Raw genomic sequence first — 114236 nt, forward strand, 5'->3', positions numbered from 1 at the left:
GCCCACAAGGCTTCCGTGACGGGCGATACCGTCGGCGATCCCTACAAGGACACAGCAGGCCCTGCCGTGAACCCTGCGATCAAGATCACCAACATCATCGCCCTGATGCTGCTTGCAATCCTGGCTCATTCCTAACATCTTCAGAGCCAGAACAACGTTTCAACCTCGCAGCCCCAAGCTGCGAGGTTTTCTTTTGTCCATGCAGGAAGACAGCCGTGATCTATACCGACCCTTTCGGGCCTGAAGCTCTCGCCTCCATTACGGCTCGTGAGCAGCGCACTGTCATTGGGCACGCATCGATTGATCTGATGTCGCCCATGTCGGGTCAGACACTCGATGAGCTCGTTGCTACCATTCCGACCGGAGCCCGAATGCTCGATATGGGATGCGGAAAGGCGGCTCTCGCTCGCCATCTCCTGAAAAAGGATCCTGTTGCCTCTGCCGTTTGTATCGAACGTAATCCCGTCCTTGCCGCTCAGGGCGAAGCGCTTGCCAGAAAGAATGGCGTCGCGGACCGCCTGCAGATGATCGTCGCAGACGGGCGCGAATGGAAAGCTTCCGAGACGTTCGATGCCATCGCGCTGCTGGGCGCCACGCATGCCATCGGCTCACTCCAGGAAGTTCTGGCTTATGGCGCGACGCATCTGAAAGCTGGGGGCGTCGTGCTTCTCGGCGAGGGTGTCTGGGCCGAGCGCCCCCATGCCGATTACCTGGCCTTCCTCGGCGCGGAAGAGGATGAACTCATGAGCCGCGAGGCGTTGGCGGAGACAGTGCGAAAGGCTGGGTTCCGTATTCGCTACGAACATCTGAGCAGCGTCGCGGAATGGGAGGCTTATGAGACCCCTTACTTCCAGCAGCTGCGGAATTATGCGGATGCCTGCGGCCAACACCCCTTTGCCGAAGAGGCGAGTGCCTTCGAGGCCATGCAGATCAAGCACGGACGCAAGTGCATGGGCTTTATGGTGATGGCCGTGGCCAAAAGTCCTTGAGGCACAATCCAGCGCCTTCAAGCAAAAAGGCCGGGCTATGCGCCCGGCCTTTTCGGTTCTGACGATGAATTCGTTTAGCTGCTGAACGGGTTGAAGCTGTTCGTGCCCTTGAGGATCTGACCGAGGAAGCTCGTCTCCTCACCGCCGGACGGGGTCTTGCGGGAGATGAAGTCGAACACCTGGCCGTCCTGGATGCCGTAGATGGCCACGCGCTCGACGCGCAGGTTCTTGTCGAAATAGACGGCCGTCACGCGCTGATCGACCACGGTTTCGCCCATGAACTGGATCGTGCGGCGGGAGCGCTGGCTGATGTAGTACCAATTGCGGTTGCCCACGGTGGACACGGTGGAGGGCGTGCCCAGGGTCTGCAGCACCTGCTCGGCGCCCATGCCCTTCTTCACCTGGGCGACGGCGTTCTCGTCCAACTGGTATCCGCGAGCAAATTCCTCGCCCATGGTGCAGGCGGCGACAGAGGTTGCCAGGAAAGTCGCGGTCGCAAGGCGTACCAAAAGGGTATGATATCGACGCATCGTACGGTTCTTCCAGGAATGCGGCGCGGATGAGCTTGCGCCTATGGATCGTGATGGCGTAACCCGTGGTTTCGATTTTGACAAGCTTTGAAGGGAAAAGGCTGTGATCTTCAGTCTCTTCCGCAAGGATCCCCGGCGCGTGGCGATCGCGGGTCTCTATGCGAGAATCGCCGATGCCTCCCGCAATCCCGGCCTTTATGCTGGCCTCGGCATCCCGGATACCCTGGAAGGGCGGTTCGAGTCCCTGTCTCTCCACATGGTTCTGTCCCTGAGGGCCCTGCGGGAGCTTCCGGCTCCGGCGGACGACGTGGCCAAGGACCTGACCGACGCCTTCTTCCGCGATATGGACGCCTCCTTACGGGAGATGGGCGTGGGGGACACGGTGGTGCCCAAGCGTATGAAGAAGGTGGCCGCGTCCTTTTACGGGCGTGCTCATGCTTATGATCCTGCCCTTAACGCTGCCGATGAGGCCGCACTGGCCGAGGCCTTGGGCCGCAATGCCCTGGGAGCCGATGCACCTGCCATTGCGCTTGCGCGTTATGCCCTTGCTGCGGACAAAGGTCTCAAAGCCGTCACGCTTGATATGTTACTCGAATCCGGGCCCGTTTTTCCGGCGCCCGAGGCCTTTGCAGAGGAGGGAAACCGATGACCCCTGAAACCGTAGGTCCCCTGTCACGCCTCGTGGACGTCATGAACATCCCGCCGCGCGGGCAGGAGGTTCGCGTGGACACGAATGCCGAGGAGCGCGCCGCGCTGGCCAAGGATTTCGGTATTCCCGGCATTCAGGCTCTGTCCGGCGAGTACAAGCTGACGAGCACCGCCAAGGGTATCCATGTCGCGGGCGTGGTGAAGGCCTCCATTACCCAAGTGTGCGTCGTCACCCTCGATTCGTTCGATTCCGACATCGAGGAGGAGGTCGAGGTGGATTTCGCCGAGCCCTCCGGCATGCCGGCCGAGCCTCCGACGGACATCAACGAATACGAGCCTCCGGACGAGATCATCAATGGCCAGATCGACCTGGGCGCGCTCACCGCCGAGTTCCTGGCGCTCGGCCTCGATCCTTATCCCCGCAAGCCGGGAGTGGACTTCGATTACAGCGATGCCAAGGACGCCAAGGATTCTCCCTTTGCCGCACTGGGCAAGCTGAAGACTGACAAATAGGATCGAGCTTCTCAAGGCGGTGCCTTGGAAAATAACGGCTTCTGAGCCCTGTTCGCTTCCATAGCCCGCTGCGAGGCGGGCTACAGAATTCGGTTGCGATACACCCGTAAAACGGTATTTTCCGCCCCCTGTTCAAAGCCGAAGAAAGAAAAAACGGTTATGTCGAAGCCAGTGCGTATTTCGCTCGATGCGATGGGGGGGGACCATGGCCCGTCGATCGTCATCCCGGGTGCTGCCCTGGCCCTGGAGCGCCATCCCGATATCCGCTTTCTCATGTTCGGCAACGAGGCGGTGATCGCACCCCTGTTGAATGCGCATCCCAAGCTGAAGGCCGCGACCGAGCTTCGCCATTCGGAGATCGCCATCGCCATGGACGAGAAGCCGAGCCAGGCGATCCGCATGGGCCGGGGCAAATCCTCCATGTGGAAGGCGGTTCAGGCCGTCCGTGACGGGGAGGCCGATGCCTGCGTTTCCGCCGGCAATACCGGCGCCCTCATGGCAACCGCCAAGGTCTGCCTGAAGACCATGGCGCATATCGAGCGCCCGGCCATCGCCTGCATGTGGCCGACCCTGCGCGGCGAGAGCATCGTGCTCGACGTGGGCGCGACCATCGGCGCCGATGCGGGACACTTGGTCGATATGGCCATCATGGGCGCTGCCATGGCGCGCATCGTCTTTGACCTAGAGAAGCCCACGGTGGGCCTGCTCAATGTGGGGACCGAGGAAATCAAGGGGATCGAGGCGGTGAAGGAAGCCGGTCGCATCCTCAAGGAAATGGATGCTTCCTACCTGACCTATCACGGCTTCGTGGAAGGCGACGATCTGGGCAAGGGAACCGTCGATGTGGTGGTGACCGAGGGCTTTACGGGCAATATCGCGCTCAAGACCGCCGAGGGCACCGCCAAGCAGATCGGCCAATACCTGCGCTCCGCCATGAGCCGCACGCTGATGGCCAAGATCGGCTACCTGTTCGCTAAACAGGCTTTTAACGCTCTCAAGGACAAGATGGACCCGCGCAAGGTCAATGGTGGTGTCTTCCTGGGCCTCGAGGGCGTGGTGGTGAAGAGCCATGGCGGCACTGACGATCTGGGTTTCGCCAGCGCCATCGACGTGGCCTACGACATGGCGCATTTTGAATTGATGAACACAATCCGGAGCATGCTGGAGCATGATCCGGTCGGGCATTCGGCCTGAGGAAAGCAATATCTTGAAACGCACCCGTTCCATCGTACGCGGCGTCGGGTCCTACCTGCCGAAGCGCAAGCTGACCAACCAGGAGCTCGAAAAGCTCGTGGACACCACGCACGACTGGATCGTGCAGCGGACCGGCATCGAGCAGCGCTACATCGCCGATGACAGCGAGACGACCTCGGTTCTCGGCATCAAGGCGGCGGAGGCGGCGCTTGCCGATGCGGGCCTGACCGCGCAGGACATCGACCTCATCGTCTGCGCCACCTCGACGCCGGATCACACGTTCCCGTCCACCGCGACGATGATCCAGAACGGGCTCGGAATCAGCCACGGCGCGGCCTTCGACCTGCAGGCGGTCTGTACCGGCTTCGTCTATGCCGTCGCTACCGCCGACAAGTTTCTCCAATCCGGTTCGCATAAGCGGGCCCTTGTGATCGGCGCCGAGACCTTCTCGCGTATCCTCGACTGGAACGACCGCACCACCTGCGTGCTCTTCGGCGACGGTGCCGGCGCGCTGGTTCTCGAAGCCCAGGAAGGCGAGGGCACCTCTGCCGACCGGGGCGTTCTGACCTCGCAGTTGCGTTCCGATGGCCGGTATCGCGACAAGCTGTATGTGGATGGCGGCCCTGGCTCGACGAAGACCACCGGCGTCCTGAAGATGGAAGGCAAGGAAGTCTTCAAGTTCGCCGTCGGCATGGTCACAGACGTAGTGAAGGACGCCTTCACGGCCAGCGGCACGACGCCCGAGGAATTGAAGTGGTTCGTGCCGCATCAGGCCAACAAGCGGATCATTACGGCTAGCGCCGACAAGCTCGGCATCGCGCCCGAGAAGGTGGTGATCACCGTCGACAGGCATGGCAACACCTCGGCCGCTTCGATCCCTCTCGCCCTCGACGTCGCCCGCAAGGACGGACGCATCAAGGCCGGCGACCTCGTCATGATCGAGGCCATCGGCGGTGGGTTCACTTGGGGTAGTGCGCTCATCCGTTGGTAGGAATATAGACCATTTGGTCTATATGGCTACGGGTTGACGACAACTCTAAGGTTGACCATACGGGACCATCTGCATAGCGTTCTAAAGCATTCTAAACGCTTGAAAGACCAAAGAACTCATTCGCTGGGGAGCTCAATGGCTGGCAAAACTGTGACGAGAGCGGACCTGAGCGAGGCCGTCTACCAGAAGGTGGGCCTCTCACGGACCGAATCGGCCGAATTGGTCGAGCGCGTCCTCGGCGAGATCTGCGACAGCCTAGCTGCCGGCGAGACCGTGAAGCTCTCGTCCTTCGGCTCTTTCGTGGTACGCAGCAAAGGCGAGCGCGTGGGCCGCAACCCCAAGACCGGCGTCGAAGTGCCCATCGACCCGCGCCGGGTCATGGTGTTCAAGCCGTCGAACGTGCTGAAGGCCTATATCAACGGTGAGATCATCGAGCGCGAGGACTAAGACCCGATGACCGGCGCCGCGATGGACAAGAGCCCCGACGCGTTCCGGACCATCAGCGAGGTGGCCGAGGAGCTCGATCTGCCGCAGCACGTGCTGCGCTTCTGGGAAACCCGCTTCTCCCACATCAAGCCACTCAAGCGCGGCGGCGGCCGGCGCTATTACCGTCCCGACGATGTCGATCTCCTCAAAGGCATCCGTCATTTTCTTTATGGCGAGGGCTACACGATCAAGGGCGTGCAGCGCATCCTCAAGGAGGAGGGCATCCGCTTCGTCCAGGCCATCGGCCGGGGCGAGGAAAGTGTTGGTGCCCCGCGTGCCGAGCCCAAGGGTGCCTTTATCGAACCGGATGAAGAGCCTCTGGCCCCCGAAATGGCCGATACGCTGATCGTTCCATCCGAATCTCTCTTGTCGGACGACGCCTTGAGCAAGCTTCAGTCTGCCTTGGATGAGTTGGTCGAATGCGATCGTGTTCTGCGATCCCTCAAGGTGCCGTCCGAGGCGGCCGTATCCGATTAAAGCTCCTCATTCGAAGCCCGCTTTCCTTTCAGATTGGAAAGAAGATGGCCGGGCCTGCAGGTTTTGCGCTTCTCGTCAAAAATGGATGCAGGGACCGCTTGACAGGGGGCAGGGCGGCCCTTAAACCGCACCCCACGCACCGCTTCGGCGGTTGCCATGCGCGGGCGTAGCTCAGTCGGTTAGAGTGCCGGCCTGTCACGCCGGAGGTCGCGGGTTCGAGCCCCGTCGCCCGCGCCACTTTTCTTCCCGTGACAACTCCATCGAAGAACATGCTCTGAGCTGAAGCTCCATGGACAGCCTTTCTGTATCTGCAACCCTGCCCATGGGCCAAAGCGTGGCACTTTTTGGGGTTTTGAGCATTTTCCCAGAGTTTCCGGCCGCTCCGTGCAGGATGAAGGCAAGGGCGCAGCGATGGTGTCAAAGCTCTTTACCGGCTTTTCCAATTGGGTAGCGCAGGCTTCCGGCCGCCCGATGACCTTTGCCTTGAGCCTCATTGTCATCCTGGTCTGGGCCCTGACAGGGCCGATTTTCGCATATTCCGATACGTGGCAGCTCGTGGTGAATACCGGCACCACCATCGTCACTTTTCTGATGGTTTTCCTGATCCAGAACACCCAGAACCGGGACGGGGCCGCGATTCAGGCCAAGCTCGACGAGTTGATCCGGGCCAGCGCCGCCCAGAATGTCTTCATTGGCATCGAACACCTGACCCAGGAAGAGCTTGACGAGATTCGGGCTCATTGCGAGGCGCGGGCCAAGGCCGAGACTGCCGCAAATCTGGCGGAGGAGAAGGCCAATCGCAAGGCGGCCCATGCCGCGGAGAAGGCCACATCTTAGTTTGGAATGGTTCTTTTTACGGCACCTCAAACCCTTGTCAGAAGAGGGGAACTCGGTTAAGCCAACCCCCGCAAACCGCCGTTTGTCGCAGGGCCTGTCTTTGGGCAGATTTGTGGCTTAAATGCGTGGCATGTCGCCGGCCTCTCCGGCCGCGCTCCGTTCCTTCTGGGTGTCGTATGACGAATCTCCTCGCCGACTACCTGCCTCTCGTGATCTTCATCGGCGTGTCGCTCCTGATCGGGGTGGCGCTGCTCGTGGCGCCTTTCATCGTCGCCTACAGCAAGCCCGATACGGAAAAGCTGTCCGCTTACGAGTGCGGGTTCAATGCCTTTGACGATGCACGCATGAAATTCGACGTGCGGTTCTATCTGGTCGCCATTCTTTTCATCATCTTCGACCTCGAGGTCGCCTTCCTGTTCCCCTGGGCCATCGTGTTCGGGAATCTCGGCTGGTTCGGCTTCATCTCGATGATGATCTTCCTCGGCGTCCTGACCGTCGGCTTCGTCTACGAGTGGAAGAAGGGAGCCCTGGAATGGGATTGATCTCCGATAACCAATCCACCCTGGTGGCTCCCGCCCCGCGCGGCATCATCGATCCCAATACCGGCAAGCCGGTGGGCTCGACTGATCCCTATTTCGTCTCCATCAACGAAGAACTGTCCGACAAGGGCTTCCTCGTGACCTCGACCGAGGACCTCATCAACTGGGCGCGCACCGGCTCGCTCATGTGGATGACCTTCGGCCTGGCCTGCTGCGCCGTCGAGATGATGCAGATGTCCATGCCGCGTTACGACGTGGAGCGCTTCGGTTTCGCGCCTCGCGCCTCGCCGCGCCAGTCGGACGTGATGATCGTCGCCGGCACGCTGACCAATAAGATGGCCCCCGCGCTCCGCAAGGTCTACGACCAGATGCCGGAGCCGCGCTACGTCATCTCCATGGGCTCCTGCGCCAATGGCGGCGGCTATTATCACTATTCCTATTCGGTGGTTCGTGGCTGCGACCGCATCGTGCCGGTCGACATCTACGTGCCTGGCTGCCCCCCGACCGCGGAGGCGCTCCTGTACGGCGTGCTGCTTCTTCAGAAGAAGATCCGTCGCACCGGTACCATCGAGCGCTGAGCAAAGGTCTGATAGATGAGTGCTGAGCTCCAAGCCCTGAGCGATCACATCGCCTCGTCCCTCGGCGGGGTGATCGAGGATCGCGCTATTGCCTATGACGAGCTGACGATCATTGTCCGCGCCGAGGAAATCGTGCGCGTGGTGTCGTTCCTGCGGGACGATCCGCAATGCCGCTTCGTCTGCTTCATCGATATCTGCGGCGCGGATTATCCCGCCCGCGAGAAGCGTTTCGACGTGGTCTACCACTTCCTGGCGCCTCACCTGAACCGCCGCATCCGCGTGAAGGTTCAGACGGACGAGGTGACCCCGGTTCCCTCGCTCATCGGCCTCTTCCCGGCGGCGAACTGGTTCGAGCGCGAAACCTACGATATGTACGGGGTGCTCTTCTCCGGTCACCCGGATCTGCGCCGCCTGCTGACGGATTACGGTTTCGAAGGCCATCCGCTTCGCAAGGACTTCCCGCTGACCGGCTATGTCGAGGTTCGCTACGACGATGGCCAGGGCCGCGTGGTCTATGAGCCGGTGAAGCTCAACCAGGAATTCCGCAACTTCGACTTCCTCTCTCCCTGGGAAGGCACTGATTACGTGCTGCCCGGTGACGAGAAGGCCAAGGCATAAGGCGGAAAGGGCGACCCATGGGCGAGCATAATATCCGCAATTTCACGATCAACTTCGGTCCTCAGCACCCGGCTGCGCACGGCGTGCTCCGCCTCGTGCTGGAGCTCGACGGTGAGATCGTCGAGCGCGTCGATCCGCATATCGGCCTGCTTCACCGCGGCACCGAAAAGCTGATCGAATACAAGACCTACGTTCAGGCCAATCCGTATTTCGACCGGCTCGATTACGTTGCGCCGATGAACCAGGAGCATGCGTACTGCCTCGCGGTCGAGAAGCTGCTGGGCATTGCGGTTCCGCGCCGCGCGCAGCTGATCCGCGTGCTGTTCTCGGAAATCGGCCGTTTGCTTTCGCACCTTCTCAACGTGACCACGCAGGCCATGGACGTTGGCGCGCTCACGCCGCCTCTCTGGGGCTTCGAGGAGCGCGAGAAGCTGATGATCTTCTACGAGCGCATCTCCGGCTCGCGCATGCACGCCAACTACTTCCGGCCGGGCGGCGTGAACATGGACATCCAGCCCGAGCTGATCGACGACATCGAGGCTTTCTGCGATCCGTTCCTGAAGGTGCTCGATGATCTCGACACGCTCGTCATGGGCAGCCGAATTTTCAAGCAGCGCAACGTCGATATCGGCGTGCTCACGCTGGACGATTGCTGGAAATGGGGCTTCTCCGGCGTCATCGTCCGCAGCTGCGGCGTTGCCTGGGACCTGCGCAAGTCGCAGCCCTATGAGTGCTACGAGGAGATGGAATTCGACATTCCGGTCGGCCTCAACGGTGACAATTATGACCGTCAGGTCATCCGTATGGAAGAGATGCGCCAGTCGGTGCGCATCATGCGCCAGTGCCTCGACAAGCTGCGCGCGCCGGACGGGCAGGGACCTGTCAACACGCTCGACGGCAAGATTGCACCGCCGTCGCGCAAGGACATGAAGCGCTCCATGGAAGCGCTGATCCACCACTTCAAGCTCTACACGGAAGGCTTCCACGTCCCTGCGGGCGAGGTCTATGCCGCCGTCGAGGCTCCGAAGGGCGAGTTCGGCGTGTACCTGGTCTCGGACGGCACCAACAAGCCGTATCGCTGCCACGTCCGCGCTCCGGGCTTTGCGCATTTGCAGGGCATGGATTTCATGTGCCGAGGCCACATGCTGGCCGACGTCGCAGGCATTCTCGGTTCCATCGACATCGTGTTCGGTGAAGTGGACCGGTAAGGAATAATCCGGACTCGCTTTCGGGTCCGGCGTCGCGCTCTGAAAAGCGTGATGGAAGAAGTTCAAGTCGTGAGTGGCCGGGCTCTGCCCGGCCATGACGATGAGGAGAAGAGAGTCAAATGGCCGTTCGTAAGCTCGCGCCTGAAGAATTGCAGCCCGAGAGCTTCGCGTTCTCGTCCGAAACGGAAGCTTTTGCTGAGCAGCAGATCGCCAAATATCCGCCCGGCCGACAGGCCTCGGCGGTGATCCCGCTTTTGTGGAAGGCGCAAGAGCAGGCCGGCGGCTGGCTGCCGCGCAAGGCTATCGAAGCGGTGGCCGCGCGGCTCGACATGCCGATCATCCGCGTGATGGAAGTGGCGACCTTCTACACGATGTTCAACCTGGAACCGGTTGGAAAATATTTCATCCAGTTCTGCGGCACCACGCCTTGCGTGCTGCGCGGCGCAGGCGACATCAAGAAGGTTCTGGAAAAGCGCATCGGCGAGCAGAACCATGTGACTGCCGACGGCAAGTTCTCCTGGCTCGAAGTTGAATGCCTGGGCGCTTGCTGCAACGCGCCAATGGTGCAGATCAACGACGACTATTATGAGGACCTGACCAGCGAGAACTTCGAGAAGCTTCTCGACGATCTCGCCGCAGGTCGCCCGGTGAAGACCGGCTCGCAGATCGGCCGCAACCGCTCCGAGCCGCATGATGCTGTGAAGACCCTGCAGGACCCGTCGCTCTACGACGGCTCGCAGATCGGCGCATGGCGCAAGCGCTTCGAGGAGCAGGCCCAGCCTGCCGCCACGGGCGAGGCTGCCGCTGCCACGGCGACCGTCCCGGAAGCTGCGAAGGCTGCAAAGCCTGCCGCCGGACGCGCCATCGAAAGCGACGCTGCCGATACCCCGGCCAAGCGCGCCAAAGAGGGCGAGGCTCCGGTGAACCCGACCGACCAAAAGGAAGCTGGCGACGCGTCCCGCGCGACGAAGGTCGAGGCTCGCACGGAAGACGCGGCCAAGCCCGCTCCGCAGAGCGGCAAGTCCTATGTGGCATCGCCGGGCAAGGACGCGGTTCCGACAAGCCCCACGACGCCCAATGCCGGTACGCCTCCGGCTGAAGCCGAGACGCGCCGCGACGGCAGCGAGAGCAAGCCGGGCGTGACCGTCGACAAAGACAACAAGACGTCCTGAGGGGGTGACTTAAGATGCTTCACGATAGAGATCGCATTTTCACCAACCTCTACGGCTTCCATTCGCCGGATCTCGAAGCCGCGAAGATGCGTGGCGCTTGGGACGGAACCAAGTTCCTCCTCGAGAAGGGCCGCGACTGGGTCATCGACGAGATGAAGGCTTCCGGCCTTCGCGGTCGTGGCGGCGCGGGCTTCCCGACGGGCCTGAAATGGTCCTTCATGCCCAAGCAGTCGGATGGCCGCCCGCATTACCTCGTCGTCAATGCCGACGAGTCCGAGCCGGGTACCTGTAAGGACCGTGAGATCATGCGGAACGATCCGCATCTTCTCATCGAAGGCTGCCTCATCGCTTCCTTCGCCATGGGCGCGCATGCGGCCTATATCTACATTCGTGGCGAGTATATCGGCGAGAAGCACGCTCTCCAGCGCGCGGTGGACGAGGCTTATGCCGCCGGTCTCATCGGCAAGAACAACATCCACGGCTATCCCTTCGACCTCTATGTCCACCACGGCGCAGGCGCTTACATCTGCGGCGAGGAGACGGCGCTCCTCGAGAGCCTCGAGGGCAAGAAGGGCATGCCCCGCATGAAGCCCCCGTTCCCGGCGAATATGGGCCTCTATGGCTGCCCGACTACCGTGAACAACGTGGAGTCGATTGCTGTTGCAGGCACGATCCTACGTCGCGGCGCATCCTGGTTCTCCGGCATCGGCCGCCCGAACAACGTGGGCACCAAGCTGTTCTGCGTGTCGGGCCACGTGAACAAGCCCTGCAATGTGGAAGAGGCCATGGGCCTGACCTTCCGCGAGCTGATCGACACCCATTGCGGCGGCATTCGCGGCGGCTGGGACAACCTGCTCGCCGTGATCCCCGGCGGTTCGTCCGTGCCTTGCGTTCCTGCCGATCAGATCATCGATGCTCCGATGGATTTCGACACCCTGCGCAACCTGCGCTCGGGTCTCGGCACCGCTGCCGTGATCGTCATGGACAAGTCCACAGACATCGTTCGCGCCATCGCCCGCATCTCGTATTTCTACAAGCACGAGAGCTGCGGCCAATGCACGCCGTGCCGCGAGGGTACCGGCTGGATGTGGCGCGTGCTCAACCGCATGGCCGAGGGCCGCGCCCAGAAGCGCGAAATCGACATGCTGCTCGAAGTCTCGACCCAGATCGAAGGCCATACCATCTGCGCGCTCGGCGACGCGGCGGCTTGGCCGGTCCAGGGTCTGATCCGCCACTTCCGTCATGAGATCGAGAAGCGGATCGACGACTACGCGGCGAACCCGCATTCAGAATCCGTCATGATCGCGGCGGAGTGAGATAGAGATGGCTAAAATCATCGTTGATGGCGTCGAGGTCGACGTCCCCGCCGAATACACGCTGCTCCAGGCCGCCGAGGCCGCGGGCGCGGAAGTTCCGCGTTTCTGCTACCACGAGCGCCTGTCGATTGCCGGCAATTGCCGCATGTGCCTCGTCGAGGTGAAGGGCGCGCCGAAGCCGGTCGCGTCCTGCGCCTGGGGCGTGCGCGATTGCCGTCCGGGCCCGAATGGCGAGCCGCCGGAAATCTCCACCAAGTCGCCGACCGTGAAGAAGGCGCGCGAAGGTGTGATGGAGTTCCTGCTCATCAATCATCCGCTCGATTGCCCGATCTGCGACCAGGGCGGCCAGTGCGACCTGCAGGACCAGGCCATGGCCTACGGCGTCGACACCAGCCGCTACCATGAGAACAAGCGCGCGGTGACCGACAAGTATCTTGGCCCGTTGGTCAAGACCTCCATGAACCGCTGCATCCACTGCACCCGCTGCGTGCGCTTCACCGCCGAGGTGGCAGGCGTGCCGGACATGGGCGCGATCTGGCGCGGCGAGGACATGGAGATCACGAGCTATCTCGAGAAGGCTCTCGGCTCCGAGCTCCAGGCCAATATCGCGGATCTCTGCCCGGTGGGTGCGCTCACCCATAAGCCTGAGGCTTTCCACTTCCGCCCGTGGGAACTCACCAAGACCGATTCCGTCGATGTGATGGATGCGGTCGGCTCCTCGATCCGCGTGGATTCCCGTGGCCGTGAGGTCATGCGTATCCTGCCGCGTGTGAACGAGTCTGTGAACGAGGAATGGATCACCGACAAGACGCGCCAGATCGTCGACGGCCTACGCTTGCAGCGTCTCGATCGCCCGTTCGTGCGTGAAAACGGTCGCCTGCGTCCCGCTTCCTGGCAGGAGGCTTTCGCCACCATCGCCGCCAAGGTGAAGGGCACGGACGCAAAGAAGATCGGCGCCATCGTCGGCGATCTTGCAGCGGTCGAAGAGATGTTCGCCTTGAAGCTCCTCATGCAGAGCCTCGACGTGACGAATGTGGACGCCCGCCAGGACGGCACGGTGCTGTCGCCGGCTTACGGTCGCGGCTCCTATCTGTTCAATACCACCATTCCCGGCATCGAGGATGCGGACGCGATCCTGATCGTGGGCTCCAACCCGCGCTTCGAGGCCTCGCTCGTCAACGTGCGCATCCGCAAGCGCTGGCGCGTGGCTCCTCCGCCGATCGCCCTCATCGGCGAGAACGTGGATCTGACCTATCCCTGCGAATACCTCGGCGCTGGCGCTGACACGCTCGCCGAGCTGGCCTCGGGCCGCCACAGCTTCCTCGAGAAGCTGAAGGGCGCCGAGCGTCCGCTGATCATCGTGGGGCATGGCGCTCTCGCCCGTCCGGATGGTCTCGCGATCCTCTCCGCCGTCGCCAAGCTCGCGCGCGACGTGAATGCGGTGAAGGATGGCTGGAACGGCTTCTCGATTCTGCACACGGCAGCCTCGCGCGTCGGCGCGCTCGATCTCGGCCTCGTGCCGGGCGAGGGTGGCCTGACTGCACAGCAGATGGCTTCGGGCGGCGTCGAGGTTCTGTTCAACCTCGGTGCGGACGAGATCGACATCGCTCCCGGCGCCTTCGTGATCTACCAGGGCACCCACGGTGATCGTGGCGCTCACCGCGCCGACGTGATCCTGCCGGCTGCCACTTACACGGAAAAGTCCGGCACCTACGTGAACACGGAAGGCCGGGTGCAGATGGCCAACCGTGCGGCCTTCGCGCCGGGCGAGGCCCGTGAGGATTGGGCGATCCTGCGCGCGTTGTCCGAGGTGCTCGGCCATCGCCTGCCGTTCGACTCGCTCAATGCGCTGCGTGCCAAGCTCTATGCGGCTCATCCGCATTTCGCGGCCATCGACACGGTTCAGCCTGCCGATGGCGCTTCCGCCATCCAGGCGCTTGCCGGCATCGGCGGCACACCGGGCCGCGACGCCTTCGTGAGCCCTGTGAAGGACTTCTACCTGACGAACCCGATCGCCCGCGCCTCCGGCGTCATGGCCGAGTGCTCCGCGCTCGCCCGTGAGCTGAAGCTCGAAGCGGCCGAGTAAGAGAGGAGAGAGAACCATGGAATTGGGAGATATTCTCCTCGCTGTCGCGATCATGCTGGGCAAGAGCCTGCTCATGCTCGTCGCGCTTCTCGTCTTCATCGCCTACGCGCTCTATGCCGACCGCAAGGTGTGGGCTGCGGTTCAGCTGCGTCGCGGCCCGAACGTGGTCGGGCCCTGGGGCCTGCTGCAATCCTTCGCGGATCTGCTGAAGTTCGTGCTGAAGGAGCCGATCATTCCGGCGCCCGCCAATAAGGGCATGTTCCTTTTGGCACCGCTGGTGATGTGCACGCTCTCGCTGGCCGCCTGGGCGGTTATTCCGCTCAACGCGGGCTGGGCGATTGCCGACATCAATGTGGGCATTCTCTACATCTTCGCGATCTCGTCGCTCGGCGTTTACGGCGTTCTCATGGGCGGCTGGGCGTCGAACTCGAAGTACCCGTTCCTGGGCGCGCTTCGTTCGGCGGCGCAGATGGTGTCCTACGAAGTCTCCATCGGCTTCGTCATCGTCACCGTGCTCATGTGCGCCGGCACCCTGAATCTCTCGAAGATCGTCGAAGCGCAGAACTCGAGCCTCGGCATGCTCGGCTGGTACTGGCTGCCGCTGTTCCCGATGTTCGTGGTGTTCTTCATCTCGGCCATGGCCGAGACGAACCGCCCGCCCTTCGACCTTCCGGAAGCTGAATCGGAGCTCGTCGCCGGCTACATGGTGGAATATTCCTCCACCCCGTACCTGCTGTTCATGCTCGGCGAATACGTGGCCATCATGACCATGTGCGCGCTCGGCACGATCCTGTTCCTCGGCGGCTGGCTGTCCCCGATCCCGTTCGCGCCCTTCACCTGGGTACCCGGCGTGATCTGGTTCGTGCTGAAGGCGAGCTTCCTCTTCTTCCTCATCGCCATGGTGAAGGCCCTGGTGCCGCGCTACCGCTACGATCAGCTCATGCGCCTGGGCTGGAAGGTGTTCCTTCCGCTGTCGCTCGCCATGGTGGTCATCGTGGCAGGCGTGCTGATGGCGACCGGCAACGCGCCGGGCATGCGCTAAGGAGATCGACATGAAGATCGGTCAGTTCTTCAACTCCCTTCTGCTCAGGGAATTCGTGGTCGGCTTCGCGCTCACCATGAAGTACTTCTTCAAGCCGAAGGCCACGCTCAACTATCCGTTCGAGATGGGCCATCGCGGTCCTCGCTTCCGTGGTGAGCACGCGCTTCGCCGCTATCCCAACGGGGAAGAGCGCTGCATCGCCTGCAAGCTCTGCGAGGCCATCTGCCCAGCTCAGGCCATCACCATCGAGGCCGGTCCGCGCCGCAACGACGGTACCCGCCGCACGACGCGCTACGACATCGACATGGTGAAGTGCATCTATTGCGGCATGTGCCAGGAGGCATGCCCGGTGGACGCCATCGTGGAAGGCCCGAACCTGGAGTTCTCCGTGGAGACCCGCGAGGAGCTCTATTACGACAAGGCCAAGCTGCTCGAAAATGGAGAGCGCTGGGAGCGTGAAATCGCGCGCAATATCGCGAAGACCGCGCCTTACCGCTGATCACCGCTTCCTGCCCGGCAAGGGCAGGGGGCAAGCATGTCCGGCGGGTTGTTCCCTCCGGGTTCGGAATTTATAGACAGGCCACCGGATTCGCCGGGGTCACGTCGGAAGGGGCCGCTCTTGGGGCGGCTTGTGTTTGAGCATGACGGTTACCGCCGCCTTCTTCTATCTGTTCGCGACGATCACGATCGCGTCCGGCTTCATGGTCATCGCCTCGCGCAATCCCGTGCAGTCGGTGCTGTTCCTCATCCTGGCCTTCGTCAACGCGGCGGGCCTGTTCCTGATGATGGGAGCCGAGTTCCTGGCGATGATCCTGGTCATCGTCTATGTGGGCGCGGTCGCGGTGCTGTTCCTCTTCGTCGTCATGATGCTCGACGTGGACTTCGCGGCGCTACGCCAGGGCTTCCTGCAATACCTGCCCATCGGCGGCTTGATCGGCCTCATCCTGCTGATCGAGCTGATCTTCGTGGTCAGCGCCTATGTGATAGATCCGGGCCTCGTCCGCTCGCCTGCGGTTCCGATCCCGGCCGCCGATGTGATGACGAATACCGAGGCGCTCGGCCACGTGCTCTACACCCGCTACTTCTACTTCTTCCAGGCAGCCGGCCTGATCCTGCTGGTCGCCATGATCGGCGCCATCGTGCTGACCCTGCGCGAGCGCGTCGGTGTGCGCCGCCAGGATATCTCGAAGCAGAACGCCCGCACGCAGGAAACCGCCGTCGAGCTGCGGAAGGTTCCCTCCCGCCAGGGCATTTAAGGAGACACGCGATGGTTATCGGACTGGGCCATTATCTCACCGTCGCCGCCGTGCTCTTCACGCTTGGTGTCTTCGGCATCTTCATCAACCGCAAGAACGTCATCGTCATCCTGATGTCCGTCGAGCTGATCCTGCTCGCGGTGAACATCAACATGGTGGCCTTCTCGACCCATCTGGGCGACATCGTCGGACAGGTCTTTGCCCTGCTGATCCTCACGGTCGCAGCGGCGGAAGCCGCCATCGGCCTTGCCATTCTGGTGGTGTTCTTCCGCAACCGCGGCTCCATCGCGGTTGAAGACATCAATTCGATGAGAGGCTAAGCCCTAAAAGGCGAAGTAAGCGAACATGTATCACGCAATCGTTTTCCTGCCGCTCGTCGGCTTCCTCATCGCAGGTCTCTTCGGACGCGTCATAGGACACCGCCCGAGCGAGATCATCACCACGGCGCTGCTCTTCATCTCGGCGGTTCTGTCCTGGGTGGCTTTCATCCAGGTGGGCTTCGGCGATGGCGCGACCCGGGTCCAGGTGGCCCAGTGGATGTCTGTCGGCGACCTCCAGGTCGATTGGGCGTTCCGCATCGACACGCTCACGGCCATGATGCTGGTGGTGGTCAACACCGTGTCGGCGCTCGTGCACCTCTATTCCATCGGCTACATGCACGAGGATCCGCACCGCTCGCGCTTCTTCGCCTATCTCTCGCTCTTCACCTTCACCATGCTCATGCTGGTGACGGCGGACAACCTGGTCCAGATGTTCTTCGGCTGGGAAGGCGTGGGTCTGGCGAGCTACCTGCTTATCGGCTTCTGGTACAAGAAGGACTCCGCCAATGCGGCGGCCATGAAGGCCTTCATCGTCAACCGCGTCGGCGATTTCGGCTTCCTGCTCGGCATCTTCACCGTCTTCGTGCTGTTCAACGGCGTCACCTTCGACGCCATTTTCCCGCGCGTTGCCGAGTTCGCCAATGCCAAGTTCATGTTCCTCGGCATCGAATGGCATGCCCTGACGATCGCCTGCCTGCTGCTCTTCATGGGCGCCATGGGCAAGTCGGCGCAGTTCCTGCTGCACACTTGGCTGCCGGACGCGATGGAAGGCCCGACGCCGGTTTCCGCGCTCATCCACGCCGCCACCATGGTGACCGCCGGTGTGTTCATGGTCGCGCGCCTGTCGCCGCTCTTCGAGTTTGCTCCGAACGCGCTCACCGTTGTCACTGTCATCGGCGGCATTACGGCTTTCTTCGCCGCGACCGTGGGTCTTGTCCAAAACGACATCAAGCGCGTGATCGCCTATTCGACCTGCTCGCAGCTCGGCTACATGTTCGTGGCGCTCGGCGTCGGCGCCTATGGCGCGGGCGTGTTCCACCTCTTCACGCACGCCTTCTTCAAGGCGCTGCTGTTCTTAGGGGCTGGCTCGGTCATCCATGCCATGCACCATGAGCAGGACATGCGCTACATGGGCAACCTTCGCCGCTACATCCCGCTCACCACGGCGATGATGGCGATCGGTACGCTCGCGCTCACCGGCTTCCCGTTCACCGCAGGCTACTATTCCAAGGACGCGATCATCGAGGCAGCCTACGCTTCGCACAGCGCCGCTGGATCCTTCGCCTTCCTGGCGACGGTCGTCGCGGCCTTCATGACCTCGTTCTATTCCTGGCGTTTGTTCTTCATGACCTTCGAGGGCAATGCGCGCTGGTCGAATGCCGACCATCACGCCCATGGCCACCACGAGGGCGTGGAGCATGACGATCACAGCCACGACGTGGAGCCCGCGACCCATGCGGACCACGAGCACGGCCACCATGGCCATGGGGCTCCTACGCCCCATGAAAGCCCGCTGGTGATGGTGCTGCCGCTGATCGTGCTCGCCATCGGCGCCGTCGTTGCCGGTCTCGTCTTCCATGAGGCCTTCATCGGGCACGGTTATCAGGAGTTCTGGAAGGGCGCGCTGTTCACCCGCCCGGACAACAACATCCTCGAAGAGATGCACCACATCCCGGGCTGGGTGCCGTATCTGCCCACCGTGATGATGGCTCTCGGCTTCGTGCTCGCCTATTACATGTACATCCTCGACGCCAAGCAGCCGGCCCGGCTCGCGGCGGATCATCCGATCCTGTACCGCTTCCTGCTCAACAAGTGGTATTTCGACGAGATCTACGATGCCATCTTCGTGCGTCCCGCCATGGCCATCGGCCGCTTCTTCTGGCGCACCGGTGATCAGAAGATCATCGACGGCCTCGGGCCTGACGGCATCTCCGCCCGCGTGCTCGACGTGACCCGCGGAGCGGTTAGGCTCCAGTCCGGCTATGTCTATCACTACGCCTTCGCGATGCTCATCGGTGTTGCGGCTCTCGTGACCTTCTATCTCTTCAGGGGAGCCCACTAATGTTCGGCTTCGGCATCCTCTCCGGCCTTCTCATCCTGCCGCTCGTCGGCGCGGCCTTCATCCTGACGCTTCGCGGCGACAGCGATGCGACCCGCTCCAACGCGCGCTGGGCGGCGCTTGCCACCACGCTCGCGACCTTCGTGCTTTCGCTGGTGGCCTGGAACCGCTTCGATACGGCAACGGCCGCCTTCCAGCTGGTGGAAGTTCATCCCTGGCTGGCCGAGACCATCAAGTTCAAGCTCGGCGTGGACGGGTTCTCCATGCCGCTCATCCTGCTCACCACGTTCCTGATGCCGTTCTGCATCCTGGCCTCGTGGGATTCCATCGGGCACCGGGTGAAGGAATACTACGTCGCCTTCCTCGTTCTCGAGACCACCATGATCGGCGTGTTCTGCGCGCTCGATCTCGTGCTCTTCTACCTGTTCTTCGAGGCTGGCCTCATTCCGATGTTCCTCATCATCGGCATCTGGGGCGGCAAGCGTCGTATCTACGCCAGCTTCAAGTTCTTCCTCTATACGCTGCTCGGCTCGGTGCTGATGCTGCTCGCCATCATGGCCATGTTCTGGCAGGCGGGCACCACGGATATCCCGACGCTGCTCACGTTCAAGTTCCCGTATAACCTGCAGATCTGGCTGTGGCTTGCCTTCTTCGCGTCTTTCGCGGTGAAGATGCCCATGTGGCCGGTCCATACCTGGCTGCCAGACGCGCACGTGGAAGCGCCGACAGCGGGTTCGGTGATCCTGGCAGGCGTTCTTCTGAAGATGGGCGGCTATGGCTTCATCCGAGTCTCGCTGCCGATGTTCCCAGACGCGTCGCTGTACTTCTCGGCCTTTGTGTTCGCTCTCTCGGTCATCGCGATCGTCTACACCTCGCTGGTCGCGCTGATGCAGGAGGACATCAAGAAGCTCATCGCCTATTCCTCGGTGGCGCATATGGGCTTCGTGACCATGGGCCTGTTCAGCATGAACGAGCAGGGCATCCAGGGCGCCATGTTCACCATGATCTCCCACGGCCTGATCTCCGGCGCGCTCTTCCTCTGCGTCGGCGTGATCTATGACCGCATGCATACCCGCGAGATCAAGGCCTATGGCGGCCTCGTAAACCGCATGCCTCTGTATGCGGTTGTGTTCCTGATCCTCACCATGGCCAATGTGGCGCTTCCGGGCACCTCCGGCTTCATCGGTGAGTTCCTGACGCTCATGGGCGCGTTCCGGTCCAACACCTGGGTGGCCTTCTTCGCTACCACCGGCGTGATCCTCTCGGCGGCCTACGCGCTCTGGCTCTACCGCCGCGTGGTCTATGGAGAGCTCGACAAGCCCGCGCTCCAAACCATCAAGGACCTGAACCGCCGCGAGATCATCACCTTCGCGCCGCTCATCCTGCTGATCATCTATTACGGCGTGCAGCCGGGCCCGATCCTCGACGCCTTCGCGGTGCCGACGGATCAGCTCATTCAGAATATGCAGGCTGCGCTCTCCACCGTGAAAACGGCTGCTGTGGCAGCACACTGAGGTCATGATGAATCCCGTCCTCACCATTCCCGATTTCGCCCCCGTGCTGCCGGAGATCATTCTGGCGGCTGGCGCTCTCGTCCTGGTCCTGTTCGGCGCAATCCGCGGCGAGCGCTCGGGAGAGGGCATGAACATCATCGCCCTGGCGCTTCTCGCCGTGGCCTTCGTCGCCGTGCTTATGCTGCCCTCGACCCGCGTCGAGACCATGAGCGGCTCCTTCGTGGTCGACGGCTTCGCCAAGTTCATGAAGGCGCTGACGCTGATCGCCTCCGCCGGCGGCGTGATCCTGTCCATGGATTACATGCGCCGCGAGGGCATCTACCGCTTCGAGTACCCGATCCTCATCGTGCTCTCGACCATCGGCATGATGATGGTGATCTCGGCGAACGACCTGATCGCGCTCTATCTCGGCCTCGAACTGTTGTCGCTCTCGTCCTACGTGATCGCCGCATTCGACCGCGATAACGTGCGCTCGACGGAAGCGGGCCTGAAGTACTTCGTGCTCGGCGCGCTCTCTTCGGGCATGCTGCTCTACGGCGCATCGCTGGTTTACGGCTTCACCGGCAACGTGTCCTTCCCGGCTATCGCGGGCATTCTGCAGGGCCAGGTAGGCGTGGGCGCCATCGTCGGCATCGTGTTCGTTGCTGCCGGTATCGCCTTCAAGATCTCCGCTGTCCCGTTCCACATGTGGACGCCGGACGTCTATGAAGGTTCGCCGACCCCGGTCACGGCCTTCTTCGCCGCTGCTCCCAAGATGGCCGGTATGGCCATGGCCACCCGCGTTTTCATCGATGCCTTCCCGAACATCGTTGGCCAGTGGCAGCAGATCATCGTCTTCATCTCCATCGCCTCCATGGCTTTGGGTTCGTTCGCGGCCATCGGCCAGCGCAACATCAAGCGCCTGATGGCCTATTCCTCCATCGGTAACGTCGGCTATGCGCTGATCGGCCTTGCCACCGGCACGGTCGAAGGCGTGCAGGGCGTGGTTGTCTACATGGCGATCTATCTCGCCATGACGCTCGGCGCCTTCGCCGTCATTCTCAGCATGCGCCGCGGCAACGTGATGTATGAGAATGTCGAGGATCTGTCGGGCCTTGCCCGCACGCATCCGGTTCTCGCCTTCTGCCTGGCGATGATGATGTTCTCGCTCGCGGGCATCCCGCCGCTCGCCGGCTTCTTTGCCAAGTTCGCGGTGTTCAACGCGGCCATCAACGCCAACCTCGTGGCGCTCGCCATCATCGGCGTGGTGACCAGCGTGGTAGGTGCGTACTACTACCTGCGCATCGTGAAGGTGATGTACTTCGATGAGCCTGCCGCTGCCTATGATGCGCAGCCCGTCGGCGTGAAGCTCGTGCTCGGCCTCTCCAGCATCTTCGTGGTGCTCTTCGGCATCGTTCCGGCTCCGCTGGTCGCAGCCGCAGGCGCTGCCGCGCGCTCGCTGTTCTAATGGTGAAACTGTCGCCTCAAGCCGAGGCCGCCGGCTATCGGCTCATCTCGCTCGAGGCGACGGATTCCACCAACGACGACGTGCTCCAGGCGGCTCGCTCCGGCGATCCGGGGCAGCTCTGGATCGTCGCGGGTGAGCAACGCGCGGGCAGGGGGCGGCATGGCCGGCAATGGTCCTCGCCCCAAGGCAATCTCTACGCCAGTCTTCTGCTGATCGATCCGTGCGAGCCGCAGCACGCGCCGCAACTCGGCTTCGTGGCGGGGCTTGCCCTGCATGAGGCCGTGGAAGCGGTGACGGGCTTAGGTGCGCCGCGCCTTTCCCTGAAGTGGCCGAACGATCTCCTGCTCGACGGCGCGAAGGTCTCCGGTCTCCTCCTCGAAGGCCACAGGCTCGGAAGCAACGGCCCGCTCGCGATCGTCATCGGCATGGGCGTGAACGTGGCCTTCGCCCCAACCGGCACGCCTTATCCGGCCCTCGCCCTGCAGCACGCCAAGCCCGGCCTGACCCGCGAGGTGATGTTCCAGGCCTTGTCGGCCAGCTTCGCGCAGACCTTCGCCGCCTGGCGCAATGCGGCGCGCATGAACGTCGCCGATCCGTTCGGCCCCATTCGCAGGCTTTGGCTGGAGCGTGCGGCGGGTATCGGGCAAGAAGTGACGCTCCGCCTTCCTTCAGGCGAGAAGCGCGGTATCTTCGAAGGGCTCGACCGTTTCGGGCGCCTGCAGCTGAAAACCGGTTCCAGCGCGGAACTGATCGATGCGGGCGACCTTTATTTTCCCAATTTGCTACACGATATAGCCAAGCCGTAGCGCTGGCATGACAAGGTCTTGATCAAGTATGGCATCCTCCCAGGACGAACTGGTCTTTCTACCCCTCGGCGGGCTCGGCGAAATTGGCATGAATGCCGCCCTCTATGGCTTCGGGCCAGAGAGTGACAGGCAATGGATTCTCGTCGATTGCGGCATGGGCTTCGGAAGCGAGGAGCAATTGCCCGGCATCGACCTCGTCTATCCCGATCTGCGCTTCATCGAGGAAGAGCGGCACAACCTGCTCGGCATTTTCATCACCCACGCGCATGAGGATCATATCGGCGCACTCGTCGAGATGTGGCCGCGCCTGCGTGCGCCGGTCTATGCCACCAAGTTCGCCATCGGCCTTCTCGAAACCCGTCGCCTGTCGGAGCCGAACGCTCCGAAGATCGATCTCAACGAGATCGCCCCCGGCCAGCGCCTGAAACTCGGCAACTTCGACATCGAGTATGTGCCGGTTGCTCACTCCATCCCGGAATCGAATGCGCTCGCCATCCGCACGCCACAGGGTCTCGTGGTGCATACGGGCGACTGGAAGCTCGACCCTACGCCTTATCTTGGCAGCCTGACCTCGGAAGAAGCCTTCCGCAAGCTGGGCGAGGAGGGCGTTCTCGCACTCATCTGCGACTCCACCAACGTGGTGCGCGAAGGCGAAAGCCCGAGCGAGGCTGATGTGGCGAGGAACCTTGCCGCTCTCATCAAGGATGCGCCGCACCGTGTGGCGATCACCACCTTCGCCTCCAATGTTGCGCGCATTCGTTCGGTCGCGGAAGCCGCGCGCGAATGCGGACGCGAGGTCGTCGTGGTCGGTCGCGCCATGGATCGCGTCGCGGAAGTGGCGAAGGAATGCGGCTATCTCGAAGGTTTGCCCGAATTCCGCTCCGTTGAGAACTTCGGCTACATGCCGCGCGACAAGGTCGTTGCTGTTCTCACCGGATCGCAGGGCGAGCCGCGCGCTGCGCTCGCGCGCGTTGCGGCAGACGAGCATCCCGATATTGCGCTCACCGCAGGCGACCGCGTGATCTTCTCGTCGCGCGCCATTCCCGGCAACGAGAAGGCGGTGGGCTCCATCATCAATAGCCTGATCGAGCAGGGCGTCGAGGTCATCACCGACCGCACGGAACTTGTCCACGTTTCCGGCCATCCGCGTCGGGGCGAACTCGCCAAGATGTATGAGTGGACGAAGCCGCGTATCGCCATTCCGGCACACGGCGAGCCGCTGCATCTCGCCGAGCACGCGAAATTCGCGCGCCAGCAGGGCGTGCCGGAAGTGGTGCGCGCGAAGAACGGCACCATGGTGCGCCTCGCACCCGGCAAGGCCGAGATCGTCGATACCGTTCCCGCTGGCCGCGTCTACAAGGACGGCAACATCGTCATCCCCGCGGGCGAGCGTGCTCTGCCTGAGCGCCGAAAGCTCGCTTTCGCCGGCATCGTGACGGTGGCGATCGCCATCGACGACCGGGGCGAGATTGCGGGCGATCCGGTGGTGGATGCCATGGGTCTCCCTGAGAAGAACCGTCAGGGCCGCGATTTGACCGACATCATCGCTGACACTGTGGCCGATACCCTCGATGGCCTGTCCAAAGCCAAGCGCCGCGATCCCGACGCCGTGGAGCAGTCGGTTCACCGCGCCGTCCGCGCCGCCGTGAACCAGGAATGGGGCAAGAAGCCCGCCTGCCATGTGCTCGTGATCGAGGTATAAGGGCCGCAATCTGATCTAGGGGGAGCAGTATGCTCGGACGCCTGAACCACGTCGCCATCGCCGTCCGCGACATCGCGGCGGCATCAAACCTCTATCGCAGCACCCTCGGGGCCGAGGTGTCGGCGCCGGAGGCCTTGCCCGAGCATGGCGTCACGGTGGTGTTCATCACGCTGCCCAATACCAAGATCGAGCTTCTGGAACCCCTCGGCGCGGATTCTCCCATCGGCAAGTTCCTGGAGAAGAACCCGGACGGCGGCATCCACCATGTCTGCTACGAGGTGGACGATATCCTCTCCGCGCGAGACCGGCTTGTGAATTCCGGGGCCAGGGTGCTGGGCTCGGGCGAGCCGAAGATCGGAGCCCACGGAAAGCCGGTGCTTTTCCTGCATCCGAAGGACTTCAACGGAACCCTCATCGAACTTGAGCAAGCCTGAGGACAAGCTGTTGATAAACCTTGTAAAAGCCCTGTCCGCTTCGCTCTGGTCCACCTTGGCTACGGTGGTGGTCATCTCCGCTATTGCCGTGACGATCGGCGTGACGTTTTTCGGCCTGCGCGTGAGCGGGGGACTGGCGCTGTACTTCGTGATCTGGTGGATTCTGCTCTTTGCCGTCCTGCCTTTCGGCGTACGCAGCCAGGCGGAAAGCGGAGAGGTCGTGGCCGGCTCCGAGCCTGGAGCGCCTGCCGTTCATGGCCTTCAGGAAAAAGCCATCTGGACGAGCCTCGTCGCCTCCGTGGTCCTGGCGATCGCCGCAGCCGTATTCCCGCTGGCGGGGCTTTAACCTTTCCAAGCTTCCTCAGAGCGAGGTTGAGCTGACTGTGCGAGAGGGCTTGGACAAAAGAAAAAGCAAGGCTTTCGCCTTGCCTGAACTGCCTTTTGGCGTTGTTTTATGATCCCTGGCTTTCTGGCGCCGGCGCCTGATCGGCGCCTGGGGATCGCGTTCCTCCCAAAACTCGGACCGCAGCCTCTGCCTTTTTGAAGGTCTGAAGCATTACGACGTGTTTATAGGGGCTTTCCCCTACGGTGTCACCTTTTTTGGGCAGTTGATGATGCAATTTGCTGCACTTGTTGTATCAATCTTTGGTCTAATCCATTCCGCCGCAGCCCTCAGGTCGTGATGGCAGCTTGTCTTTTTCCCATGGCCTGTGTTGTGTGCTGGAAACGAGTCGTGACCCGTTGTTCCATTTCTGACCGATATTGAAGGCGTCCTATGCGTTTGAGCCGCTACTTCCTCCCCATTCTCCGCGAGACGCCGAAAGAGGCGGAGATCGTCTCCCACCGCCTGATGCTGCGCGCGGGCCTGATCCGTCAGGAATCGGCCGGCATCTATGCCTGGCTGCCGCTGGGTCTGAAGGTGCTCAACAAGGTCAACGCCATCGTCCGCGAGGAGCAGAACCGCTCCGGCGCCGTCGAACTTCTGATGCCGACGATCCAGTCCGCCGACCTCTGGCGTGAATCGGGCCGCTACGACGCCTATGGCAAGGAGATGCTGCGCATCCAGGACCGGCACGAGCGCGAGATGCTCTTCGGCCCTACCAACGAGGAAATGATCACGGAGATCTTCCGGGGCTATGTGCGCTCCTACAAGGATCTGCCGCTGAACCTCTACCACATCCAGTGGAAGTTCCGTGACGAGGTGCGTCCGCGCTTCGGCGTCATGCGCTCGCGCGAGTTCCTGATGAAGGACGCCTATTCCTTCGATATCGATCAGGCCGGCGCCGTCCATTCCTACAACAAGATGTTCGTGGCCTATCTTCGCACCTTCGCCCGCATGGGCCTGAAGGCGATCCCGATGCGCGCCGATACCGGCCCCATCGGCGGAAACCTGAGCCACGAATTCATCATTCTCGCCTCCACGGGCGAGAGCGAAGTGTTCTGCCATGCGGATTATCTCGACTACGAGATCCCCGCCGAGGACACGAATTTCGATGATGTCTCCGGTCTGCAAAGCACCGTCGACAAGTGGACGTCGCTCTATGCCGCGACCTCCGAGATGCATGATGCTGCTGCCTTCGACGCCGTTCCCGCCGACAAGAAGATGTCGGCGCGCGGCATCGAGGTCGGCCACATCTTCTATTTCGGCACCAAGTATTCCGAGCCCATGGGCGCGAAGGTCATGGGACCGGACGGGCAGGAAAAGCCGGTCCATATGGGCTCCTACGGTATCGGCCCGAGCCGCCTGATCGCTGCCATCATCGAGGCGAGCCATGACGAGAACGGCATCATCTGGCCGGAAGGCGTGGCTCCATTCGATGTGGCTATCCTGAACCTCAAAGTCGGCGATGCCGGCACGGATGCGGCGAGCGAAAAGCTCTATCGCGAGCTTTCCAATGCCGGCCGCGATGTGCTCTATGACGATCGCGACGAGCGTCCGGGCGGCAAGTTCGCCACCGCCGATCTCATCGGCGTGCCGTGGCAGATTCTCATCGGCCCCAAGGGCCTCGCCGAGGGCAAGGTGGAGCTGAAGCATCGCTCGACCGGCGAGCGTGAGCTTTTGTCGGTCGATGAGGTGGTCTCGCGGCTGACGGCGCATAAATAAGCCCCATGGCCAAAGAAGCACCGACCGGAACCAAACCCTTCTCGCTGTTCGAGTGGATGCTCGCCGGGCGCTACCTGCGCACCCGGCGGCGGGAAGGCTTCGTGTCCGTCATCGCGGGCTTCTCGTTCCTCGGCATCATGCTGGGCGTTGCGACGCTCATCGTGGTGCTCTCGGTCATGAACGGCTTCCGCAAGGAACTGCTCGACAAGATCGTGGGCATCAACGGCCACATCTTCGTGGCGCCCATCGAGAGTCCGCTCACCGATTATCCGGAAGTGGCGGCACGCATTGCTGCCGTGCCCGGCGTGAAGCGCGCCATTCCGCTCGTGGAAGGCCAGGCCTTCGGCTCCTCGCAATATAACGGCAGCGGCGTTCTGGTGCGCGGCATTCGCGGAAACGACCTGCGCCAGATCGAGCATATCGCCGGCAACATCCGCCAGGGCACGCTCGAGAATTTCGAGGAAGGCGAGGGCGTCGCCATCGGTCGTCGTCTCGCTGAAACGCTCTCGATCCAGGCTGGCGATACGTTGACGCTGATCACCCCGCGTGGAGCCGCGACGCCTTTCGGCACCGCACCGCGCGTGAAGGGGTATCCGGTGAAGGCGGTGTTCGAGATCGGCATGTCCGAGTTCGACAACACCTTCGTCTTCATGCCGCTGACCGAGGCACAGAACTACTTCAACCGTCAGGGCGATGTGCCCTTGATCGAGGTCTATCTCGATAACGCCGACAAGGTGGATCAGGCCCGCGCCGCCATCGACGAGGCGGCGCAAAGACCGATCATGATGACCGACTGGCGGCAGAGAAACCGCACCTTCTTCGGCGCGCTGGAGGTGGAGCGGAACGTGATGTTCATCATCCTCGCGCTCATCGTTCTAGTCGCCGCGCTCAACATCATCTCCGGCCTCATCATGCTGGTGAAGGACAAGTCGAGCGACATCGCGATCCTGCGCACCATGGGCGCGACGCGCGGCGCGATCATGCGCATCTTTTTGATCACGGGCGCATCCATCGGTGTGATCGGCACGCTCGCCGGCTTCGGGCTCGGATTGCTGATCGCGGCCAATATTCAATCGATCCAGGATTTCCTGTCCTGGGCGACGAATTCGAACCTGTGGGATCCCACATTGCGCTTCCTGAGCCAGATTCCTTCCGATGTGAATCCGGGTGAGGTGGCGACCGTTCTCACGATGGCTCTCGTCCTGTCGCTGTTGGCTACCCTCTATCCCTCCTGGCGGGCTGCGAAGCTCGATCCCGTCGAAGCGTTGCGTTACGGTTAGATATGGCGTCCGGACAAACCCAGCCCGCACTTCACCTGTCCCAAGTCGAGCGTCGCTACCCTCAGGGAGATACCTTCCTGGAGGTGCTGCGCGGGGCGGAGCTTGCCATCTGGCCGGGCGAGATCGTGGCCCTCATCGCGCCTTCGGGCACGGGTAAGTCCACGCTTCTGCACGTGGCAGGCCTGCTCGAAAAGCCGGATGGCGGCGAGGTTTTCGTCGGTGGCAAGCCCACGGCGCATATGACCGACAAGGAGCGCACACGCGTGCGTCGCGAGGAACTGGGCTTCGTCTACCAGTTTCACCACCTGCTGCCCGAGCTCTCAGCGCTGGAAAATGTAGTGATGCCGCAGCTCATTCGCGGTCTGCCGAAACCGGAGGCTGAAGACCGCGCCGGTCAGATTCTGACCTTCCTGGGATTGGGCAAGCGCCTGAAGCATCGACCCGGCGAGCTCTCCGGCGGCGAGCAGCAGCGTGTGGCCATTGCCCGCGCGGTTGCCAATGCACCGCGCCTGCTGCTGGCGGACGAGCCTACGGGCAATCTCGACCCGCATACCGCCGACCGGGTGTTTCAGACCCTCGTCGCCATTGTGCGTGCCTCGCGCCTTGCAGCGCTGATCGCCACGCATAACCTGGAACTCGCCGCCCGCATGGACCGTCGCGTGACCATCCGCGAAGGCGTAATCGTCCAACTTCCGTAAGAGCCTGGAAGGCAAGTCGCTCTTCCGCTGTTCTCATTTCCAGGGCGGGCCTTCGGCTCGCCCTGTGCATTGTTGTGGATCGGTGTGAATTCTGCGATTTATGCAACAGGCGAGAGCACGAGGGCCCAAATCCCGACGGCCGAGCCGAACACGGCGAGAGAGGCGATTTCAGCGGCGGTCTCGATAATGATGCGAAGCATGTCTGATCTCCGTGTTCTTGATAAGTTCATTCTTGTTCATTGAATGTTCCGTGTAAAGCTGGGGTCATCCGGGCGCTAGGGTTAGAGTCAACGGAGCCTTAAAAGCTTGAACTCCGCCATCCCTTGGCTTAGGGAGGCGGCATCCTGCCCGGCTCGATTGCTCCTGTGGATAAGTTCTGAATAGCCCGTGGCTGCCGATCCCTGAATATTCACCTGGGGATGGGTTCCTTTACGGCTGGCTTCAGGGCTCGCTCAGCTTGGCGGAATCGGGCAGAGTCCAATCATATTGTAATTTTATTCGTTAGGCGTTCACGGTGGCACGCATTCTTCAAGACGTGGGATTCGTACACCTGCATACCCACTCCTCGTATTCGCTGCTCGAGGGGGCGCTGAAGATCGCGCAGCTGCAGAAGCTCGCCGCAGCCGACAAGCAACCGGCTATCGCGCTCACCGACACCAACAACCTCTTCGGCGCACTCGAATTCTCGGAAAAGATGGCGGGCTCGGGCATTCAGCCCATTGCCGGCGTCCAGCTTTCCGTCTGCTTCGAGGAGGCCGATCCCGTCGCCCGCGTGGTGCCGGTGCCGTCCAACATTGTGCTGCTCGCCCAGAACGAGGAGGGCTACCGGAACCTGATGCGCCTCGTCAGTGCGGCCTATTTCGATGTGCCGCTGGGCGAGGAACCGCGCCTCGCCGCGCCCTTGCTGGCGCGCCATAGCGAAGGCCTCATCGCACTGACCGGCGGTTTCACCGGGCCTCTCGATTGCGCCCTTCGCAATGGGGGACGCCAGGAGCTGGCGCAGGCGCGCCTCGATATTCTCAAGAACGCCTTCGGCCATCAGCTCTATGTGGAAATTCAGCGCCACCACCTCGACGAGGAGCGTCTGATTGAGGGCGAGCTGATCGCGCTCGCCGACCGGAACGGCTTGCCGCTGGTTGCCGCCAACGAGCCGTTCTTCGCCTCGCCGAAGGATTACGAAGCGCACGACGCGCTTCTCGCCATCGCGGAAGGCCAGCTCGTCTCCAATGACGACCGCCGTCGCCTGTCGCCGGAGCACCACTTCAAGACCCGCCAGCAGATGATGGAGCTGTTCCACGATCTGCCGGATGCGCTGAACGCTACCGTCGAAATTGCCATGCGTTGCTCGACGCGCGTGCGGACCTGTAAGCCCATTCTGCCGAATTTCGGCACGGGTCCGGACGCCGCCAATCTCGATGAAGGCGAGGAACTGCAGCGCCAAGCGGAGGAGGGGCTTGCAAAGCGCCTCGCCGCGCACGGCCCCGCGCCGGGACTGACCGAACAGGATTATCACGACCGTCTCGCCTTCGAGGTCGGCATCATCCGCAAGATGAAGTTCCCCGGCTACTTCCTGATCGTGGCCGATTTCATCAAATGGGCGAAGGATCACGACATTCCCGTTGGTCCGGGCCGTGGTTCGGGCGCTGGTTCGCTCGTGGCGTACGCGCTCACCATCACCGATCTCGATCCGCTGCGCTTCAGCCTGCTCTTCGAGCGCTTCCTGAATCCTGAACGCGTGTCGATGCCCGACTTCGACATCGACTTCTGCGTCGATGGTCGCGAGCGCGTGATTGATTACGTTCAGAAGCGTTACGGCGAAGAGCAGGTCGCCCAGATCATCACCTTCGGTACGCTGCTCGCGCGCGGCGTTCTGCGCGACGTGGGCCGCGTGCTCGAAATGCCCTACGGCCAGGTGGACAAGCTCACCAAGCTCGTGCCGCAGAATCCCGCCAATCCGGTAACGCTGGAACAGGCGATCGAGGGCGAGCCGAAGCTCCAGGCGGCGCGCGACGAAGAGCCCGTCGTCAAGCGCATGCTCGACATCGCGCAGAAGCTGGAGGGCCTGCACCGCCATGCCTCGACCCACGCCGCAGGCGTGGTGATCGGCGACCGTCCGCTGCAGGAGCTGGTGCCGCTCTACCGAGACCCGAAGACCGGTATGCGCGTGACCCAGTACAACATGAAATGGGTCGAGCAGGCGGGTCTGGTGAAGTTCGACTTCCTGGGCCTCAAGACGCTCACCGTGCTGCGCACGGCGGTCGATCTCATCAAGCGCACGGGCGTGGAGATCGATCTGTCGGCCTTGCCGCTCGATGACCGCAAATCCTATGAAATGCTTTGCAAGGGCGAGACGGTCGGCGTGTTCCAGGTGGAATCCGTCGGCATGCGCAAGGCGCTTGTCGAAATGGAGAGCGACCGTTTCGAGGACATCATCGCCCTCGTGGCGCTCTATCGTCCGGGCCCGATGGCGAACATCCCGGTCTATTGCGCGCGCAAACTCGGCAAGGACGAACACAACAAGAAAAACTGGTATCCGCACGACAAGCTGGAACCGATCCTTCGCGAAACCTTCGGCATCATCGTCTACCAGGAGCAGGTGATGGAGGTGGCGAAGGTGCTCGCGGGCTATTCGCTCGGCGATGCAGACCTTCTCCGCCGCGCCATGGGTAAGAAGATCAAGTCCGAGATGGACGCGCAGCGCGAGCGCTTCGTGTCGGGCTCCGTCGCGGGCGGCATCGACAAGGCGAAGGCCAACGAGATCTTCGACCTGCTCGCCAAGTTCGCGGATTACGGCTTCAACAAGAGTCACGCGGCGGCTTACGCGCTCGTCGCATACCAGACCGCCTATCTGAAGGCGAACTACCCGGTGGAGTTCCTGGCGGCGTCCATGACGCTCGATCTCGACAACACCGATAAGCTCTCCGAATTCCGCCGTGAGGCGCAGCGCCTCGGCTTCAAGGTCATCCCGCCCTCCATCAACCGCTCGGGCGTGGTGTTCGACGTGGTCTATGACGAGGAAGGCAAGGGCTCGATCCTCTATGCGCTCGCCGCCGTGAAGGGCGTGGGCCGCCAGGCCATCGAGGCGGTGGTGGAAGCGAGGGGCGACGAGCCGTTCAAGGACCTTGCTGATTTCGCGCGCCGCATCAATCCGCGCGCCATCAACAAGCGCACCATTGAAAATCTGATTGCCGCCGGCGCCTTCGATGAGATCGAGCCGGATCGCGCCAAGGCCTGCGCCTCCATCGACGCCATGATGAGCCTGGCCCAGCAATCCTACGAGGCGGCGAATGGCGGCATGATCGACATGTTCGGCGGCGCGGCCGACGTGCAGCTGCGCATTCCGCCCTACGAGCCCTGGCCATCCTCCGAGCGCCTGCAGCGGGAATACGACGCGGTCGGCTTCTTCCTCTCGGGCCATCCGCTCGATGAATACGGCGAACTTCTGCAGAAGCTGCGCGTGCAGACCTGGGCGGATTTCTGCCGCTCGGTGAAAGCCGGCAACTCGGTCGGCAAGGTGGCCGCCACCGTGCTCGACCGGCAGGAACGCCGCACCAAGACCGGCAACAAGATGGGCATCCTCACCCTCTCGGATCAGACCGGCCAGTTCGAAGCCATCATCTTCTCGGAAGGCCTCGTGCGCTTCCGCGATGTGCTGGAGCCCGGCACCGCCGTGGTGCTCATGCTCCAGGCGGGCATCGAGGGCGAAGAGGTGAGGGCGCGCATCGGCACCGCAGAGCCCTTGGAGGAGGCCATCTCCAAGCACCAGAAGGGCATGCGCATCTTCCTGCGCGACGAGCGCCCGATCGCCAGCGTCCAGGAGCGCCTGAAGGCCAGAGGCGAGGGCGAGGTCTCCCTGGTCCTGATTCTCGACGAGGGCGACCGGGAGGTCGAGGTGAAGCTGCCGGGTAAGTACATGGCGACCCCCCAGATCGCGGGCGCCTTGCGCGCAGTGCCTGGGGTGGTGGAAGTGCAGATGAGCTGACCTTCCGATCCGGGTTAAGCGCCTATTTGCCCCATGCCGGACGCAGTTACGCTGGGCTGAGTTTTAAGGTACAATTCGAGCTTCCGCGGAAGCGTGAGTATGCCCTATGGCACCTCGCCCAGCCCTTCTGTCGCTCGCGACGGCCGTTCCGCCTTTTATCCTGACGCAGAAGGATATCGCGACGGCTGCCCGGCAGGTTTTTGGCGCGCAATTCGGCGATTTCGACAAGGTCGAGCAGGTCTTTGAGACAACGGGTGTCGTTCAACGCCATGCGGTGCGTCCGCTTGAGTGGTATCTGGAGCCGCATGGTTGGCCCGATCGCACGGAAGTGTATCTGCAGAGCGGCGCGGATCTCTTTGAAGAAGCCGCACGCAAGGCTCTCACCGATGCAGGATTGAGCGGATCTGATGTCGACACGATCGTCACCGCTTCTTCTACTGGTATCGCCACGCCGAGCCTCGATGCCTATCTGCTCGACCGTCTCGATTTTCGGGAAGACGTGACGCGCATTCCGGTCTTCGGTCTCGGCTGCGCCGCAGGAGTGACAGGGCTAGCCCTTGCCACGCGCCTGGCGACGGCTTCTCCGGGACGCAACATCCTGTTCGTAACCGTCGAGCTGTCCACTTTGGCGGTCAGACCGGACAAACTGACCGCCGCCAATGTGGTTTCAACCGCCCTTTTCGCCGATGGCGCCGCAGCGCTCGTCGTGAGGGCGGGAGAGGGCGGTTTTGCGACAGTGTGCGGCTCCGGCGAGCATACATGGCGCGACACCCTCGACATCATGGGGTGGGATATCGACCCCGATGGTTTCGGCGTCGTTCTCGCACGGGCGCTGCCGCCTTTCGCGGAAACGTATCTTGGGCCCGCCATTCTCGGCATCCTCCGTCGGCTCGATGTTCCGATTACATCCATCGACCGATTCGTGTGCCATCCGGGTGGCCCGAAGATCATCACTGCACTCGAGAAAGTGCTTCACCTCAACCAGGGCACCCTCGACCATGAACGGGAGATCCTCGCGACACATGGCAACATGTCCGCTCCGACCGTTCTGTTCGTGCTGGAAAGGGTCTTGCGCACCGGCTTGCCCCAGCGCTGTCTTCTCATCGCGATGGGACCGGGATTCACGGCCTCCTGCCTCGTCTTGGAACGAAATCAATGAGACTCGGGCTTGCTCTGCTGAGCCTGGTGACGCTGCAAAGGATCGGCGAATTGATGTGGGCGCGCCGTAATACGCGACGCCTCAAGGCGCGTGGAGCGATCGAGATCGGAGCAAAGCATTACGGGCTGATTGTCTTCGTTCATGCCGCATGGCTTCTCGGCCTTTGGGCCTTGGCTTGGGATCGCCCTCTGATACCTGGTTGGGCTGGAGTCTATATCTCTTTGCAGGCCGCGCGGATCTGGGTTTTGGCCTCACTGGGAGAGCGCTGGACCACGCGCATCGTCGTCCTGCCGAAAGCTCCGCTGGTTCGCGCGGGTCCATATCGATTCATGAGCCACCCGAACTATCTCGTCGTCGTCGCGGAGATTGCTGTCCTGCCTCTGGCCTATGGACTTCCAGGATATGCCGTTTTCTTTTCGCTCGTGAATGCTGCCGTGCTGAGGATCCGCATCCGCGCTGAAACGCGGGCCCTCGAACAATTCTCCATGCTTCAGGCAACGTAGACCGATGACGGCGGATAGCGTGCCGGACAGAGCCGTCTCGTTTCGCACATGGGCTGGCTTTTGCGCCATGTGCCTCGGCATGTTCATGGCGATCCTGGACATCCAGGTCGTGGCGACCTCGCTGCCGGAAATCCGCTCCGCTCTCGACATTCCCGCCGATCAGATGAGCTGGGTGCAGACCGCCTATCTCATCGCCGAAGTCATCTCCATACCGCTGACCGGCTGGCTGACGCGCATGCTCACCATGCGCGGCCTGTTCGCGATGGCGATTGCCGTTTTCACGATGGCCTCCATCGGTTGCGCTGGCAGTACGGGTTTTGCGTCATTGACCATGTGGCGGGTGCTGCAGGGATTTGCGGGCGGTACCTTGATTCCCTTGGTGTTCTCTGCGGTCTTTCTGATTTTTCCGAAGAAGGTCGAGCCGGTTGCGACCACTATCGCGGGTGTTCTTGCGGTTCTTGCTCCGACTTTGGGACCGATCGTCGGCGGCTGGATTACGCAGACTTATTCGTGGCATTGGCTGTTTCTGATCAATGTCACCCCAGGTCTTGTCGCCGGTTTGACAGGCTTGCTCTGCCTGCCGCGCGAGCGTGCGGATCTTGGTGTTGCGCGCGCCTTCGATTGGATCGCATTGCTCAGCATCGCTTTATCTCTTGCCGCTCTGGAGATCGGATTGAAGGAGGCTCCGCATCGCGGATGGTTGTCGCCGAGCGTCGTTGCGATCTTCATTATCTGCGTGATGTCAGGCAGCCTTTTCGTCGCTCGCAGTTTGCGCAGAGACGCGCCCATCGTCGATCTCTATAACCTGCGTGACCGGCGCCTCGCTGTGGGATGCGCACTGAGCTTCCTCACCGGCGTTGGGCTCTATGGCTCGGTCTATCTCATGCCGGTCTTCCTCTCCTTCGTCCGGGGACATGGAGCGCTTCGCATCGGGGAAATCATGCTGGTCACAGGGGCGGCCCAACTCGTGAGCGCTCCTCTCGTCATCCGGGCGGAACGTCATATCAGCGCGACCACTCTGACGATCATCGGGTTCGTTCTCTTCGGCGTCGGCCTTGGCCTGAGCGCTTTTCAATCCCGCGAGGCCGATTTCGACGAAATGTTCTGGCCGCAAATGATCCGAGGCATCGCGATCATGCTCTGCCTTCTGCCCCCGACTCGCGTAGCCCTCGGGCATCTGTCGCCCGAGCGGGTGCCGGATGCGAGCAGCCTGTTCAATCTCATGCGCAACCTTGGCGGCGCGATCGGCCTTGCCTTGATCGACACGATTCTCTGGACCCGTGGCCCCGATCATGCCCAGGCCTTGCTCGACCGGCTCAAGGCAGGGGATCTCGATGCAGCCCGCGCCATCGGCATCCCCGAATCCTTCCTGTCCGGACCGCTGCCGTCTCCCGACGACCCAATGGTCCAGGCATATGTGCGGCCATTGCTCGAAAGCGCGGGGCTGGCTGCTGCCACGAACGAAGCCTGGGCGATGCTTGCCGGGCTCGTCCTTCTAGGGCCGGTCATCCTCATCCTGTCTGGACTCGGCAGGGAATTCAGCTCCAGACGCACCCTGTCGCTTCCTGGCGAGAGTTGGCGCTAAACCATTGATATTTGACGTGTTTTATGCGCATGAAGGTAATATCTTCGAGGGGGCGGGAGATTTCGCCTGCGTGGGGAGGGAAGCTCCGCTCTTTCAACTTGCGTTTCGAGCCATTTACCCCTATATGCGCCCCCATCCCACACGCGGAATCCCCTCATAAGCTCATGAGGAACCCCCGGTGGCCGGAAAGTCCGGTCCACTGTTCCGCGGAGGCATAACCGGAGAAAAGACTATGGCGCTTCCTGAATTCTCGATGCGCAGCCTTCTCGAGGCTGGCGCTCACTTTGGCCACCAGGCCCACCGTTGGAACCCGAAGATGGGTCAGTACATCTTCGGCACCCGCAACAACATCCACATCATCGACCTCGCCCAGTCGGTCCCGATGCTGCACCGCGCCCTCCAGGCCGTCAGCGACACGGTGGCCAAGGGTGGTCGCGTGCTCTTCGTCGGCACGAAGCGTCAGGCTGCTGACGCCGTTGCCGATGCTGCCAAGCGTTCGGCTCAGTACTACGTGAACGCCCGCTGGCTCGGCGGCATGCTCACCAACTGGAAGACGATCTCCGGCTCCATCGCCCGCCTGCGCAAGGTGGACGAGATCCTCGCTGGCGGCGGCCAGGGCCTCACGAAGAAAGAGCGCCTGATGCTCGCTCGTGAGAAGGAAAAGCTCGAGCGCGCTCTCGGCGGCATCAAGGACATGGGCGGCACGCCCGACCTGATCTTCGTCATCGACACCAACAAGGAGCAGCTGGCGATCCAGGAGGCTAACCGCCTCGGCATCCCGGTTGCCGCCATCGTCGACACGAACTGCGATCCGGACGGCATCACCTTCCCGGTCCCGGCCAACGACGACGCCGGCCGCGCAATCGCTCTCTATTGCGATCTCGTTGCTCGCGCTGCTCTCGACGGCATCTCCCGTGGTGCTGGCGACATGGGCATCGACATCGGTGCTTCTGAGAACCCGATGGCCGAAGAGCTTCCGGCGACCGACACCGCCGCTGTCGCTTATGACGGCGAGCAGTTCGAGCGTCTGGCCGCTCCCCGTGGCGCTCCGGACGATCTGACCAAGCTGAACGGCGTTGGCCCGCAGCTCGAGAAGAAGCTGAACGAAGCTGGCATCTTCCATTACTGGCAGCTCGCCGCCATGCAGGCTGGCGATATCGCCCAGCTCGACAAGGACCTGAAGCTCAACGGCCGCCTCGAGCGCGACGGTTGGGTCAACCAGGCCCGCACGATGATCGAAGCCGCTGCGGCTTAAGTCTCTCTCGGCGCCGCTCTAAAAGCTGCGGCGCTCGAACGAATGATTGAGCCCGGCGTTCCCTGAGCGCCGGGCTCCCTGTATGCACGAACCCCTGAAAGGACGAACCATGGCGAACATTACCGCTGCGATGGTGAAGGAGCTGCGCGAGACGACCAGCGCCGGCATGATGGACTGCAAGGCCGCTCTCGCCGAGACCAACGGCGACATGGAAGCCGCCATCGACTGGCTTCGCAAGAAGGGCCTCTCGAAGGCTGCTAAGAAGGCCGGCCGCGTTGCTGCCGAAGGCCTCGTCGCCGTCGAGTCGTCGGGTCACACCGCCACCATCCTCGAGGTCAACTCGGAGACGGACTTCGTCGCTCGTAATGACAACTTCCAGGCCTTCGTCCGCGAAGCCGCCAAGATCGGCTTGAACGGCAACGGCACCATCGAAGGCCTCGAAGCCGCGACCTTCCCGGGCTCCTCCACGACCGTGAAGGACCGCCTGCAGGAGCTCATCGCCACCATCGGCGAGAACATGACCCTGCGCCGCATCGCGAAGCTCGAAGTCTCGAAGGGCGTGATTTCGACCTACGTGCACAATGCCGTGACCGAGGGCCTCGGCAAGATCGGCGTTCTCGTTGCGCTCGAGTCCGAAGGTGACGTCACCGTTCTCGGCACGCTGGGCCGTCAGATCGCCATGCACGTGGCCGCCACGAACCCGGTTGCTCTGGACGCTTCGGGCGTCGATGCCGCCACGATCGAGCGCGAGAGCGCGATCCTGCGCGACAAGAATGCCGGCAAGCCGGACAACGTCATGCAGAAGATCATCGAGAGCGGCCTGAAGAGCTACTTCAAGGAAGTCACGCTCCTCGAGCAGCCCTTCGTGCACGATTCCTCGAAGACCGTGACCCAGGTGCTCAAGGAAGCCGAGGCGAAGGCCGGCAAGCCGGTCACCCTGAAGGGCTTCGTCCGCTATGCTCTCGGCGAGGGCATCGAGAAGGAAGAGGCTCCTGACTTCGCGGCCGAAGTGGCCGCCCAGGCCGGCCTCAAGAAGGCCTAACAATCTTTCGGCAAAACGGCGGCTTCTCAGCCGCCGTTTTCATGAGAAGCCTATAAACTCAGTTGAGCCCTCATCCTGAAGAGGACCGCACGGTCCGTCTCGAAGGACGCGGGCGTCTCTAGCGCTCTCTGGATCTTCCTTCGAGACGCCGCTATGCGGCTCCTCAGGATGAGGGCAGAGTGTGAGAGGCAAACGATCACCAACAACAAGGGAGTCCTGACAGTGGCACAATTCCGGCGCGTTCTGGTGAAGCTCTCGGGAGAGGCCTTGATGGCTCCCGACGGATATTGGCTCGACTCCGAAGTTCTCTCGCGCCTGTCCCGCGATCTCGCCAAGGCCACGAAGGCCGGCTTCGAGATCGCCGTGGTGATCGGCGGCGGCAACATCATTCGCGGCGCGCGCATGAGCGCTGCCGGCTGGATCGACCGTCCCACCGCCGATTCCATGGGCATGCTCGGCACGGTCATGAACTCGCTCGCCATCGAGACATCGCTCAACGCCGCTGGCGTTCCCGCCCGCACCATGTCGGCGGTGTCCATGCCCACGATCTGTGAAACCTACGCCCGTCAGCCTGCCTTGCATCATCTGGACAAGGGCCAGGTCGTCGTGCTCGCCGGCGGCACGGGCAACCCGTTCTTCACCACCGATACGGCAGCGGTGCTGCGCGCGGCCGAACTCAAGTGCGATGTTGTTCTGAAGGCGACCCAGGTGGACGGCGTCTATTCCGCCGACCCCAAGAAGGATCCGAACGCCGTCCGCTACGACCGCCTGACCCATGACGAGGCCATCGCCAAGGACCTGAAGGTGATGGATACCGCTGCCTTCGCCCTGGCGCGCGAGAGCAGGCTCTCGATCCTCGTCGGCTCCGTGCATGCGCCGAGCTCGATCACCGATCTTCTGCTCGGAAAAGTCCCGTCAACAGTTGTGGTCCCCTAAATCTCGCCTCTTGAAGCAGGACCCAGGGCAGCGTAAGCCCGTTTTTAGATAGTTCGCGTAAGGAAAAGATCTCATGGCTACGACCTTTGACCTCGCTGATGTGAAGCGCCGCATGCAGGGCGCCATCAATTCTTTCAAGCACGACCTGGGCAGCCTGCGCACGGGCCGCGCCTCGCCGAACCTGCTCGATCCGCTTCAGATCGATGCCTATGGCTCCATGATGTCGATCACGCAGGTCGCCACCGTGAACGTGCCGGAGCCGCGCCTGCTCAGCGTCCAGGTCTGGGACCGCGGCATGGTTGCCGCCGTGGAGAAGGCCATCCGTGAGTCCGATCTCGGCCTCAACCCGCAGACCGAAGGCCAGATCATCCGCCTGCGCATCCCCGAGATGAACGAGCAGCGCCGCAAGGAGATGGTGAAGGTCGCACACAAATACGCGGAAGAGGCGCGCATCGCCGTCCGCCACGTGCGCCGCGATGGTCTCGACCTCCTGAAGAAGCTCGAGAAGGACTCGGCGATCAGCGAGGACGACGCAAAGCGCGACGGCGACCAGGTCCAAAAGGCGACCGACCAGTTTGTGGCTGAAATCGAGCAGCTCCTGGTGGCCAAGGAAAAGGAAATCATGCAAGTCTAAGTTCTAGACCTGTCTAAATTCTAGACTTGCATCGGAAACCTATTATGAGCGGCGAAGCCAAGCGGTCGGCCCCCATCCTTGCCCAGGAAACCATGGGCGAGGGGATGCCGACCCATGTGGCCATCATCATGGATGGAAACGGACGCTGGGCCGCTCAACGGGGCTTGCCCCGCTTCGAGGGACACCGCAAGGGCATCGAGGCTATCCGCCGTGCGGTGCGCATCGCCACCGAATTCGGCATCCGGTATCTCACCGTCTACAGCTTCTCGGCCGAGAATTGGCGCCGCCCCGAGGAAGAGGTGTCCTTCCTCATGGGGCTCCTCAAGCGCTTCGTGCGGCACGACCTGGCGGAGCTGCACACCAACAATGTCCGTGTGCGCATCATCGGAGAGCGCGGGAATCTCGCTTCCGATATCCGCCTTCTGCTCGATGAGGCCGAGCAGCTGACCCGTGACAATACGGGCCTGACCCTGGTGATCGCCTTCAACTACGGCGGACGTCAGGAGATCGCGAGCGCCGTGCAGGCTCTTGCCCGGAAGGTCCAGGAAGGCGCGCTAGACCCCTCCAGCATCAGCATGGAAATGATCGGCGAGGCGCTTGACACACACGGCATTCCCGATCCCGATCTCGTCATCCGCACTTCGGGCGAGCAGCGGGTTTCGAACTTTCTGACCTGGCAGACGGCCTATTCGGAGTTCGTCTTCCTTCCTGTCTTCTGGCCGGATTTCGACGAGGCCTCCTTCAAGGACGCCATCGACGAATATAGCCGTCGCGACCGGCGGTTCGGCGGTCTCAGCGCCAAGGCCAGCTGACGATGGACACGACAGAAGGTTCCGCCTTGCCCTCGAAGGCTCCCACCAGCGAGCTGAAGAAGAGAGTCCTGTCCGCGATCGTCATGATCGCCCTGGCTCTGGGAGCAGCCTGGTGGGGTGGCTGGCCCTTCGCCTTGTTCTGGCTCGCTGCCGGCATCGCCATGATGGTCGAGTGGACCGACATGACGAAGGTTGAGCCGCGCCGGGCGGTGCAGGCGGTCTTCGGCCTGGGGCTTGTAGCCCTCACATTCATCTATCTGTCCGGGGCCGGTTTCACGATCGGAGTCGTGACGGCTGTCGTGTTCGTCGCCATCGGTACGCTGCTCGCCAAGGGCAAGCAGAACAAGCTCTGGACGGCTTTCGGCTTTGTCTATGCCGCGGTGATCGTGCTTGTTCCGCCCATGGTGCGCGCCTATCCCGAGATTGGCCTTCTGGGCCTGATCTGGATGTTCGGTGTCGTATGGGCCACGGATATCGCGGCCTATTTCACAGGCCGCGCTCTCGGTGGACCGAAGCTCTGCCCCTCGATCAGCCCGAAGAAAACCTGGTCCGGCTTTCTCGGCGGACTCTTTGCAGCGGCCCTTGCCGGCCTCCTCGTTGCCTGGGTGGGCGGACGCTGGGGGCTGGACCATTCCTTCGGCCTCTGGAGCGTGGTTGCCCTCTCGATGGTCGCCTCGATTGCCAGCCAGATCGGCGATCTCGGCGAATCCGCGCTCAAGCGCCATTGCGATGTGAAGGATTCGAGCCATCTCATTCCAGGACATGGCGGCGTGATGGACCGCCTCGACGGCTTCTGGGCCGTCTCCCTCATCCTCGGTATCGTTCTTCTCGTCGCGTACGGAGTTGCTTAGCTCTTCATGACCCGCTCTCTCACGATCCTCGGAGCCACCGGCTCCATCGGCCGCTCCACGGCGGATGTGGTTCTGGCGCATCGGGACGAGTTTCGGGTCGAGGCCGTCGTCGGCGGGCGCAATGCTTTAGCCCTGGCGGAAACGGCGAAACGACTCGGCGCCAGGTTCGCAGCCCTCTCCGACGAGAGCACTGCCGATGCGCTGAAGGAGGCACTGGCCGGAACGGGAATCGAGAGCGGGGCAGGCCGTTCCGCCGTTCTCGAAGCTGTTGATCGCCCATCCGACATCGTGATGGCCGCCATTAGCGGAACAGCAGGCCTGGAGCCCACCTACGCATCGTTGAAGCCGGGCAGGCGCATTGCCCTGGCCAACAAGGAAAGCCTTGTCTGCGCAGGTGCTGCCTTCATGGCCGATGCCCGACGCCTCGGTGTTTCCGTCATGCCTGTGGATTCGGAGCATAACGCCCTCGAGCACGCCCTTGCCGCTGGCCGGAACAGGGATGTGGGAAAGGCGGTGATAACCGCAAGCGGCGGCCCGTTCCGCACCTGGACCCGTGAGCAAATCGCGAAGGCCGACGCCAAACAGGCCTCGGCTCATCCGGTCTGGTCCATGGGCTCCAAAATCAACATCGATTCCGCCACCCTCATGAACAAGGGACTGGAGCTGATCGAGGCCCATCATCTGTTCGACCTGGAAGCCGAGCGCCTCGATGTGCTCGTCCATCCCGAGGCCATCGTTCATGGCCTTGTTCAATGGACGGACGGCGCGGTCACGGCGGGCCTTGCGCTGCCTGACATGAAGGTGCCAATCGCAAATGCGCTGCAGAACAGCGCACGTCTCTTCATGGACCTTCCCCGTCTCGATCTTGCCGCGATTGGCCGCTTAACCTTCGAAAAGGCGGATGAGGCGCGGTTTCCCTGCCTTGCGCTCGCCAAGGCGGCACTTCAGGCTGGCGGCGCCATGCCCACGATTCTGAACGCCGCCAACGAGATCGCGGTCGAGGTCTATATGGCGGACCAGATAGGATTTTATGCTATATCTGAAATAGTTGAGAGCGTTTGCTCAACTATGGTCGGAAGCGGGAATGCCCCTGCGACGGTCGCGGAAGCTCTTGCCATCGATGGCGAGGCTCGGGCCATGGCGCGGCGCCTCGTGCCGGCCAAGCGAATTTGAGCGCCCGGGAAAAGGCGCGGAAGGAACGATAATGGAATTGCTTTCGGCAATCGGCGGTATGACGGGGTCCTTCGCCCTGACGATCTTCGCCTTTCTCCTGGTGCTGACGGTCGTCGTCTTTATCCACGAGTACGGTCATTACTGGGTCGGCCGCCGCTGCGGCATCGGCGTGACGGCATTCTCCATCGGATTCGGGCCCGAGCTTGTTGGCTGGACGGACAAGAACGGCACCCGCTGGAAGATCTCGGCGATTCCCCTGGGCGGCTACGTGAAGTTCGTCGGCGACATGAATGCGGCGAGCGTTCCGGACGCCGAGGGCGTGCAGCAGATGCCGCCCGAGCAGCGGGCCATCAGTTTTCCCCATCAAAGTGTCGCCAAGCGCGCGGCCACCGTCGCGGCGGGCCCTATCGCCAATTTCATCCTGGCGATCGCGATCTTCGCCGGGTTCAACTATTTCAGCGGCCGCATGGTCCTGGAGCCGGTGATCGAGAAGGTGATTCCGGGCAGCGCGGCCGAGGAGGCGGGGTTCCAGCCTCAGGACGTGATCCGCTTCATCGACGGCACCAGCATCCAAACCTTCGCCGACATGCAGATGATCGTCAGCTCGAGCTCGGGCGAACCGCTCAATTTCGTCGTCGAGCGCAACGGCCAGTCGGTGAATCTGACAGCGACGCCTAAGGTCGAAACCCGGGAAACGCCTTTCGGCAAGCAGAAGATCGGCCTTCTGGGCGTTCAGGCGCCGCAGGACCGCTCCGCTATCAAACACATCTCCTATGGCCCCCTGGAGGCCCTGAAGGCCGGTGCCGTCGATACCTGGAATCAGGTGGACCGCACCTTCAACTTCCTCCGCCGCCTGATTCTGGGGCGGGAATCGATTGATCAGCTGTCCGGCCCGGTCGGAATCGCCCGTATCGCAGGCACGGCCTATGAGATGGGAGGGCTTTACAGTCTGGTGAATCTCATCGGCTTCATGTCGGTTTCCATCGGCCTCATTAACCTTTTCCCCATTCCCTTGCTCGATGGCGGGCACCTTATGTTCTATGCCGTCGAGGCGGTGAGGGGGCGTCCTTTGAGCGAAAAAGCCCAGGAAATCGGCTTCAGGATCGGCTTTGCCTTCGTGGCAATGCTGATGCTTCTGGCCACCTGGAGCGACCTGACCCGCTCCTTCGGATGAGGCCGGATTCACCTTGTCCCAAGTTTTCCAAGGGTCAGGACGTGACACGGACGCCACGCCGGTTAAAAATTGCTACTCTATTTGCAAGTGCCGTTTGCAATGACGGCGAAAGTTTGTACAAGCGGGACAGCACCGATAAGGTTGGGGGCATCTGTCTCCGACCCGCGGGTTAGCCCCGCGATGGACAAAGTATAAAGAAACGGGCCAGTTGAAGATGTCGACGACCACGCCACGCCGGAAGAAGCCGGCCGCCACCGCAATGATCGCCATGAGCGCTCTGATGGCTGGCCTCACCGTTGCGGACACCGCTCTCGCTCAGCAGGCACCCCAGACGAGCCGCCGTGCTTCTGCCGCCCAGGGCCCCCTGATCAACCGCGTTGCCATCGAGGGTAACAGCAAGGTCGAGAAGGCAGCCATCGAAGGCCAGCTTCAGGTTCGGGCTCGTACGCCGGTCAATCAGGCTGCCATCGACGCCGACGTGCAGCGCATTCTCGAGGTCTACCGCGTTCAGGGTCGTGGCCTTGCTCAGGTGACGCCCCGCATCGTGGACCTGCCGAATGGTCGCGTCGACGTGGTCTACACCATCGTCGAGGGCGACAAGACGGGCGTGAAAGAGATTCGCTTCGTCGGCAACAACGAGATTTCGTCCGGCCGTCTGCGTGGCATCATGCAGACCACGGAAACCAATATCCTCAGCTTCCTGAAGAGCACGGACATCTATGATCCGAACCGTCTCTCCAACGATCTGGAGCTGATCCGCCGTTACTACCTGAAGAACGGCTATGCCGACTTCCGCATCGTCTCGAACGAGGTGGCTTTCGATCCGAATGCCGGTGGCTACGTCGTCACCATCGCCGTTGAGGAAGGCCCGCAGTACCGGGTCGGCAATGTCAGCGTCGATTCTCGCATTTCGGCCGTGAGCGGCGATGCTCTGCGCGGCGACCTGTCGACCTCGTCCGGCTCGGTTTACAATGCCGAGGCTGTCGAGAAGTCGGTTCAGGCCATGACCCGCACCGTTGCTCGCCAGGGCAATCCCTTCGTGCAGGTCCGTCCGATCGGTACCCGCGATCCTTCGACCCGCACGGTCAATCTCGGCTACGTGGTCGAGGAAGGCCCGCGCATCTACATCGAGCGCATCAATATCCGCGGCAACACCCGTACCCGCGATTACGTCATCCGTCGTGAGTTCGACCTGGGTGAGGGCGATGCCTACAACCAGGTGTTCATCGACCGCGCCGAGCGTCGTCTGAACAACCTCGGCTACTTCAAGAACGTTCGCGTCTCCAACGAGCCCGGCTCCGCAGCCGACCGTGTTGTCGTGAACGTGGACGTGGAAGATCAGTCGACCGGCTCCTTCTCGGTTGCCGGCGGTTACTCGACCGCTGACGGCGTCATCGGCGAAGTCTCGGTCACCGAGACGAACTTCCTGGGCCGTGGCCAGTTCGTCCGCCTCGCGGGCCAGCTGGGCCAGCGCTCGAACGGCGTCGACTTCTCCTTCACGGAGCCGTACTTCCTCGGCTACCGCATGGCGGCCGGTATCGACCTGTTCTCGAAGTTCAGCGATCAGACCCGCTATTCCCGCTACGAGAACCGCATGACGGGTGGTCAGGTCCGCCTCGGACTGCCGATCACGGAAGAGTTCACGGTCACGGCTCGTTATTCGCTCTATCAGCAGGAGCTGAAGATCCCGAATGATGAGGACCGTCCGTACAACGACTGCTCGTTCCCGATCCCGGGTGTCACGACAGCCAACAACTGCTTGACGAACGGCGAAGCCTCGCTGGCGATCAAGGAGTCGCAGGGCGATACCCTCACGTCGCTCGCCGGCTTGACGTTCAACTACAACACCCTCGACAGCACCCGCGATCCGCGCAACGGCTTCTACGCCGAAGTGAAGACGGACTTCGCCGGTCTCGGCGGTGACTCGCGCTACTTCCGCACCACCGGTGACGCCCGCTACTACCGCGAGCTGCTCGAAGACGTGGTCGGTATCGCTCGCGTCCAGGGTGGTCACATCATGGGCCTCGGCGACAATGGCGGCGACGGCGCCGACCTGCGTATCGTCGACCACTTCTTCATGGGCCCGTCCCTGGTTCGCGGTTTCGCCACGAACGGCCTCGGTCCGCGTGACATTTCGAGCCCTGACGCCAATGCCAACGCTATCGGCGGCACCACCTATTTCGGCGGTTCGCTCGAAGTGCAGTTCCCGATCTTCGGCCTGCCGCGCGATCTGGGCCTGAAGGGCGCTGTCTTCGCCGATGCCGGTACGCTCTATGGCTACGAAGGCCCGACCCAGTTCAGCGCCACCGGCGGCAGCGTGTTCGATCCCGATGGCGGTTCGGTCTGCGCCCGCGTCGCTGGTCAGCCGCAGGACTGCATCGAGGTTCTCGACAGCGACAAGATCCGTTCTTCGGTCGGCGCTTCGATCCTCTGGTCCTCGCCGCTCGGTCCGATCCGCTTCGACTACGCCGTGGCTCTCTCCAAGGAAGAGGGCATCGTCCGGGCGAACGGCACCAGGGTTGGTGCTGACCGCACCCAGTCCTTCCGCTTCTCGGGCGGCACGCGCTTCTAATCGGGGAGGGCGCCTTCGTGGCGCCCTCACTTTTTTCATGACAGAATCGAATTTCTTTCCGCAAAGCCAGACGCTCAGCCTGCGTCAGGTGGCGGAGATGGCGCAGACGACGCTCCCCGACGGCACCGACGGGGAGTTTTTGCTTAAAAGCGTCGCTCCGCTCGAAAGCGCAGGTCCGAACGATCTCGCCTATATGGACAACCCGGCTTATGTGAGCGCCTTGGGAACCACCCACGCCGCCGCCTGCCTCGTCACGCCCCGCTTTGCCTCGAAGGTTCCGGCCCATACGGTCGCCCTTGTAACGCCGCTGGCCTATCGCGTCTTTGCCCAGGTCATGGCCAGGATGTTCCCCACATCCATGCGTCCGGAATCGTCATTCGCGGCTGCCGGCATCTCGCCGGGCTCCTTCGTGCATCCGACCGCGCGACTTGAACACGGCGTCACGGTGGACCCGGGCGCGGTCATTGGCCCCCATGCGGAAATCGGTGCCGGCACCATTATCGGCGCTCACTCTGTCATCGGCCCGCATGTGAAAATCGGACGCGACTGCTCGTTCGCGCCGCAAGTCACGGTATCGAACGCTTTCATCGGCAATCGGGTCATCCTGCATCCGGGCGTCCGTATCGGTCAGGACGGCTTCGGTTTCGCCATGGGTCCGCAGGGCCATCTCAAGGTGCCGCAGATCGGTCGCGTCATCATCCAGGACGACGTGGAGATCGGCGCCAACACCACGGTCGACCGGGGCGCGAGCCGCGATACGGTGATCGGTGAGGGCACCAAGATCGATAATCTCGTGCAGATCGGCCACAATGTGGTCATCGGCCGCCATTGCGTGATCGTGGCTCAGGTCGGCATCGCCGGCTCTACGACTCTTGAGGATTACGTCGCTCTCGGCGGCCAGGTCGCGGTCAGGGGCCATGTGCGGATCGGCATGGGCGCGCAGATCGCCGCCACCAGCGGTGTGAACAGCGATGTTCCCGCCGGCGCACGCTGGGGCGGGGCTCCCGCCAGGCCCATGCGCGAATGGTTCCGCGAAATCACCGCCCTGAAAAAGCTTGCATCCAAGGGCGATTCCGACAAAGACGACGGCGCATCTTCCTAAGCTGAAGAGACGCCAGGACTATATCCGGAGTATTCAGTCATGTCCGAAGCGCCTACCACGCTTCAAACCGCCGATATTCTCGAAATCCTCGAGTTGCTGCCGCATCGCTATCCGTTTCTCCTGGTCGACAAGATCATCGAGATCGACGGCGACAAGTCATGCATCGGCATCAAGAACGTCACCTTCAATGAGCCACAATTCACGGGCCATTTCCCGTCTCGCCCGATCTTCCCGGGCGTGTTCCTCATCGAGGCCATGGCTCAGACGGCGGGTGCCATCTGCGTGAAGGCCAAGATGGCCGAACAGGCGAAGCCGAAGCAGGTGTTCTTCATGACCATCGACAAGGTGAAGTTCCGCAAGCCCGTGGAGCCCGGCGATCGGGTCGAGTTCCACATGAAGAAGCTCAACAACCGCCGCAACATGTGGTGGTACAAGGGTGAAGCCAAGGTTGACGGCGTCCTCGTCTGCGAGGCCGAAGTCAGCGCCATGCTGGTGACAGACTGATGGAAACAATCATCCACCCCACTGCCGTTATCGAGGATGGCGCCAAGATCGGCGCAGGGGTCAAGATCGGCCCGTTCTGCATGGTGGGGCCGGAGGTCGAGCTCGGCGAAGGCTGCCAGCTTGTGAGCCACGTGGCCCTCGCCGGCAAGACGAAGATCGGCGCGCGTACGCGCATCTTCCCCTTTGCTTCCATTGGCCATATCCCGCAGGACCTGAAGTACAAGGGCGAGGCCTCGACGCTGGAGATCGGCTCCGATTGCATGATCCGCGAAGGCGTGACCATGAATCCCGGCACCGAAGGCGGCGGCCTGCGCACCATCATCGGTGATCGCTGCACTTTCCTCGCGGGCTCCCATGTGGGCCACGACACGAAGGTCGGCAACGATTGCATCCTGTCCAACAACGTGATGCTGGCAGGCCATGTGACGGTCGGCAATTTCGTGATCTTCGGCGGCGGCTCCGCCGTGATCCAGTTTGCCCGCGTCGGCTCGCATGCCTTCGTCGGCGGCCTGTCGGGACTTGAGAACGATCTCATTCCCTACGGCATGGCCATGGGCAACCGCGCGCATCTCGCCGGTCTCAACATCATCGGCATGCGCCGCCGCAACTTCACCCGCGAGCAGATTCACGACATTCGCCGTGCCTATCGCCTGTTGTTCGCCGACGAGGGCACGCTTGCCGAGCGCGTCGAGGATGTGGCTGCGGAGTTTGAGGAACATCCCTTTGTGCACGAAATTCTGGACTTCATCCGTGAAGGCAAGGATCGCTCGATTTGCACGCCGAAGGATCCCGTCAGCAGTAACGGGTGAGGCTGCATGCAGCCCGAGCACGCAATAAATTCAGGGGCCGGCTCCCAGGGTCCGGCTCATGCTTCAAGCGGTCCCATCGCCATCGTTGCAGGCAGCGGACGTCTTCCCATTCAGCTCATCGAGCATCTCGAACGCACGGGGCAGGATTACCGGGTCCTCGCGTTCCGAGGCTTTGCCGAGCCTGAATTGCGTAGGAAGGCCCACGCCCATGTGGACCTGCTCGATCTCAAGACCATCATGAGCACGCTCGACGGCTGGAAGCCGCGCGCGGTCTCCCTCGTCGGCGCGGTGCGCCGCCCAGGCTTTACGGCCTTGCTGGGCGCATACTCGGCCCTTCGCAACATGCAGGAGGTGAAGGAGGTCATCACCCGCGGTGACGACCAGGTACTCCGTGGTGCGGTGATGCTCATCGAGGAGCGCGGACATCGCGTGGTGGGGGCGCACGAGCTCGCGCCGGATCTCGTTGCTTCGCGCGATCTACATGGATCTCTGGAGCCCAACGAAGATGACCGGCAGGCCATCACGGTTGGTCTCGATCTTCTTGCCTCCCTGTCTGCGTTCGATATCGGACAGGGGGCCGTGATCGCCCGCAACCATGTGCTTGCGATCGAAGGTCCCGAGGGCACCGACCGCATGCTGGTGCGGGTCGCAGGCTTTCGCCAATCCTGGTTCGGCCTTCGCCGCCGCAAAGAGGGTGGGGTGCTGATCAAGGCCGCGAAGCAGGGCCAAGACCTGCGGGTCGACATGCCGACCATCGGCCCACGCACGATCGCCGAAGCCGCGAAGGCAGGTCTGTCCGGCATCGCCATCGGCGCAGGCTCCACCTTCGTGCTCGAGCAGGAGGAAACCTTACGCACCGCCGACCGTCTTGGGCTTTTCCTTGCCGCCGTCGATTTGCCCTGGATGGAGAAGGCCCGTGGCTGACACGAAGCCGCTCAACATCTGGATCGTCTCAGGCGAGGAATCCGGTGATCAGCTCGGCGCGAAGCTCATGCGCGCGCTGAAAGCACGGCTCGGAACCGAGCGCCTCAGCTTCGGCGGTGTCGGCGGTCACGCCATGGAGGCAGAAGGCCTCAAGAGCCTATTCCCGCTCGAAGACATCGCCGTCATGGGCATCGTTGCCGTCATCGGCCGACTGCCGACCGTGCTTAACCGCATCAAGCTCACCGCCGATGCGGTGGTCGCGGCCAATCCAGATATTCTCATCATCATCGACAGCCCTGATTTCACGCACCGCGTCGCCAAGGCCGTGCGCAAGCGCGCGCCGCATATTCCGGTGGTGGATTACGTGAGCCCATCGGTCTGGGCGTGGCGTCCGGGCCGCGCTGCGAAGATGCGCGCCTATGTGGATCATCTTCTGGCATTGCTGCCGTTCGAGCCCGATGCACACAAGCGCCTCGGTGGCCCGCCAACGACCTATGTGGGCCATCCGCTGATCGAGCGCGTGACGGAGTTCAGGCCGGCGGAAGGTGAGCGCAATCTGCACAGGGACGGACCCGTCAATCTTCTTGTGCTGCCGGGCAGCCGCCGCTCCGAAGTGAGCCGTTTGCTCGATGTCTTCGGTGAGACGTTGAAGCTGCTGCAGCAGCGTTCAGCGCGCTCCTTCGAGGTGACGATTCCCGCCGTGCCGCATCTCGTGCAGGCGATCCGCGAAGGCACAGAATCGTGGAGCGTGAAGCCGCGCATCGTGGAGGGCGAGGCCGCCAAATGGCAGGCCTTCCGCCGCGCGGATGCGGCGCTTGCTGCTTCCGGCACCGTGACCCTCGAACTCGGCCTCTCCGGCATCCCGATGGTGGTGGCCTACAAGGTGTCGAAGATCGAGGCGCTCATCCTGCGTCCGCTGATCAAGGCGCAATCCATCGTGCTCACGAACCTCGTGCTTGGCGAAAATGCGATTCCCGAATTCATCCAAGAGGATTGCACGCCGGAAACGCTAGCAGTGACGCTTCTGCCGCTGCTCTCGGATACGTCGGAGCGCCGTGCGCAGGAGGCAGCGCTCCAGCGCCTCGATGAGCTGATGCGGATCGGCGACGAGATGCCGAGCGAGCGGGCGGCGCGGATCGTCGAGGAGGTTCTTCGTCGTAAAAAGGCGGAAGCCCCTGCCGCCTAGCTTTTGCGACTCTGTTTCCCTATCCTTTCCCACCATCAGCAGAGGGACGGGACAATGATAGACAGATGGCTTTCGCGCATAGGCGTAACCTGTGTCGTTGTTCTTGGCTGTACGGCTTTCGGTGCGCGTGCCGATGAACTCAAATGCGAAGGCGCCTTCGCCAGGGATTCGGATCATCAAAGGCTGATCAGCGTCTTCGGACCACGGAACGTGGAGAAGTCCGTGGTCTATGAAGAATCGGAGCAGATGAATGCCAGCACCATCTTCCCGAAGGATCCGGCTCGGAACATCGAAGTCGTCTGGTGGAACGAGAAGGCACGCAAGCGACCGTCTTCTATCCAGACTTCCGGCAGTGCTTGGAACGGCCCCAAAGGCATCCGTGTCGGGATGACATTGGACGAGGTGGAGGCTCTCAATGGCAGGCCTTTCACGCTCTACGGCTTCGGCTGGGATTTCGGTGGAACGAGTTCGGATTGGAAAGGTGGCGACCTGGCTGCCCTTCCAGGCGGCTGTAATCTGTTCGTCATCTTCTCATTGGATGAGACGGCCAGCGAGGAGGCGCAGATAAAGGTTTCCAGCGACAACGAATTCGTCTCGAACCAGAACGAGATCAAGGCCGTGAGCCCCAAGGTCGTCAGGATCGGTCTGGGCTTTCCGCAGAAGCAATAAAAGGACTCTGCGGGAAAGCAGAGGCTCACACCTGCCGGGCGATGGTGCCGATGACATTGACGAGAAGCCGCGCGGCGGTCAGAGCCGACAGGTTGTCGATATCGGCTGGAGGGTAAAGCTCGACGATGTCGAATCCTGCGATCCTGGCCCGACGGCCAAGGCCCGAGATCAAGTCGATTGCTTGTGTGTAGGTGAGGCCGCCGGGAGTGCGTGAGGCGACACCTGGCATGATGCTGGGATCAATGCCGTCGCAATCGAGAGTGACGATAACTCGCGCTCCTTCCGGGATATGCTTAAGAGCAGCTTCAACGCCTTGAGAATGTATCTCACGGGCTGTCACGATGCGGCTGCCGTAATGCCGTGCCGCTTCTAGTTCCGCAAGGCGTGCGCTGCCCACGCTCCGCATGCCAACCTGCACGATACCAGCGACGTGCTGCATCTCGCTCGCCCGGCGCATCGGGTTCGAATAGCCGTAGCGCTCACCCTGCACTTCGTCACGCCAGTCGATATGAGCGTCGATCTGCAGGATCCATACAGGCCCGTGCTCTGCAAAACCGCTAAAGAAGGGAATGGGGACGGAGTCGTCCCCGCCGATGAGGATCGGGACAGCAGGCAATGCTAAGATCTCGCGTGTCTTTGCCTCGATCCGAGCCCGGTTGCCGGCATTGTCATGCATGATGGTGGGAATGTCGCCAGCATCGATGCAGCAGATTGGTTTGTTATCGAAAAGTGGGCCGCCAAGATCGAAATCCCAGTGCTCGACGAGTGCCGCATCATCCTGGCTCGCTACGCGAATGGCGTTGGCGGCTAAAGTGTAGCCGCTGCTGTTGCTGCCGGGATAGGTGCTGCCGTGGCCAGCTCCGAAGATCACTGCGCAAGGCCTGCGGCCATCAACAAGATGCGTAGGAAAACCGAGAAAGGGGCTTGAGACGGTCATCTCTTGAGTTCCCTATAATCGTTGAGTTGCGATCGTAGACCGGACCTGGAGTTCACAGCAAAAAGGGGCCTTCCGGCCCCTTTCTCACATCCGTTGTCGGAAATCTTATCCGCGCTGGGCGACGGTCACGTAGTTGCGCTCCGGCGAGCCCGTGTAGAGCTGGCGCGGACGGCCGATGCGCTGGGACGGGTCCTCGATCATCTCGCTCCACTGGGCGATCCAGCCGACCGTGCGGGCCAGCGCGAAAAGCACCGTGAACATGGAGGTGGGGAAGCCCATCGCCTTCAGGGTGATGCCCGAATAGAAGTCGATGTTCGGGTAGAGCTTCTTCTCGACGAAGTACTCGTCCTTCAGCGCGATCTGCTCGAGTTCCATGGCGACGTCGAGGAGCGGATCGTCCTTGATGCCGAGTTCGCTGAGCACTTCGTGCGTGGTCTTCTGCATGATGCGCGCGCGCGGGTCGTAGTTCTTGTAGACCCGGTGGCCGAAGCCCATGAGGCGGAACGGATCGTTCTTGTCCTTCGCCTTGGCGATGTACATCGGGATCTTGTCGGGCGTGCCGATCTCTTCCAGCATCTTGAGCGCTGCTTCGTTGGCGCCGCCGTGAGCGGGCCCCCAGAGGCAGGCAATGCCGGCCGCGATGCAGGCGAAAGGATTGGCGCCGGACGAACCAGCAAGACGCACGGTCGAGGTCGAGGCGTTCTGCTCGTGATCGGCGTGCAGGATGAAGATGCGGTCGAGCGCGCGCGAGAGAACCGGGTTCACCTTGTACTCTTCGGCCGGAACCGCAAAGCACATGCGCAGGAAGTTGGACGAGTAGTCCAGATCATTCTGCGGATAAACGAAGGGCTGGCCCACATGGTACTTGTAGGCCATGGCGGCAAGCGTCGGCATCTTCGCGATCATGCGCATGGAAGCGACCATGCGCTGGTGCGGATCGGAGATGTCGGTCGAGTCGTGATAGAAGGCCGAAAGCGCGCCGACGCAGGCGACCATGATGGCCATCGGGTGGGCGTCGCGGCGGAAGCCGGTGAAGAACCGGTTCATCTGGTCATGCACCATCGTGTGGCGCGTGACGCGGTAGTCGAAATCGGCCTTCTGAGCGGCGGTCGGCAACTCTCCGTAGAGAAGCAGATAACAGGTCTCGAGGAAGTCGCCGTGCTCGGCCAGCTGGTCGATCGGGTAGCCGCGATACAGCAGAACGCCCTTGTCACCGTCGATATAGGTGATCTTCGACTCGCAGGAAGCGGTCGAGGTGAAGCCGGGGTCGTAGGTGAACATCCCGGTCTGGGCATAAAGCTTCGAAATATCGATGACGCTCGGGCCGATAGTGCCCTCTTTCACCGACAGGTCCACGGCCTTGTTGTCGACTGAGAGTGTGGAATTGGAACTCATGGGTCTTCGCCCTTTCAGCAGGAGGCCGGGCATAACCTAGAGCAGCCGAACGCCCGGAGGAGAGCCTCCGGGCTAAGCTGCCGGACCGAGGTCAGCCGGTCGGGGGAGAATATGGGGCCTTCGGTAGCTTATCCGTAGGTGCCCCGCAAGCACGTCTAAAGGTGGGTGCGTCCTGCTATGCAGCAGGCGCATCCTTCAGCTGATCTTCAAGCCGCAACAGGGTTTCTTCACGGCCGAGAACCGCCATCACGTCGAAGAGGCCAGGTGAGGTGGCTTTGCCCGTCAAGGCAGCGCGCAGGGGCTGCGCCACCTGTCCGAGCTTGGCTCCAAGGGCCTCCGCATGCTCGCGCACGACGGCCTCGACGCTCTGGGCGTTCCAGTCGTTCAGGCCTCGCAGCTTTTCCACGATGCCGGCAAGGCGCGGACGGCCCTCGCTGATGAGACCAGCAGCCTTTTCCTCCAGCTTCAGCGGACGCTGGGCATAGAGGTAATAGGCGCTGTCGAGCAGCTCCACGAGGGTCTTGGCGCGCTCCTTCAGGCCCGGCATGGCGGCGGTGAGCTTCTCACGCAGCTCGGGGCTGAAAGTCGGGCCGAGACCGCGCTCGGCGCCGATTTCCGACAGGATGCTCTCAATGGCGTTCACGAGGTCTTCGTCCGCCGTCTGGCGCATGTAATGGCCGTTGATGTTCTCGAGCTTCGCAAAGTCGAAACGTGCAGGCGAACGGCCGATATTCTTGAGGTCGAAGGCCTGGATCATCTCCTCGGTCGAGAAGATTTCCTGGTCGCCGTGGCTCCAGCCCAGACGCACGAGATAGTTGCGCAAGGCAACCGGCAGATAGCCGAGCGCGCGATAGGCCTCGACACCGAGCGCGCCGTGGCGCTTCGACAGCTTGGCGCCGTCCGGTCCATGGATGAGCGGAATGTGCGACATGCTCGGCACTTTCCAGCCCATGGCCTGATAGATCTGTGTCTGGCGGGCGGCATTCGTCAGGTGGTCGTCGCCGCGGATCACATGGGTCACGCCCATGTCATGATCGTCCACCACGACGGCGAGCATGTAGGTGGGCGTGCCGTCCGAGCGCAGAAGCACAAGATCGTCGAGGTCCTTGTTCTGCCACACGACGCGGCCCTGCACCTCGTCCTCCACCACGGTCTCGCCCTCGATGGGGGCTTTCAGGCGGATGACAGGCTTCACGTCCTTCGGGGCCTCGGACGGATCGCGGTCGCGCCAGCGGCCGTCATAGCGGGAGGGGCGGCCCTCCTTGCGGGCAAGCTCGCGCATCTCCTCCAACTCCTGCTGGCTCGCATAGCAGTAATAGGCGCGGCCCTGAGCCAGCAGCGTCTCGGCCACCTCGCGATGGCGGGCGGCGCGGGCGAACTGATAGACCACGTCGCCGTCCCATTCGAGGCCGAGCCATTTCAGGCCGTCGATGATCGCCTCGATGGCGGCTTCCGTGGAGCGTTCCCGGTCCGTGTCCTCGATGCGCAGCAGCATCTTGCCTCCATGCCGCTTGGCATAGAGCCAGTTGAACAGGGCCGTGCGTCCCCCGCCGATATGCAGGAAGCCGGTGGGCGAGGGAGCGAAGCGGGTGACGACGGTCATCGCAGGAACCTTGGTTGAAATTCTTGAATAGGGACGCAGCCTTGAGGCCGCCGGCCCGCGTTGGTCCGGCTCATCCACAGGACGGTTTGGGCCGAAGCGTGGGCTCGTCTAGCATGCAACCGACCCCGCGTTAAGCCAAAGCCATGACCCAGGACAACAAAGCAGAGCCGAACAGGATCCCGCGCAGCCTTGCGCGGGCCGTGGCGCTGCCGCGTCCCTCTGGTCTGGTGCTCGATTGGGGCGCTCTCGACTGGCGTGGCTGGTGGCAGAAATGCCTGACCCAGGAAATCGAGCAGCGGCGGCTCTTTCCCTGGATCGCCGTGTGCTTCGGGCTTGGCATCATGCTGTTCTTCCAAGCCGATCAGCCTTCGCTCTGGGCTCCGCTCGGTGCTCTGGCGATCTGCGTCGCAGCTTCCGTGCGCCTACGGCACAATCTCTTCGCCCTGTCCGTCTGCATGGCACTCGCTGCAATCTTCGCCGGATTTTCGGCGGGTGTGATCCGCACACGCAGCGTCGCGGCTCCGGTTCTCACCCGCGTCGTGATCGCGCCGGTCTCGGGCTTCGTCGAAGCGGTGGAGGATCGCGAGGAGGGGCAGCGTATCCTGTTGCGCGTAGTTTCCCTCGAAGGCGTTGCCGCGCCCGAGCGTCCGGAGCGTGTGCGCGTCTCCATCCGAAAGGCCGGTGATCTTACGGCTGGCGCGTTCGTCACGGGCACTGCTCGTCTCCTGCCGCCGCCGCAACCTGCCTGGCCCGGAGGTTACGATTTCGCGCGCGACGCCTATTACAAGGGTATCGGTGCGGTCGGCTCTTTCACCGGCTCCGTGCGCCAGCTTGAACCTCCGACGCCTCCCGGTTGGTCGCTTTGGCTCGCTGCGCAAGTGGACGAGGCGCGCAACGCACTCACCGAACGCATTGCCTCCGCCATCGGCGGTGCCGCAGGCGGTGTCGGTGCGGCCCTCGTCACCGGCAAGCGCGGGCTGATCGGCGAGCCTACGAACGATGTGCTGCGCGCAGCCGGCATTTATCACATCGTGTCGATCTCCGGTTTGCACATGGTGCTTGCCGCAGGCACGTTCTTCTGGCTCGTGCGTGCACTTCTTTCACTGAGCCCTGGCCTCGCGCTCACATGGCCCGTGAAGAAGATCGCCGCAATCGTCGCGATGATCGGTGCCACCGCTTACTGCATCTTCTCGGGTTCCGATGTCGCAACGGTGCGCTCGCTCGTCATGACGCTCGTGATGTTCGGGGCCGTGCTGGCGGATCGCCCGGCGCTCAGCATGCGCAACTTGTCCATCGCCGCGATCATCGTGCTTGCGCGCGAGCCGGAGGCGCTGCTGGGACCGAGCTTCCAGATGTCGTTCGGGGCCGTTGCCGCGATGATGACGCTGGTGCCGCTGCTGCAATGGCGGAAAGAAGAGGCTGCGCCCTCGACGCTGATCGAGAAGGCTCTGGCCTGGATCGGCCGCTCGGCCTTCGGGCTCATCACCACCACCCTTGTGGCGAGTTTCGCGACCGCACCTTTTGCGGCCTATCACTTTCAGAGTCTCAATCCATACGGTCTCATCGGCAATGCGCTCGCGCTGCCGCTCGTATCGCTTGTGGTGATGCCCTCAGCTGTTCTCGGGGTGCTGGCTTATCCCTTCGGCCTCGATGCGCCTGTCTGGGCGCTGATGGGCCTTGCCGTCGCAAAGGTGCTCGACGTCTCCGCATGGGTCGGAGGTTTCAGCGGCTCGACCGTCGTTGTGCCTGCGCTCGGCATCAGCGCTCTCGCGTTGCTGAACCTGGGTCTATTGATCCTGACGGTGCCGATCTCGCATCTGCGATGGCTCGCGCTCATTCCCGCTGGCGCAGGACTGGCCTTCGCCGCCACGCCGCATCGATACGATATCTATGTGGACCGCGAAGGGGCGGGGGCTGCGATCCGCAACGTGCAAGGACAACTCACCCTCGTCGGAAAGCCGTCCGATTTCGTAACCGAGCAATGGCTACGCGCGGATGGCGATGGGCGCAGTGTCGATGATGCATCGCTGAAACAGGCGGCGCGCTGCGACAGGCTCGGCTGCACCGTCGAGACAGGTGATCGACGCGCCGTGGCCTTTGTGAAGGAGTTTTCAGCTTTCGAGGAGGATTGTCGCCGCACGGCAATCATCATCACACGGCTTGATGCGCCACCATCATGTGCTGCACCCGTGGTGCTGGATCGTCAGGCTCTTGCCGAGCGAGGCGCGACGGCCATTCGCCTTACGCCGGAGGGTACCGAAACGCAGTCCGTGAAGAAGGGCCGCGAAGTGCGGCCGTGGGCAGCGGCATCGGCAGCCGAGACTGCTCCTGCTCAGGAGAAGCCGCGACCGGCGCGGCCTATTCCTGAGCAGGATATTCCGGAAGAAGAGGTCAGTACCGGCGAACCAGACTGACGAGCTTGCCCTGGATCTTGACCCGGTCGGGACCGAGCACGCGGGTCTCGTAGGCCTGGTTGGCGGCTTCCAGCGCAATCGAGGAGCCACGACGGCGGAAGCGCTTGAGGGTCGCTTCCTCATCGTCGATCAGCGCCACGATGATGTCGCCCGTATTCGCCGAATCCTGCTTGCGGATGACCACGAGGTCGCCGTCGAGGATGCCGGCTTCCACCATCGAGTCGCCGCGCACTTCGAGGGCAAAGTGATCGCCCTGCGAGAGGAAATCGCCCGAGAGGGTGACGGAGTGGCTGCGGTTCTGGATCGCGGAGATCGGCGTACCGGCGGCGATTCGGCCCATGACCGGGATCGTAGCCGTATCGCGATAACGCTCCTCGGCGGGAGGCTGCGGCGCAGGCTTCTTCTCGGTCAGGCCGCCCTCGACCACGCTCGGCGTGAACCGGCGCTGACCGGCGGCTGCGCCGACGGATTCGGGCAGGCGGATCACCTCAAGGGCACGCGCGCGGTTCGGCAGGCGGCGGATGAAGCCGCGTTCCTCGAGCGCCGTGATGAGGCGATGAATGCCGGATTTCGACTTGAGATCGAGCGCATCCTTCATCTCGTCGAAGGACGGCGGGACCCCGGTTTCACGCAGCCGCTCATGAATGAAGCGGAGCAATTCGTGCTGCTTGCGCGTGAGCATGACAGACCCTTACTGCTCCTCGAAGGAGCGATTCTGGAAAACAAAGCAAGAACAGGGTAGCTGTTCCCGCTGTGTTCTGCAAGTCCATGCTTAAGCTGATGTGGAATATTCAGCAAAAACGAGCCAGCCGCACGATCCGGCAAGGCTCTCCAGCCTGGGCCGCGGGCGCGTGAGGCGGCCTGACGAGCAGGGCTTCCGAGCGTTCGAGGATGCTCAGCACCGACGAATCCTGGAGCATATGCGGCGTGGCGACCGGGAGCGGGATTCGCTCCGGGCGCTGGGTGAGGGCGACCTCGAATTCCTCGCACGACAGGGAGGCGCGCATGTAATCCTGCCGGGGACCGTTGGCGGGCAGGTCCGCGCCGAGGATGGCGGTTTCCGTCGGGTCCGCATCGGGCCGCGCGTCGCCTAGGAAAGCGCGGATGGCGGGGATCAGGAAAAGCACCGCGCAGACCAGCGACGAGACTGGATTGCCGGGAAGCCCGAGGAGCAGTGTGTCTGCGAGCTTGCCATGCATCAGCGGCTTGCCGGGGCGCAGTGCCACGCGCCAGAAGCCGAGTTCCATGCCCTGGCGCTGCAGGGCCTTCTGCACGAGATCGTGCTCGCCCACCGATGCGCCGCCGAGCGTGACGAGGATATCCGCCTTCGCATCGCGGGCGGCCTGAATTCGCTCCTCGAGGGATTCGAGGCTGTCGCGGGCGATGCCGAGATCGATGGCATCGGCTCCGGCTTTCTCGACCATCAGGATGGTCGCGGGCAGGCTCGAGGCGGTGATCTGGTCGGGGCCTGCCGTTTCGCCCGCGCGCACCAGTTCGTCACCGGTGGCGAGGATGGCGACGCGCGGCTTGCGGCGTACGGGCAGCATGCCGTGGCCCATGGCGGCGGCAAGCGCGATATGGCGGCTGTCGAGGCACAGGCCCGCCTGCAGCAGCACATCGCCCGCCGCGAAATCGAGACCGGCTTTACGGATATGCTGTCCGTGGCGCGGGCGCTCCTTGACGATCACCTGATCGCCGGACCGCTCCGTGTCCTCCTGGATCACGATGGTATCGGCCCCATCCGGCAAGGGCGCGCCGGTGAAGATGCGCACGGCCTGCTGTGGTCCGAGTGTTCCGGAGAAGCGTTGTCCCGCCGCACTCGTGCCGATCACCTGAAAGGTTGCGGGCATATGATCGGCGTCGATGGCGCGGATGGCGTAGCCGTCCATGGCGGAAGCGGGGAAGGGCGGCTGGTCGCGCAGCGCGCTCACGTCTTCGGCCAGAGCGCGGCCTGCGCATTGGCTCAACGGCACATGTTCGATGGAAACCGGCTTATCGACGCTTGCCAGCACACGGGACAACGCATCCTCGACCGGGATCAAGCTCATGGCGCCTCGTATATTCCTGAGCGTCCGCCGCTCTTCATGCGAAGACGCACGTTCTCGATCCGCATGCCTTTGTCGGCCGCCTTCACCATGTCGTAGATCGTCAGGCACGCGACGGAAACGGCGGTGAGCGCCTCCATCTCGACGCCGGTCTGGCCCGATACTTTCACCTCCGCCGTCACGCGCACGCCGGGAAGCGTGTCGTCCAAAGCGCAATCCACCTTCACCTTGGAAATGAGAAGCGGGTGGCAGAGCGGGATCAGCTCATGCGTGCGCTTCGAGGCCATGATGCCGGCAAGCCGCGCGGTGCCGAGTACGTCGCCCTTCTTCGCATCGCCCTGACGAATGAGCGTAACCGTTTCCGGCAGCATCACCACGCATCCTTCCGCAATCGCGGTGCGGCTGGTGATGTCCTTCTCCGAGACATCGACCATGTTGGCCTCGCCGCTCGCGTCGAGATGCGTGAGCTTAGTCATGCCGCCTCGCCGAACAGAAGGCGCCGGGTCGCCGCCGCCACATCAGCCTGACGCATCAGGCTTTCGCCCACCAGGAAGGTGTTGATATTCACCTTTTGCAGGCGCTCGATGTCCTCAACATTGAAGATGCCACTCTCGCCAACGATGATGCGGTCGGAAGGGATGAGCGGCGCAAGCTCCTCGCTCACCGTGAGCGACACTTCGAAGGTGCGAAGGTTGCGGTTGTTGATGCCGATGAGCTTGGTGCCAAGCGGAATGGCGCGCTCCAGCTCCGCGCGGTCGTGCACTTCGACCAATACATCCATGCCGAGTTCATGCGCGGTGTCGATCAAGGCGCGCGCTTCGTCATCCGACACGCTTGCCATGATGACGAGAATGCAATCCGCACCCCAAGCACGCGCCTCATAAACCTGATACGGCTCGAAGAGGAAATCCTTGCGCAGGCCCGGAAGGCCGGACGCCTCGCGTGCCTGATTCAGGTATTCCGGCTTGCCCTGAAAAGACGGCTCGTCGGTGAGAATCGAAAGGCATGTCGCGCCGCCATCGGCATAAGCCTTGGCAAGACTCGGCGGATCGAAATCGGCGCGGATCAGGCCCTTCGACGGGCTTGCCTTCTTCACCTCGGCGATCAGCGCGGGACGGCCCTCGGCGAGATGGCGCTCGATCGCTTTCGCGAAGCCGCGCGGAGCCGGCATTGCCAGCGCGCGGCGCTTGATCTCGTCCAAAGGAACGGCCGCTTTCGCTGCTGCGATTTCCTGACGCTTATAGACTTCGATCTTGCTCAGCACGTCGCTCATGACAGCCTCAGGCGTTCGAAACTTTGACGAGGCGCTCCAGCGTGCCCTTGGCCGCGCCACTGTCGAGCGCCTGCGAGGCACGCTCAAGGCCGTCGCGTAGATTCGCCGCCGCATCCGCGATCACGAGGGAAGCGGCGGCATTGAGAAGCGCCACATCGCGATAGGCGCTGCGCGTGCCGTCGAGTACAGCGCGCAAGGCCCGCGCGTTGTGCTCGGGATCGCCGCCCTTCAGGTCATCGAGCTTTGCGACCGGCAGGCCAACTTCGTCCGGCGTCACGGTGAAGCGGCGGATCGCGCCGTTTTCGAGAGCGGCCACGAAGGTCGGGCCGGTGGTGGTCATCTCATCGAGACCGTCGGAACCGTGCACGGTCCACACCTTGCGGGAGCCGAGTTCCTTCATGACTTGCGTCAGCGGATCGAGCCAAGCCTCTGAAAAAACTCCCAGAAGCTGATTCTTGACGCCTGCCGGATTCGAGAGAGGCCCGAGCAGGTTGAAGATCGTGCGGGTGCCGAGTTCGACGCGTACCGGAGCCACATGGCGCATGGCGGCATGATGAGTCTGGGCGAACATGAAGCAGAGACCTGCTTCCTTCAAACAGCGCTCCAACCCGTTCGGATCGAGGCCGAGCTTCACGCCGAGTGCCGCAAGCACATCCGCCGTACCGGATTTCGAGGAGGCCGCACGGTTGCCGTGTTTAGCCACCGGCACGCCGCAAGCGGCCACGATGATCGAGGCGAGCGTGGAGATGTTGTAGCTGCCGGAATGGTCGCCGCCCGTACCAACGATGTCGACGGCGTTCTCAGGCGCCGTCACCGGCAGCATGCGTCCGCGCATGGCGGAAACCGCGCCAACGATCTCATCGAGCGCTTCGCCGCGAACGCGCAGCGCCATCAAGAATGCGCCACCTTGTGCGGGCGTCACCTCGCCGGAAAGCAGGTCGTCAAATGCCCATCGCGCTTCGTCCCGGGTCAGCGATGCGCCGGTAGCGACTTTGGCGAGATAGGATTTGAAGGATTCCATTGCTTTGGTGCCTTGGGAGTTAAGCGGCGTTCGGGCGGTGCTTGGAATTCCAGGCCGCCGCCAGATCGAAGAAATTGCTCATGATCGCCCGCCCGTGCTCCGTCAGGATGCTCTCCGGGTGGAACTGCACGCCGTGGACCGGCAGCGAGCGATGGGATAGGCCCATAATCAGCCCGTCGGCAGTCTCGGCCGTGACCGCGAGATCAGCCGGGCAGGTTTCACGATCCACGATCAGCGAGTGGTAGCGGGTCGCCTTGAAGGGACCGTTGATGCCGCGGAACACGGCTTGTCCCTGGTGTTCGACCTCCGACACCTTGCCGTGCATGGGCAGTGGTGCGCGGGAGACCGTGCCGCCGAAAACCTGGCCGATGGTCTGAAGGCCGAGGCAGACGCCGAAAGTGGGGATCGTGGGCGAGGCGCGCTTCACGAGATCGAGGCAGATCCCCGCCTCGTTGGGTGTGCACGGACCCGGCGAGAGCACGATGGCGTCGGGCTGCGAGGCCAAGACTTCATCCGTAGTGATGGCGTCGTTGCGCACCACCTCCACGGAGGTGGCGAGGGGGCCGAGCAGGTGCACCAGATTCCAGGTGAAGCTGTCGTAATTGTCGATGACGAGAACGCGGGTCATAGCGCACCGACGTTCGCGTAATGAGAGAAGGCGGTCAAGTTCATTGCCCGATCCTCGCCTGGCTCGCGAAGCGTACGGCCTCTTCAGCGGCCTTGAACAGGGCCTTCGACTTGTTGATGCATTCCTGCTGTTCGGAGGCAGGATCGGAATCGTAGACGATGCCCGCACCCGCCTGGACGGCCATGCGTCCGTCCTTCACCAAGGCGGTACGCAGAACGATGCAGGTATCCATTTCGCCGTTCGCGCCGAAATAGCCGATGCAACCGGCGTAAGGCCCGCGCTTGTCCTTCTCCAGCTCGTCGATGATCTGCATGGCGCGCACTTTAGGCGCACCGGAGACGGTGCCTGCAGGGAAACCCGCGACCAGCGCATCAAGCGCGTCGAAGCTGGGGTCGAGGCGGCCTTCCACGTTCGAGACGATGTGCATCACCTGGCTGTAATATTCGAGGAAGAAGGAATCCGTGACCTGCACGGAGCCCATTTCCGCCACGCGGCCCACATCGTTGCGACCGAGATCGAGGAGCATCAGGTGCTCCGCGCGCTCCTTCTGGTCCGCGAGCAGGCTTTCTGCATGGGCGCGATCCTCGGCAGCAGTCTTGCCGCGCGGACGCGTTCCGGCGATCGGGCGGATCGTCACCTTGCCGTCGCGCATCCGCACCAGGATTTCTGGGCTCGAGCAGACGATCTGGAAATCCTCGAAATCGAGATAGCAGAGGAATGGAGCCGGATTAACCCGGCGCAGCGAGCGGTAGAGCGCGAAGGCGGGCAGGGGGAAGGCCGACTCGAAACGCTGGGACAGCACCACCTGGAAGATGTCGCCTGCGCGGATGTATTCCTTCGCCTTCGCCACCATCGCTTCGAATTCCTCCGGCGTCGTGTTCGACACGGGCGGATCGAAGTGGATAGCGGTAGGATCGCTGCGATCCTCGATGGGCAGCGGCAATTCCAGCGCCTGCGTGACTTCGTCGATGCGCGAGAGCGCTGCCTCATACGCCGCCTTCGCCGACACGCCCGATTGCGGGCGCACAGGCGTGATGAGCGAAATCTCATCCTTCACCGCATCGAACACCACCATCACCGTCGGGCGGATGAGGATGGCGTCCGGCACCTTGAGCACATCCGTGTTCGGCTCAGGCAGGAGCTCCATCTGGCGCACCATGTCGTAGCCGAGATAGCCGAACAGGCCCGCCGCCATGGGCGGAAGATCGTCGGAAAGCGGCAGGGCGCTTTCCTTGATCAGCGCGCGCAGGCTCTCTAGAGCGGGGCGCTCGTCGGTGACGAATTGCTTGTCGCGGGTGAGCGCATTGCGGTCGATGGCGGCGACACCGTCCTGGCATCGCCACACGAGATCCGGATCGAGACCGATCATCGAGAAGCGGCCGCGTGTTGCGCCGCCTTCGACGGATTCCAGCAGAAAGGCCGAGCCCTTCCGGTGGTGCCGCAGCTTGATGAAGGCTGCGACGGGAGTGAGAAGATCGCCCACGAGGGTGGCGCGCAGAACGCCTGCCTCGCCCTCCTCATAGGCCTTCGCGAAAGTCTCGAAATCGGGCGCGATGCTCATGATCTAGGTTTCACCCGGCTTAGAGTTCACCACCGCCGGTCGCCTGGCGCAGCGCCTGCTGGTTGATGGTCACGCCGAGATCCTGGCGGGCCTGGGCGATGTATTCATTGACCAGATCGTCGCTCATGCCGGTGCGCAGCTGGTTCTCGACATTCTGCACCTGCTGCGAGGTGGAGGGCAGCGGCGGCACGGTTGCGGCCGTGACCTTGAAGACGGCGCGGGAATCCGCCGCGTTCGCCGCATGGCTCGCCTTGCCGACCGGCGTGGAGAAGATGCGGTTCACGGCTTCCGCCGAGAGGTCGTCCTTGTTGGCGTTGCGGGTGAGGCCGGTGGCATTCTTCACAGGTGCGTTCACAGCCTGCGCCACGGCCTCGATGGCCTCGCCCTTGTCGAGACGCTCGGTGAGTTCGCGCGCCTTCTCGGACAGACGCTGGCTCACCTGATCGTCACGCCATTGCGCAACCACCTGATCGCGAACCTCGTCGAGGGTCTTCTCGCGGGAGGGCTCGATGCCGGTCACATCGTACCAAACATAGCCGTTGGCCACGCGCAGGGCCTCGTTGTCGACGCCGATATCGGAGGCGAAAGCGGCCTTCGCGACGGCATCGCGCTGAGGCGCCGTCACCGGGTTGCCGGCCTTGTCGCGGCCCTGGGCGTCGATGGCCGGGATCTGGACGAGGGTCAGGCCCTTTTCCTTGGCGATGTCGGCAAGCGGCTTGGCGCCGGCGCGCAGGTCTTCGATCTCATCGTGGATGCGCTCAATCTGGCTCTGGGCGCGCTCGCGGGCGGCTTCCTGGCGGACCTCCGCGGCAACTTCTTCGAAGGGGCGCACGGCTTCGGGCTGGATCTGCGTGACGCGTACGAGAACTGGGCCGAAGCGGCCCTGAATCGGATCGCTCACGCCGTTCTGCGCCAGCGCGAAGGCGGCGTTCGCCACGGCAGCGTCGAGCATCTCGGCCTTCGTGAAGGTGCCGAGATCGAGGCCCGAGGCCGAGACGCCACGCTCGGCGGCCACGGCTTCGAAGGTCGTGCCTTCCTTGATCTTGGCGGCGGCGGCCTGGGCGTCTTCCATCGACGTGAAGGGAATCTGCTGGATCGTGCGGCGCTCCGGCTGGCCGTATTTCGCCTTCTGCTGCTCATAGCGCTGACGGGCATCGGCCTCGGACACGTCGTCCGGCTTCGCGATGGAAGCGGCATCGAGCGCCATCACGTTCACGGCGCGGTATTCCGGAGCCCGGAACGTGCTCTTGCGCTCCTCGTAGAAGCCCTGGAGCTGCTCGTTGGTCGGGGCCGGAATGTCGCCGGCAAGGGCCGGGGTCAGGACGAAATAGGAGGCCGAACGCTGCTCGCTGGCATAGCGGTGCATGGCGTCCTTGGCGGCTGCGGGAATGGTGACGTTGCCGGCGAGGGCATCGGTGAGATGGGCGCGAGCCATGGCTGCGCGCTGCTCCTGCACAAAGCCCACCTCGGAAAGATTCATATTACGCAGGGTCTGGTCGAATAGAATGCGATTGAACTGACCGCTGTTATCCTTGAAGGCCGGGTTGTCCATGATGGAACGGGCCACGAGCTCGTCCGAGACGGAAAGCCCCAGGCGTTTGGCCTCCTCGCTCAGCACAGCGTCAGTGATGAGGCTGTTGACCACGCGCTGGTCGAGGCCGAGCATACGGGCCTGCTCGGGGGAGATGACCGTGCGGAACTGGCGGCCGAGCTGCTGCAGCTGGGTGGTATAGGCATTCTGGACCTGAGCCACCGAAATCTTGGCGTCGCCCACTTCCGCGACGGTCGAAGCCGGCGTCGCGCGGAAGATGTCGCCGATCCCCCAGATGGCGAAGCTGACGATCAAAGCGCCGAAAAAGACGGTGGCGATGATTTTGCCGACCAGGGTCTGCCCAGCCTTGCGCATGTTCCGAAGCATCGTGAACCCGTTCTCAAAAAACTCGTTAAAGAGGCCGATACCCCATCAAAGGCCCTGGGAAAAGGGCAAGTCAGGTTGAAAGAAGCCTCAAGGCTCTGCTACTGCCAGGTTATCAAGCGTGACAGGAGTGAATGAATGAGCGTCGATCGGCCGCGCCCGCTGGTAGCGGGGAACTGGAAAATGAATGGTCTCAAGTCCTCGGGAGAGATCCTGAGCGCTCTTCAGACTAGCTATACCCCGGGCCTCAAGGCTAAGGTGGAACTTGTTGTCTGCCCCCCGGCTACCCTTGTGCATAGCTTCGCCGTTGCCTCCGTCGGCTCGCGTATCGCCATCGGCGCCCAGGACTGCCACGCCAAGGAATCAGGCGCTTATACGGGTGACCTCTCGGCCGAGATGCTGGCTGATGCCGGAGCGACCTATGTGCTCGCCGGCCATTCCGAGCGCCGCCAGTATCACAAGGAAAAGGACGCTGATGTCTGCGCCAAGGCCATGGCGGCCCATAGGGCAGGGCTCACGGCCATCGTCTGCGTGGGCGAGACCCGCGAGGAGCGCGAGGCCGGCAAGACCATCGCCGTGGTCCGCAAGCAGTTGCGCGGCTCGATCCCGGTCGATTCCAACAGCCACAACCTCGTGGTGGCCTATGAGCCCGTCTGGGCCATCGGCACCGGCCTGACGCCGACCGCCGCCGACGTGGCCGAGGTCCATGCCGCCATCCGCGACGAGCTCAAGCGCCTCGTGGGCAAGGCCGATCATGCCAAGGTGCGCATCCTCTACGGCGGCTCCGTGAAGCCCTCGAACGCCGCCGAGCTGATGGCTGTGGAGAACGTCAACGGCGCCCTCGTGGGCGGAGCGAGCCTCGTGGCTGCCGATTTCCTGGCGATTGCCGGGGCCTATCTCGGCTAATTTCTAGTACCGAACCTCATCCTGAGGAGCCGCGAAGCGGCGTCTCGAAGGAGATTCCAGTGCATTCTGGAGCCTCCTTCGAGACGGATTGCCAAGGCAATCCTCCTCAGGATGAGGGCAATGCAGGGCACTTGCGGGAAAAGAAGACTTGCGGGTCTTTGATCCTGCGCCCACCTATGCTACAGGCCGCCGCAACGAACGGATTGCGAGCGGCTGACGCATTTAAAAGCGCAGCCGCTTGAGGTTTTTGGAACGATGCAAACAGTTCTCATCATTATCCACCTGATCATTGTGCTCGCCCTGATCGGCGTGGTTCTCCTGCAGCGCTCCGAGGGCGGCGGCATGGGTCTCGGCGGTGGCGGTGGCGGCGGTGTGTCCGGCTTCATGACCGGTCGCGGCCAGGCCAACGCGCTCACCCGCGCCACGGCGATTCTCGCCGGCCTGTTCTTTGTGACGAGCATCGCGCTGACCATCATCGCGACGTCGGGCCGCGCTCCGCGCTCGATCCTCGACGGAGCCGCTCCGGCGGCTCCCGCCGGTCAGCAGGCTCCCGGCGCTCCGCAGGGCGGCAACGTGCTCGAGCAGTTGCAGCGCCTCCAGGGCGAGCAGCCGGCAGCCCCGGCGCCCAGCGCGCCGGCGCCAGCAGCGCCTCAGCAGTAAGTGAGCAGCAGGGCCGGACCTTCCGGCCCTCTTCTTTTGTGGATGGTTTCGGAGTGGCAGGATTCGCGCATTGCGAATCGGCGCTCCTTATTAATGGATAGGGGTCCATGACGCGGTACGTATTTATCACCGGCGGCGTGGTGTCTTCGCTCGGCAAGGGTCTGGCTTCGGCGGCCCTGGGAGCGCTTCTCCAAGCTCGCGGCTACAAGGTCAGGCTTCGTAAGCTCGACCCATATCTCAACGTCGATCCTGGGACGATGAGCCCGTATCAGCACGGCGAGGTCTTCGTGACCGACGACGGTGCTGAGACAGACCTCGACCTGGGCCATTACGAGCGCTTCACGGGTGTTCCGGCCACCAAGGCCGACAACATCACCACGGGCCGGATCTATCTCGACATCATCACCAAGGAGCGCCGCGGCGATTATCTCGGCGCCACGATCCAGGTGATCCCGCACGTCACGAACGCCATCAAGGATTTTGTGCTCACGGGCAACGAGGGCTTCGACTTCGTGCTGGTGGAGATCGGCGGCACGGTGGGCGACATCGAAGGCCTGCCGTTCTTCGAGGCGATCCGCCAGCTCGGCAACGACCTGCCGCGCGGTCAGGCGATCTATGTCCACTTGACGCTCCTGCCGTTCATCCCGTCCGCAGGCGAGCTGAAAACCAAGCCGACGCAGCACTCCGTCGCGGAGCTGCGCTCCATCGGTATCCAGCCGGACATTCTGCTCTGCCGTACGGATCGCGAGATCCCGAAGGACGAGCGCCGCAAGCTCGCTCTGTTCTGTAACGTGCGCGAGACGGCGGTGATCGAGGCGCGCGACGCCCGTTCGATTTACGACGTGCCGCTGGCCTATCACGAGGCGGGTCTCGACAGCGAAGTGCTGGCCGCCTTTGGCATCAACGATGCCAAGGCTCCGACCCTGTCGACCTGGACCAACATTTCCGAGCGCGTGCACAATCCCGAGGGCGAGGTGAACATCGCCGTCGTGGGCAAGTACACGGGCCTCAAGGACGCCTACAAGTCGCTCATCGAATCCCTGCACCATGGCGGCATCGCCAATCAGGTGAAGGTGAACCTGCATTGGATCGAAAGCGAGGTCTTTGAAAACGAGGATCCGGCTCCGTTCCTGGAAGGCATTCACGGAATCATGGTGCCCGGCGGCTTCGGCCAGCGCGGCGCCGAGGGCAAGATCCGGGCGGCCCAGTTCGCCCGCGAGCGCAAGGTGCCGTATTTCGGTATCTGCTTCGGCATGCAGATGGCCGTGATCGAAGCGGCCCGCTCGCTCGCCGGCATCAAGGATGCGAGTTCCACCGAGTTCGGACCGACCCCGGAACCCGTCGTCGGCCTCATGACCGAATGGCTGCGCGGCAACGAGCTCGAGAAGCGCACCTCCAGCGGCGATCTCGGCGGCACGATGCGCCTAGGCGCCTATCAGGCGAAGCTCACACCGGGCAGCAAAGTGGCTGAGATCTATGGCGGCACGGAAATCTCCGAGCGTCATCGTCACCGCTACGAGGTGAACATGTCCTACCGCGACAAGCTGGAAGCCAAGGGCATGCGCTTCTCCGGCGTGTCGCCCGACGGCGTTCTGCCCGAGATCGTGGAATATGAGGACCATCCCTGGTTCATCGGCGTTCAGTACCATCCTGAACTGAAATCGCGTCCCTTCGAGCCGCATCCGCTCTTCAAGAGCTTCATTCACGCGGCGGTCGAACAGAGCCGATTGGTCTAATGCATGTCACGAGACTCGACCCTGGTGCTGTAACAATGTACCTTGGGTCGAGTTCGTTACCTTAGATTCTGAGAGCCGATGAAGACTAATACGAAGCTTCTATTTTTGGCCGCTGCTTTCGTCTTGTGTTGCTTCGTCGTGGGAGCAATTGCTTTTGCTGCAGGGATCAGCCTCGGCGGCATCAATGTTGTGATAATACCGAGTTTCGCAACGGTTCTTTTGATCCTATTGGCATTTTTGGTTTACTGGATCTTCGATTGACGTGCTTTGCGACGTTGCCGAAATCCATGGCGCCACAAAAATCTTATCCCTTCGAGCCACATCCGCTCTTCAAGAGCCTCACTCACACGGCAGTCAAACAGAGCCGGTCGGTCTAAGCAAATGGCAAACGATCAAACCTTTTGGGACTGGTTCACGTCCCACGGCAACAAGCTCGTCATCGACACCCCCGAACGTTTCAGCTCGCCTGAATGGCGCGCATCCTTCGATGCGTTGCAGGACCAGTTATCGAAGACGTCTCCCGGCCTGATCGCCGAGATGGGCGTCGACGGAAACGAGATGCAACTCGTCATCAGCGCCGGAGGCGACATCGAAAAATTCGAGGCCGTCATCGATCTGATCGATGCCGCTCCCGAGGTTGCAGGCTGGCAGATCGTTCCGTTCCGGCAAAGGAAGCCGAGCGACAGCACCATCGTCATGGGCGGAGTCGAGGCCGGGCCGGAAAACATCCGGATCGCTTTCGAAGAAGGCGAAGATGGCGGGCTCGATGTCTGGTTCATCCTTCGTTCGGAGAGCCAGATTGCGGACGATCACCTCCATGCCATCACATTGACGAAGCTGACCCACATTTTCGGGGAATTCGACGTTGAGACGAAGATTGAGGCTATCAGCCCTCAACTCCTCTCTCCCGATGATCCGTGGCCTGAAGATAGCTACCCGCCTGCTGAAGCTGTTGAAGTCTTCGATGACTATTTCGAAGAGCAGGAAGACTGAAGATTAAAGCAGCAAGAACGAGCTCAGTAAAAACACATGCCGACAGGGTCTCCCTGTCGGCGTTTTTGCTTCCTGCCCTTGTTGCGGCTGGGAGTGCTGCCTAGGTTAAATCCGAAAAGTACAGGAAAAGCGCCTGATGACCCGCCGGATCGACCATCTCGTCATTGCCGTTCGCGACCTCGACAAGAGCGCCGAGTTCTACCGGCGGCTTGGCTTTCAGGTCGGCGCGCGCAACCGGCATTCCTGGGGTACCGAAAATCGGCTCGTCCAGTTTCCCGGCACGTTTCTGGAACTGATCACGGTGGGCGAGGGCGCTCAGATCCCGCCGCATGAGCCGGGTCGTTTCAGCTTCGGCGCTTTCGTTCGCGATTATCTGCAGGATCGCGAGGGCGTTGCGATGCTGGTGCTCGATAGTCGAGATTCCAAGGCGGATGCGGCCGCCTTCGCACAGAAGAAGATCGGCGCGTTCGAGCCGTTCCATTTTGAGCGCACCGGCAAGAGGCCCGACGGCAGCGAAACGAAGGTGGCTTTCACCTTGTCGTTCGCTTCCCTGGAAGGCGCACCGCGCGCGGGCTTTTTCGTCTCCCAACACCATTTCCCGGAAAACTTCTGGAATCCCGCCTTCCAGCATCATGAGAACGGCGCGACAGGTTTGGCGAGCGTGGCGCTTGCCGCGCCCGAGCCCGATCGCTGCAAGAAGTTCCTCACCGACTTCACGGGCGTCGTGCCCACCAGCCCCGCCTTGCACGATCTCTCATTCCGGCTGACCGATGCGCATCTCGACGTCATGACGCCGGACGATGCCGCCGAGAGCTATGTCTCGGTCGAGGCCGAGCTCGATCAGCCATCCTTTGTCGCTTTCACGGTGCGGGTAGAGGACATTCACATCCAGTCGAAGCGGCTGGAGGCGGCGGAAATCCCTTATCAGCACGTGGGAAGCCGCCTCGTTGTACCGGCAAGCGCGGCCTGCGGCGTCGCCATCGCCTTCGAGCCAACGCAAAATTAACCATGAGCCCCTACAATTCTAAGAAATAAATCGTAAGGGGCTTATCGTGACTTCCACTCTGGCGGGCTTGCTCGACTTCGTCATTTTCTTCGTGATCGCCATTGCCCTCGTGGCGCTCTACCTCGCCATCTATACCCTGGCGACCATGCACAACGAGTTCGCGCTGATCCGCCAGAACGTGATTTCCGCCTCGACGGCATTAGGGTTCAGCCTCGTCGGCTTCGCTCTCCCGCTCGGCAGCGCCATTGTCCATGCTCGGGGCATCATCGATCTGCTCGTCTGGGGTCTCGTGGCACTTGCGGTCCAGATCGTGGTCTATTGGCTCGTTCGCATTATCATGCCGAATCTCTCCCAGCGGATCGCTGCGGGTGAGATGGCGGCAGCCCTGTTCCTCGGCGCAGCCTCGCTTTCGGCCGGCATCATCAACGCAGCGTCCATGACCTTCTAAACACAACACGTCATCCCGGACGGCGCAGCCGAGCCGGGATCGTCAGGCGGATAGAGCGCCAATCTCGTCATACGATCCCGGATCTTCGCTCCGCTGCGTCCGGGATGACGCCAAGGCTGCTGCGGGGCTATGACACTTCACCGCTTCCCGTTTGCTACGAAACGGAGTAGGTGAGGCGCATGACCGATACCAAAAAGCCCCAAGCCATCGTCGAGGCAGGCTCCGTCCGCTTCGGCAATCACCTCCCGCTCAGCATCATTGCGGGTCCCTGCGCCATGGAAAGCCGCGATCACGCGCTGGAAATGGCCGCTGCCCTCAAGGAGATCACGGGGCGTCTCGGCCTCGGGCTCGTCTACAAGTCGTCCTTCGACAAGGCGAACCGCACCTCGATCAACAGCGCCCGCGGCATCGGCCTCGACAAGGCGCTCGCTGTCTTCGCCGAGGTGAAGGAAAAGTTCGGCCTTCCCGTCATCACCGACGTGCATGAGAACGACCAATGCGCCGCCGTGGGCGAGGTGGTCGATATCCTTCAGATCCCGGCCTATCTCTGCCGCCAGACCGACCTTCTCGTCGCCGCCGCCAAGACGGGCCGCGTGGTGAACGTGAAGAAGGGCCAGTTCCTGGCCCCCTGGGACATGGCCAATGTCGCCGAAAAGGTGCGTGCTTCAGGCAATCCGAACGTGATGCTCACCGAGCGCGGCGCATCCTTCGGCTACAACACCCTCGTCTCCGACATGCGCGGCCTGCCGATCATGGCCGAGACCGGCGCGCCGGTGATCTTCGACGCCACCCATTCCGTGCAGCAGCCCGGCGGCAAGGGCGCGACCTCGGGCGGCCAGCGCGAATTCGTGCCGGTCCTTGCCCGCGCAGCCGTCGCTGTCGGCGTGGCTGGCGTTTTCATCGAGACGCACCAGGACCCCGACAAGGCTCCCTCCGACGGCCCCAACATGGTGCCGCTGAAGGAACTGGAAGCTCTGCTTGCTCAGCTGAAGGCGTTCGACGCCCTTGCCAAGGGCAAAGCAGCTTAATCATGAGTTCGGTAGAGGGCAGGCGTGCATTCACGCCTCTCCCCTTGCGACAAGGCCGTGATATGGAGTGCCAAGGCTCCATTCGCGGCCTTTCTCATTAGAGCGTCATGTCCTCGCGCAATCTGATCCTCATTCTTGCCGTCAGCGGCTTCGCCAGTACCTTCTCCGCCCGTGCGGTCGAGCCTATGGTCGGGGTGATTGCGCGGGATCTGAGTTCCACGCCGCAAACCATCGCGCTTCTCTCCGCCGCCTTCGCGCTGCCTTACGCTTTCATCCAGCCCATCCTTGGCCCCATCGGCGACGCGCTCGGCAAGGAGCGGGTCATGAAGGTCGCGCTGGCGCTTCTCTTTCTGGCGCTCGCCGGTTCCTTCTTCGCTCCCAATACCGAGACGCTTTTCGCCCTGCGCATCATTGCCGGAACGGCTGCCGGCGGTGCGGTGCCGCTCTCCATCGCGCTCATCGGCGACCGCGTGGAGATGGCTCAGAGGCAGGTGGCGCTCAGCCGCTATCTCGTGGCCGTCATCGTCGGTCAGCTAACTGGTTCATCGCTTGCCGGACTTCTCGCCGAATGGATTGGTTGGCGCGGGGTGTTTGGTCTTTCAACGATTATGATGGCCTGCGCGCTCGCCGCCACGGTAATCGGTTTTCGCGGAGCGCTTCCCGGCGGCAGGTTCGATCCGAAAACGGCACTCCTGCGCTACCGGGACATTCTCTCCAATCCGCGTGCGCTGTTCCTCTTCGGCTCCGTATTCGTGGAAGCCTGCGCGATCTTCAGCGTCTTTCCCTATATCGCGCCGCTGTTGGAAGAGCGCGGTGGAGGCGGCGCGACGGAAGCCGGTTTCGCCATCGGCGGCTTTGCCATCGGCGGGCTCGTCTATTCGGCTCTCGTGACGTGGATGCTCAAGCGCCTCGGAATTGGCCGTATCCTCGTCGGCGGAGGCTTCTTCGCGGCTCTCGCCCTGATCATTCTGGGCTTCGCCGGAGACTGGAAGCTCGACTTCGCCGCTTTGCTGCTCATGGGCCTCGGCTTTTACATGATGCACAACACCTTCCAGGCCCAAGTGACGGAAGTAGCACCTGGAGCGCGCGCCTCCGCCGTCGCGCTCCACGCCTTCTCGTTCTTCTGTGGTCAAGCGCTCGGCGTCGTGCTCATGGGGATCGGCCTGCGCAATATCGGCCTCACGGCTTCGACCATGATTGCCGCGGCCATCATCCTGGTCGTGGGCCTGAACGCCTCATTCGTGCTGAGGCGTCCGAAGGTTTAGCGGGCCCGGTAAGGCGCGACGCCCTGGTCGGGGAGCCAGAGGTTCTTCGGCAATTCGCCGGTCTGCCAGAACACGTCAATGGGGATGCCGCCGCGCGGATACCAATAGCCGCCGATGCGCAGGAAGCGCGGCTCCAGCAATTCGGTCAGGCGCTTGCCGATGGCGACCGTGCAATCCTCGTGGAAGGCGCCGTGGTTGCGGAAGCTGTGCATGTAGAGCTTCAGCGACTTCGACTCCACGAGCCACGGGCCCGGCACGTAATCGATCACGATGATCGCGAAATCGGGCTGGCCGGTCACCGGGCAGAGCGAGGTGAATTCCGGCACCGTGAAGCGGGCGAGGTAGTCGGTGTCGGCATGCGGGTTCGGCACCCGGTCGAGCTGGGCTTCCTCGGGCGTGTGGGGCAGGGCGGCGGCCTGACCTAGCTGGAGGTGGGTTTCCGTCATCATATTTCACCTTGGATCAATGCTTTATCGGTTGCTCCCGTCCTTGCCCGCTCGCCGTTTTCAGTCAATAAGCCATGTCATGACGTGAGGCCGCACCTTGTTGACGGCCGCCCTTTTTAATCTCAGGAGCCCGTTCATGACCGCGATCATCGACGTCTATGCCCGCCAGATCCTCGACAGCCGTGGCAATCCCACGGTCGAGGTGGATGTTACCCTCGAAGACGGCTCCATGGGCCGCGCGGCCGTTCCGTCGGGTGCCTCCACCGGCGCTCACGAGGCGGTCGAGCTGCGCGATGGCGACAAGTCGGTCTATCTCGGCAAGGGCGTGCAGAAAGCCGTCGACGCCGTGAACAGCGAGATCCTCGAGGCTATCGGCGGCATGGACGCCGAGGAGCAGGTGCTCATCGACGAGACCATGATCGAGCTCGACGGCACCCCGAACAAGGCTCGCCTCGGCGCCAATGCCATCCTCGGCGTGTCGCTCGCCGTGGCCAAGGCCGCTGCAGAGGCTTCTACGCTTCCGCTCTACCGTTATGTGGGCGGCACGCAGGCCCGCGTTCTGCCGGTTCCGATGATGAACATCATCAATGGCGGCGCGCATGCGGACAACCCCATCGACTTCCAGGAATTCATGATCATGCCGGTCGGCGCTCCCACGCTGGCTGAGGCCGTGCGCATGGGCGCCGAGGTGTTCCACACCCTGAAGAAGGCTCTGAAGGACGCCGGCCACAATACGAACGTGGGCGACGAGGGCGGCTTCGCCCCGAACCTGCCTTCCGCCGAGGCTGCTCTCGACTTCATCATGAAGTCCATCGAGCAGGCCGGCTACAAGCCCGGCAAGGACATGGTGATCGGCCTCGATTGCGCTGCCACCGAGTTCTTCAAGAACGGCTCTTATGTCTATGAAGGCACGGGCCAGAAGCTCTCGCCGCAGCAGCAGGCCGAGTATCTCGCGAAGCTCGTCTCCGCTTACCCGATCGCCACCATCGAGGACGGCATGTCCGAGGACGATTGGGAGGGCTGGAAGGCCGTCACCGACCTCGTCGGCAACAAGTGCCAGCTCGTGGGCGACGACCTCTTCGTCACCAACGTGAAGCGCATCTCGCAGGGCATCAAGCAGGGCGTCGCCAACTCGCTCCTCGTGAAGGTCAACCAGATCGGCACGCTCACCGAGACGCTGGCCGCCGTCGATATGGCCCACCGCGCCGGCTACACCGCCGTCATGTCCCACCGCTCGGGTGAGACGGAAGATTCCACGATTGCCGATCTCGCCGTCGCCACGAATTGCGGGCAGATCAAGACCGGCTCGCTCGCCCGTTCGGACCGGACGGCCAAGTACAACCAGCTCATTCGCATCGAGGAAGAGCTCGGCTCCCAGGCCATCTATGCCGGCCGAGCTGCGCTGAAGGCGCTGGCGTAACGAGATAACTATACTTCAGTTGATTAAGGGCTGCCCTGTGCGGCCCTTTTTCTTTGCAATATTGATGCGGTATTCTCTCGTCACTGAAGTAAGGCGAGGGGCGACATGAGTAAGGTATGGACGAGAGCAGGTCTCGTAGTCTGGCTCTCCATTCTTCTCGCAGAGGCTCTTTCCGCTCGACCTTTTTCCGACTTTTTAATCGAGCCAGGAAAGCGAGTTGGCCTCATCGACAGGAGTATGACCGAGGATGCACTGAGATCGCTCCTGCCAGAGGGGCAGGTAAAGCGCGTGTTTCGCCCTATGGGCGAGGGAGTCTCGCATTGTGGAACGGAGATTTATTCCGGCACCGAGGATGTGGCGTTCGTCCTATGGGGATCGATGCAGGAAGAATATTATTATAACAGCCAAGAAGAGGACGAGGCGAATGAGAAGAAGTGCCTGGAGGCAACCTTTCTCTCGCAGCCAATCATGGTGGCAATTGATGCGAACCCACTAGAAGATCGTCCACAGAGCGCTTGGCACACCACTCGCGGCATCCAGATCGGTAACTCCATTAGAAAGCTCGAACGGATTGGTGGAAAACCTTTCGAGTTCTCGATCTGCGAATGCGATGTCGGCGGCAACACAATGCTGGATGACATTCCCGAATTCGCAAATCTGGTGATCCGACTGAGCTTCCCAGGGGTTAATACAGATCATTTGAGCGGATCTTTCCCAAGAGAGACATCGGATACTCCAATCCTGTCCTCCAGTGTGCCGAATAGCATGGCGCACCAGTTCATTGTCACTTCCATACGGGTTTATATCTCCGGGGAAGCCTCAGAGAACTCAGCACCTGAAACCGATCCTTAACCATGTGCGCGCTAGGAATACCGCATGGTGATCCGCAGACGATTGAGGCGATTCTTGATCCCGCTGATGCTCTACAGCGTCTCGGCGGCGGTCGCGGCTTACTTCGTTCACCACGCCCACAGCGGTGCGCGCGGTATCGAGGCCCAGCAGAAATACGAGGCTGAGGTGGCCGAGTTGGAGAAGGAGCTCGGCGGTCTCAAGACCGAGCGTTCGAACTGGGAGCGCCGTATCGCGTTGTTGAGAAGCGACCAGATCGACCGTGATCTTCTGGAAGAGCGGGCACGCATCATGCTCGGACGCGTACATCGTAACGATCTCGTCATCATCACGGGCCCTTAACCAAAATCCTCCAAAAGAACTGCTTAACTGAATTTCTGTTAATTGAAATTTCGTATGTAATTTCAAAACGTTGCGCGATTCATTGTGCAGCGCAAAAGATCATTTGGGCATCTCGCTTTCCGATTTCGACTGCGCTAGAACTTTCGTCGAGGAAACCCTTCGGAGGAACCCGATGGCTGTTGCTGCCCGCAAGGCGGGCCGTGCCGGTACTGGCGCGGCTAACAAGTCCACTCCCAATACCCCCCAATTCGATAAAAATCAGGATCTCGCAGCCTATAACGACATGCTGCTGATCCGTCGCTTCGAGGAGAAGTCCGGCCAGATGTATGGCATGGGCCTCATCGGCGGCTTCTGTCACCTCTATATCGGCCAGGAGGCCGTCGTCGTCGGCATGCAGATGGCGACGAAAGAGGGCGATCAGGTGATCACCGGCTATCGTGATCACGGTCACATGCTCGCTTGCGGCATGGATGCGAAAGGCGTCATGGCCGAATTGACGGGACGCCGCGGCGGCCTGTCGAAGGGCAAGGGCGGCTCCATGCACATGTTCTCGAAAGAGAAGCATTTCTATGGCGGCCACGGCATCGTCGGCGCGCAGGTGTCGCTCGGCACCGGCATCGCCTTCGCGAACCGTTATCGCGACAACGGCAATGTGTGCCTCACCTATTTCGGTGACGGCGCTGCCAACCAGGGCCAGGTCTACGAAAGCTTCAACATGGCGCAGCTGTGGAAGCTGCCGGTTGTCTACGTGATCGAGAACAACCGTTACGCCATGGGCACGGCCGTGAGCCGCGCCTCGGCGCAGACCGACTTCTCGAAGCGCGGCGTGTCCTTCGGCATTCCGGGCGAGCAGGTGGACGGCATGGATGTCCGCGCGGTCTACGCCGCCGGCCAGCGCGCCATCGAGCATGCACGCTCCGGCAAGGGCCCGTACATCCTCGAGATGCAGACCTACCGCTATCGCGGCCACTCCATGTCCGATCCGGCGAAGTACCGCACGAAGGATGAAGTGACCCGCATGCGCGAGGAGCACGATCCCATCGAGCAGGTGCGCCGCCGTCTGTTGGAGAGCTGGAAGCTGTCGGAAGACGAGCTGAAGGCCATCGACAGCAAGGTGCGCGAGATCGTCAACGAGTCGGCCGAGTTCGCCACGCACGATCCGGAGCCCGATCCGTCCGAGCTCTACACGGATATTCTTCTGTAAGCGGCGCGTTCTGCGCCGCTCCTAAAACTCTCGCCGCAGCGACAATCAACACGAGTCTTTCATGGCGACCGATATTCTTATGCCCGCCCTCTCGCCCACCATGGAGCAGGGCAAACTGGCCAAGTGGCTGAAAAAAGAAGGCGACAAGGTCAAGCCCGGCGACGTGCTGGCCGAAATCGAAACCGACAAGGCGACCATGGAGGTCGAGGCCGTGGACGAGGGCGTCCTGGCCAAGATCCTGGTTTCCGACGGCACGGACAATGTGGCCGTGAACACGCCCATCGCCATCCTGGCGGGCGAAGGCGAAGACGCGTCCACGGTTGCATCGAAGGGCCCTTCGGCCCCGGCACCCGCTGCTCAGCCGGCACCGACCCCGGATGCTCAAGCGGAAGGCCTGGCCGACCGTCCCGCTCCCACGGAGCGCCCGCAGCAGACGGATCTCTCGACGCCTGCCGCTCCTTCGGTGATCACGAACCGCACCGCCTACAACGCCATGGCTGAAATTCCGGAAGGCACGGAGCTGGTCAACATGACCGTTCGCGAAGCCCTTCGCGACGCCATGGCCGAGGAGATGCGCCAGGACGACAAGGTCCTGGTGATGGGCGAGGAAGTGGCCGAGTACCAGGGGGCCTACAAGGTCACCCAGGGGCTGCTGCAGGAATTCGGCGCGCGTCGCGTGATCGACACGCCGATCACCGAGCACGGCTTTGCCGGCATCGGCGTCGGCGCGGCCTTCACGGGCCTTCGTCCTGTCGTCGAGTTCATGACCTTCAACTTCGCCATGCAGGCGATTGACCAGATCATCAACTCGGCCGCTAAGACCCTCTACATGTCCGGCGGTCAGCTCGGTGCTCCCATCGTGTTCCGTGGCCCCAACGGCGCCGCCGCCCGCGTGGGTGCGCAGCACAGCCAGGACTTCTCGGCCTGGTACTCGCAGATCCCCGGCCTGAAGGTTGTCGCGCCCTATACGGCGTCCGACGCGAAGGGCCTGCTCAAGAGCGCGATCCGCGATCCGAACCCCATCGTCTTCCTCGAGAACGAGATCCTTTACGGTCAGTCGTTCCCAGTGCCGAAGCTCGATGACTTCACGGTTCCGATCGGCAAGGCGCGCATTCACCGCGAAGGCACGGACGTCACCATCGTCTCGTTCTCCATCGGCATGACCTATGCGCTCAAGGCCGCTCAGGAGCTTGAGAAGGAAGGCATCTCCGCTGAGGTGATCGACCTGCGCACCATCCGCCCGATGGATACCGAAACCATCGTCGCCTCGGTCATGAAGACGGGCCGCTGCATCACGGTGGAAGAGGGCTATCCGCAATCCGGCGTCGGCGCCGAGATCGCCATGCGCATCATGGAGAACGCGTTCGACTATCTCGACGCGCCCGTGATCCGCATCACCGGCAAGGACGTGCCGATGCCGTATGCGGCGAACCTCGAAAAGCTGGCGCTCCCGTCGGTGGCCGAGGTCGTGCAGGCGGCGAAGGCCGTCTGCTATCGGTAAAGGTAGATCCATGTCGGTTATGAGAGAGTATGCTTTTCAGCTGCCCACAATCTTCGGACTGTGTGCAATCATGGGCTTTCTCCTCATTGGTCTTCTTCGCCACAAAGGAAGGCCTGTAGTCGACTTAGTAAGTCTGCTCTTATCTGGCGTTGGTATCATTGGCACCCTGCTTAGCCTTGAGGGGGCATTAAACTTGGAGAGGGGATTAACCCCTACTCACAGTGACATCTTCAATCCCGAAACTAGAGCTTGGATTATTGGGCTTGCTCCCATTCTACTTGCTGCTGCCTTTGGGTTTGGCTTTGCCAAACGCGTTGAAGATTTCTTAAAGGCCAAGCCACAAAGTGCGGTGATCAAATGACCGACAAGAAATTCGAAGCCCTCAATGTCCCTCCTGACGCGCTCGAAAAGGGCGGCGTCGAGATCCTGAGGGCTTCGGTGGTCGATGGAGCGGTCAGCATCGCGCTGCGCCGCGCCTTCGACGATCCGTTCACCTGGGGCGTGCTCCTGGTGGATCTCGCCCGTCATGCCGCGCGCGTCTACGCCATGGAAACCGACTTCTCCGAGGAGGAAGCCCTGGCGGAGATCATTTCAGGCATTCAAACCGAGCTGGATGATCCGAGCGATCCCGGCTCGCAGGCCATCAACTAATTCAGCTCAGGATCGAAAAACCATGCCCATCAATATCCTGATGCCCGCTCTCTCTCCCACCATGGAAAAGGGCAACCTTGCCAAGTGGCTGAAGAAGGAAGGCGACACGGTAAAGTCCGGCGATGTGATTGCCGAGATCGAAACCGACAAGGCCACCATGGAAGTGGAAGCCGTCGATGAAGGCGTCCTCGCCAAGATCGTCGTGCCGGAAGGCACGGCGGACGTGCCCGTGAACCAAGTGATCGCGCTGATCGCCGGCGAGGGCGAGGACCCGAAGAGCGTTTCCGCACCCGCTGCTGGCGGCGCTCCTGCTCCCGCGCCGAAGGCCGAGGCCGCTCCGGCTGCCGCAGCGCCTGCACCGCAGGCCAACGCGGTTCAGGGCGATGCGAATGCGCATATGTCTTATGCCCGCGTCGATCAGGCTCCCGTCGGTCCCGCGCAGGGCGCGAAGCCGAATGGGGCAGGGCAGCAGGCCGGTGGGAACCGCGTCTTCGCCTCGCCGCTCGCCAAGCGCATCGCGAAGGATGCCGGCATCGACCTCGCATCCGTGCAGGGTTCCGGCCCGCATGGCCGCATCGTCGAGAAGGACGTGCGCGCAGCACTCCAGGGCGGCGGCGCGAAGCCTGCCGCTGCTGCCGGTGCTCCCGCCGCGAAGCCCGCGGCGCCGCAGTTGGCTCCGAGCATGGGTGCCGATCAGGTCAAGGCCATGTTCGAAGCCGGCACCTACGAGGAAGTGCCGCTCGACGGCATGCGCAAGACCATCGCCAAGCGCCTTGTGGAATCGAAGCAGACCGTTCCGCATTTCTATCTCGCGCTCGATTGCGAACTCGACGCACTTCTCGCCATGCGCGAGCAGATCAACGCCGCCGCACCGAAGGACAAGGACGGCAAGCCGTCCTACAAGCTCTCGGTCAACGACTTCGTGATCAAGGCGCTCGCCGTCGCGCTGCAGCGCGTGCCGAACGCGAATGCCGTGTGGGCGGAAGACCGCATCCTGAAGATGAAGCATTCGGATGTGGGCGTGGCGGTTGCCATCGAAGGCGGCCTGTTCACGCCGGTCGTGCGCAAGGCCGAGTCCAAGTCGCTCACCACCATCTCGGCCGAGGTGAAGGACATGGCAGGCCGCGCCCGCAATCGTCGCCTGAAGCCTGAGGAATATACCGGCGGCTCCACCGCCGTGTCGAACCTCGGCATGTACGGCATCAAGGACTTCCAGGCCGTCATCAACCCGCCGCACGGCACGATCCTCGCCGTCGGCGCGGGCGAAAGCCGTGTGGTGGTGAAGAACAACGCCCCCGCCGTCGTGCAGGCCATGACCGTGACGCTCTCCTGCGATCATCGCGTCGTCGACGGCGCGCTCGGCGCGGAACTGCTCTCGGCCTTCAAGCAGCTCATCGAGAACCCGATGGGGATGCTAGTTTAATCAATGTCATGGCCGGGCCCGTCCCGGCCATTCACTATTGGTCGATAGGGAAGCGTCATGCCGCTCACTCGCATCTCCCTCAGAAAGGGCAAGCCCTCCGCCTATCGCAAGGCTCTGGCAGACGGCGTCTATCTCGCCCTGAGAGAGACTTTCAATGTGCCCGAAGACGACCTCTTCGTCACAGTCAGCGAGCATGAGGAAGACAACTTCTTCTACGGCAAGACGTATCTCGACATTCAACGCAGCGACGATCTCGTGATCATCCAGATCACCGTCAGCAACACGCGGACAGTCGATCAGAAGAAGGCTCTCTTCAAGAGGATCGTCGAGAAGCTGTGCGCGGAGCCGGGCCTTCGCCCCGAGGACGTGTTTATAAACCTGATCGAAGTCGAGAAGGAAAACTGGTCCTTCGGTCATGGCATCGCGCAATATGCGCAGGGAACTTAAAGATCATGGCAAACCAATACGACATCATCGTCATCGGCGGCGGTCCAGGCGGCTATGTCGCCGCGATCCGCGCGGCGCAGCTCGGGTTCAAGACCGCTGTGGTCGAGCGTGAGCATCTGGGTGGAATCTGCCTCAACTGGGGCTGCATTCCCACCAAGGCATTGCTGCGCTCGGCGGAAATCTACCACTACATGGAACACGCCAAGGATTACGGCCTGTCGGCGCAGGGCATCGGCTTCGACGCGGCCGCCATCGTGCAGCGCTCGCGCGGCGTGTCGGGCCGTCTCAACGGCGGCGTGGGCATGCTGCTGAAGAAGAACAAGGTCGATGTGATCTGGGGCGAGGCGACGATCTCCAAGCCCGGCGAGGTCGTGGTGTCGGCTCCCAAGAAGCAGGCCATGCAGCCGCAGCATCCGACGCCGAAGGGCGTGCTGGAGGCCGGAACGTATCAGGCCAAGCACATCATCGTCGCGACCGGCGCGCGTCCGCGTGCGCTGCCCGGCATCGAGCCGGACGGCAAGCTGATCTGGACCTATTTCGAGGCCATGGTGCCGCCCGCCATGCCGAAGTCGCTGCTCGTCATGGGCTCGGGCGCCATCGGCATCGAGTTCGCATCCTTCTACCGCACCATGGGCGCCGAAGTGACCGTGGTCGAGGTGATGCCGCAGATCATGCCAGTCGAGGATGCAGAGATCGCAGCTCTCGCCCGCAAGCGCTTCGAGAAGCAGGGCATGAAGATCCTCACCGGCGCCAAGGTCACGAAGGTGGAGAAGGGCGCGAATTCCGTCACCGCCACCATCGATGACGGCAAGGGCGGCACGCAGACGATCACCGCGGAGCGGATGATCTCGGCGGTCGGCGTCGTCGGCAATATCGAGAATCTGGGTCTGGAAAAGATCGGCGTGAAGATCGAGCGCGGCGTCGTCGTGACCGACGGTCTCGGCCGCACCAACGTGCCCGGCATCTACGCCATCGGCGATGTCGCCGGCGCGCCCATGCTCGCGCACAAGGCCGAGCACGAGGGCGTGATCTGCGTCGAGACCATCAAGGGCCTGCACACGCATGCCATGGACAAGGCGAAGATCCCGGGCTGCACCTATTGCAACCCGCAGGTCGCGTCGGTCGGTCTCACCGAGGCCAAGGCGAAAGAGCAGGGCTACGACATCCGCGTCGGCCGCTTCCCGTTCGTGGGCAACGGCAAGGCCATCGCGCTCGGCGAGCCGGACGGCATGGTGAAGACGATCTTCGACAAGAAGACCGGTCAGCTTCTCGGCGCGCACATGGTGGGCGCTGAAGTCACCGAGATGATCCAGGGCTTCGTGATCGCCATGAACCTGGAGACCACGGAAGAAGAGCTGATCCACGCGGTCTTCCCGCATCCGACCATCTCGGAGACGATGCACGAAGCCGTCATGGACGCCTACGGACGCGCGATCCACATCTAAGCCCGAATGCATCCGCTCTGGATCCCGCTCCTTCTCCTCAGCCTCGCTCTCATCGGTGTCGGGGCCTGGGGCGGACTCAAGCTCAGCCGGGTTTATTCCTGGCTGAGCATTTGCGTCGGCATCTTCGCAGCCATCTGCAGCATTCCGCTCGGCCTGATCGTCGCCTTCGGCCTCTGGATGTGCGCCACGCGCATCGTGAAGGAAGGCGAGCTGCCGGATATGGGCTTGTCCTGGGTGGTGAAACGCAGCTCCTGCGGAGTCGGCTCCTCCGATATCTATTACGTGGAGCTCGGCCGGGTCGGCTGGTGGCGCTATACGATCTTCGATTCCACTGACTGGCCGGTGCCGATGCGCCTTGAAAGCGCCGGTCCCGAAGCCGTGCGCGTCATCCTAGGGAACGAAGAGTCGCCGCCGGATTACGTCATTCCGGTTTCATGGCTCGGACAGGCGGTAAAGCCGCTCGCGTTCCATCGGGGAAAGCCGGAAGAATAGAGGCCGCGCTCAAAGCGTATTGACGATGATGCGCTCGGAGGCCGGCGTCGCCGGGGAGGGCGCGCGGACGACGAAGCCGCGGCACTTGGTGGTGAGGGTGCGGACCGGCAGGTGGTGCTTGTCGGCGCCGATCATGTAGTTGACGGTGTAATAGGTCTCGCCGCCGACCAGCACCGTGTCCTTCGTCTCGAACACATACCCCACTTCCGTCGGCGTGATCCGGTAGACGGAGCGCGGCGGGCCGAAAGCCGCGATGCGCTCCGAGATCGGACGGCCGATGAAATCCGCGCAGGAATACGACACCGTCTGCTCCGCCGTCGACACGCATCCCCCGGCACTGAGCGCAAGGCCCGCCACGGCAATCATTCTCTTCACCAATCTCTCCCCAGCACGAGACGCGAAACCCAACCGATAAAAGGAATTTAGACAACCTTTGCCGTAAGGGAAGCCATGCTCCGTTGACGTGCTTAAAACCCGGCCGCACATTTCTCATCCGGCAGCAGCGGGGAGGGAGCCCATGGCGGAAGAAGCAGGCGTGCGGGACGGCGGTTGCCGGTGCGGACAGGTGCGTTTGCGCGTGACAGGACAACCCGTCATCACCATGGCCTGCCATTGCACAGGCTGCCAGCGCATGAGCGCGAGCGCCTTCTCGCTGAGCGCGCTCTATACCAGCGACAGGTTCGCGGTGGTGCAGGGCGAGCCCGTGATCGGCGGCCTTCACGGCCCCACGCGCCATTTCTTCTGTCCGCATTGCATGAGCTGGCTGTTCACGCGCCCCGAAGGCCTCGACGATTTCGTGAATGTCCGCGCCACCATGCTCGACGACGCCAAAGGCTACACGCCCTTCATCGAGACCTATACCAGCGAGGCGCTGCCCTGGGCGAAGACGCCTGCGAAACACAGCTTCGAGAAGTTTCCGCCGATGGAGCTTTACCCGCAGCTGGTGAAGGAGTTTGCCGCGAGCTGCGCCTGACGCGACGCCGACCCTCCTCGAAATTTCCATCACCGATCACGCGGCGTCACGGAAGGCTCCACAATCCCGCCCGCATTAGCGCCGATTCTGAAACGGAAGCTGCTTCAGCGGAGGCCGCTCTCCTTCGTGTCGTAAGCAGCCATCAGACAGGCTTCGCCCGCACGCACAGTTGGGAGGCGGATCATGGCGACCATCAACGGCACCTCCTTTGACGATTATATCGACTTCTACCGGTATGGAATCAGCAACGACCGGAGCAACGGCAATTCCGGCGATGACTGGATCCGCGGCTGGTCCGGCAACGACTCCCTTGACGGCAGCGCCGGTAACGATTGGCTTGAAGGCGAAGCCGGTAACGACACCCTGCTTGGAGGCAGCGGCTTCGACTGGCTCGATGGAGGCTCCGGCGCCGACAGCCTCTACGGCGGAAGCAGCGACGATACGCTGCTCGGTTACACCGGCAATGATCGGCTGTCCGGCGGCAGCGGCGATGACGTGCTCGACGGCGAGACGGGCGCGGATTTCATTTATGGCGGAACCGGCGTGGACGACCTCTGGGGTGGCGCCGACAACAGCGTGGACCGCTTCTATTTCGCAACCGCCGACACTGGCAGCATCACCCAAAAGCGGCACGACATCATCTACGACTTCACCGATGCCGACGGCATCTATCTCCAGGGCAGCTATACCTTCAATTCCAGCGGCACACGCACCCCGGCGAATGGACAATACAGCATCTGGCAGAATGGCGACGGCTGGGTCGTGACTTACAATTCGCCCGCAGACTCCGTCTATCACGACATCCTCGTGTACGGCGCAAATCCCAGAGGCGATATCTTCTTCTTCACCTGATCGGGGCTGCTATCGGGCGCGTGGGTGCAGTTCGAGGTTTTTCCTGCTCGGTTCCCCGCGCCACGATACTTGGTGGCGCGAGGAACTTTTCGGCCTTCATCGAGACCTATGCGAGTGAGGCGATTCCGCTGAAGGAACTATCTCCAGAGTTGGTGACGGATTTTTCCGAGCCATCATAGCCGTTCGGCTTTCAGGATCATCAGCCCTCGTCAGACAATTCTAAAATCGTCATAGGTCAATTTGAGGTTCTTCCCGATCCTGGCAAATTCAATGGGCTTGTACTTAGAATCCGACCCATCGGCATCGTAGGACAGATACCCGGTCGACTTGTTGTAGAGAACGAAGTCGTTTTTATCGCCGGCCTTTGTGCTGATCTTGAAGAACGCCTTGTTCAATTTGCCGGGAGCAGAGGCAGAACCGCTGCCCAGCTTCTTGAAGATGGCATTATCGAGCCAGAGCGTGTCGTCCGCCACGTTGAAATCGGCAATTGTGTCGAAGTTTACGCTACGGTCCGTGGTAGCGGTGCCCAGCTTGCTGTTGAAGACGAACACATCCTTGCCGTAGCCGCCTGTCAGCGTATCGTTGCCATAACCGCCATAGAGCTTGTCGTTGCCTAACGAACCCTTGAGGGCATTCTTTCCAGTCGTGCCCTTCACGGTCTTGTTAACGATATCGGCGAAGGTTGTGGTGCGGCCTCCATGAACGACCGCATCGACACTCTTTTTATGCAGGGCGTACCGGTCGGCGTCGCTCACGACACCACCTGCAATCGTCAATGTTTCAGCCGCGGCGTATTCGCCATTGATGTACTTCGCCATGGCCATGTTATCGACGATAACCTTCGTCTTGAAACCGTTATATTCGATCGAGCCAAAGCCCGTGATCTGCTTGCCGCGAAGGTCGATCACGTCCCCGATCACAACCAGATAATCATCTGCCTGGCCGCCGCCATCGACTTTCTGCAACGATTTAAGCTGCTCCATCGAGATGCGGATGCCATCAGCGCTGCTGGAGCCTTGAACGGTTTCGATACCTTCGAATTTAGCCAAGGGGACCAGATCAATGAGACCCCCACCATCTGGCAGCCTCAGCACATCATTGCCGCCGCCGCCGATCACTTCATCACCGGCATTCAGATAACCGGCCAGCATTGTGATGATGTTGTCTTCGTCATCGCCCAAGAAGCGGTCAGCCGCGAATACCATTGCAACAGAGCTAACATCGTTGCTGTCGTAGAGATGAATCTGGACTGATTCCTCCATCGAGTGAGGAGAAGAATCGAGCTTGGTGAACGTCAGGGCGCGTACCAAGTTTTGTGCCGCAAGCCTCTGCTCCTCCATCTCGGCCAGAGTGGTCACCGGATTGAACTCAATATGCAGTTCCGTTGTAGAATAAGAGGAAACGCGTCCGATTGCGACACCGTCTACGGAAATCACAGTGCCTTCTTCAAGCTCCGTGGTTGAAAAGGTGATCCCCGTGCCGGCCGTCTTGATGCCCAATGATGCATTTGAGTTCGTGAAGAGAAAAAGCCCCTTGAGAGAGGCCCCTGCTCGGAGAGTGATCTCAGCATCTCCATCCTTGTCGATCAGCACAGGGGTGCCGACGTCGCCCGCCGCCGCTTGAGGGAAAAAGCGGTCCATGTCCAATCCCAGCAACTCAGTTTCGTCCGTCATCGGGAACGGCCACATCGTTTCCGGGGCATCAGGGTCAAAGCGCAGGGGATTAGAATGCATTGGACACCAAGCGTGATACCAAACGTAATTACATATCTAATAATTCCTAACGCCAAGCCTTGCAATGTCAGACTATCCTCTTCAATCCCATTGTTCCTCTTTTGTTCTTGACAATGATCCTAAGCTCGGCCATATTGTGCGTGTCCCGGCTCATCGAGGGGCGCGCTCATGAGGCGTCGTGATTGTGGAGCCGGGAGCGGTCCTGCGGATGCGGCTTGACGCCAAGCCCGCCGGCAGGAGGCCGCCCGCAGGTCGCAAGGGCCAGCCTTGGGACGGCTGCGGTGTCCGCCTAAAAAAGCCGTGCGCGAGGGGCCTTCCGGTTCTTCACACACAAACACCATCGAGCCGGATTGCCCATCGCGCCTCCCTCGATTGCCGCTTCAAGGCTCCCGGCTTGTTTCAGGCCCGGAGTCCGCAGGCGCGCGCCGTTTTTCCCAAAGAATCCCTTTCTTCGTTTCCATTCCTTGCCTGCTCATTGCCACAGGAGGCTTTTTCCGATGAGCCGTGTCCGCCAGTATCTCTCCACGCTTCCCGATTGCGACGACGCCCTGCGCCGTCTCGCCGATGTGCTCCATGTGCCCGCCACCTGCCGCAACCGCGCCTGCCGCAAGGCGGAACGCTGCCAGGGCGGCTATGGCCCGCCTTGCTATTTCGACCGGCGCAAGTTCTTCGCCGATGCGCTTTTCGACGACATGCACGCCTATCGCGCGGATTGGGACGCGCGCCGGAGGAGCATCGAGGCCATGTTTCGCGGGGAGGCGGCGAGGAGAACGGAAGCCGGGCGGTGAGGGCGCTGCCCTTAGGGCGTCATCCCGGACGGCGAAAGCCGAGCCGGGATCGCGAGCAGGATCAAGCGCTGGCTCACCTCTCCCAGGCGGGTGAGGGATGCGCGTTATCCGGATGGACCTGTAACCCCTCACCCGGACCTGACGGTCCGACCTCTCCCTCAGGGAGAGGTGATGATCCAGCGCTATTCTCGTCTTGCGATCCCGGGCTCCGTTGCGCGGCCCCGGGATGACGAGTTGGCCTTGGAGCGTGGCGGCTTTGGGATGCCAATGAGAGCCCGTCTTTACCACAATCCGCCTCTGCGCCTTGAGCATTTGCGAAAGGGCGGCAAAGGCCTTAAATCAGGCCGATACCGGAAGGGGCAGGGCTCCTTCGCCCTGGATCTGCTTCCACTATCGTGGAATCATTTCCAGACTCGTGAAAACGCATTTTCTGGCGACGAACCGGAACCACTTCGCCGGAAAATGCTCCAAGGGTTTTATTCATGGCCGTCGTTCTCGACCTTCTGAACAAGGATAACCGCCCCCGCCACCCGGAAAAGGCGCACCGGCCGGACCAACCTGTTCAGCAGCGAAAACCCGAATGGATCCGCGTGAAGGCTCCGGGCTCGCCCAAATGGGCCGAGACCAACCGCATCGTGCGCGAGAACAAGCTCGTCACCGTCTGCGAGGAGGCCGGCTGCCCCAATATCGGCGAGTGCTGGGAGAAGAAGCACGCCACCTTCATGATCATGGGCGACACCTGCACGAGAGCCTGCGCTTTCTGCAACGTGAAGACCGGCCTGCCGCAGGCGCTCGATCCGAACGAGCCGGAGAGCGTGGCGAAGGCTGTCGAGAAGCTCGGCCTCGAGCACGTGGTCATCACCTCGGTGGACCGCGACGATCTCGCTGACGGCGGCGCGCAGCATTTTGCGGACGTGATCCACGCCATCCGCGCCCGTTCTCCGAAGACCACCATCGAGATTCTGACGCCCGACTTCCTGCGCAAGCCCGGCGCGCTCGAAATCGTGGTCGCCGCGCGTCCCGACGTGTTCAACCACAATCTCGAAACCGTGCCGTCGAAATATCTGAAGGTCCGTCCCGGCGCGCGCTATTTCCACTCCATCCGCCTGCTGCAGCAGGTGAAGGAGATCGACCCCACCATCTTCACCAAGTCCGGCATCATGGTCGGCCTCGGCGAGGAGCGGAACGAGGTTCTCCAGCTCATGGACGATCTGCGTTCGGCGGATGTGGATTTCATGACCATCGGCCAGTACCTCCAACCGACGAAGAAGCACCATCCGGTGATCCGCTTCGTCACGCCGGACGAATTCAAGGCCTTTGAAACCACTGCCTATGCCAAGGGGTTCTCCCTCGTCTCCTCGACCCCGCTGACGCGTTCCTCGCATCACGCGGGAGAGGATTTCGCCAAGCTCAAGGCGGCCCGCCTCGCCAAGCTCGGCTAGTTTTGGCTCAGGGCTTGGATGGGGCATGCAGCGCATTCTCGTCATCGGTAGTCCGGGTGCGGGCAAAAGCACCCTGGCGCGGCAGCTCAGTGAGCGGCTTCGATTGCCGCTGATCCATCTCGACGGCGAATATTTCGGGCCGGGCTGGACCATGCCGTCCAAGGTGGAATGGCGCGAGCGCGTGAAAGCTCTCGCGGCACGACCGGAATGGGTCATGGACGGCAACTACGCCTCGACCTTCGACATCCGCGTGCCGCGTGCAACCGCCATCGTCTGGCTCGATCTTCCGCGCTGGCGCTGTGCGCTCAACGTGTTGTGGCGGGTGGCGAAGAATTACGGCAGGCCGCGTCCTGACCTCGGCACCGCCGGGCCTGAAAAGTTCGACATGTCCTTCATGCGCTGGATCTGGTCTTACCCGCAGCAGATGCGCCCCAAAACCGCCCGCATGATCGAACGTCTGCGGCCCGATCAGCAGGCCTTCATGCTACGTTCGCATTCCGATATTCCGGCCCTTGAGGCCGCTCTCACTCGCATGAAGGAGGCCGCCTGAATGCCGACCTTTCGCATGACGCGAACCGTCCGGCACAAGCCGGCCCAGATGTTTGCGCTCGTCGCGGACGTGGAGCGCTATCCCGAATTCCTTCCGCTCTGCGAAGAGCTGCGCATCATCCGCCGCGTGCAGAGCGGGGAGGGCGTGGAGACGCTCGTCGCCACCATGAGCGTCGGCTACAAGGCCATCAAGGAGAGCTTCACCACCCGCGTGACCCTCGACGAGCCGCGCCTGCGGATTCAGGTCGAATATGTCGACGGGCCGTTCAAGTATTTGGAGAACCGCTGGACCTTCCGCGACGCGCCGGGCGGCTGCGAGGTGGAGTTCTACATCAATTACGAGTTCAAGAGCTTCGCTCTCGGCCTTCTGATGGGCACCATGTTCGACAAGGCTTTCCGCAAATTCACCGACGCCTTCGAGCAGCGCGCGAATACGGTCTACGGTTCATCGTTGGCCGCAGGCGGAACCTAGAAGCGTCAGCGCATCCTCGACCGCGCTCCGGCGCACGTTCTCGCGACCGAGATCGCCATATCGGCGCTCCAGATGGATCGTGGCGGCGCCCTTACGGGCCAGGCCGAAATGAACGAGCCCAACCGGCTTCTTTTCTGTTCCGCCGCCGGGTCCAGCAATCCCCGTGATGCCGACCGCCACATCGGCCCGCGAATGCGCAAGCGCTCCCTCGGCCATGGCCCGCGCTACAGGCTCGCTGACCGCGCCATGCGCCACTATCAGATCGGCGGGAACGCCGATGAGCTCGGTCTTCGCCTCGTTCGAGTACGTCACGAAACCGCGCTCTACGACAGCCGAGGAGCCGGCGATCTCGGTCAGAAGAGCCGCGACCAATCCACCCGTGCAGGATTCCGCCGTGGCGATCTTCAGGCCCTCCCGCTCATACGCCCTGAGAAGCGCAGCGGCGCGCTGCTTCAGCTCAAGATTCATCGGACACCTCCGGCAGCCGAATGGTCGCGGCGGCTTGGGCGGCAATGCCTTCGCTTCGTCCCGTGAAGCCCAGCTTTTCCGTCGTCGTCGCCTTGAGCGAAACCTGCTCGACCTTGAGCCCGCAGATTTCGGCAATGCGGCGGCGCATTTCCTCCCGATAGGGACCAAGGCGAGGCTTCTCACAGAGAAGCGTCGTATCGAGATGATCGATCTTTCCACCGCGTGCCCTCACCAAGCCCGCAGCATGCGCCAGGAAGCGATCTGAGGAGGCGCCTTTCCATTGCGGGTCGCTGGGAGGGAAGTGCGTCCCGATATCTCCATCCGCAATCGCCCCCAGCAGCGCATCCGTCAGTGCGTGAAGAATGACGTCGCCATCCGAGTGGGCCAGAACGCCCTTGTCATGAGGAACCTTGATTCCTCCGAGCCAGACATGGTCACCTTCTCCAAAGGCATGCACATCGAAGCCTGTACCGAGGCGGGTGACATAAGTCATGGGCTGACCTTTCAGACGCTGCTCGGCGCCAGTGAAATCTGCCGGATGCGTCAGTTTGATATTGGCGGCATCGCCGGGGAAGACATGGACGGCAAGCCCCACCCATTCCGCAAGTGCGCCATCGTCGGTAAAGCTACGCACGTTCAAGGACACCGCTTTCCGATGGGCGGCGATGAGAGTGGCGAAATCGAAGGCTTGAGGAGTCTGCACGGCCCTAAGCATGGAGCGATCCGGCGTCGTCTCAACCTTTCCATCCGCATCGATGACCTTGACCGTGTCGGTGACAGCGATTCCAGGTACCGCCGCCTGCCAGATATTAGCCGCGTCGATTGCTCGGTCGATCAGCGCGGCATTCACGAAGGGCCGTGCCGCATCGTGAACAAGGACACGATCCGGAGCCAAGGGCTCCAACATCTCCAATCCATTCCGGACCGAATCCTGCCGTGTTTCGCCGCCAAAGGCAGGAGGAAGCAGGCGGATGATGAGTTCTTGGGGAAGAGCGGCAAGACTTTGAGCGTAGAGGTCCTGATCGTCCGGGTGGATCACGACAAGAACCTTCTGAACCTTCGGATGGGATAGAAAGGCTTCAAGCGTCCGACTCAGAACAGGCTTCTCCATCAAGAGGCGGTATTGCTTGGGAATTCCCTCACCAGCTCTCGATCCGCGTCCAGCTGCAACGATAAGGGCGGCGACCGACATCAGCACTCTCTCCAAAGGAAGAGTTCTCCTAAGCGTGACCGGAAAATAAGGCAAATTTACCCTGCTGGGACTTGCGCCGGGCGCCATATTGGCTACTAAATAGGCACAATGAAACCTGATCAAAAAATAGGCGGCTTTCAAATCGGACCTATCGATATAGGAACGCCAGCCGTTCTTGCACCGCTCTCCGGGGTGACGGATGTCGTCCTCCGACGGATCGCCAAGCGTTTAGGGGCGGGCCTCGTCGTGTCCGAGATGGTTGCGTCAGACGAGTTGGTTCAAGGCTCCGAAGAGGCGCAATTGCGAGCCGAGGGGGCAGGAATTGACCCGCATGTCGTGCAATTGGCCGGGTGCGAACCGCATTGGATGGCCGAAGGCGCGCGCGTTGCCGAAGGGGCAGGGGCTCGGATCATCGATATCAACATGGGCTGTCCCGCCAAGCGGGTCATTGGCGGATATTCCGGCTCCGCCTTGATGCGTGATCTGGACCATGCCTGCCGTCTCATCGAAGCAACCGTTCAGGCTGTATCCGTTCCGGTGACGGTCAAGATGCGGTTGGGGTGGGATCATTATTCTCTGAATGCGCCGGAGCTTGCAAAGCGAGCAGAAGCTCTGGGTGTGAAGGCCGTGACGGTGCACGGGCGGACGCGGCAGCAATTCTACAAAGGCCAGGCCGATTGGGCGGCTATCGCTGCGGTATCGCAGGCCGTCACCATCCCGGTGATTGCGAACGGAGATATTGGATCTCTCGATGATGCGCGGCAGTGCCTTGCCCTGTCGAAAGCTAACGCCGTGATGATCGGACGATGCGCTGTCGGGCGTCCATGGATCGTGGGTCAGATCGGAGCCGCTCTTCAAGGAAGGATAATTTCCGAACCTTCCCCCGAGGAGAAAACGGAGCTCGCGCTGGAACATTACGAGGGGTTGCTCTCGCTTTATGGTGAGCACGTTGGAATCCGCCATGCGCGCAAGCATCTCGCGGCCTATGCCGACGCAGCTGCCGAATCCGGTTTTTGTATTCAGCAAAACACTCGCGTCGGCCTGGTAACATCGGACGAGCCCAAGCTGGTGATGTCGCTGTTGCGGTCGCTTTATCTTGATCGAGAACAGGAAGCCGCATGACTCTCGCCATTAACGATCTCATCGTGAATGCGCTGCCCCTTCCGGTCCTGACGATCGGCGACGAGCATAAGATCGTTCATGCCAATGCGGCGGCAGAATCCTTTTTCGAGATGAGCCTGCGCATGATGCAGCGGCAGAAACTCACCGATTTTCTGCCTTTCGGGTCTCCGGTCATGTCTCTTGTCGAGGATGTCCGCCAAAGAGGGGCCAGCGTAAGCGAACATCGTGTCGACATCGGCAGCCCGCGCTTAGGCGCAGAGCGTATCGTGGATGTTTTTGCGTCTCCTCTCGGCGACGACAACAATAACGTCGTCGTGATGCTGCAGGAGCGCACCATTGCCGACAAGATGAACCGTCAACTCACCCACCGCGGTGCGGCCCGATCGATCACTGCCCTCGGAGCTCTGCTCGCTCATGAGATAAAGAACCCGCTCTCGGGCATTCGTGGAGCCGCGCAGCTGCTAGAGCAATCGGCAGATGAGAATGACAGGCTGCTCACGCGCCTGATCTGCGACGAAACAGATCGGATCGTGAAGCTCGTCGAGCGGATGGAACTTTTCGGTGAAGAGCGCCCTGTCGAGCGAGGGCCCGTCAACATCCATGGCGTTCTCGATCACGTGAAGCGCCTCGCGCAATCGGGCTTTGCGCGCCACATCCGCTTTGCCGAGAATTACGACCCATCTTTGCCGCCGGTCCTCGGCAACAGGGACCAATTGATCCAGGTCATTCTCAACCTCGTCAAGAATGCTGCGGAGGCCGTTGGGATCGATGCAACCGATGGGGAAATCACCCTGACGACGGCGTTCCGAACCGGTGTGCGGCTACAGGTGCCAGGCTCCCAGGAACGCGTGAGCCTACCCATCGAGCTGAGCGTCAGCGACAACGGCCCCGGCATTCCGCCGGAGCTCATGAGCGACCTCTTCGATCCTTTCGTGACCACCAAGGTTCAGGGTAGCGGCCTCGGCCTTGCGCTTGTGGCAAAAATCGTCGGCGATCATGGCGGCATCATCGAGTGCGAGCCTGCGCCGAGGCGCACGACCTTCCGAATTCTTTTGCCGATGCACCGTGCCAGCCTTGGCAGTGATGTTGATATGTGAGGCTTCAAGATATGCCCAGCGGACAAATTCTTCTCGCTGATGACGATGCCGCCATCAGAACCGTTCTGAACCAGGCTTTGTCGAGAGCCGGCTACGAAGTTCGCTCGACAAGCAACGCGGCGACGCTCTGGCGCTGGGTTGCTCAAGGGGAGGGCGACATCATCATCACCGACGTGATGATGCCGGACGAGAATGCCTTTGACTTGTTGCCGCGCATCAAGAAGCTCAGGCCGGAGCTTCCGATCATCGTTATGAGCGCGCAGAACACGTTCATGACGGCGATCAAGGCATCCGAGCGTGGTGCTTATGAATATCTGCCGAAGCCTTTCGACTTGAAGGAGTTGGTTGCCGTCGTCGGACGTGCGCTCTCGCGCCCCAGGACGGCAGCTTCAAACACCAACCCGGTCGAGAACGATGATATTCCACTCGTCGGTCGCTCGCATGCGATGCAGGAGATATATCGAGCCCTGGCTCGCTTGATGCCGACGGACCTCACGGTGATGATCACCGGGGAGTCCGGCACCGGCAAGGAACTCGTCGCCAAGGCGCTACACGATTATGGCAAGCGCCGCCAGGGGCCCTTTGTCGCCGTCAACATGGCGGCCATTCCGCGCGAGCTGATCGAATCCGAGCTGTTCGGGCATGAGAAGGGAGCGTTTACAGGTGCGACCGCCCGCAATACAGGCCGCTTCGAGCAGGCGGAGGGAGGCACGCTCTTTCTCGATGAGATCGGCGATATGCCGATGGAAGCCCAGACCCGGTTGCTCCGTGTCCTTCAGCAGGGCGAATACACGACAGTCGGCGGGCGTGTGCCGATCAAAACCAATGTCCGCATTGTCGCCGCTACGAACAAAGACCTGAGGATTCTCATCCAGCAGGGGCTCTTCCGCGAAGACCTCTACTTCCGCCTGAACGTCGTTCCATTGCGGCTGCCACCCTTGCGGGAAAGAGTCGAGGACATCCCGGACCTCGCTCGCCACTTCTTCACCCTCGTGGAGAAGGAGGGGCTGTCCCGCAAACAGCTTGATGCCGAGGCCATGGACCGCCTCAAGCGGTATCGCTGGCCGGGCAACGTCCGTGAGTTGGAAAACCTCGTCAGGCGCCTGGCTGCTCTCTATCCCCAGGATACAATCACCGGAGCCATTGTGGATGCGGAGCTCGACTCCCAACCTTTGCTCTCGCCTCAGCCACCCGGGAAAACAGCCGTTCCACAGGCCCAGCAAGGCTCAGAGGGGCTCTCGGATGCCGTAGAGCGGCATCTGGCCGAGTATTTCTCGGGCTTCCGGGATAACCTGCCGCCCCCAGGCCTTTACCATCGAATCCTCAGGGAGATCGAAGGCCCCTTGATTGGGGCGGCCCTCGCCGCCACCCGTGGCAACCAGATCCGGGCGGCCGAGCTTCTCGGCGTGAACCGCAACACCTTGCGTAAGAAGGTCCGGGACCTGGACCTCATGGTGGTCAGGACAAATCGCTCTTGAGCGGTCAGCTGTAATAATTTGACCACAGTGTTGTGTTGGTGCATCACCCTGCAACGGGTGCTGGAACGAGAGCGCCCGCTTTTGGGGGCCTCTCGACTTGACCGACCAGAGCATAAACGAACAGCGCCAATCAGCTGAACCTGGCCAGAGCTGGCTGGTTTGGATCGGCTATGTTGCTGTGCCTCTGGCTCTTGCCTCAGCGCTGACAACCTTTCTTATCCTTGCGGGTGCGACACCCGTCCTGCCGACCAACGACGTCATGCAGGTGGTGTTCGCTCTCAACGGCCTGCTGATAGTCCTTCTGCTCGGAATTGTGATCTGGCAGGCCAAGAAGCTCGTCAGGGAGCGCATTGAAGGAGCCGCAGCAGCCGGCCTTCATGTCAGAATCGTCGGGCTTTTTAGTCTCGTTGCGGGGTTGCCGGCGCTTCTGATCGCTGGTGTTGCTTCCGTCTCGTTCGACCGAAGCCTCGATTCCAGGCTGACCCGCAGCATCAAGGATTTGATGAGCACCACGGTCGTGATTGCGCATTCCTATCGGGAGATGCAGTGCAGGACCTTGGCTCGCGAAACCCAGCTGATGGCAGGAGATCTGAACCGCGCCATCGTTATCTACAATGCAGATCGCAAGCTCTTTAACGAATTCATGTCCACGAGGGCTCGCTTCCTAGGGCTTCCTCTCGCCATGATCCTTGAGCCTGATGGAGCCGTCGTCGAAAAGGTCGAGAGTAAACCGCTCACGGGTTTGCCAGAACTCACCCAGGCCGACCTCGAGGAGGCGAACAATCAGGACGCCGTCTGCCTTCTTCCAGGATCGGGCAATATCCTGCGCTCCGTTTTGAAACTGGATGCCCATAACGGTCGCATTCTCTACTTGGCGCGTGAGGTCGATCGCCAGGCAATCGAATTTCCTGCCGTGGCTGAGAATGGCGTAGCCCACTATAATCTTCTCGATCAGGGAAAAGCAGGGCTTCAGTTCGCCTTCGCCTCCATGTTCATCCTGGTTACCCTCATCGTGCTTTTGTCCGCGATATGGTTCGGACTGAACTTTGCCAACCGCCTCGTTGCTCCCATTCGCCGCCTGATCCATGCGACCGATCAAGTTGCGACCGGTAATTTCTACGTCCAGGTCCCTGTTAAACGTGGAGAGGGCGATCTCGGCCATCTGGGCGAGACCTTCAACAAGATGACATCGGAACTGCGTCGCCAGCACGATGGCCTGACGACCGCAAGCGAAGTCATCGACCGCCGTCGTCGCTTTACGGAAGCGGTTCTGGCAGGTGTGTCTGCGGGCGTCATCGGCATCAACGCACGTGGTGTGATCACGATCGTGAACCCCTCCACGGAGACGCTTCTTCAGGCCTCACGGGAGGAGCTGATCGGCCGGCCGATCACGGAAGTTCTCCCGGAGGTCACGAGATTGCTCCTGGAAATGATCCAGGGCCGTCAGCGCCTGATGCAGGAGCAAATTCAAATCTCCCGAAAGGGGAAGGAACGGACCATCAATGTACGCGTGACGAGCGAACAGGCGCGCAACGACAAGCGGGACCTCGTGATCACGCTCGACGACATTACCGATCTCGTCGTCGCCCAGCGCACCTCCGCCTGGGCGGATGTGGCTCGCCGTATCGCGCACGAGATCAAGAACCCTCTGACCCCGATCCAGCTCTCCGCCGAACGTATCCGTCGCAAGTACGGCAAGGTTATCACCACCGACCGCGAGGTCTTCGATCAATGCACTGACACCATCGTGCGTCAGGTCGATGATATCAAACGAATGGTCGACGAGTTCTCGTCCTTCGCACGCATGCCCAAGCCGACAATCGGCCAGGAGGATCTTGCCGAGACGATCAGGCAGGTGGTGTTCATGATGCGGATTGCACACCAGGATATCGAGTTCATCGATCAGTTCCCGTCAACGCCCGTCATCGCGCCCTTCGACCGTCGATTGATCTCCCAGGCGGTCACGAACATCGTCAAGAATGCGACCGAAGCGATCTCTGCCGTGCCCGAAGATGAACGCGGCACGCCGCAGATCACGGTGACTCTGGACGATACGCATCCGGATTATCTGATCCTGGCGGTGACCGACAACGGTAAGGGCTTCCCGGTAGAGGGCCGGCAGCGTCTGCTGGAGCCTTATATGACGACCCGCGAAGGCGGCACCGGATTGGGGCTGCCGATCGTCGCGAAGATCCTAGAAGATCATGGGGGCGGCATGGACCTTGTCGACAATCCCGCCGGGCGGGGCGGGCAGGTCCGCATGTGGATTCCCAAGAAAAAACAAGTCACAGCTGAAGAGGCATCTGCCGCCTCGACCAGCAATGAAAATCGCAGAGCAAGCCTATGAGCGCTGATATTCTCGTCGTTGACGACGAAATCGACATCCGTGAGTTGGTTGCCGGCATCCTTGAGGATGAGGGCCACCGTACACGCACGGCCGGAACCTCCGACGAGGCTCTCGCAGCTATCGAAGCGCGCAGGCCACATCTGGTTTTTCTCGATATCTGGCTGCAAGGGAGTCGTCTGGACGGTCTGCAGGTGCTCGACATCATCAAGTCCCAGCATCCCGACCTGCCGGTTGTGATGATCTCAGGCCATGGCAACATTGAAACGGCTGTTTCCGCCATCAAGTCGGGAGCATACGACTTCATCGAGAAGCCGTTCAAAGCCGACCGTCTCGTTCTTGTCGCAGAGCGGGCCCTGGAAGCCTCGCGTCTGAAGCGGGAAGTGCGCGATCTGCGCTCCCGCTCCGTTCAGGCAACCCGCATCGCCGGCAAGTCCATCGTCGTCAACCAACTACGGCAGGCCGTTGAGCGTGCCGCGCCCACGAATGCGAGAATTCTCATCACGGGAGCGCCTGGGGCTGGCAAGGAGCTGACGGCCCGCACCATCCATAGCATGTCGACAAGAGCCAACGGGCCTTTCGTCGTGCTGACGGCAGCGACCATCACGCCCGAGAATATGGAGGCTGAGCTCTTCGGAACCGAAGGCGCTGAAAGTGGAGGGCGTCGTGTCGGTGCTTTGGAAGAAGCGCATGGCGGAACGCTCTATATCGACGAAATCGCCGATATGCCGCGCGAGACGCAGAACCGGATCCTGCGCGTTCTCGTCGATCAGAATTTCCAGCGCATCGGCGGCACCACCCGCGTTCATGTGGATGTTCGCATCATCTCGTCATCGAGCCGCGACCTACCATCCGAGATCACGGCAGGGGCTTTCAGGGAGGATCTGTTCCACCGTCTGAGCGTCATCCCGATCCGTGTTCCGTCCTTGGCTGAGCGTCGCGAGGATGTGCCGGAGCTGATCGAGTTCTTCATGGACCAGATATCCGCTTCAACGGGCCTGCCCAAGCGGCGGATCGCGGAAGATGCCATGGCCGTCCTTCAGTCTCATGACTGGCCGGGCAATGTCCGTCAGCTTCGTAACAACGTTGAGCGGCTGATGATCTTGAGTTCCGGCGATCCCGATGCGGAGATCACAGCGGAGATGTTGCCCTCCGAGATCGGAACGCTTGTTCCGACAACTCCTGGCGGGGCAGGGGGCGAGAAGCTGATGAGCATGCCACTGCGCGAGGCTCGTGAGATTTTCGAGCGTGAATACTTGCTGGCCCAGATTGCACGCTTCAGCGGCAACATCTCCCGGACGGCTGAATTCATCGGCATGGAGCGCTCAGCGCTTCATCGTAAGCTGAAGTCGCTGGGGATCGGCGGTTAAGAGCATTAAAGGTCCTGTGGATGTCATGCTGTGTCGCTATACGGGCGTCGCATACCTCATCCACGGGAAAATATGCTTCTGAGGGGGTAGAACGCCCGGGACCCTCTTGCCGAATGGGCAACTTCGCCCTGTAATAGGCATGCCGGTCAACGACCGCACGATAGCGGACAACCATATACAGGCGGCCCACTAGCCAAGACCGGCGGCGATGGGCTGGCGAGGCAACTTCAATGGCGGGCGATCGCGCGCAGAATCTGCAGGACACGTTTCTCAACTACGTCCGTAAGCAGAAGATTCCCCTGACGATATTCCTTGTAAACGGCGTGAAGCTCCAAGGCGTCGTCACTTGGTTCGATAATTTCTGCGTTCTCCTACGCAGAGATGGCCACTCGCAGCTGGTTTACAAACACGCCATTTCCACCATCATGCCCGGACAGCCTGTCCAATTGTTCGATCAGATCGACGAGGCTGGCGAAAAGGCCTGAGGTGACTGAACCACGCACTCCGGGGGAACATCGTCTCGCAGAACTGGCCGAGCCTGAGAAAGAGGTTGCTGCCGGAACGCGGACGCTCGTGGTTGGCCCTTACCTGACCCGGAAGCGCCGCCCTGGAGCGAGCGATGGAGAGAGCGAAGCCTCCAATCCTCGCCCTCCCGATGCCCGTCTCGACGAAGCTTCAGGTCTTGCGCTTGCGATCGATCTGTCGGTCGTGCAGGCCGTGATCGCCCCGCTGTCGTCACCGCGCCCCGCCACTTATATCGGCAGCGGCAAGGTCGATGAGTTCGCCGCTCTCATCAAGGCCGAGGAAATTGGCTTGGTGGTAATGGATTGCGCTCTCAGCCCTGTACAGCAGCGCAACCTGGAAAAGGCCTGGGGCGCAAAGGTTATTGATCGGACAGGATTGATCCTCGAAATCTTCGGCAGACGAGCCCGGACGAAGGAGGGCACGCTTCAGGTCGAGCTGGCCCATCTGTCTTATCAGAAGGGGCGCCTCGTCCGCTCCTGGACCCATCTCGAGCGCCAACGCGGCGGCTTTGGCTTCCTCGGCGGCCCCGGTGAGACGCAGATCGAAGCCGACCGCCGCATGATCCAAGAGCGCATGAACCGTATCGAGCGGGATTTGGAGAGCGTCGTCAAAACCCGGTCGCTGCACCGGACGAGCCGGAGGAGGGTGCCTTACCCGATCGTCGCCCTGGTGGGGTACACGAATGCGGGCAAGTCGACTCTTTTCAACCGCATGACAAAGGCGGAGGTTCTGGCGGAAAACATGCTCTTCGCCACCCTCGACCCAACAACACGGGCCATTGACCTGCCCCATGGCGAAAAGGCCATCCTATCGGATACGGTCGGTTTCATTTCCGATCTGCCGACGATGCTGGTAGCCGCCTTCCGGGCCACGCTCGAAGACGTGGTCGAGGCTGATGTCCTCCTCCATGTCAGGGATGTATCCCACGGGGAGACGGAGGCTCAGGCAGGCGATGTTGCCGTCGTTCTGCGGGAACTGGGGATTGATCCCGACGATACGAGGCGGATCATTGAAGTCTGGAACAAGGCTGACCTTCTGTCCCCGGAAGATCGTGAGCGCTTGGCAACAGCCTCTCACCGCACGGGGATCGAGAGGCGCCCGATCCTGATCTCGGCTTTGACCGGGGAGGGTATGCCGGAACTCCTGGAGACCATCGAGCAGCATCTTGCCATGGGGCGCAAGTCTTACGAGGTCGATGTCGCACCTGAGGACGGGCAAGGCTTGGCATGGCTGCACGAGAACACGGAAATCCTTGAGCGCAGGGCTCTCGAGAATGGCCACACCCTGCTCCAAGTGCGCCTCGTTCAGGGTAAGGAACCGCGTTTCCTGAACAGATATCCGAACGCCAGGGCGATCTAGGCTTTTCGCTCGCTGAGCTTGGCCTGAACCCAGAGTTCTTCCATTTCCTCGAGAGAGGCATCGTTCAGGTTGCGCCCTTGGGCTTTCAACCCTGCCTCTACAGATCCAAAGCGACGCTCGAACTTCGCATTCGTTCGCCTCAAGGCCTTTTCAGGATCGATGCCGAAGTGGCGTGCGAGATTTGTCACCGAGAATAGAAGATCGCCGATCTCATCCTCTATATGCGCTCGATCTCCACTTAAAGATGCCTCTTTAACCTCTTCCAATTCCTCGTGAATCTTGTCAATGACCTGGGCGGCATCGGGCCAGTCGAATCCGACTTTGGCGGCTTTCGTTGTGAGCTTCTGGGCACGAGTCAAGGCGGGCAGGGCCGTTGGAATCCCGCCGAGAAATCCCGCCTCATGAGGCTCCGGCGGCAGGCCCATCTGCTCGCGAGCTTGACGCCGCTCGGCTTTTTCCTCGCGTTTGATGTCATCCCACAGCGCTTTTACCTGCTCCGGCGCCAAGTTCTTGGCCTCGCCGAACACATGGGGATGGCGGCGAACAAGCTTCTGCGTGATGGCCTCAACGACATCCGGAAATGCGAAAATACCTTGTTCTTCAGCCATCCGGGCGTGAAAGACCACTTGAAGCAGCAAGTCGCCTAGCTCGTCCCGCAAATCGGCCAGATCGCCACGTTCGATGGCATCCACGACCTCATAGGCTTCCTCAAGAGTGTAGGGCGCAATGGATGCGAAATCCTGCTCCAGATCCCAAGGACAGCCGGTTTGAGGGGTGCGCAGGGCCGCCATGATCTCTAGGAGACGGGCGATATCAGAAGAAGGCTTCATCCAAGGTTTCCTCTCGCAAATGCGCTTCATAGCCCGATTCCAGTGGGGAATCAGAGTAAAAGATGATCAAGATGCTTAGGCGTTTCACCCGCAAGGATATCAAATGACGGACGTGCTTCACCTCGCTCTCAACGTGCAAAATGCCTGGGCCTTGCCTGATCAGCCGACGGCTATTCTCGAAGCGGCAGGAGAGGCATTTTCGAAAGCTGTCGGGTATCGCCTTTACACCGTGACGCGAAACCTCGCAGGCGGGCGCGAGGTCGAACGGATCTATTCCACTAATCCGGACGTCTATCCGGTTGGCGGCCGCAAGCCCGTCCTGCCAGACGCATTCACTCAACAGGTGCGGAAAGAGATGAAACCGTTCCTGGCCAAAACGCCAGCCGGCTTCATTCCGTTTTTCCCTGACCATGAAACCATCACGGGCCTCGGCCTAGGTTGCGTGATGAACCTGCCGATCATCTTTGGCGGTACGGTTCTCGGCACAGTCAATCTGCTCGACCGCGAAGGCGCTTATGACGAGCGACATGTCGATCCGGCAATGGCCATCGCGAGACAGATCCTTCCGGTGCTCATGGAAACGGATTCATAGGCAGGGGAGACTGAACTTCGGCCTCCTCATTCCTATATATCAATTTCGCATAAGATATATTATGGAACCTAAATAGATGGGGCCATAGAATAACTTAGCCGAAGCCCACCAAGGATGGCATGACATAGCATTTCATCGATGCCCCCTGCTCGATGCACAATGCCCCAGCCCATCTGTCTTCTCATCTTGGTGGGCTAAGAGCATCAAACCTGCGATCCAATCCGCAGGAAGCTGTCATAGGCGGGATTGGTGGTTTCATCCCAATACGGATACCCGAGTTCGTCCAGGCTTCGCTTGAGTTTCGGGAGTTCAGCCTTCGGCACCTGAATGCCTGCCAAAACACGCCCGTAATCGGCGCCATGGTTCCGGTAATGGAACAAGGAGATGTTCCAGCTGCCGCTCAAGCCGTTCAGGAACTTGAGCAACGCTCCAGGACGCTCCGGGAACTGGAACCGGAAAACCAGCTCGTTTTCGAGCCCTGAGGCTCTGCCGCCGACCATATAGCGGACATGGAGCTTCGCCATCTCGTTATCGCTCATGTCGAGCACCGGATAGCCGTGCTCCCGCAGCATCCCGATGATCTGCTGCTTCTCGTCTTCGCCCTCAAGTAATTGGACGCCCACGAAGATGTGCGCTTCCGTGGGATCGGAATAGCGATAATTGAATTCGGTGATCGAGCGTTTGCCCAAGAGCTGGATGAAACGTCGATAGCTGCCTGGAGCCTCCGGGATCGTCACAGCCAGTAATGCCTCACGGTGCTCACCGATCTCGGCGCGCTCGGCAATATGCCTGAGCCGGTCGAAATTCATGTTCGCGCCGCTGTTGATGGCGATAAGGCTTCCCTCTGAGACTGCGCGGCTTTCAGCATATTTCTTAAGGCCGGCCAAACTGACAGCGCCGGATGGCTCGGCAATGGCCCGCGTATCCTCGAAGATGTCCTTGATGGCCGCGCAGATCTCGTCCGTGTTAACCATGACGACGCTGTCTAGCATTTCGCGGCAGATGCGGAATGTCTCTTCGCCGGTCTGCCTCACGGCAACGCCATCGGCGAAAAGGCCGACCTGGTTAAGAACGACACGCTCGCTACTTGCAATGGCCGCCGCCATGCTTGCAGCCTCTTCAGGTTCGACGCCGATCACCTTCACATCCGGGCGAAGGAACTTGGCGTAGAGCGCCACACCTGCAGCGAGGCCCCCTCCTCCCACGGGCACGAATATTGCCTCGATCGGCTTCGGATGCTGACGCAGGACTTCCATGCCAACCGTGCCCTGGCCGGCAATCACATCCGGGTCGTCGAACGGATGGATAAAGGTCAGGCCTTTCTCGTCTTCGAGCTTGCGGGCCTGGGCATAAGCCTCGTCGAAATTCTCGCCATGCAGGAGGACGCGTCCGCCGCGATCCTTCACTGCCTGTACCTTGATATCGGGCGTCGTGCGCGGCATCACGATGGTAGCCTTGACCCCAAGGGCTTGCGCAGAAAGGGCAACACCCTGGGCGTGATTTCCTGCCGATGCGCAGATCACACCTCGATCAAGCGCCTCACGGGGCAGGTTAACCATCTTGTTGTAGGCGCCGCGCAGCTTGAAGGAGAAGACCGGCTGGAGATCCTCGCGCTTCAGATGAACATCGGACCCCAGACGCTGCGACAGGCGGGGCATGGGGTCGAGAGGGCTCTCAATGGCCACATCATAGACCCGTGCGGTGAGGATTTTCCGGATATAGTCCTGCATGGGATGTCCGCTTGTTAAATCGAGCGCGCATTCGAGGGCAACTCTGTCGCATTCTGCGGTATAAGAAGCAAATTCCTGTCAAGGAAGCTCGATCTGCATTCCATCGTAGGCAGGTTCGATATGAGGCGGCAGTTGCCGCCGCAGGGTCTCGTAGTCGAGATCCGTGTGCAGGTTCGTCAGAATGGCGCGCTTCGGCTTGACCTTCTCGATGAGCGCCAACGCCTCTTCGACAGAGAAATGCGTGGGGTGCGGTGTGTAGCGCAGCGCATCGATGATGAGGGTTTCAAGGCCTCCCAGATGGCGCAGGCTCTCATCGGGCATGCGGCTCACATCGGGAGCATAGGCCATCCTGCCGAAGCGGAAGCCCAGCGCATCGATATCGCCATGCTCCATGCAAAAAGGCATGGCCTCTATGACCCCGCCCGGACCATTCACGCTCGTGAGAATTCCCGCCTTCATGTAGTGAAGTTCGAGAATGGGTGGGTAGCTGCTGCCTGCCGGGGTTTCGAAACAATAGCCGAAGCGAACCTGAAGCAATTCGCCGGTCACGCGGTCGGCATAAACGGGAATGCGCTTGTGCATGACAATCGCAAGCGGCCGCAGATCGTCGATGCCATGGATGTGATCCGCGTGCTCGTGAGTATAGAGCACCGCATCGAGATGCTTCACGCCTGCACCGAGCAACTGATCCCGAACGTCAGGCGTCGTATCCACCAAAACGGTCGTCGTGCCGTTGGCGGACGCCTTCTCGACGAGGATGGAGCAACGCCTGCGGCGGTTCCTGGGGTTGGAGGGATCGCATGCGCCCCAGCCGACACCGACACGCGGCACTCCCGCCGAGGAACCGCAGCCCAGGATCGTGACCTTCAAATTCATGATGCCTGCGCCTGAGCTGCTGGTGCAGCCTTTGAGAACAGACGGTCAAAATTCTCTGTCGTGATCCGTGCAACCTCGTCATCGCTCACGCCAATGACCTCGGCCAATACACGAGCGGTGTGAGCCACATAGGCGGGTTCGTTGGTTTTGCCTCGGAACGGGACGGGAGCAAGGTACGGAGCGTCTGTTTCCACGAGCAACCGATCCTGCGGCACTGCCGCGGCGATCCGGCGGATCTCTTCCGAGTTTCGGAATGTCAGGATGCCTGAGAATGAGACGTAAAGTCCCAGAGTGACGCCCACTTGAGCCAGCTTCTCCCCCGATGAGAAGCAATGGAGAACAGCACCGAACCGCCCTCTCCTCATCTCGTCAGAGAGAATCTCGATCATGTCCTCATCGGCGTTACGGGCATGGATGACGAGCGGGAGGGCGGTTTCGCGGGCTGCCTCGATATGCGTGCGGAACACTTGCCGCTGAACGTCACGCGGGCTCTTGTCGTAGTGATAGTCCAACCCTGCTTCGCCGATGGCGATACAACGCGGATGGGCGGAAAGCTCCACGAGACGCGCAGCCGGCACATCCGGCTCATCGCCGGCATTATGGGGATGCGTACCCACAGTGAAAAACACATTCTCATGCGCCTCAGCCAGGGCGCGATAGGTCTCGTACCGTGCCACATGGGTGGAGATCGTTACCATCCTGCCGATGCCGGCAGCCTCGGCAGCAGCCAGAATCTCAGGAAGGCGGCCCTGAAGATCGGGAAAATCCAGATGGCAATGGCTGTCGACCAGCATGGGTGAAGGCGCCCTCCTCCGAGGCCGTTAACTCTTGGGGCTGCATAGATCGGATTGACCTTTTCGTCTAGCGACGCGCTTCCTGGGTCGTCGCCGCGGGTTCGTCATCCTCTCGCGACTCCTTATGGCGCATTCGGCGCAGCCTTTCCTGATGCCGCCGCACAGTCACTTCGTCGAGATCATGAGGCCAGACGATAGGCACGGTCAGGCAGACGCTCTGCGCAGGCAGGACATCGCACCAATCATGGATCAACTGTTTATAGCATCGTCCTACAGGCCGGATGTTGCGGTCGAGATCGTAAAGCCCGACAGGAGTGACCCGGTTGTTCTCCTCCCGGAGAGCGACGTCCCAGTCCATCTGATCTGTCAGCGAGTACCAAGTGAAGCCGACGATAGGTACGCCTGTGTTCCGCACCCTCAACACGTTCGCCCATTGCTTCCAGAGCCAGTTGACAGCCTCTTCGCCAGTCGGCCCCTCCATGAGGTTCGTCTCTGTATGCATGACGGGAAGCCGATAGCGCTCATAATACTGGCGCGTTATCTCGTCGTATCCGAACACATCTCCAGCAGAGCGCGACGATCCATCTGCCGCCACGCGATGTTCGTTGGTGACGTAGTAATCATTGCCCATGATGCAGTGATGGCGCAGCGACGAGCGGCTGAGGAAGAAATGGTATTCATCACGCGTCATCCCATTATCCATGAGAAACTCGTACATTTCCGAGTCCACACGGCGACCGTAATTGAGATCGAGCGACAGAAAACGCCGCGCATTCATGATCTCGGCGGGCTTGATGGCCGCCGGGTTTTCCGCGTGGAAATACTCCGATGACTCGCTTTGAATGAACAGCGCATCCGGTCGAACCTTGAGGATGCGTTCCATGGCGAGCACATTCGCCTGGACGATGTGCTTGAGAGCGGTCACGAAGGCTTGATCGCTCTGGAGCTGCTCGTTCCACCATCCGTAGGCTGCGGAAAACGTGGCGCAAATGAACATCTCGTTGACTGGTGTATAAAGCTGCACCCAGGGAAAGCGTCGCGCGAAGGCTTCGGCGTAATTGGCGAAAAGGTTTGGAAAATCCGGATTCTGAAAATTGCCGATCCAATCCGGGACGCCAAAGTGGCACAGATCGACGATCGGGATGATGTTGCGGTGCTGAAGTTCGCCGAAGGTCATGTCGGCGAAGGACCAGTCATAGCGCTCCGGCCCTAGGAAGGTCGTGTGAAGCGGCGGCCCATAGCGCAGGACCTGAATATCGAGCTCCGCCAGGAGATCGAAGTCGGTCTGCCAGTGCTTATAATGGCCGCACTTCTCCATCTGATCGATGCGCGTGCGGCCGTTGTTGATGGTCGGGATGCTATTCTCGATCCCGGTCGCAAACATGAACGTAGTGAACATCTTCCGCTTCCGCTGCGGGCCTCGAAAGCCCATCAAAGCGGAAGCTTAAGGTGCTTCCGCCTCGATATAACGCGGGAAAATCGGAGCCGGTTGCGGCAAGGCCGCCCCTGCGACGAGACGATGCTCAGGGCCAACCATCGCCAGGACGCGTTTCTCGGGTGCGATCGCGAGAAGATCGAGAAGCTTGGCGGCAGCTTCCGGCACGAAAGGCTGTGCCAGGATGCCTACAGCGCGCAGAACCTCGGCCGTCACATAGAGTACGGTGTTCATGCGGGCCGGATCGCTCTTGCGCAGCACCCAGGGTTCCTGGGAGGCGAAATAGCGGTTGGCTTCAGCGACCACGGCCCAGATTTCGGCAAGCGTGGTATGGACGGCGAAGTCCTTCATGGCCGCCCGCGTCTTTCCGGGCAGCGCGTCGGCAAGCCAGAGCATGTCCTGATCGGCCTGTGTGAAGGCGCTCGGCTGCGGCACGGCAGCATCGCAGTTCTTCGCGATCATCGACAGCGAACGCTGCGCCAGATTGCCGAGATCGTTCGCGAGATCCGCATTGATGCGGTTCACGATGGCCTCGTGCGAGTAATTTCCATCCTGGCCGAATGGCACCTCGCGCATGAAGAAGTAGCGGATCTGGTCGACGCCATAGGTGTCGGCGAGATCGAACGGATCGACCACGTTGCCAACCGACTTCGACATCTTCTCGCCCTTGTTGAGCAGGAAGCCATGGCCGAAAACGCGCTTGGGCAGCGGCAGCCCGGCCGACATGAGGAAGGCCGGCCAATAGACCGTATGGAAGCGCACGATGTCCTTGCCGATGATATGCACATCGGCTGGCCAATTTTTCCAGCGTGGGTTGCTCTCGTCCGGGAAGCCGCAGCCGGTCAGGTAGTTATTGAGCGCGTCGATCCACACATACATGACATGCTTGGGATCATTCGGGACCGGCAGGCCCCAGTTGAAGGTGGTGCGGCTGATCGAGAGATCCTGCAAACCGGAGCGCACGAAGCTGGTGATCTCGTTGCGACGTGTTTCCGGGCTGATGAAATCCGGGTTGTCCGCATAATGCTGCAGCAAGCGATCCTGGTAGGCGGAGAGGCGGAAGAAATAGCTTTCCTCCTCGATCCACTCGACAGGCGTACCCGTAGGCGCGCGCCAGGAGCCGTCGGGCTGCTTGGTCAGTTCGCTCTCGTCGTAATAGGCCTCGTCACGAACGGAGTACCAGCCGGAATATTTGGAGAGATAGATATCCCCCCTCTCCTGCATCCGGCGCCAGAGTTCATGGGTCGAGGGTAGGTGGTCCGCATCCGTTGTGCGGATGAAGCGGTCGTAGGAACAGTTCAGGCGATCCGCCATGGCGCGGAACTTCGTCGCCATCTCATCCACGAAAGCCTTCGGCGTCGTGTTGTTGCGGTCTGCCGTCTGCTGGATCTTGAGGCCGTGCTCGTCCGTGCCGGTCATGAAGAACACGTCGTAGCCGTCGATCCGCTTGAAGCGGGCAATCGCATCGGAGGCGACGACCTCATAGGCATGGCCGATATGAGGCGCGCCGTTCGGATACGAGATAGCCGTGGTGATGTAGAATTTCTGCTTGTCGGCCATGGCGGATCCTTAAACTCGTAGATTCTTGAACGCAGCGCTCGAGGTGCGGTCAGGCCGTTCGCCGAACTGCGTCAGCCAGATCGTCGAACAGCGTCAGAATGAAGGGCCGGCGGTCGAGGTTGAAGACGTCGATCTCGCGAGCCACCCGTGCGATCTTCTCACACACCTCCACTAAAGGCGCAAGGCGTGCCGCCCCCTGGCTCGCACGCTCATGCAGCCTGCTTGAGACCCAGCGCTCGATCGTTTCCAAGGTCAGGTCATAGCTGTCATTCGCATCCCGCTTTGCGAGCGCCTCGGCCAGTGCCTGGATCTGCTTGGTGTCGACCCTCGGCAACCCCTCCAAGAGCCGGGTTACCTGCTCGATGAAGGCAACCTTGTCCGCGTCCAGCAATTCCAGGGTGCGTCTGACGGATCCTTCGCCATAAGGCAGGGCCTGATCGAGAAGCGCCTCGGGCACATCGTTCCAGGACTCCCCCAGAGACTGGATGGCAGTCTTGATATGCTCATTCTCCAAAGGGCGAAGCAGGAGACGACGGCAACGGGAGCGAATGGTCGGGAGCACCCGCTGGGGGGCATGGCTCACGATCAGGAACAGGGAGCGCGGCGGCGGCTCCTCGATGACCTTGAGGAGTGCGTTCGCACTCGAGATCGTCAGGTCCTCGGCGCTGTCCACGATGCAGACGCGATAGCCCCCGTCAGCGGCCGTCGAGCCGAACATGTTCAGGGCTTTGCGGACTGCATCCACGGGGATCGTCGTCGAAGCGGCCTTCTTGTCGGTCGCAGGGGCTCGCCGAAGAAGCGACAGGTTAGGATGCGATAGGGCTGAGACCTGCCTGGATATGTTCGAGTCGGGCGAAGCCTGAAGATTGTCGATCGAGCGGTCGTTGGATTTCTGCGGATCGAGAACGGTGCGCGCGACCCGATAGGCCAGGGTCGCCTTGCCGATGCCCTGAGGCCCGCCGATCAGCCAGGCATGATGAAGCCGCCCACTGCGCAATCCTTCGAGAAAAGCGCCCTCGCCGTCCCGATGTCCGAAGAACGCGAACTGGTCCCGAGGATGAGGGGCCCCTTCGAACTGGTCGGGCTCAAGAGCGTCTTGGGCGTCACGCGACATCGAGCGGCCTTTTCTGCGGTTCGGCAAGTTCGGGCAGCCGCTCTTGTAAGGCAGCCCAGATGGCCATCTCCACATCCTCAGCCGCTTGATCCGCATTGATGACGGCACAGCGTTGAGGGTCGGATTCCGCAATCGCGAGATAGGCCTGACGCAGGGCCCGATGGAAGGACAGGCCCTCATCCTCGAAACGGTCCATTGCCTCGCCCTTGCGGGCCTGCCGTTCTCCTGCGCGGGAAAGTCCGACTTCTGCAGGAAGGTCCAGAATGAAGGTCAGATCCGGCTTGGTCCCAGCCAGGGCGACACGTTCCAACTCATCGATGGTCTCTGAGGAGATGGAGCCCGACGAGCCCTGATAGGCGCGCGTCGAATCCGCGAACCGGTCGCACAGGACGGTGGTGCCGTTCTTGAGGGCGGGCTTGATGGTCTTGTCGAGATGGTCGATCCGCGCGGCGGCGAACATCAGGGCTTCGGCAAACGGCCCTAGCGGCTTGGCATGTCCGTTGAGAATGAAAGACCGGATCTCCTCGGCGAGAGGCGAGCCGCCCGGCTCCCGTGTGACGAGCACAGGATGCCCGAGCTTTTCAAGCCGTTCCTTGAGCCTTGCGATCTGGGTCGACTTGCCTGCGCCCTCCCCGCCTTCGAACGTAACGAACCGACCTGCCATCAAATTCTTTCGATGACACTCGTGAATGCACGCCGCACCCAGCCCGTGCCGAACTCCACAAGGCCGTCCAGAGCGCGCTGGCTCAGGGTGCCTTCCTGGATATCTTCATTGGCATATAGCGGCATTTCGAGCGCCTGCATCTCACCACGGTTGACCTGGATACGAGCCACCTCAGTCCCCTTTTCGATCGGGGCCTTCAGTGGGCCGGTGTAGATGATCCGAGCCGTGACCCGCTCGCCATCTCCACGGGGCACCAGTACACGAACAGCCTTCTTGGATACAAGCGGGAGAGAGCGTTTGCTACCGCCATAGACCTGAGCCTCGCCCACGACCTGTCCCTCTGCAAAGAGTTCGCGCGACTCAAAGGCCCGGAACCCCCAATCCAGCAATTTCCGAGATTCATTGGCCCGGTCCTTGGCGGTTTTGAGCCCGTTGACGACCACGATGAGGCGCTGCCCGTTCTGAACCGCGGACCCGATCAGGCCAAAGCCTGCCTCATCGATATTGCCCGTTTTCAAGCCATCGGCCCCGATATCCATGGTGAGCAGCGGGTTGCGATTCTGCTGGCGTATCTTGTTCCAAGTGAATTCGCGCTCACCGAAAATCTTATAGAGATCGGGATAGGTCTCGATGATGTAGAGGGCAAGCTTCGCGAGATCGCGGACAGTCGCCTTCTGCTCCGGGTGACCATAGCCCGTCGCGTTACGGAATGTGGATTTCGTCAGCCCGATCGCACGCGCCCGCTCATTCATGAGCTTGGAAAAGTTCTCTTCCGTGCCCGCAACACCCTCGGCGATGGCAATGGCCGCATCATTGCCGGACTGCACGATGAGACCGCGCAGCAGATCCTCGAGGCGCACCTGAGTATTGACCTGGGCGAACATGGAAGAGCCGCCGGAGCCGCCGCCTCCCTTGCGCCAAGCATTTTCGGAAATCGTGAAAGTGCTGTCGAAATTGAGGCGTCCGCTCTTGATCTCGTTGAACACCACCTCCGCCGTCATGGTCTTGGCCATGCTGGCCGGCGCCGTCAGTTCATCCGCGCTCTTCTCGAAGAGAACAGCATGGCTCTCCCCATCCATCAGGATCGCCGTAGGGGCACTGGTTTGGAATGATTGTGCCCTTGTTTCCTTCGGGAAAACCCATGCGAAGGAAAGGATGGCGAGAGCAATAAGGGCCGAGGCCAGAGTACGGGCAGGCATCTGTTGACGCATCGTGAGGTGTCCAGGATCTTCCGTTAGGAGAGCCTGAATCTGTGGCGCGTCAACGCCAAATCAACGTTACGGTTAGATAAGCTGTGTGCTGTGACACAGTCTCTGGGATGGGCAGCCGGATAGCTGCCCACTCGACCTCAGCGGACGAACTTGGACTGGTCCAATGTCGTGAAGCCGGTGCCCTTCTGGAAGCCGGTGCGGCTCGCCTCAGGGGAGGCATAGTAGAGACCTGCCACCACAGGGCGGGACGATGCAGCGGCAGCACCGGGAATGGTGCCGAGATCGAACGGACGCTCAGGCGGGAGCGGCACGTTGGAGAATGCAACCCGTTGGGAGGCCGGAGCTGCAATCGGGGCAGCCTCGAAATTATCCTCGGGCTCAGCCGTGTCGATGCCGATGGCCTGACGGGGCGCTGCTGCCGGGCGCGGGGTCGCCTGGGCGATCATGGTCGGAGCCGAATTGGTCAGGCTGGCCGGCTGGCCATCCGTCCGAAGGCTGGCGAGGAGAATGCGGTCATCGCTGCCATTGGTCGAGGCGCGTCCGACATACTCGACTCGAACCTTTGCCGTTCCCTGCTTATGGAAGCCGAGAGCCGAGGCGGCGCGTTCGGACACGTCGATCACGCGATTTCCGTGGAACGGGCCACGATCATTGACGCGAACGATCATGGAATGGCCGTTCTGCAGGTTCGTGACGCGAGCATAGCTCGGGAGCGGCATGGTGGTATGGGCCGCAGCGATCGAATCGCGGTCGAAAATCTCACCATTGGCGGTCATGCGGCCATGGAAATTGGAGCCGTACCAGGAGGCAAGGCCTTCAACCGGACGCGGCGTTTCGGACGGAACATAGGTGCGGCCGGCAACCGTATAGGGCTTACCCACCATATTGCGGCCGCC

111 protein-coding genes and 1 tRNA gene (2 of these 112 cut by a window edge) are annotated in these 114236 nt (G+C 61.8%); 85 read left to right on the forward strand and 27 right to left on the reverse strand.

From position 1 onward, the window contains the following. Both MJ639_RS02480 and MJ639_RS02485 read left to right on the forward strand, forming a co-directional pair. Positions 1 to 135, forward strand: the final stretch of a protein-coding gene (locus tag MJ639_RS02480; RefSeq protein WP_243368434.1) for a sodium-translocating pyrophosphatase. Its footprint begins 1992 nt before the window's first position; 135 of the gene's 2127 nt are visible here — the last part of the coding sequence; its start codon lies beyond the left edge, outside the window; the stop codon is at positions 133 to 135. A gap of 80 nt (positions 136 to 215) precedes the next feature. Continuing rightward, positions 216 to 989 carry an SAM-dependent methyltransferase gene (locus tag MJ639_RS02485; RefSeq protein WP_243368436.1) on the forward strand — a complete coding sequence of 258 codons (774 nt, stop codon included), beginning with the start codon at positions 216 to 218 and terminating at the stop codon, positions 987 to 989. A gap of 74 nt (positions 990 to 1063) precedes the next feature. Here the strand turns inward: MJ639_RS02485 and MJ639_RS02490 are convergent, their stop codons facing one another. Beyond that, a complete protein-coding gene (locus tag MJ639_RS02490; RefSeq protein ID WP_243368438.1) occupies positions 1064 to 1519 on the reverse strand; it encodes an outer membrane protein assembly factor BamE in 456 nt (151 codons plus the stop codon). Between the two features lie 103 nt (positions 1520 to 1622). Between MJ639_RS02490 and MJ639_RS02495 the strand changes: the two genes are divergently transcribed. The 48 genes from MJ639_RS02495 to MJ639_RS02730 all read left to right on the forward strand — a co-directional run bounded on the left by MJ639_RS02495 (position 1623) and on the right by MJ639_RS02730 (position 51716). After that, on the forward strand, positions 1623 to 2168 hold the full coding sequence (locus MJ639_RS02495) for a ubiquinol-cytochrome C chaperone family protein (RefSeq protein WP_243368440.1): 546 nt from the start codon (positions 1623 to 1625) through the stop codon (positions 2166 to 2168). Then, positions 2165 to 2680, forward strand: coding sequence for a YceD family protein (locus MJ639_RS02500; RefSeq protein WP_243368441.1), 516 nt, complete (start codon positions 2165 to 2167; stop codon positions 2678 to 2680). The genes MJ639_RS02495 and MJ639_RS02500 overlap by 4 nt, the downstream gene beginning before the upstream one ends. Before the next feature lie 159 nt (positions 2681 to 2839). Further along, positions 2840 to 3874: a phosphate acyltransferase PlsX gene (gene plsX / locus MJ639_RS02505; RefSeq protein WP_243368443.1), complete on the forward strand. Its 1035-nt coding sequence runs from the start codon at positions 2840 to 2842 to the stop codon at positions 3872 to 3874. Beyond that, the gene (locus tag MJ639_RS02510) at positions 3849 to 4865 is read left to right on the forward strand and encodes a beta-ketoacyl-ACP synthase III (protein ID WP_423790741.1); all 1017 of its coding nucleotides are present in this window, start codon (positions 3849 to 3851) and stop codon (positions 4863 to 4865) included. Before plsX ends, MJ639_RS02510 begins: the two co-directional genes overlap by 26 nt. Before the next feature lie 135 nt (positions 4866 to 5000). Continuing rightward, the gene (locus MJ639_RS02515; RefSeq protein WP_243368447.1) at positions 5001 to 5312 is read left to right on the forward strand and encodes an integration host factor subunit alpha; all 312 of its coding nucleotides are present in this window, start codon (positions 5001 to 5003) and stop codon (positions 5310 to 5312) included. A 21-nt stretch (positions 5313 to 5333) separates the two neighbouring features. Next, positions 5334 to 5828: a MerR family transcriptional regulator gene (locus MJ639_RS02520; RefSeq protein WP_243369018.1), complete on the forward strand. Its 495-nt coding sequence runs from the start codon at positions 5334 to 5336 to the stop codon at positions 5826 to 5828. A 160-nt stretch (positions 5829 to 5988) separates the two neighbouring features. Beyond that, positions 5989 to 6065 (forward strand) — tRNA-Asp (locus tag MJ639_RS02525). Between the two features lie 174 nt (positions 6066 to 6239). Beyond that, on the forward strand, positions 6240 to 6665 hold the full coding sequence (locus MJ639_RS02530) for a low affinity iron permease family protein (protein ID WP_243368448.1): 426 nt from the start codon (positions 6240 to 6242) through the stop codon (positions 6663 to 6665). Between the two features lie 176 nt (positions 6666 to 6841). After that, positions 6842 to 7207: an NADH-quinone oxidoreductase subunit A gene (locus MJ639_RS02535; protein WP_243368450.1), complete on the forward strand. Its 366-nt coding sequence runs from the start codon at positions 6842 to 6844 to the stop codon at positions 7205 to 7207. After that, positions 7198 to 7782 carry a NuoB/complex I 20 kDa subunit family protein gene (locus tag MJ639_RS02540; protein ID WP_243368451.1) on the forward strand — a complete coding sequence of 195 codons (585 nt, stop codon included), beginning with the start codon at positions 7198 to 7200 and terminating at the stop codon, positions 7780 to 7782. The genes MJ639_RS02535 and MJ639_RS02540 overlap by 10 nt, the downstream gene beginning before the upstream one ends. A 15-nt stretch (positions 7783 to 7797) precedes the next feature. Beyond that, on the forward strand, positions 7798 to 8400 hold the full coding sequence (locus tag MJ639_RS02545; protein WP_243368453.1) for an NADH-quinone oxidoreductase subunit C: 603 nt from the start codon (positions 7798 to 7800) through the stop codon (positions 8398 to 8400). A 17-nt stretch (positions 8401 to 8417) separates the two neighbouring features. After that, entirely contained in the window at positions 8418 to 9608 is a 1191-nt protein-coding gene (locus MJ639_RS02550; RefSeq protein WP_243368455.1) for an NADH-quinone oxidoreductase subunit D, read from the forward strand. 119 nt (positions 9609 to 9727) lie between these two features. Beyond that, complete coding sequence (gene nuoE, locus MJ639_RS02555; RefSeq protein ID WP_243368457.1) at positions 9728 to 10780, forward strand: NADH-quinone oxidoreductase subunit NuoE; 1053 nt, start codon at positions 9728 to 9730, stop codon at positions 10778 to 10780. 14 nt (positions 10781 to 10794) lie between these two features. After that, positions 10795 to 12096 carry an NADH-quinone oxidoreductase subunit NuoF gene (nuoF, locus tag MJ639_RS02560; protein WP_243368459.1) on the forward strand — a complete coding sequence of 434 codons (1302 nt, stop codon included), beginning with the start codon at positions 10795 to 10797 and terminating at the stop codon, positions 12094 to 12096. Between the two features lie 7 nt (positions 12097 to 12103). Then, positions 12104 to 14182 (forward strand): NADH-quinone oxidoreductase subunit NuoG, encoded by a 2079-nt coding sequence (gene nuoG, locus MJ639_RS02565; protein ID WP_243368461.1) that lies wholly within the window; start codon positions 12104 to 12106, stop codon positions 14180 to 14182. Positions 14183 to 14198: 16 nt separating this feature from the next. Continuing rightward, entirely contained in the window at positions 14199 to 15224 is a 1026-nt protein-coding gene (nuoH, locus tag MJ639_RS02570) for an NADH-quinone oxidoreductase subunit NuoH (RefSeq protein WP_243368463.1), read from the forward strand. Between the two features lie 10 nt (positions 15225 to 15234). Then, complete coding sequence (nuoI, locus tag MJ639_RS02575; protein ID WP_243368465.1) at positions 15235 to 15723, forward strand: NADH-quinone oxidoreductase subunit NuoI; 489 nt, start codon at positions 15235 to 15237, stop codon at positions 15721 to 15723. A gap of 142 nt (positions 15724 to 15865) precedes the next feature. Further along, a complete protein-coding gene (locus MJ639_RS02580) occupies positions 15866 to 16480 on the forward strand; it encodes an NADH-quinone oxidoreductase subunit J (protein WP_243368466.1) in 615 nt (204 codons plus the stop codon). Between the two features lie 11 nt (positions 16481 to 16491). Further along, positions 16492 to 16800 (forward strand): NADH-quinone oxidoreductase subunit NuoK, encoded by a 309-nt coding sequence (gene nuoK, locus MJ639_RS02585; RefSeq protein ID WP_243368468.1) that lies wholly within the window; start codon positions 16492 to 16494, stop codon positions 16798 to 16800. A gap of 25 nt (positions 16801 to 16825) precedes the next feature. Beyond that, positions 16826 to 18862 carry an NADH-quinone oxidoreductase subunit L gene (gene nuoL / locus MJ639_RS02590; RefSeq protein WP_243368470.1) on the forward strand — a complete coding sequence of 679 codons (2037 nt, stop codon included), beginning with the start codon at positions 16826 to 16828 and terminating at the stop codon, positions 18860 to 18862. Then, positions 18862 to 20373 carry an NADH-quinone oxidoreductase subunit M gene (locus MJ639_RS02595; RefSeq protein ID WP_243368472.1) on the forward strand — a complete coding sequence of 504 codons (1512 nt, stop codon included), beginning with the start codon at positions 18862 to 18864 and terminating at the stop codon, positions 20371 to 20373. Before nuoL ends, MJ639_RS02595 begins: the two co-directional genes overlap by 1 nt. Positions 20374 to 20380: 7 nt before the next feature. Beyond that, entirely contained in the window at positions 20381 to 21820 is a 1440-nt protein-coding gene (nuoN, locus tag MJ639_RS02600) for an NADH-quinone oxidoreductase subunit NuoN (protein WP_243369019.1), read from the forward strand. Next, on the forward strand, positions 21820 to 22626 hold the full coding sequence (locus tag MJ639_RS02605; RefSeq protein WP_243368474.1) for a biotin--[acetyl-CoA-carboxylase] ligase: 807 nt from the start codon (positions 21820 to 21822) through the stop codon (positions 22624 to 22626). Before nuoN ends, MJ639_RS02605 begins: the two co-directional genes overlap by 1 nt. 28 nt (positions 22627 to 22654) lie before the next feature. Continuing rightward, entirely contained in the window at positions 22655 to 24328 is a 1674-nt protein-coding gene (locus tag MJ639_RS02610) for a ribonuclease J (protein WP_243368475.1), read from the forward strand. Between the two features lie 29 nt (positions 24329 to 24357). After that, on the forward strand, positions 24358 to 24762 hold the full coding sequence (gene mce, locus MJ639_RS02615; RefSeq protein ID WP_243368476.1) for a methylmalonyl-CoA epimerase: 405 nt from the start codon (positions 24358 to 24360) through the stop codon (positions 24760 to 24762). A gap of 10 nt (positions 24763 to 24772) precedes the next feature. Then, complete coding sequence (locus MJ639_RS02620) at positions 24773 to 25108, forward strand: DUF1467 family protein (RefSeq protein WP_243368477.1); 336 nt, start codon at positions 24773 to 24775, stop codon at positions 25106 to 25108. 429 nt (positions 25109 to 25537) lie between these two features. Continuing rightward, complete coding sequence (gene proS / locus MJ639_RS02625; RefSeq protein ID WP_243368479.1) at positions 25538 to 26866, forward strand: proline--tRNA ligase; 1329 nt, start codon at positions 25538 to 25540, stop codon at positions 26864 to 26866. A 5-nt stretch (positions 26867 to 26871) separates the two neighbouring features. Continuing rightward, positions 26872 to 28146 carry a lipoprotein-releasing ABC transporter permease subunit gene (locus MJ639_RS02630; RefSeq protein ID WP_243368481.1) on the forward strand — a complete coding sequence of 425 codons (1275 nt, stop codon included), beginning with the start codon at positions 26872 to 26874 and terminating at the stop codon, positions 28144 to 28146. Positions 28147 to 28148: 2 nt separating this feature from the next. Beyond that, on the forward strand, positions 28149 to 28844 hold the full coding sequence (locus MJ639_RS02635; RefSeq protein WP_243368482.1) for an ABC transporter ATP-binding protein: 696 nt from the start codon (positions 28149 to 28151) through the stop codon (positions 28842 to 28844). 514 nt (positions 28845 to 29358) lie between these two features. Next, positions 29359 to 32826 carry a DNA polymerase III subunit alpha gene (gene dnaE, locus MJ639_RS02640; RefSeq protein WP_243368483.1) on the forward strand — a complete coding sequence of 1156 codons (3468 nt, stop codon included), beginning with the start codon at positions 29359 to 29361 and terminating at the stop codon, positions 32824 to 32826. 106 nt (positions 32827 to 32932) lie between these two features. Beyond that, positions 32933 to 33985, forward strand: coding sequence for a type III polyketide synthase (locus MJ639_RS02645; RefSeq protein WP_243368485.1), 1053 nt, complete (start codon positions 32933 to 32935; stop codon positions 33983 to 33985). After that, on the forward strand, positions 33982 to 34488 hold the full coding sequence (locus tag MJ639_RS02650; RefSeq protein WP_243368487.1) for an isoprenylcysteine carboxyl methyltransferase family protein: 507 nt from the start codon (positions 33982 to 33984) through the stop codon (positions 34486 to 34488). The genes MJ639_RS02645 and MJ639_RS02650 overlap by 4 nt, the downstream gene beginning before the upstream one ends. 4 nt (positions 34489 to 34492) lie before the next feature. Further along, positions 34493 to 36073 (forward strand): DHA2 family efflux MFS transporter permease subunit, encoded by a 1581-nt coding sequence (locus MJ639_RS02655; RefSeq protein WP_243368489.1) that lies wholly within the window; start codon positions 34493 to 34495, stop codon positions 36071 to 36073. A 232-nt stretch (positions 36074 to 36305) separates the two neighbouring features. Next, positions 36306 to 37328 carry a 30S ribosomal protein S2 gene (locus tag MJ639_RS02660; RefSeq protein ID WP_243368491.1) on the forward strand — a complete coding sequence of 341 codons (1023 nt, stop codon included), beginning with the start codon at positions 36306 to 36308 and terminating at the stop codon, positions 37326 to 37328. A 109-nt stretch (positions 37329 to 37437) separates the two neighbouring features. After that, positions 37438 to 38370, forward strand: coding sequence for a translation elongation factor Ts (gene tsf / locus MJ639_RS02665; RefSeq protein WP_243368493.1), 933 nt, complete (start codon positions 37438 to 37440; stop codon positions 38368 to 38370). Positions 38371 to 38592: 222 nt separating this feature from the next. Then, positions 38593 to 39306, forward strand: a complete 714-nt coding sequence (gene pyrH / locus MJ639_RS02670) for a UMP kinase (RefSeq protein WP_341482613.1) — start codon at positions 38593 to 38595, stop codon at positions 39304 to 39306. A gap of 73 nt (positions 39307 to 39379) precedes the next feature. After that, positions 39380 to 39940, forward strand: a complete 561-nt coding sequence (gene frr, locus MJ639_RS02675) for a ribosome recycling factor (protein WP_243368494.1) — start codon at positions 39380 to 39382, stop codon at positions 39938 to 39940. Between the two features lie 92 nt (positions 39941 to 40032). Further along, the gene (locus MJ639_RS02680; RefSeq protein ID WP_243369021.1) at positions 40033 to 40752 is read left to right on the forward strand and encodes an isoprenyl transferase; all 720 of its coding nucleotides are present in this window, start codon (positions 40033 to 40035) and stop codon (positions 40750 to 40752) included. A 2-nt stretch (positions 40753 to 40754) separates the two neighbouring features. After that, positions 40755 to 41603, forward strand: a complete 849-nt coding sequence (locus MJ639_RS02685; RefSeq protein WP_243368495.1) for a phosphatidate cytidylyltransferase — start codon at positions 40755 to 40757, stop codon at positions 41601 to 41603. A gap of 6 nt (positions 41604 to 41609) precedes the next feature. Next, a complete protein-coding gene (gene dxr, locus MJ639_RS02690) occupies positions 41610 to 42776 on the forward strand; it encodes a 1-deoxy-D-xylulose-5-phosphate reductoisomerase (RefSeq protein ID WP_243368497.1) in 1167 nt (388 codons plus the stop codon). 31 nt (positions 42777 to 42807) lie between these two features. Beyond that, complete coding sequence (gene rseP / locus MJ639_RS02695; RefSeq protein WP_243368499.1) at positions 42808 to 43950, forward strand: RIP metalloprotease RseP; 1143 nt, start codon at positions 42808 to 42810, stop codon at positions 43948 to 43950. Positions 43951 to 44164: 214 nt separating this feature from the next. Next, the gene (gene bamA, locus MJ639_RS02700; protein ID WP_243368501.1) at positions 44165 to 46522 is read left to right on the forward strand and encodes an outer membrane protein assembly factor BamA; all 2358 of its coding nucleotides are present in this window, start codon (positions 44165 to 44167) and stop codon (positions 46520 to 46522) included. Between the two features lie 37 nt (positions 46523 to 46559). Further along, positions 46560 to 47624: a UDP-3-O-(3-hydroxymyristoyl)glucosamine N-acyltransferase gene (gene lpxD / locus MJ639_RS02705; RefSeq protein WP_243368503.1), complete on the forward strand. Its 1065-nt coding sequence runs from the start codon at positions 46560 to 46562 to the stop codon at positions 47622 to 47624. Positions 47625 to 47663: 39 nt separating this feature from the next. Further along, complete coding sequence (gene fabZ / locus MJ639_RS02710; RefSeq protein ID WP_243368505.1) at positions 47664 to 48128, forward strand: 3-hydroxyacyl-ACP dehydratase FabZ; 465 nt, start codon at positions 47664 to 47666, stop codon at positions 48126 to 48128. Beyond that, positions 48128 to 48937: an acyl-ACP--UDP-N-acetylglucosamine O-acyltransferase gene (lpxA, locus tag MJ639_RS02715; protein WP_243368507.1), complete on the forward strand. Its 810-nt coding sequence runs from the start codon at positions 48128 to 48130 to the stop codon at positions 48935 to 48937. Before fabZ ends, lpxA begins: the two co-directional genes overlap by 1 nt. A 6-nt stretch (positions 48938 to 48943) precedes the next feature. Then, positions 48944 to 49861, forward strand: coding sequence for an LpxI family protein (locus MJ639_RS02720; RefSeq protein ID WP_243368509.1), 918 nt, complete (start codon positions 48944 to 48946; stop codon positions 49859 to 49861). Beyond that, positions 49854 to 51047, forward strand: coding sequence for a lipid-A-disaccharide synthase (gene lpxB, locus MJ639_RS02725; RefSeq protein WP_243368511.1), 1194 nt, complete (start codon positions 49854 to 49856; stop codon positions 51045 to 51047). The genes MJ639_RS02720 and lpxB overlap by 8 nt, the downstream gene beginning before the upstream one ends. 222 nt (positions 51048 to 51269) lie before the next feature. Continuing rightward, positions 51270 to 51716, forward strand: coding sequence for a hypothetical protein (locus MJ639_RS02730; protein ID WP_243368512.1), 447 nt, complete (start codon positions 51270 to 51272; stop codon positions 51714 to 51716). 25 nt (positions 51717 to 51741) lie between these two features. Here MJ639_RS02730 and MJ639_RS02735 read toward each other — a convergent pair whose 3' ends face one another. From MJ639_RS02735 to gltX, 3 genes are all read right to left on the reverse strand, one after another. Next, positions 51742 to 52653, reverse strand: a complete 912-nt coding sequence (locus MJ639_RS02735; RefSeq protein WP_243368514.1) for an agmatinase — start codon at positions 52651 to 52653, stop codon at positions 51742 to 51744. Between the two features lie 105 nt (positions 52654 to 52758). Continuing rightward, positions 52759 to 54048, reverse strand: coding sequence for a citrate synthase (gene gltA / locus MJ639_RS02740; RefSeq protein WP_243368516.1), 1290 nt, complete (start codon positions 54046 to 54048; stop codon positions 52759 to 52761). Positions 54049 to 54223: 175 nt separating this feature from the next. Then, positions 54224 to 55651 carry a glutamate--tRNA ligase gene (gene gltX, locus MJ639_RS02745; protein ID WP_243368518.1) on the reverse strand — a complete coding sequence of 476 codons (1428 nt, stop codon included), beginning with the start codon at positions 55649 to 55651 and terminating at the stop codon, positions 54224 to 54226. 143 nt (positions 55652 to 55794) lie between these two features. Here gltX and MJ639_RS02750 point away from each other — a divergent pair, with 143 nt between their 5' ends. Continuing rightward, entirely contained in the window at positions 55795 to 58065 is a 2271-nt protein-coding gene (locus MJ639_RS02750) for a ComEC/Rec2 family competence protein (protein WP_243368520.1), read from the forward strand. On the opposite strand, the gene lexA is transcribed toward MJ639_RS02750, so the two are convergent. From lexA to MJ639_RS02790, 8 genes are all read right to left on the reverse strand, one after another. Next, a complete protein-coding gene (gene lexA, locus MJ639_RS02755; RefSeq protein ID WP_243368522.1) occupies positions 58043 to 58747 on the reverse strand; it encodes a transcriptional repressor LexA in 705 nt (234 codons plus the stop codon). The two genes, MJ639_RS02750 and lexA, sit on opposite strands and share 23 nt — an antisense overlap. A 109-nt stretch (positions 58748 to 58856) precedes the next feature. After that, on the reverse strand, positions 58857 to 60113 hold the full coding sequence (locus MJ639_RS02760; RefSeq protein WP_243368524.1) for a molybdopterin molybdotransferase MoeA: 1257 nt from the start codon (positions 60111 to 60113) through the stop codon (positions 58857 to 58859). Continuing rightward, positions 60110 to 60586: a cyclic pyranopterin monophosphate synthase MoaC gene (moaC, locus tag MJ639_RS02765; RefSeq protein WP_243368526.1), complete on the reverse strand. Its 477-nt coding sequence runs from the start codon at positions 60584 to 60586 to the stop codon at positions 60110 to 60112. Before moaC ends, MJ639_RS02760 begins: the two co-directional genes overlap by 4 nt. After that, the gene (trpC, locus tag MJ639_RS02770) at positions 60583 to 61383 is read right to left on the reverse strand and encodes an indole-3-glycerol phosphate synthase TrpC (RefSeq protein ID WP_243368528.1); all 801 of its coding nucleotides are present in this window, start codon (positions 61381 to 61383) and stop codon (positions 60583 to 60585) included. Before trpC ends, moaC begins: the two co-directional genes overlap by 4 nt. Before the next feature lie 7 nt (positions 61384 to 61390). Continuing rightward, positions 61391 to 62404 carry an anthranilate phosphoribosyltransferase gene (gene trpD / locus MJ639_RS02775; protein WP_243368530.1) on the reverse strand — a complete coding sequence of 338 codons (1014 nt, stop codon included), beginning with the start codon at positions 62402 to 62404 and terminating at the stop codon, positions 61391 to 61393. Positions 62405 to 62423: 19 nt separating this feature from the next. Beyond that, positions 62424 to 63032: an anthranilate synthase component II gene (locus MJ639_RS02780; protein WP_243368532.1), complete on the reverse strand. Its 609-nt coding sequence runs from the start codon at positions 63030 to 63032 to the stop codon at positions 62424 to 62426. Positions 63033 to 63072: 40 nt separating this feature from the next. Then, positions 63073 to 64593: an anthranilate synthase component I gene (gene trpE, locus MJ639_RS02785; RefSeq protein WP_243368534.1), complete on the reverse strand. Its 1521-nt coding sequence runs from the start codon at positions 64591 to 64593 to the stop codon at positions 63073 to 63075. Positions 64594 to 64612: 19 nt separating this feature from the next. Beyond that, a complete protein-coding gene (locus MJ639_RS02790) occupies positions 64613 to 66511 on the reverse strand; it encodes a SurA N-terminal domain-containing protein (protein WP_243368536.1) in 1899 nt (632 codons plus the stop codon). Between the two features lie 135 nt (positions 66512 to 66646). Here MJ639_RS02790 and tpiA point away from each other — a divergent pair, with 135 nt between their 5' ends. The 8 genes from tpiA to MJ639_RS02830 all read left to right on the forward strand — a co-directional run bounded on the left by tpiA (position 66647) and on the right by MJ639_RS02830 (position 74550). Further along, positions 66647 to 67414 (forward strand): triose-phosphate isomerase, encoded by a 768-nt coding sequence (tpiA, locus tag MJ639_RS02795; RefSeq protein ID WP_243368538.1) that lies wholly within the window; start codon positions 66647 to 66649, stop codon positions 67412 to 67414. Between the two features lie 255 nt (positions 67415 to 67669). Further along, positions 67670 to 68074 (forward strand): preprotein translocase subunit SecG, encoded by a 405-nt coding sequence (gene secG / locus MJ639_RS02800; RefSeq protein ID WP_243368540.1) that lies wholly within the window; start codon positions 67670 to 67672, stop codon positions 68072 to 68074. A gap of 107 nt (positions 68075 to 68181) precedes the next feature. Beyond that, positions 68182 to 69810, forward strand: coding sequence for a CTP synthase (locus MJ639_RS02805; protein ID WP_243368542.1), 1629 nt, complete (start codon positions 68182 to 68184; stop codon positions 69808 to 69810). Between the two features lie 381 nt (positions 69811 to 70191). Further along, positions 70192 to 70803 carry a hypothetical protein gene (locus MJ639_RS02810; protein ID WP_243368544.1) on the forward strand — a complete coding sequence of 204 codons (612 nt, stop codon included), beginning with the start codon at positions 70192 to 70194 and terminating at the stop codon, positions 70801 to 70803. A gap of 136 nt (positions 70804 to 70939) precedes the next feature. Next, positions 70940 to 71809: a VOC family protein gene (locus MJ639_RS02815; RefSeq protein WP_243368546.1), complete on the forward strand. Its 870-nt coding sequence runs from the start codon at positions 70940 to 70942 to the stop codon at positions 71807 to 71809. A gap of 46 nt (positions 71810 to 71855) precedes the next feature. Beyond that, positions 71856 to 72257, forward strand: a complete 402-nt coding sequence (locus MJ639_RS02820) for a DUF350 domain-containing protein (protein ID WP_423790743.1) — start codon at positions 71856 to 71858, stop codon at positions 72255 to 72257. Between the two features lie 179 nt (positions 72258 to 72436). Further along, positions 72437 to 73285, forward strand: coding sequence for a 3-deoxy-8-phosphooctulonate synthase (kdsA, locus tag MJ639_RS02825; protein WP_243368548.1), 849 nt, complete (start codon positions 72437 to 72439; stop codon positions 73283 to 73285). 107 nt (positions 73286 to 73392) lie between these two features. Continuing rightward, a complete protein-coding gene (locus MJ639_RS02830) occupies positions 73393 to 74550 on the forward strand; it encodes an MFS transporter (protein ID WP_243368550.1) in 1158 nt (385 codons plus the stop codon). On the opposite strand, the gene queF is transcribed toward MJ639_RS02830, so the two are convergent. Beyond that, positions 74547 to 74996 carry a preQ(1) synthase gene (gene queF / locus MJ639_RS02835; protein ID WP_243368552.1) on the reverse strand — a complete coding sequence of 150 codons (450 nt, stop codon included), beginning with the start codon at positions 74994 to 74996 and terminating at the stop codon, positions 74547 to 74549. The genes MJ639_RS02830 and queF overlap by 4 nt on opposite strands. A 136-nt stretch (positions 74997 to 75132) precedes the next feature. Here queF and eno point away from each other — a divergent pair, with 136 nt between their 5' ends. The 11 genes from eno to MJ639_RS02890 all read left to right on the forward strand — a co-directional run bounded on the left by eno (position 75133) and on the right by MJ639_RS02890 (position 84770). Further along, complete coding sequence (eno, locus tag MJ639_RS02840) at positions 75133 to 76416, forward strand: phosphopyruvate hydratase (RefSeq protein WP_243368554.1); 1284 nt, start codon at positions 75133 to 75135, stop codon at positions 76414 to 76416. 237 nt (positions 76417 to 76653) lie between these two features. Next, the gene (locus MJ639_RS02845) at positions 76654 to 77268 is read left to right on the forward strand and encodes a hypothetical protein (protein ID WP_243368556.1); all 615 of its coding nucleotides are present in this window, start codon (positions 76654 to 76656) and stop codon (positions 77266 to 77268) included. Positions 77269 to 77292: 24 nt separating this feature from the next. Continuing rightward, complete coding sequence (locus tag MJ639_RS02850) at positions 77293 to 77607, forward strand: FtsB family cell division protein (RefSeq protein ID WP_243368558.1); 315 nt, start codon at positions 77293 to 77295, stop codon at positions 77605 to 77607. A 172-nt stretch (positions 77608 to 77779) separates the two neighbouring features. Then, the gene (gene pdhA, locus MJ639_RS02855; RefSeq protein ID WP_243368560.1) at positions 77780 to 78811 is read left to right on the forward strand and encodes a pyruvate dehydrogenase (acetyl-transferring) E1 component subunit alpha; all 1032 of its coding nucleotides are present in this window, start codon (positions 77780 to 77782) and stop codon (positions 78809 to 78811) included. Positions 78812 to 78872: 61 nt separating this feature from the next. Continuing rightward, on the forward strand, positions 78873 to 80312 hold the full coding sequence (locus tag MJ639_RS02860) for a pyruvate dehydrogenase complex E1 component subunit beta (protein WP_243368562.1): 1440 nt from the start codon (positions 78873 to 78875) through the stop codon (positions 80310 to 80312). Positions 80313 to 80322: 10 nt separating this feature from the next. Then, complete coding sequence (locus tag MJ639_RS02865; RefSeq protein ID WP_243368564.1) at positions 80323 to 80673, forward strand: hypothetical protein; 351 nt, start codon at positions 80323 to 80325, stop codon at positions 80671 to 80673. Continuing rightward, positions 80670 to 80963, forward strand: a complete 294-nt coding sequence (locus MJ639_RS02870) for a DUF5076 domain-containing protein (RefSeq protein WP_243368566.1) — start codon at positions 80670 to 80672, stop codon at positions 80961 to 80963. Before MJ639_RS02865 ends, MJ639_RS02870 begins: the two co-directional genes overlap by 4 nt. Before the next feature lie 22 nt (positions 80964 to 80985). After that, complete coding sequence (locus MJ639_RS02875; protein WP_243368568.1) at positions 80986 to 82386, forward strand: pyruvate dehydrogenase complex dihydrolipoamide acetyltransferase; 1401 nt, start codon at positions 80986 to 80988, stop codon at positions 82384 to 82386. A gap of 57 nt (positions 82387 to 82443) precedes the next feature. Continuing rightward, positions 82444 to 82833, forward strand: a complete 390-nt coding sequence (locus tag MJ639_RS02880) for a tautomerase family protein (protein ID WP_243368569.1) — start codon at positions 82444 to 82446, stop codon at positions 82831 to 82833. Between the two features lie 5 nt (positions 82834 to 82838). Continuing rightward, a complete protein-coding gene (gene lpdA, locus MJ639_RS02885) occupies positions 82839 to 84278 on the forward strand; it encodes a dihydrolipoyl dehydrogenase (protein WP_243368570.1) in 1440 nt (479 codons plus the stop codon). Between the two features lie 6 nt (positions 84279 to 84284). Continuing rightward, positions 84285 to 84770 (forward strand): hypothetical protein, encoded by a 486-nt coding sequence (locus MJ639_RS02890; RefSeq protein WP_243368571.1) that lies wholly within the window; start codon positions 84285 to 84287, stop codon positions 84768 to 84770. 9 nt (positions 84771 to 84779) lie between these two features. On the opposite strand, the gene MJ639_RS02895 is transcribed toward MJ639_RS02890, so the two are convergent. Then, on the reverse strand, positions 84780 to 85145 hold the full coding sequence (locus tag MJ639_RS02895) for a hypothetical protein (protein ID WP_243368573.1): 366 nt from the start codon (positions 85143 to 85145) through the stop codon (positions 84780 to 84782). A gap of 142 nt (positions 85146 to 85287) precedes the next feature. On the opposite strand from MJ639_RS02895, the gene MJ639_RS02900 reads away from it, so the two are divergent. Together MJ639_RS02900 and MJ639_RS02905 are read left to right on the forward strand one after the other, a co-directional pair. Beyond that, complete coding sequence (locus tag MJ639_RS02900) at positions 85288 to 85743, forward strand: GFA family protein (RefSeq protein ID WP_243368575.1); 456 nt, start codon at positions 85288 to 85290, stop codon at positions 85741 to 85743. Positions 85744 to 85926: 183 nt separating this feature from the next. After that, complete coding sequence (locus tag MJ639_RS02905; RefSeq protein ID WP_243368577.1) at positions 85927 to 86595, forward strand: calcium-binding protein; 669 nt, start codon at positions 85927 to 85929, stop codon at positions 86593 to 86595. A gap of 209 nt (positions 86596 to 86804) precedes the next feature. Here the strand turns inward: MJ639_RS02905 and MJ639_RS17800 are convergent, their stop codons facing one another. After that, positions 86805 to 88268 (reverse strand): calcium-binding protein, encoded by a 1464-nt coding sequence (locus tag MJ639_RS17800; protein WP_279306473.1) that lies wholly within the window; start codon positions 88266 to 88268, stop codon positions 86805 to 86807. A gap of 557 nt (positions 88269 to 88825) precedes the next feature. On the opposite strand from MJ639_RS17800, the gene MJ639_RS02915 reads away from it, so the two are divergent. From MJ639_RS02915 to MJ639_RS02935, 5 genes are all read left to right on the forward strand, one after another. Beyond that, entirely contained in the window at positions 88826 to 89116 is a 291-nt protein-coding gene (locus MJ639_RS02915; protein WP_243368579.1) for a hypothetical protein, read from the forward strand. A gap of 171 nt (positions 89117 to 89287) precedes the next feature. Next, complete coding sequence (locus MJ639_RS02920; protein WP_243368582.1) at positions 89288 to 89623, forward strand: hypothetical protein; 336 nt, start codon at positions 89288 to 89290, stop codon at positions 89621 to 89623. Then, on the forward strand, positions 89599 to 90558 hold the full coding sequence (gene lipA, locus MJ639_RS02925) for a lipoyl synthase (RefSeq protein WP_243368585.1): 960 nt from the start codon (positions 89599 to 89601) through the stop codon (positions 90556 to 90558). Before MJ639_RS02920 ends, lipA begins: the two co-directional genes overlap by 25 nt. Before the next feature lie 25 nt (positions 90559 to 90583). Further along, positions 90584 to 91108, forward strand: a complete 525-nt coding sequence (locus MJ639_RS02930) for a P-loop NTPase family protein (protein WP_243368587.1) — start codon at positions 90584 to 90586, stop codon at positions 91106 to 91108. After that, on the forward strand, positions 91109 to 91579 hold the full coding sequence (locus MJ639_RS02935; RefSeq protein WP_243368589.1) for a type II toxin-antitoxin system RatA family toxin: 471 nt from the start codon (positions 91109 to 91111) through the stop codon (positions 91577 to 91579). Here the strand turns inward: MJ639_RS02935 and MJ639_RS02940 are convergent. Together MJ639_RS02940 and MJ639_RS02945 are read right to left on the reverse strand one after the other, a co-directional pair. Then, positions 91553 to 92047, reverse strand: a complete 495-nt coding sequence (locus MJ639_RS02940; protein WP_243368591.1) for a CinA family protein — start codon at positions 92045 to 92047, stop codon at positions 91553 to 91555. The genes MJ639_RS02935 and MJ639_RS02940 overlap by 27 nt on opposite strands. After that, entirely contained in the window at positions 92037 to 93239 is a 1203-nt protein-coding gene (locus MJ639_RS02945; protein ID WP_243368593.1) for a bifunctional 2-C-methyl-D-erythritol 4-phosphate cytidylyltransferase/2-C-methyl-D-erythritol 2,4-cyclodiphosphate synthase, read from the reverse strand. Before MJ639_RS02945 ends, MJ639_RS02940 begins: the two co-directional genes overlap by 11 nt. A gap of 108 nt (positions 93240 to 93347) precedes the next feature. Between MJ639_RS02945 and dusB the strand changes: the two genes are divergently transcribed. The 7 genes from dusB (at position 93348) to hflX (ending at position 102534) form a co-directional block, all read left to right on the forward strand. Then, the gene (gene dusB / locus MJ639_RS02950) at positions 93348 to 94361 is read left to right on the forward strand and encodes a tRNA dihydrouridine synthase DusB (RefSeq protein WP_243368595.1); all 1014 of its coding nucleotides are present in this window, start codon (positions 93348 to 93350) and stop codon (positions 94359 to 94361) included. Then, positions 94358 to 95458: a two-component system sensor histidine kinase NtrB gene (locus MJ639_RS02955; RefSeq protein WP_243368597.1), complete on the forward strand. Its 1101-nt coding sequence runs from the start codon at positions 94358 to 94360 to the stop codon at positions 95456 to 95458. The genes dusB and MJ639_RS02955 overlap by 4 nt, the downstream gene beginning before the upstream one ends. A gap of 11 nt (positions 95459 to 95469) precedes the next feature. Further along, a complete protein-coding gene (ntrC, locus tag MJ639_RS02960; protein ID WP_243368599.1) occupies positions 95470 to 96936 on the forward strand; it encodes a nitrogen regulation protein NR(I) in 1467 nt (488 codons plus the stop codon). Between the two features lie 97 nt (positions 96937 to 97033). Further along, on the forward strand, positions 97034 to 99283 hold the full coding sequence (locus MJ639_RS02965) for a sensor histidine kinase NtrY-like (RefSeq protein WP_243368601.1): 2250 nt from the start codon (positions 97034 to 97036) through the stop codon (positions 99281 to 99283). Next, the gene (gene ntrX, locus MJ639_RS02970; RefSeq protein WP_243368603.1) at positions 99280 to 100650 is read left to right on the forward strand and encodes a nitrogen assimilation response regulator NtrX; all 1371 of its coding nucleotides are present in this window, start codon (positions 99280 to 99282) and stop codon (positions 100648 to 100650) included. The genes MJ639_RS02965 and ntrX overlap by 4 nt, the downstream gene beginning before the upstream one ends. Positions 100651 to 100880: 230 nt before the next feature. After that, complete coding sequence (hfq, locus tag MJ639_RS02975) at positions 100881 to 101135, forward strand: RNA chaperone Hfq (protein WP_009491222.1); 255 nt, start codon at positions 100881 to 100883, stop codon at positions 101133 to 101135. A gap of 1 nt (position 101136) precedes the next feature. Further along, the gene (hflX, locus tag MJ639_RS02980) at positions 101137 to 102534 is read left to right on the forward strand and encodes a GTPase HflX (RefSeq protein ID WP_243368604.1); all 1398 of its coding nucleotides are present in this window, start codon (positions 101137 to 101139) and stop codon (positions 102532 to 102534) included. Here hflX and mazG read toward each other — a convergent pair. Then, on the reverse strand, positions 102531 to 103364 hold the full coding sequence (gene mazG, locus MJ639_RS02985; protein WP_243369023.1) for a nucleoside triphosphate pyrophosphohydrolase: 834 nt from the start codon (positions 103362 to 103364) through the stop codon (positions 102531 to 102533). The two genes, hflX and mazG, sit on opposite strands and share 4 nt — an antisense overlap. Before the next feature lie 103 nt (positions 103365 to 103467). On the opposite strand from mazG, the gene MJ639_RS02990 reads away from it, so the two are divergent. Then, on the forward strand, positions 103468 to 103956 hold the full coding sequence (locus tag MJ639_RS02990; RefSeq protein WP_243368606.1) for a GAF domain-containing protein: 489 nt from the start codon (positions 103468 to 103470) through the stop codon (positions 103954 to 103956). Positions 103957 to 104159: 203 nt separating this feature from the next. Here MJ639_RS02990 and ilvA read toward each other — a convergent pair whose 3' ends face one another. From ilvA to MJ639_RS03035, 9 genes are all read right to left on the reverse strand, one after another. Then, complete coding sequence (ilvA, locus tag MJ639_RS02995; protein WP_243368608.1) at positions 104160 to 105686, reverse strand: threonine ammonia-lyase, biosynthetic; 1527 nt, start codon at positions 105684 to 105686, stop codon at positions 104160 to 104162. 78 nt (positions 105687 to 105764) lie between these two features. Further along, on the reverse strand, positions 105765 to 106562 hold the full coding sequence (locus MJ639_RS03000; protein ID WP_279306474.1) for an MBL fold metallo-hydrolase: 798 nt from the start codon (positions 106560 to 106562) through the stop codon (positions 105765 to 105767). Next, positions 106559 to 107356, reverse strand: a complete 798-nt coding sequence (locus MJ639_RS03005) for a TatD family hydrolase (protein WP_243368610.1) — start codon at positions 107354 to 107356, stop codon at positions 106559 to 106561. Before MJ639_RS03005 ends, MJ639_RS03000 begins: the two co-directional genes overlap by 4 nt. A 67-nt stretch (positions 107357 to 107423) precedes the next feature. Further along, positions 107424 to 108755 carry a family 1 glycosylhydrolase gene (locus MJ639_RS03010; RefSeq protein WP_243368612.1) on the reverse strand — a complete coding sequence of 444 codons (1332 nt, stop codon included), beginning with the start codon at positions 108753 to 108755 and terminating at the stop codon, positions 107424 to 107426. Positions 108756 to 108800: 45 nt separating this feature from the next. Further along, complete coding sequence (metG, locus tag MJ639_RS03015) at positions 108801 to 110351, reverse strand: methionine--tRNA ligase (protein WP_243368614.1); 1551 nt, start codon at positions 110349 to 110351, stop codon at positions 108801 to 108803. A 49-nt stretch (positions 110352 to 110400) separates the two neighbouring features. Further along, positions 110401 to 111465 carry a DNA polymerase III subunit delta' gene (locus tag MJ639_RS03020; RefSeq protein WP_243368616.1) on the reverse strand — a complete coding sequence of 355 codons (1065 nt, stop codon included), beginning with the start codon at positions 111463 to 111465 and terminating at the stop codon, positions 110401 to 110403. Further along, on the reverse strand, positions 111455 to 112129 hold the full coding sequence (gene tmk / locus MJ639_RS03025) for a dTMP kinase (RefSeq protein ID WP_243368618.1): 675 nt from the start codon (positions 112127 to 112129) through the stop codon (positions 111455 to 111457). Before tmk ends, MJ639_RS03020 begins: the two co-directional genes overlap by 11 nt. Next, the gene (locus MJ639_RS03030) at positions 112129 to 113340 is read right to left on the reverse strand and encodes a D-alanyl-D-alanine carboxypeptidase family protein (protein WP_243368620.1); all 1212 of its coding nucleotides are present in this window, start codon (positions 113338 to 113340) and stop codon (positions 112129 to 112131) included. The genes tmk and MJ639_RS03030 overlap by 1 nt, the downstream gene beginning before the upstream one ends. 137 nt (positions 113341 to 113477) lie before the next feature. Further along, positions 113478 to 114236, reverse strand: the 3' portion of a protein-coding gene (locus MJ639_RS03035) for a septal ring lytic transglycosylase RlpA family protein (protein WP_243368622.1). The gene runs 234 nt beyond the window's last position; the window shows 759 of its 993 coding nt (coding positions 235–993); its start codon lies off the right edge, out of view; its stop codon occupies positions 113478 to 113480.

Source organism: Microvirga solisilvae (genome assembly GCF_022808595.1).
In the GTDB taxonomy this organism is placed as follows: domain Bacteria; phylum Pseudomonadota; class Alphaproteobacteria; order Rhizobiales; family Beijerinckiaceae; genus Microvirga; species Microvirga solisilvae.

Coding starts and splice junctions, on each gene's coding strand:
- MJ639_RS02490 (WP_243368438.1), bottom strand. CDS start 1,519: ATGCGTCGATATCATACCCTTTTGGTACGCCTTGCGACCGCGACTTTC.
- MJ639_RS02500 (WP_243368441.1), top strand. CDS start 2,165: ATGACCCCTGAAACCGTAGGTCCCCTGTCACGCCTCGTGGACGTCATG.
- plsX (WP_243368443.1), top strand. CDS start 2,840: ATGTCGAAGCCAGTGCGTATTTCGCTCGATGCGATGGGGGGGGACCAT.
- MJ639_RS02510 (WP_423790741.1), top strand. CDS start 3,849: ATGATCCGGTCGGGCATTCGGCCTGAGGAAAGCAATATCTTGAAACGC.
- MJ639_RS02515 (WP_243368447.1), top strand. CDS start 5,001: ATGGCTGGCAAAACTGTGACGAGAGCGGACCTGAGCGAGGCCGTCTAC.
- MJ639_RS02520 (WP_243369018.1), top strand. CDS start 5,334: ATGGACAAGAGCCCCGACGCGTTCCGGACCATCAGCGAGGTGGCCGAG.
- MJ639_RS02530 (WP_243368448.1), top strand. CDS start 6,240: ATGGTGTCAAAGCTCTTTACCGGCTTTTCCAATTGGGTAGCGCAGGCT.
- MJ639_RS02535 (WP_243368450.1), top strand. CDS start 6,842: ATGACGAATCTCCTCGCCGACTACCTGCCTCTCGTGATCTTCATCGGC.
- MJ639_RS02540 (WP_243368451.1), top strand. CDS start 7,198: ATGGGATTGATCTCCGATAACCAATCCACCCTGGTGGCTCCCGCCCCG.
- MJ639_RS02545 (WP_243368453.1), top strand. CDS start 7,798: ATGAGTGCTGAGCTCCAAGCCCTGAGCGATCACATCGCCTCGTCCCTC.
- MJ639_RS02550 (WP_243368455.1), top strand. CDS start 8,418: ATGGGCGAGCATAATATCCGCAATTTCACGATCAACTTCGGTCCTCAG.
- nuoE (WP_243368457.1), top strand. CDS start 9,728: ATGGCCGTTCGTAAGCTCGCGCCTGAAGAATTGCAGCCCGAGAGCTTC.
- nuoF (WP_243368459.1), top strand. CDS start 10,795: ATGCTTCACGATAGAGATCGCATTTTCACCAACCTCTACGGCTTCCAT.
- nuoG (WP_243368461.1), top strand. CDS start 12,104: ATGGCTAAAATCATCGTTGATGGCGTCGAGGTCGACGTCCCCGCCGAA.
- nuoH (WP_243368463.1), top strand. CDS start 14,199: ATGGAATTGGGAGATATTCTCCTCGCTGTCGCGATCATGCTGGGCAAG.
- nuoI (WP_243368465.1), top strand. CDS start 15,235: ATGAAGATCGGTCAGTTCTTCAACTCCCTTCTGCTCAGGGAATTCGTG.
- MJ639_RS02580 (WP_243368466.1), top strand. CDS start 15,866: ATGACGGTTACCGCCGCCTTCTTCTATCTGTTCGCGACGATCACGATC.
- nuoK (WP_243368468.1), top strand. CDS start 16,492: ATGGTTATCGGACTGGGCCATTATCTCACCGTCGCCGCCGTGCTCTTC.
- nuoL (WP_243368470.1), top strand. CDS start 16,826: ATGTATCACGCAATCGTTTTCCTGCCGCTCGTCGGCTTCCTCATCGCA.
- MJ639_RS02595 (WP_243368472.1), top strand. CDS start 18,862: ATGTTCGGCTTCGGCATCCTCTCCGGCCTTCTCATCCTGCCGCTCGTC.
- nuoN (WP_243369019.1), top strand. CDS start 20,381: ATGAATCCCGTCCTCACCATTCCCGATTTCGCCCCCGTGCTGCCGGAG.
- MJ639_RS02605 (WP_243368474.1), top strand. CDS start 21,820: ATGGTGAAACTGTCGCCTCAAGCCGAGGCCGCCGGCTATCGGCTCATC.
- MJ639_RS02610 (WP_243368475.1), top strand. CDS start 22,655: ATGGCATCCTCCCAGGACGAACTGGTCTTTCTACCCCTCGGCGGGCTC.
- mce (WP_243368476.1), top strand. CDS start 24,358: ATGCTCGGACGCCTGAACCACGTCGCCATCGCCGTCCGCGACATCGCG.
- proS (WP_243368479.1), top strand. CDS start 25,538: ATGCGTTTGAGCCGCTACTTCCTCCCCATTCTCCGCGAGACGCCGAAA.
- MJ639_RS02630 (WP_243368481.1), top strand. CDS start 26,872: ATGGCCAAAGAAGCACCGACCGGAACCAAACCCTTCTCGCTGTTCGAG.
- MJ639_RS02635 (WP_243368482.1), top strand. CDS start 28,149: ATGGCGTCCGGACAAACCCAGCCCGCACTTCACCTGTCCCAAGTCGAG.
- MJ639_RS02645 (WP_243368485.1), top strand. CDS start 32,933: ATGGCACCTCGCCCAGCCCTTCTGTCGCTCGCGACGGCCGTTCCGCCT.
- MJ639_RS02650 (WP_243368487.1), top strand. CDS start 33,982: ATGAGACTCGGGCTTGCTCTGCTGAGCCTGGTGACGCTGCAAAGGATC.
- MJ639_RS02655 (WP_243368489.1), top strand. CDS start 34,493: ATGACGGCGGATAGCGTGCCGGACAGAGCCGTCTCGTTTCGCACATGG.
- MJ639_RS02660 (WP_243368491.1), top strand. CDS start 36,306: ATGGCGCTTCCTGAATTCTCGATGCGCAGCCTTCTCGAGGCTGGCGCT.
- tsf (WP_243368493.1), top strand. CDS start 37,438: ATGGCGAACATTACCGCTGCGATGGTGAAGGAGCTGCGCGAGACGACC.
- frr (WP_243368494.1), top strand. CDS start 39,380: ATGGCTACGACCTTTGACCTCGCTGATGTGAAGCGCCGCATGCAGGGC.
- MJ639_RS02680 (WP_243369021.1), top strand. CDS start 40,033: ATGGGCGAGGGGATGCCGACCCATGTGGCCATCATCATGGATGGAAAC.
- MJ639_RS02685 (WP_243368495.1), top strand. CDS start 40,755: ATGGACACGACAGAAGGTTCCGCCTTGCCCTCGAAGGCTCCCACCAGC.
- dxr (WP_243368497.1), top strand. CDS start 41,610: ATGACCCGCTCTCTCACGATCCTCGGAGCCACCGGCTCCATCGGCCGC.
- rseP (WP_243368499.1), top strand. CDS start 42,808: ATGGAATTGCTTTCGGCAATCGGCGGTATGACGGGGTCCTTCGCCCTG.
- bamA (WP_243368501.1), top strand. CDS start 44,165: ATGTCGACGACCACGCCACGCCGGAAGAAGCCGGCCGCCACCGCAATG.
- lpxD (WP_243368503.1), top strand. CDS start 46,560: ATGACAGAATCGAATTTCTTTCCGCAAAGCCAGACGCTCAGCCTGCGT.
- fabZ (WP_243368505.1), top strand. CDS start 47,664: ATGTCCGAAGCGCCTACCACGCTTCAAACCGCCGATATTCTCGAAATC.
- lpxA (WP_243368507.1), top strand. CDS start 48,128: ATGGAAACAATCATCCACCCCACTGCCGTTATCGAGGATGGCGCCAAG.
- MJ639_RS02720 (WP_243368509.1), top strand. CDS start 48,944: ATGCAGCCCGAGCACGCAATAAATTCAGGGGCCGGCTCCCAGGGTCCG.
- MJ639_RS02735 (WP_243368514.1), bottom strand. CDS start 52,653: ATGACCGTCTCAAGCCCCTTTCTCGGTTTTCCTACGCATCTTGTTGAT.
- gltA (WP_243368516.1), bottom strand. CDS start 54,048: ATGAGTTCCAATTCCACACTCTCAGTCGACAACAAGGCCGTGGACCTG.
- gltX (WP_243368518.1), bottom strand. CDS start 55,651: ATGACCGTCGTCACCCGCTTCGCTCCCTCGCCCACCGGCTTCCTGCAT.
- MJ639_RS02750 (WP_243368520.1), top strand. CDS start 55,795: ATGACCCAGGACAACAAAGCAGAGCCGAACAGGATCCCGCGCAGCCTT.
- lexA (WP_243368522.1), bottom strand. CDS start 58,747: ATGCTCACGCGCAAGCAGCACGAATTGCTCCGCTTCATTCATGAGCGG.
- MJ639_RS02760 (WP_243368524.1), bottom strand. CDS start 60,113: ATGAGCTTGATCCCGGTCGAGGATGCGTTGTCCCGTGTGCTGGCAAGC.
- moaC (WP_243368526.1), bottom strand. CDS start 60,586: ATGACTAAGCTCACGCATCTCGACGCGAGCGGCGAGGCCAACATGGTC.
- trpC (WP_243368528.1), bottom strand. CDS start 61,383: ATGAGCGACGTGCTGAGCAAGATCGAAGTCTATAAGCGTCAGGAAATC.
- trpD (WP_243368530.1), bottom strand. CDS start 62,404: ATGGAATCCTTCAAATCCTATCTCGCCAAAGTCGCTACCGGCGCATCG.
- MJ639_RS02780 (WP_243368532.1), bottom strand. CDS start 63,032: ATGACCCGCGTTCTCGTCATCGACAATTACGACAGCTTCACCTGGAAT.
- trpE (WP_243368534.1), bottom strand. CDS start 64,593: ATGAGCATCGCGCCCGATTTCGAGACTTTCGCGAAGGCCTATGAGGAG.
- MJ639_RS02790 (WP_243368536.1), bottom strand. CDS start 66,511: ATGCTTCGGAACATGCGCAAGGCTGGGCAGACCCTGGTCGGCAAAATC.
- tpiA (WP_243368538.1), top strand. CDS start 66,647: ATGAGCGTCGATCGGCCGCGCCCGCTGGTAGCGGGGAACTGGAAAATG.
- secG (WP_243368540.1), top strand. CDS start 67,670: ATGCAAACAGTTCTCATCATTATCCACCTGATCATTGTGCTCGCCCTG.
- MJ639_RS02805 (WP_243368542.1), top strand. CDS start 68,182: ATGACGCGGTACGTATTTATCACCGGCGGCGTGGTGTCTTCGCTCGGC.
- MJ639_RS02810 (WP_243368544.1), top strand. CDS start 70,192: ATGGCAAACGATCAAACCTTTTGGGACTGGTTCACGTCCCACGGCAAC.
- MJ639_RS02815 (WP_243368546.1), top strand. CDS start 70,940: ATGACCCGCCGGATCGACCATCTCGTCATTGCCGTTCGCGACCTCGAC.
- kdsA (WP_243368548.1), top strand. CDS start 72,437: ATGACCGATACCAAAAAGCCCCAAGCCATCGTCGAGGCAGGCTCCGTC.
- MJ639_RS02830 (WP_243368550.1), top strand. CDS start 73,393: ATGTCCTCGCGCAATCTGATCCTCATTCTTGCCGTCAGCGGCTTCGCC.
- queF (WP_243368552.1), bottom strand. CDS start 74,996: ATGACGGAAACCCACCTCCAGCTAGGTCAGGCCGCCGCCCTGCCCCAC.
- eno (WP_243368554.1), top strand. CDS start 75,133: ATGACCGCGATCATCGACGTCTATGCCCGCCAGATCCTCGACAGCCGT.
- MJ639_RS02845 (WP_243368556.1), top strand. CDS start 76,654: ATGACCGAGGATGCACTGAGATCGCTCCTGCCAGAGGGGCAGGTAAAG.
- MJ639_RS02850 (WP_243368558.1), top strand. CDS start 77,293: ATGGTGATCCGCAGACGATTGAGGCGATTCTTGATCCCGCTGATGCTC.
- pdhA (WP_243368560.1), top strand. CDS start 77,780: ATGGCTGTTGCTGCCCGCAAGGCGGGCCGTGCCGGTACTGGCGCGGCT.
- MJ639_RS02860 (WP_243368562.1), top strand. CDS start 78,873: ATGGCGACCGATATTCTTATGCCCGCCCTCTCGCCCACCATGGAGCAG.
- MJ639_RS02865 (WP_243368564.1), top strand. CDS start 80,323: ATGTCGGTTATGAGAGAGTATGCTTTTCAGCTGCCCACAATCTTCGGA.
- MJ639_RS02870 (WP_243368566.1), top strand. CDS start 80,670: ATGACCGACAAGAAATTCGAAGCCCTCAATGTCCCTCCTGACGCGCTC.
- MJ639_RS02875 (WP_243368568.1), top strand. CDS start 80,986: ATGCCCATCAATATCCTGATGCCCGCTCTCTCTCCCACCATGGAAAAG.
- MJ639_RS02880 (WP_243368569.1), top strand. CDS start 82,444: ATGCCGCTCACTCGCATCTCCCTCAGAAAGGGCAAGCCCTCCGCCTAT.
- lpdA (WP_243368570.1), top strand. CDS start 82,839: ATGGCAAACCAATACGACATCATCGTCATCGGCGGCGGTCCAGGCGGC.
- MJ639_RS02890 (WP_243368571.1), top strand. CDS start 84,285: ATGCATCCGCTCTGGATCCCGCTCCTTCTCCTCAGCCTCGCTCTCATC.
- MJ639_RS02900 (WP_243368575.1), top strand. CDS start 85,288: ATGGCGGAAGAAGCAGGCGTGCGGGACGGCGGTTGCCGGTGCGGACAG.
- MJ639_RS02905 (WP_243368577.1), top strand. CDS start 85,927: ATGGCGACCATCAACGGCACCTCCTTTGACGATTATATCGACTTCTAC.
- MJ639_RS17800 (WP_279306473.1), bottom strand. CDS start 88,268: ATGACGGACGAAACTGAGTTGCTGGGATTGGACATGGACCGCTTTTTC.
- MJ639_RS02915 (WP_243368579.1), top strand. CDS start 88,826: ATGAGCCGTGTCCGCCAGTATCTCTCCACGCTTCCCGATTGCGACGAC.
- MJ639_RS02920 (WP_243368582.1), top strand. CDS start 89,288: ATGATCCAGCGCTATTCTCGTCTTGCGATCCCGGGCTCCGTTGCGCGG.
- lipA (WP_243368585.1), top strand. CDS start 89,599: ATGGCCGTCGTTCTCGACCTTCTGAACAAGGATAACCGCCCCCGCCAC.
- MJ639_RS02930 (WP_243368587.1), top strand. CDS start 90,584: ATGCAGCGCATTCTCGTCATCGGTAGTCCGGGTGCGGGCAAAAGCACC.
- MJ639_RS02935 (WP_243368589.1), top strand. CDS start 91,109: ATGCCGACCTTTCGCATGACGCGAACCGTCCGGCACAAGCCGGCCCAG.
- MJ639_RS02940 (WP_243368591.1), bottom strand. CDS start 92,047: ATGAATCTTGAGCTGAAGCAGCGCGCCGCTGCGCTTCTCAGGGCGTAT.
- MJ639_RS02945 (WP_243368593.1), bottom strand. CDS start 93,239: ATGTCGGTCGCCGCCCTTATCGTTGCAGCTGGACGCGGATCGAGAGCT.
- dusB (WP_243368595.1), top strand. CDS start 93,348: ATGAAACCTGATCAAAAAATAGGCGGCTTTCAAATCGGACCTATCGAT.
- MJ639_RS02955 (WP_243368597.1), top strand. CDS start 94,358: ATGACTCTCGCCATTAACGATCTCATCGTGAATGCGCTGCCCCTTCCG.
- ntrC (WP_243368599.1), top strand. CDS start 95,470: ATGCCCAGCGGACAAATTCTTCTCGCTGATGACGATGCCGCCATCAGA.
- ntrX (WP_243368603.1), top strand. CDS start 99,280: ATGAGCGCTGATATTCTCGTCGTTGACGACGAAATCGACATCCGTGAG.
- hfq (WP_009491222.1), top strand. CDS start 100,881: ATGGCGGGCGATCGCGCGCAGAATCTGCAGGACACGTTTCTCAACTAC.
- mazG (WP_243369023.1), bottom strand. CDS start 103,364: ATGAAGCCTTCTTCTGATATCGCCCGTCTCCTAGAGATCATGGCGGCC.
- MJ639_RS02990 (WP_243368606.1), top strand. CDS start 103,468: ATGACGGACGTGCTTCACCTCGCTCTCAACGTGCAAAATGCCTGGGCC.
- ilvA (WP_243368608.1), bottom strand. CDS start 105,686: ATGCAGGACTATATCCGGAAAATCCTCACCGCACGGGTCTATGATGTG.
- MJ639_RS03000 (WP_279306474.1), bottom strand. CDS start 106,562: ATGAATTTGAAGGTCACGATCCTGGGCTGCGGTTCCTCGGCGGGAGTG.
- MJ639_RS03005 (WP_243368610.1), bottom strand. CDS start 107,356: ATGCTGGTCGACAGCCATTGCCATCTGGATTTTCCCGATCTTCAGGGC.
- MJ639_RS03010 (WP_243368612.1), bottom strand. CDS start 108,755: ATGTTCACTACGTTCATGTTTGCGACCGGGATCGAGAATAGCATCCCG.
- metG (WP_243368614.1), bottom strand. CDS start 110,351: ATGGCCGACAAGCAGAAATTCTACATCACCACGGCTATCTCGTATCCG.
- MJ639_RS03020 (WP_243368616.1), bottom strand. CDS start 111,465: ATGTCGCGTGACGCCCAAGACGCTCTTGAGCCCGACCAGTTCGAAGGG.
- tmk (WP_243368618.1), bottom strand. CDS start 112,129: ATGGCAGGTCGGTTCGTTACGTTCGAAGGCGGGGAGGGCGCAGGCAAG.
- MJ639_RS03030 (WP_243368620.1), bottom strand. CDS start 113,340: ATGCGTCAACAGATGCCTGCCCGTACTCTGGCCTCGGCCCTTATTGCT.